Source organism: Nitrospira sp. (assembly GCA_005116745.1).
GTDB lineage: Bacteria > Nitrospirota > Nitrospiria > Nitrospirales > Nitrospiraceae > Nitrospira_D.
On record SWDS01000002.1, the window covers coordinates 104,652 to 219,994 of the forward strand.

The 115,343-nt window shown below is 54.6% G+C and carries 107 protein-coding genes and 2 pseudogenes (1 of these 109 only partly in view); 20 read left to right on the forward strand and 89 right to left on the reverse strand.

Going from position 1 to position 115,343, the window contains the following annotated elements:
* The 52 genes and pseudogenes from rfbB to bamA all read right to left on the reverse strand — a co-directional run.
* A pseudogene (gene rfbB / locus E8D52_02605) lies at positions 1 to 912 on the reverse strand (dTDP-glucose 4,6-dehydratase); it reaches 816 nt to the left of the window's first position.
* A 69-nt stretch (positions 913 to 981) separates the two neighbouring features.
* Positions 982 to 2,880 carry a polysaccharide biosynthesis protein gene (locus tag E8D52_02610; GenBank protein TKB69964.1) on the reverse strand — a complete coding sequence of 633 codons (1,899 nt, stop codon included), beginning with the start codon at positions 2,878 to 2,880 and terminating at the stop codon, positions 982 to 984.
* Entirely contained in the window at positions 2,877 to 4,034 is a 1,158-nt protein-coding gene (locus tag E8D52_02615) for a glycosyltransferase family 9 protein (GenBank protein ID TKB69965.1), read from the reverse strand. The genes E8D52_02610 and E8D52_02615 overlap by 4 nt, the downstream gene beginning before the upstream one ends.
* A complete protein-coding gene (locus E8D52_02620) occupies positions 4,034 to 4,849 on the reverse strand; it encodes a glycosyltransferase (protein ID TKB69966.1) in 816 nt (271 codons plus the stop codon). The genes E8D52_02615 and E8D52_02620 overlap by 1 nt, the downstream gene beginning before the upstream one ends.
* On the reverse strand, positions 4,846 to 5,646 hold the full coding sequence (locus tag E8D52_02625; protein ID TKB69967.1) for a glycosyltransferase family 2 protein: 801 nt from the start codon (positions 5,644 to 5,646) through the stop codon (positions 4,846 to 4,848). Before E8D52_02625 ends, E8D52_02620 begins: the two co-directional genes overlap by 4 nt.
* Complete coding sequence (locus tag E8D52_02630) at positions 5,643 to 6,965, reverse strand: O-antigen ligase family protein (GenBank protein ID TKB69968.1); 1,323 nt, start codon at positions 6,963 to 6,965, stop codon at positions 5,643 to 5,645. Before E8D52_02630 ends, E8D52_02625 begins: the two co-directional genes overlap by 4 nt.
* A 59-nt stretch (positions 6,966 to 7,024) precedes the next feature.
* On the reverse strand, positions 7,025 to 8,185 hold the full coding sequence (locus tag E8D52_02635) for a glycosyltransferase family 4 protein (protein ID TKB69969.1): 1,161 nt from the start codon (positions 8,183 to 8,185) through the stop codon (positions 7,025 to 7,027).
* A gap of 259 nt (positions 8,186 to 8,444) precedes the next feature.
* Positions 8,445 to 9,452 (reverse strand): NAD-dependent epimerase/dehydratase family protein, encoded by a 1,008-nt coding sequence (locus tag E8D52_02640; protein TKB69970.1) that lies wholly within the window; start codon positions 9,450 to 9,452, stop codon positions 8,445 to 8,447.
* The gene (locus E8D52_02645; GenBank protein ID TKB69971.1) at positions 9,449 to 10,606 is read right to left on the reverse strand and encodes a glycosyltransferase family 4 protein; all 1,158 of its coding nucleotides are present in this window, start codon (positions 10,604 to 10,606) and stop codon (positions 9,449 to 9,451) included. Before E8D52_02645 ends, E8D52_02640 begins: the two co-directional genes overlap by 4 nt.
* Complete coding sequence (gene asnB / locus E8D52_02650; protein TKB70355.1) at positions 10,569 to 12,536, reverse strand: asparagine synthase (glutamine-hydrolyzing); 1,968 nt, start codon at positions 12,534 to 12,536, stop codon at positions 10,569 to 10,571. Before asnB ends, E8D52_02645 begins: the two co-directional genes overlap by 38 nt.
* Positions 12,537 to 12,560: 24 nt before the next feature.
* Positions 12,561 to 13,451 (reverse strand): glycosyltransferase family 2 protein, encoded by an 891-nt coding sequence (locus E8D52_02655; protein TKB69972.1) that lies wholly within the window; start codon positions 13,449 to 13,451, stop codon positions 12,561 to 12,563.
* Positions 13,452 to 13,606: 155 nt separating this feature from the next.
* Positions 13,607 to 14,821 carry a hypothetical protein gene (locus E8D52_02660; protein TKB69973.1) on the reverse strand — a complete coding sequence of 405 codons (1,215 nt, stop codon included), beginning with the start codon at positions 14,819 to 14,821 and terminating at the stop codon, positions 13,607 to 13,609.
* Positions 14,822 to 14,953: 132 nt separating this feature from the next.
* Positions 14,954 to 15,703 carry an FkbM family methyltransferase gene (locus E8D52_02665; protein ID TKB69974.1) on the reverse strand — a complete coding sequence of 250 codons (750 nt, stop codon included), beginning with the start codon at positions 15,701 to 15,703 and terminating at the stop codon, positions 14,954 to 14,956.
* A 130-nt stretch (positions 15,704 to 15,833) separates the two neighbouring features.
* The gene (locus E8D52_02670; GenBank protein ID TKB69975.1) at positions 15,834 to 16,589 is read right to left on the reverse strand and encodes a class I SAM-dependent methyltransferase; all 756 of its coding nucleotides are present in this window, start codon (positions 16,587 to 16,589) and stop codon (positions 15,834 to 15,836) included.
* On the reverse strand, positions 16,582 to 17,319 hold the full coding sequence (locus E8D52_02675) for a DUF268 domain-containing protein (protein TKB70356.1): 738 nt from the start codon (positions 17,317 to 17,319) through the stop codon (positions 16,582 to 16,584). Before E8D52_02675 ends, E8D52_02670 begins: the two co-directional genes overlap by 8 nt.
* Positions 17,320 to 17,415: 96 nt before the next feature.
* The gene (locus E8D52_02680; protein TKB69976.1) at positions 17,416 to 18,441 is read right to left on the reverse strand and encodes a hypothetical protein; all 1,026 of its coding nucleotides are present in this window, start codon (positions 18,439 to 18,441) and stop codon (positions 17,416 to 17,418) included.
* A complete protein-coding gene (locus tag E8D52_02685; protein TKB69977.1) occupies positions 18,378 to 20,609 on the reverse strand; it encodes a glycosyltransferase family 4 protein in 2,232 nt (743 codons plus the stop codon). The genes E8D52_02680 and E8D52_02685 overlap by 64 nt, the downstream gene beginning before the upstream one ends.
* A gap of 126 nt (positions 20,610 to 20,735) precedes the next feature.
* Positions 20,736 to 21,608, reverse strand: coding sequence for an SDR family oxidoreductase (locus E8D52_02690; GenBank protein TKB69978.1), 873 nt, complete (start codon positions 21,606 to 21,608; stop codon positions 20,736 to 20,738).
* A complete protein-coding gene (locus E8D52_02695) occupies positions 21,605 to 25,087 on the reverse strand; it encodes a B12-binding domain-containing radical SAM protein (GenBank protein TKB69979.1) in 3,483 nt (1,160 codons plus the stop codon). The genes E8D52_02690 and E8D52_02695 overlap by 4 nt, the downstream gene beginning before the upstream one ends.
* 203 nt (positions 25,088 to 25,290) lie before the next feature.
* Positions 25,291 to 25,752 carry a hypothetical protein gene (locus tag E8D52_02700; protein ID TKB69980.1) on the reverse strand — a complete coding sequence of 154 codons (462 nt, stop codon included), beginning with the start codon at positions 25,750 to 25,752 and terminating at the stop codon, positions 25,291 to 25,293.
* Positions 25,753 to 25,784: 32 nt separating this feature from the next.
* Positions 25,785 to 27,056 (reverse strand): glycosyltransferase, encoded by a 1,272-nt coding sequence (locus tag E8D52_02705; protein ID TKB69981.1) that lies wholly within the window; start codon positions 27,054 to 27,056, stop codon positions 25,785 to 25,787.
* Positions 27,057 to 27,302: 246 nt separating this feature from the next.
* Positions 27,303 to 28,637, reverse strand: a complete 1,335-nt coding sequence (locus E8D52_02710; GenBank protein TKB69982.1) for an ABC transporter ATP-binding protein — start codon at positions 28,635 to 28,637, stop codon at positions 27,303 to 27,305.
* A gap of 18 nt (positions 28,638 to 28,655) precedes the next feature.
* Entirely contained in the window at positions 28,656 to 29,450 is a 795-nt protein-coding gene (locus E8D52_02715) for an ABC transporter permease (GenBank protein TKB69983.1), read from the reverse strand.
* An 86-nt stretch (positions 29,451 to 29,536) separates the two neighbouring features.
* Positions 29,537 to 30,475 (reverse strand): SDR family oxidoreductase, encoded by a 939-nt coding sequence (locus E8D52_02720; protein ID TKB69984.1) that lies wholly within the window; start codon positions 30,473 to 30,475, stop codon positions 29,537 to 29,539.
* A gap of 42 nt (positions 30,476 to 30,517) precedes the next feature.
* Positions 30,518 to 31,219, reverse strand: a complete 702-nt coding sequence (locus E8D52_02725) for a phosphohexose mutase (GenBank protein TKB69985.1) — start codon at positions 31,217 to 31,219, stop codon at positions 30,518 to 30,520.
* A 7-nt stretch (positions 31,220 to 31,226) separates the two neighbouring features.
* Positions 31,227 to 32,381: a DegT/DnrJ/EryC1/StrS aminotransferase family protein gene (locus E8D52_02730; protein TKB70357.1), complete on the reverse strand. Its 1,155-nt coding sequence runs from the start codon at positions 32,379 to 32,381 to the stop codon at positions 31,227 to 31,229.
* 80 nt (positions 32,382 to 32,461) lie between these two features.
* Positions 32,462 to 32,998 (reverse strand): hypothetical protein, encoded by a 537-nt coding sequence (locus tag E8D52_02735; protein TKB69986.1) that lies wholly within the window; start codon positions 32,996 to 32,998, stop codon positions 32,462 to 32,464.
* A 202-nt stretch (positions 32,999 to 33,200) separates the two neighbouring features.
* Positions 33,201 to 33,800 carry a hypothetical protein gene (locus E8D52_02740; GenBank protein ID TKB69987.1) on the reverse strand — a complete coding sequence of 200 codons (600 nt, stop codon included), beginning with the start codon at positions 33,798 to 33,800 and terminating at the stop codon, positions 33,201 to 33,203.
* Positions 33,801 to 33,900: 100 nt separating this feature from the next.
* Positions 33,901 to 34,875 (reverse strand): GDP-L-fucose synthase, encoded by a 975-nt coding sequence (locus E8D52_02745; GenBank protein TKB69988.1) that lies wholly within the window; start codon positions 34,873 to 34,875, stop codon positions 33,901 to 33,903.
* A 5-nt stretch (positions 34,876 to 34,880) separates the two neighbouring features.
* Entirely contained in the window at positions 34,881 to 35,882 is a 1,002-nt protein-coding gene (locus E8D52_02750; protein ID TKB69989.1) for a kinase, read from the reverse strand.
* A 48-nt stretch (positions 35,883 to 35,930) separates the two neighbouring features.
* Complete coding sequence (locus E8D52_02755; GenBank protein ID TKB70358.1) at positions 35,931 to 37,457, reverse strand: radical SAM protein; 1,527 nt, start codon at positions 37,455 to 37,457, stop codon at positions 35,931 to 35,933.
* A 157-nt stretch (positions 37,458 to 37,614) separates the two neighbouring features.
* Positions 37,615 to 38,550, reverse strand: coding sequence for a glycosyltransferase (locus tag E8D52_02760; GenBank protein ID TKB69990.1), 936 nt, complete (start codon positions 38,548 to 38,550; stop codon positions 37,615 to 37,617).
* 105 nt (positions 38,551 to 38,655) lie between these two features.
* Positions 38,656 to 40,143: a hypothetical protein gene (locus E8D52_02765; GenBank protein TKB69991.1), complete on the reverse strand. Its 1,488-nt coding sequence runs from the start codon at positions 40,141 to 40,143 to the stop codon at positions 38,656 to 38,658.
* A 12-nt stretch (positions 40,144 to 40,155) separates the two neighbouring features.
* Positions 40,156 to 40,632: an NUDIX domain-containing protein gene (locus E8D52_02770; GenBank protein ID TKB69992.1), complete on the reverse strand. Its 477-nt coding sequence runs from the start codon at positions 40,630 to 40,632 to the stop codon at positions 40,156 to 40,158.
* 122 nt (positions 40,633 to 40,754) lie between these two features.
* Positions 40,755 to 41,291 (reverse strand): UpxY family transcription antiterminator, encoded by a 537-nt coding sequence (locus E8D52_02775; protein ID TKB69993.1) that lies wholly within the window; start codon positions 41,289 to 41,291, stop codon positions 40,755 to 40,757.
* A 50-nt stretch (positions 41,292 to 41,341) separates the two neighbouring features.
* A complete protein-coding gene (locus E8D52_02780) occupies positions 41,342 to 41,929 on the reverse strand; it encodes a winged helix-turn-helix transcriptional regulator (GenBank protein TKB69994.1) in 588 nt (195 codons plus the stop codon).
* A gap of 105 nt (positions 41,930 to 42,034) precedes the next feature.
* Positions 42,035 to 43,060 (reverse strand): glycosyltransferase family 9 protein, encoded by a 1,026-nt coding sequence (locus E8D52_02785; GenBank protein TKB69995.1) that lies wholly within the window; start codon positions 43,058 to 43,060, stop codon positions 42,035 to 42,037.
* The gene (waaF, locus tag E8D52_02790; GenBank protein ID TKB69996.1) at positions 43,051 to 44,190 is read right to left on the reverse strand and encodes a lipopolysaccharide heptosyltransferase II; all 1,140 of its coding nucleotides are present in this window, start codon (positions 44,188 to 44,190) and stop codon (positions 43,051 to 43,053) included. The genes E8D52_02785 and waaF (E8D52_02790) overlap by 10 nt, the downstream gene beginning before the upstream one ends.
* A gap of 21 nt (positions 44,191 to 44,211) precedes the next feature.
* Complete coding sequence (locus E8D52_02795; GenBank protein TKB69997.1) at positions 44,212 to 45,213, reverse strand: class I SAM-dependent methyltransferase; 1,002 nt, start codon at positions 45,211 to 45,213, stop codon at positions 44,212 to 44,214.
* A gap of 117 nt (positions 45,214 to 45,330) precedes the next feature.
* The gene (gene waaF / locus E8D52_02800; GenBank protein TKB69998.1) at positions 45,331 to 47,025 is read right to left on the reverse strand and encodes a lipopolysaccharide heptosyltransferase II; all 1,695 of its coding nucleotides are present in this window, start codon (positions 47,023 to 47,025) and stop codon (positions 45,331 to 45,333) included.
* A complete protein-coding gene (gene lpxK, locus E8D52_02805) occupies positions 47,018 to 48,109 on the reverse strand; it encodes a tetraacyldisaccharide 4'-kinase (protein ID TKB69999.1) in 1,092 nt (363 codons plus the stop codon). Before lpxK ends, waaF (E8D52_02800) begins: the two co-directional genes overlap by 8 nt.
* Before the next feature lies 1 nt (position 48,110).
* Positions 48,111 to 49,475 carry a 3-deoxy-D-manno-octulosonic acid transferase gene (locus E8D52_02810; GenBank protein ID TKB70000.1) on the reverse strand — a complete coding sequence of 455 codons (1,365 nt, stop codon included), beginning with the start codon at positions 49,473 to 49,475 and terminating at the stop codon, positions 48,111 to 48,113.
* 93 nt (positions 49,476 to 49,568) lie between these two features.
* Complete coding sequence (locus tag E8D52_02815) at positions 49,569 to 50,192, reverse strand: DUF374 domain-containing protein (GenBank protein TKB70001.1); 624 nt, start codon at positions 50,190 to 50,192, stop codon at positions 49,569 to 49,571.
* A gap of 4 nt (positions 50,193 to 50,196) precedes the next feature.
* A complete protein-coding gene (gene msbA / locus E8D52_02820) occupies positions 50,197 to 51,945 on the reverse strand; it encodes a lipid A export permease/ATP-binding protein MsbA (GenBank protein TKB70002.1) in 1,749 nt (582 codons plus the stop codon).
* Complete coding sequence (locus tag E8D52_02825) at positions 51,933 to 53,063, reverse strand: lipid-A-disaccharide synthase (GenBank protein TKB70003.1); 1,131 nt, start codon at positions 53,061 to 53,063, stop codon at positions 51,933 to 51,935. Before E8D52_02825 ends, msbA begins: the two co-directional genes overlap by 13 nt.
* A gap of 85 nt (positions 53,064 to 53,148) precedes the next feature.
* On the reverse strand, positions 53,149 to 54,096 hold the full coding sequence (locus tag E8D52_02830; GenBank protein TKB70004.1) for a Gfo/Idh/MocA family oxidoreductase: 948 nt from the start codon (positions 54,094 to 54,096) through the stop codon (positions 53,149 to 53,151).
* Between the two features lie 104 nt (positions 54,097 to 54,200).
* Positions 54,201 to 55,043, reverse strand: coding sequence for an LpxI family protein (locus E8D52_02835; protein TKB70005.1), 843 nt, complete (start codon positions 55,041 to 55,043; stop codon positions 54,201 to 54,203).
* A 25-nt stretch (positions 55,044 to 55,068) separates the two neighbouring features.
* Entirely contained in the window at positions 55,069 to 55,887 is an 819-nt protein-coding gene (gene lpxA, locus E8D52_02840) for an acyl-ACP--UDP-N-acetylglucosamine O-acyltransferase (protein TKB70006.1), read from the reverse strand.
* A gap of 113 nt (positions 55,888 to 56,000) precedes the next feature.
* Complete coding sequence (fabZ, locus tag E8D52_02845; GenBank protein TKB70007.1) at positions 56,001 to 56,453, reverse strand: 3-hydroxyacyl-ACP dehydratase FabZ; 453 nt, start codon at positions 56,451 to 56,453, stop codon at positions 56,001 to 56,003.
* A gap of 38 nt (positions 56,454 to 56,491) precedes the next feature.
* Positions 56,492 to 57,034 carry an OmpH family outer membrane protein gene (locus E8D52_02850; protein ID TKB70008.1) on the reverse strand — a complete coding sequence of 181 codons (543 nt, stop codon included), beginning with the start codon at positions 57,032 to 57,034 and terminating at the stop codon, positions 56,492 to 56,494.
* Between the two features lie 19 nt (positions 57,035 to 57,053).
* Positions 57,054 to 57,719 carry an OmpH family outer membrane protein gene (locus E8D52_02855; GenBank protein TKB70009.1) on the reverse strand — a complete coding sequence of 222 codons (666 nt, stop codon included), beginning with the start codon at positions 57,717 to 57,719 and terminating at the stop codon, positions 57,054 to 57,056.
* Positions 57,646 to 59,931, reverse strand: a complete 2,286-nt coding sequence (bamA, locus tag E8D52_02860; protein TKB70359.1) for an outer membrane protein assembly factor BamA — start codon at positions 59,929 to 59,931, stop codon at positions 57,646 to 57,648. The genes E8D52_02855 and bamA overlap by 74 nt, the downstream gene beginning before the upstream one ends.
* A 555-nt stretch (positions 59,932 to 60,486) precedes the next feature.
* On the opposite strand from bamA, the gene galU reads away from it, so the two are divergent.
* From galU to E8D52_02900, 8 genes are all read left to right on the forward strand, one after another.
* On the forward strand, positions 60,487 to 61,374 hold the full coding sequence (gene galU, locus E8D52_02865; GenBank protein ID TKB70360.1) for a UTP--glucose-1-phosphate uridylyltransferase GalU: 888 nt from the start codon (positions 60,487 to 60,489) through the stop codon (positions 61,372 to 61,374).
* A gap of 224 nt (positions 61,375 to 61,598) precedes the next feature.
* Entirely contained in the window at positions 61,599 to 64,097 is a 2,499-nt protein-coding gene (gene lon, locus E8D52_02870) for an endopeptidase La (GenBank protein TKB70010.1), read from the forward strand.
* A gap of 11 nt (positions 64,098 to 64,108) precedes the next feature.
* The gene (gene thiL / locus E8D52_02875) at positions 64,109 to 65,152 is read left to right on the forward strand and encodes a thiamine-phosphate kinase (protein ID TKB70011.1); all 1,044 of its coding nucleotides are present in this window, start codon (positions 64,109 to 64,111) and stop codon (positions 65,150 to 65,152) included.
* Positions 65,152 to 65,667 (forward strand): DUF2062 domain-containing protein, encoded by a 516-nt coding sequence (locus tag E8D52_02880; protein ID TKB70012.1) that lies wholly within the window; start codon positions 65,152 to 65,154, stop codon positions 65,665 to 65,667. The genes thiL and E8D52_02880 overlap by 1 nt, the downstream gene beginning before the upstream one ends.
* A gap of 14 nt (positions 65,668 to 65,681) precedes the next feature.
* Entirely contained in the window at positions 65,682 to 67,100 is a 1,419-nt protein-coding gene (locus E8D52_02885) for an HD domain-containing protein (GenBank protein ID TKB70013.1), read from the forward strand.
* 332 nt (positions 67,101 to 67,432) lie between these two features.
* The gene (locus E8D52_02890) at positions 67,433 to 67,807 is read left to right on the forward strand and encodes a hypothetical protein (GenBank protein ID TKB70014.1); all 375 of its coding nucleotides are present in this window, start codon (positions 67,433 to 67,435) and stop codon (positions 67,805 to 67,807) included.
* A 58-nt stretch (positions 67,808 to 67,865) separates the two neighbouring features.
* Complete coding sequence (locus E8D52_02895) at positions 67,866 to 68,183, forward strand: hypothetical protein (protein ID TKB70015.1); 318 nt, start codon at positions 67,866 to 67,868, stop codon at positions 68,181 to 68,183.
* A gap of 200 nt (positions 68,184 to 68,383) precedes the next feature.
* Positions 68,384 to 68,635, forward strand: coding sequence for a hypothetical protein (locus E8D52_02900; GenBank protein TKB70016.1), 252 nt, complete (start codon positions 68,384 to 68,386; stop codon positions 68,633 to 68,635).
* A 106-nt stretch (positions 68,636 to 68,741) separates the two neighbouring features.
* On the opposite strand, the gene E8D52_02905 is transcribed toward E8D52_02900, so the two are convergent.
* The 7 genes from E8D52_02905 to E8D52_02935 form a co-directional block, all read right to left on the reverse strand.
* Positions 68,742 to 69,176, reverse strand: a complete 435-nt coding sequence (locus E8D52_02905; protein TKB70017.1) for a hypothetical protein — start codon at positions 69,174 to 69,176, stop codon at positions 68,742 to 68,744.
* An 80-nt stretch (positions 69,177 to 69,256) separates the two neighbouring features.
* The gene (locus E8D52_02910) at positions 69,257 to 70,075 is read right to left on the reverse strand and encodes a hypothetical protein (GenBank protein TKB70018.1); all 819 of its coding nucleotides are present in this window, start codon (positions 70,073 to 70,075) and stop codon (positions 69,257 to 69,259) included.
* A 14-nt stretch (positions 70,076 to 70,089) separates the two neighbouring features.
* On the reverse strand, positions 70,090 to 70,728 hold the full coding sequence (locus E8D52_02915; protein TKB70019.1) for a hypothetical protein: 639 nt from the start codon (positions 70,726 to 70,728) through the stop codon (positions 70,090 to 70,092).
* 313 nt (positions 70,729 to 71,041) lie between these two features.
* A complete protein-coding gene (locus E8D52_02920; protein ID TKB70020.1) occupies positions 71,042 to 71,305 on the reverse strand; it encodes a hypothetical protein in 264 nt (87 codons plus the stop codon).
* Between the two features lie 548 nt (positions 71,306 to 71,853).
* Positions 71,854 to 72,612, reverse strand: a complete 759-nt coding sequence (locus E8D52_02925; protein TKB70021.1) for an SDR family oxidoreductase — start codon at positions 72,610 to 72,612, stop codon at positions 71,854 to 71,856.
* A 278-nt stretch (positions 72,613 to 72,890) separates the two neighbouring features.
* Entirely contained in the window at positions 72,891 to 74,675 is a 1,785-nt protein-coding gene (locus E8D52_02930; GenBank protein TKB70361.1) for an ATP-dependent metallopeptidase FtsH/Yme1/Tma family protein, read from the reverse strand.
* A gap of 253 nt (positions 74,676 to 74,928) precedes the next feature.
* The gene (locus E8D52_02935) at positions 74,929 to 75,756 is read right to left on the reverse strand and encodes a methane monooxygenase/ammonia monooxygenase subunit C (protein ID TKB70022.1); all 828 of its coding nucleotides are present in this window, start codon (positions 75,754 to 75,756) and stop codon (positions 74,929 to 74,931) included.
* Positions 75,757 to 76,125: 369 nt separating this feature from the next.
* Here E8D52_02935 and E8D52_02940 point away from each other — a divergent pair, with 369 nt between their 5' ends.
* Positions 76,126 to 76,569 carry a winged helix-turn-helix transcriptional regulator gene (locus E8D52_02940; protein ID TKB70023.1) on the forward strand — a complete coding sequence of 148 codons (444 nt, stop codon included), beginning with the start codon at positions 76,126 to 76,128 and terminating at the stop codon, positions 76,567 to 76,569.
* 265 nt (positions 76,570 to 76,834) lie between these two features.
* On the opposite strand, the gene E8D52_02945 is transcribed toward E8D52_02940, so the two are convergent.
* From E8D52_02945 to thiS, 9 genes and pseudogenes are all read right to left on the reverse strand, one after another.
* Entirely contained in the window at positions 76,835 to 77,098 is a 264-nt protein-coding gene (locus E8D52_02945; protein ID TKB70024.1) for a hypothetical protein, read from the reverse strand.
* 98 nt (positions 77,099 to 77,196) lie between these two features.
* The gene (locus E8D52_02950; GenBank protein TKB70362.1) at positions 77,197 to 78,153 is read right to left on the reverse strand and encodes a M23 family metallopeptidase; all 957 of its coding nucleotides are present in this window, start codon (positions 78,151 to 78,153) and stop codon (positions 77,197 to 77,199) included.
* A 35-nt stretch (positions 78,154 to 78,188) separates the two neighbouring features.
* The gene (pafA, locus tag E8D52_02955; GenBank protein TKB70025.1) at positions 78,189 to 79,565 is read right to left on the reverse strand and encodes a Pup--protein ligase; all 1,377 of its coding nucleotides are present in this window, start codon (positions 79,563 to 79,565) and stop codon (positions 78,189 to 78,191) included.
* A gap of 90 nt (positions 79,566 to 79,655) precedes the next feature.
* On the reverse strand, positions 79,656 to 80,342 hold the full coding sequence (gene prcA, locus E8D52_02960) for a proteasome subunit alpha (protein ID TKB70026.1): 687 nt from the start codon (positions 80,340 to 80,342) through the stop codon (positions 79,656 to 79,658).
* A gap of 2 nt (positions 80,343 to 80,344) precedes the next feature.
* Positions 80,345 to 81,160: a proteasome subunit beta gene (gene prcB, locus E8D52_02965; GenBank protein TKB70027.1), complete on the reverse strand. Its 816-nt coding sequence runs from the start codon at positions 81,158 to 81,160 to the stop codon at positions 80,345 to 80,347.
* A 23-nt stretch (positions 81,161 to 81,183) separates the two neighbouring features.
* Complete coding sequence (locus E8D52_02970) at positions 81,184 to 82,683, reverse strand: proteasome accessory factor PafA2 (protein TKB70028.1); 1,500 nt, start codon at positions 82,681 to 82,683, stop codon at positions 81,184 to 81,186.
* Between the two features lie 7 nt (positions 82,684 to 82,690).
* Positions 82,691 to 84,460 (reverse strand): proteasome ATPase, encoded by a 1,770-nt coding sequence (gene arc / locus E8D52_02975; protein TKB70029.1) that lies wholly within the window; start codon positions 84,458 to 84,460, stop codon positions 82,691 to 82,693.
* A 140-nt stretch (positions 84,461 to 84,600) separates the two neighbouring features.
* Positions 84,601 to 85,227, reverse strand: a complete 627-nt coding sequence (gene thiE / locus E8D52_02980) for a thiamine phosphate synthase (protein TKB70030.1) — start codon at positions 85,225 to 85,227, stop codon at positions 84,601 to 84,603.
* 150 nt (positions 85,228 to 85,377) lie between these two features.
* Positions 85,378 to 86,367, reverse strand: a pseudogene (gene thiS, locus E8D52_02985) (sulfur carrier protein ThiS).
* A gap of 110 nt (positions 86,368 to 86,477) precedes the next feature.
* On the opposite strand from thiS, the gene E8D52_02990 reads away from it, so the two are divergent.
* Positions 86,478 to 86,948, forward strand: a complete 471-nt coding sequence (locus E8D52_02990) for a histidinol-phosphatase (GenBank protein TKB70031.1) — start codon at positions 86,478 to 86,480, stop codon at positions 86,946 to 86,948.
* On the opposite strand, the gene E8D52_02995 is transcribed toward E8D52_02990, so the two are convergent.
* The 11 genes from E8D52_02995 to E8D52_03045 form a co-directional block, all read right to left on the reverse strand.
* The gene (locus E8D52_02995; GenBank protein TKB70032.1) at positions 86,945 to 88,300 is read right to left on the reverse strand and encodes a S41 family peptidase; all 1,356 of its coding nucleotides are present in this window, start codon (positions 88,298 to 88,300) and stop codon (positions 86,945 to 86,947) included. The genes E8D52_02990 and E8D52_02995 overlap by 4 nt on opposite strands.
* 67 nt (positions 88,301 to 88,367) lie before the next feature.
* Positions 88,368 to 89,552 carry a hypothetical protein gene (locus tag E8D52_03000; GenBank protein TKB70033.1) on the reverse strand — a complete coding sequence of 395 codons (1,185 nt, stop codon included), beginning with the start codon at positions 89,550 to 89,552 and terminating at the stop codon, positions 88,368 to 88,370.
* The gene (locus E8D52_03005) at positions 89,549 to 90,448 is read right to left on the reverse strand and encodes an ABC transporter permease (protein ID TKB70034.1); all 900 of its coding nucleotides are present in this window, start codon (positions 90,446 to 90,448) and stop codon (positions 89,549 to 89,551) included. Before E8D52_03005 ends, E8D52_03000 begins: the two co-directional genes overlap by 4 nt.
* On the reverse strand, positions 90,445 to 91,125 hold the full coding sequence (ftsE, locus tag E8D52_03010) for a cell division ATP-binding protein FtsE (GenBank protein TKB70363.1): 681 nt from the start codon (positions 91,123 to 91,125) through the stop codon (positions 90,445 to 90,447). The genes E8D52_03005 and ftsE overlap by 4 nt, the downstream gene beginning before the upstream one ends.
* A 39-nt stretch (positions 91,126 to 91,164) precedes the next feature.
* Positions 91,165 to 91,545, reverse strand: a complete 381-nt coding sequence (locus E8D52_03015; protein ID TKB70035.1) for a YraN family protein — start codon at positions 91,543 to 91,545, stop codon at positions 91,165 to 91,167.
* A 4-nt stretch (positions 91,546 to 91,549) separates the two neighbouring features.
* Positions 91,550 to 92,209: a ribonuclease HII gene (locus E8D52_03020; GenBank protein TKB70036.1), complete on the reverse strand. Its 660-nt coding sequence runs from the start codon at positions 92,207 to 92,209 to the stop codon at positions 91,550 to 91,552.
* Between the two features lie 70 nt (positions 92,210 to 92,279).
* Positions 92,280 to 92,687 (reverse strand): 50S ribosomal protein L19, encoded by a 408-nt coding sequence (locus tag E8D52_03025; protein TKB70037.1) that lies wholly within the window; start codon positions 92,685 to 92,687, stop codon positions 92,280 to 92,282.
* Between the two features lie 4 nt (positions 92,688 to 92,691).
* On the reverse strand, positions 92,692 to 93,477 hold the full coding sequence (gene trmD, locus E8D52_03030) for a tRNA (guanosine(37)-N1)-methyltransferase TrmD (protein ID TKB70364.1): 786 nt from the start codon (positions 93,475 to 93,477) through the stop codon (positions 92,692 to 92,694).
* Between the two features lie 4 nt (positions 93,478 to 93,481).
* A complete protein-coding gene (rimM, locus tag E8D52_03035) occupies positions 93,482 to 94,000 on the reverse strand; it encodes a 16S rRNA processing protein RimM (protein ID TKB70038.1) in 519 nt (172 codons plus the stop codon).
* 7 nt (positions 94,001 to 94,007) lie between these two features.
* A complete protein-coding gene (gene rpsP, locus E8D52_03040) occupies positions 94,008 to 94,301 on the reverse strand; it encodes a 30S ribosomal protein S16 (protein TKB70039.1) in 294 nt (97 codons plus the stop codon).
* 108 nt (positions 94,302 to 94,409) lie between these two features.
* Positions 94,410 to 95,756 (reverse strand): signal recognition particle protein, encoded by a 1,347-nt coding sequence (locus E8D52_03045; protein ID TKB70040.1) that lies wholly within the window; start codon positions 95,754 to 95,756, stop codon positions 94,410 to 94,412.
* Positions 95,757 to 95,987: 231 nt separating this feature from the next.
* Between E8D52_03045 and E8D52_03050 the strand changes: the two genes are divergently transcribed.
* The gene (locus tag E8D52_03050; protein TKB70041.1) at positions 95,988 to 96,248 is read left to right on the forward strand and encodes a DUF4321 domain-containing protein; all 261 of its coding nucleotides are present in this window, start codon (positions 95,988 to 95,990) and stop codon (positions 96,246 to 96,248) included.
* Between the two features lie 163 nt (positions 96,249 to 96,411).
* Here the strand turns inward: E8D52_03050 and uvrB are convergent, their stop codons facing one another.
* From uvrB to E8D52_03070, 4 genes are all read right to left on the reverse strand, one after another.
* Positions 96,412 to 98,409: an excinuclease ABC subunit UvrB gene (gene uvrB / locus E8D52_03055; GenBank protein ID TKB70042.1), complete on the reverse strand. Its 1,998-nt coding sequence runs from the start codon at positions 98,407 to 98,409 to the stop codon at positions 96,412 to 96,414.
* Between the two features lie 131 nt (positions 98,410 to 98,540).
* The gene (locus tag E8D52_03060) at positions 98,541 to 98,843 is read right to left on the reverse strand and encodes an RNA-binding protein (GenBank protein ID TKB70043.1); all 303 of its coding nucleotides are present in this window, start codon (positions 98,841 to 98,843) and stop codon (positions 98,541 to 98,543) included.
* 263 nt (positions 98,844 to 99,106) lie between these two features.
* A complete protein-coding gene (locus tag E8D52_03065; protein TKB70044.1) occupies positions 99,107 to 99,868 on the reverse strand; it encodes a hypothetical protein in 762 nt (253 codons plus the stop codon).
* Positions 99,869 to 99,912: 44 nt separating this feature from the next.
* A complete protein-coding gene (locus tag E8D52_03070; protein TKB70045.1) occupies positions 99,913 to 100,167 on the reverse strand; it encodes a hypothetical protein in 255 nt (84 codons plus the stop codon).
* 115 nt (positions 100,168 to 100,282) lie between these two features.
* Between E8D52_03070 and E8D52_03075 the strand changes: the two genes are divergently transcribed.
* Positions 100,283 to 101,908, forward strand: a complete 1,626-nt coding sequence (locus tag E8D52_03075) for a M28 family peptidase (protein ID TKB70046.1) — start codon at positions 100,283 to 100,285, stop codon at positions 101,906 to 101,908.
* Positions 101,909 to 102,057: 149 nt separating this feature from the next.
* Here E8D52_03075 and E8D52_03080 read toward each other — a convergent pair whose 3' ends face one another.
* The gene (locus tag E8D52_03080; GenBank protein ID TKB70047.1) at positions 102,058 to 102,510 is read right to left on the reverse strand and encodes a hypothetical protein; all 453 of its coding nucleotides are present in this window, start codon (positions 102,508 to 102,510) and stop codon (positions 102,058 to 102,060) included.
* A 27-nt stretch (positions 102,511 to 102,537) separates the two neighbouring features.
* On the opposite strand from E8D52_03080, the gene E8D52_03085 reads away from it, so the two are divergent.
* The 5 genes from E8D52_03085 to E8D52_03105 all read left to right on the forward strand — a co-directional run bounded on the left by E8D52_03085 (position 102,538) and on the right by E8D52_03105 (position 106,084).
* Positions 102,538 to 104,139, forward strand: a complete 1,602-nt coding sequence (locus E8D52_03085; protein ID TKB70048.1) for a TolC family protein — start codon at positions 102,538 to 102,540, stop codon at positions 104,137 to 104,139.
* 7 nt (positions 104,140 to 104,146) lie between these two features.
* Entirely contained in the window at positions 104,147 to 104,854 is a 708-nt protein-coding gene (locus E8D52_03090; GenBank protein ID TKB70049.1) for a CPBP family intramembrane metalloprotease, read from the forward strand.
* Between the two features lie 291 nt (positions 104,855 to 105,145).
* On the forward strand, positions 105,146 to 105,484 hold the full coding sequence (locus E8D52_03095; protein TKB70050.1) for a DUF3147 domain-containing protein: 339 nt from the start codon (positions 105,146 to 105,148) through the stop codon (positions 105,482 to 105,484).
* An 85-nt stretch (positions 105,485 to 105,569) separates the two neighbouring features.
* Entirely contained in the window at positions 105,570 to 105,836 is a 267-nt protein-coding gene (locus E8D52_03100) for a type II toxin-antitoxin system Phd/YefM family antitoxin (protein TKB70051.1), read from the forward strand.
* Complete coding sequence (locus E8D52_03105) at positions 105,713 to 106,084, forward strand: type II toxin-antitoxin system RelE/ParE family toxin (GenBank protein ID TKB70052.1); 372 nt, start codon at positions 105,713 to 105,715, stop codon at positions 106,082 to 106,084. Before E8D52_03100 ends, E8D52_03105 begins: the two co-directional genes overlap by 124 nt.
* A 9-nt stretch (positions 106,085 to 106,093) precedes the next feature.
* Here the strand turns inward: E8D52_03105 and E8D52_03110 are convergent, their stop codons facing one another.
* From E8D52_03110 to E8D52_03120, 3 genes are all read right to left on the reverse strand, one after another.
* Complete coding sequence (locus E8D52_03110) at positions 106,094 to 106,666, reverse strand: hypothetical protein (protein ID TKB70053.1); 573 nt, start codon at positions 106,664 to 106,666, stop codon at positions 106,094 to 106,096.
* Between the two features lie 166 nt (positions 106,667 to 106,832).
* A complete protein-coding gene (locus tag E8D52_03115) occupies positions 106,833 to 107,153 on the reverse strand; it encodes a heavy metal-binding domain-containing protein (protein TKB70054.1) in 321 nt (106 codons plus the stop codon).
* Positions 107,154 to 107,241: 88 nt separating this feature from the next.
* Complete coding sequence (locus E8D52_03120; GenBank protein ID TKB70055.1) at positions 107,242 to 108,354, reverse strand: DUF4325 domain-containing protein; 1,113 nt, start codon at positions 108,352 to 108,354, stop codon at positions 107,242 to 107,244.
* Between the two features lie 383 nt (positions 108,355 to 108,737).
* On the opposite strand from E8D52_03120, the gene E8D52_03125 reads away from it, so the two are divergent.
* Together E8D52_03125 and E8D52_03130 are read left to right on the forward strand one after the other, a co-directional pair.
* Entirely contained in the window at positions 108,738 to 109,025 is a 288-nt protein-coding gene (locus tag E8D52_03125; protein TKB70365.1) for a DUF4258 domain-containing protein, read from the forward strand.
* Positions 109,022 to 109,303, forward strand: coding sequence for an antitoxin (locus E8D52_03130; protein TKB70056.1), 282 nt, complete (start codon positions 109,022 to 109,024; stop codon positions 109,301 to 109,303). The genes E8D52_03125 and E8D52_03130 overlap by 4 nt, the downstream gene beginning before the upstream one ends.
* On the opposite strand, the gene E8D52_03135 is transcribed toward E8D52_03130, so the two are convergent.
* Both E8D52_03135 and E8D52_03140 read right to left on the reverse strand, forming a co-directional pair.
* The gene (locus tag E8D52_03135; GenBank protein ID TKB70057.1) at positions 109,300 to 109,530 is read right to left on the reverse strand and encodes a hypothetical protein; all 231 of its coding nucleotides are present in this window, start codon (positions 109,528 to 109,530) and stop codon (positions 109,300 to 109,302) included. The genes E8D52_03130 and E8D52_03135 overlap by 4 nt on opposite strands.
* A 148-nt stretch (positions 109,531 to 109,678) precedes the next feature.
* Positions 109,679 to 112,381 carry a DUF4062 domain-containing protein gene (locus tag E8D52_03140; protein TKB70058.1) on the reverse strand — a complete coding sequence of 901 codons (2,703 nt, stop codon included), beginning with the start codon at positions 112,379 to 112,381 and terminating at the stop codon, positions 109,679 to 109,681.
* 165 nt (positions 112,382 to 112,546) lie between these two features.
* On the opposite strand from E8D52_03140, the gene uvrA reads away from it, so the two are divergent.
* The gene (gene uvrA, locus E8D52_03145; protein TKB70059.1) at positions 112,547 to 115,327 is read left to right on the forward strand and encodes an excinuclease ABC subunit A; all 2,781 of its coding nucleotides are present in this window, start codon (positions 112,547 to 112,549) and stop codon (positions 115,325 to 115,327) included.
* Positions 115,328 to 115,343: the final 16 nt, after the last annotated feature.

Genomic DNA, 115,343 nt, shown 5'->3' on the forward strand with positions numbered 1-115,343 from the left:
GCTGGCATAGCGGCGGTCGTGACCTGGACGATCGTTCACAATGGTGATTAAAGACCGGTAGCTGGTCAGGGATAAGTGGCCTGTCGCCGGTGGAGCAAGTTCATCCAGAATGTCGCAGAGGGTCTGAACGACCACGAGGTTAGTTTGTTCATTCGCCCCACCGACGTTATAGGTTTCACCCACACGTCCTGCTTCGAGCACCCGACGGATGGCACTGCAGTGGTCTTTGACATAGAGCCAGTCACGGACTTGTTGGCCGTCACCGTAAAGAGGCAACGATTTTCCGGCCAGCGCATTGTGGATGACCAGCGGGATGAGTTTTTCGGGGAAGTGGTACGGCCCGTAGTTATTGGAGCAATTGGTCGTGAGCACTGGCAGGCCGTAGGTGTGGTGGTACGCACGCACGAGGTGATCACTGGCAGCTTTGCTGGCCGAATAGGGACTATTGGGTTCGTAGCGATTCATTTCGCTAAACGCCGGGTCATCCTTGCCGAGAGAACCGTAGACCTCATCGGTGGAGACGTGCAGAAAACGGAACCGTTGCCGGGACTCACTCTCCAGCCCATCCCAATAGGCACGTACGGAGTCCAATAAGTGAAAGGTGCCAACGATGTTGGTCTGGATGAAATCCCCAGGGCCCTGGATGGAGCGATCCACATGGCTTTCGGCGGCACAATTGATGATGGCCCGAGGCCGGTGCTCCTGTAACAGTCGGTCGACAAGTGCCGTGTCCCCGATATCACCTCGCATAAAGATATACCGCGCATCTCCTTCCACACTGACAAGATTCTCCAGATTGCCAGCGTAGGTGAGCTTATCAAGATTGATGACGAGCTCATCATGCTGTGCCAGCCAGTCGAGAACGAAGTTGGCGCCGATAAATCCGGCTCCGCCGGTGACCAGGATACTCATGTTCCTCTTGTGAGCTTATGCGCCGCAATCGGACGAGGCGTGAATGACATCGATAAATGGTTTCGGCACCTATCGGGACACCTGTTGAGGTGAAACCGATTCAAAGCTTGGCACAAGCCGTTTGAGATCATGGAGCAGCGTCCCTTCATCACACTTCGGAAGATTGGCCTGCAACGACTCTAACCAGTCATCCAGCTCGCCTGTGGAGATGGATGCGCCTCCGGCTCGATGAATTTTTGGATGGGTCGTCCGTTCGACGTGCACGCTGTCCTCAAATAGTTCTTCGTACAACTTCTCTCCCGGCCGCAGACCAGTAAACACGATCTGAATATCCTTGTCCGGAACTAGGCCGGCCAGCACAATCATATTTCTCGCCAGATCGACGACTTTGATTTGTTCCCCCATATCAAGAACGAACACCTCTCCACCCTGCCCCATCACACTCGCCTGCAGCACCAACTGCACCGCCTCCGGAATGGTCATGAAAAATCGCTTGATCTCTGGATGAGTCACGGTCACCGGACCGCCCTTACGGATTTGTTCAGAAAACAGCGGCACCACACTCCCGTTGCTACCCAATACATTGCCGAACCGCACAACCGTAAACTTGGTCAAGCCTGTTCGCTGAAACTCCTGCATCACATGCTCGGCAATCCGCTTGGTCGCTCCCATAACGCTCGATGGATTCACGGCCTTATCGGTGGATATCAAGACGAATCGATCCACACCTGCTTTCAGAGCAGCTTCAGCGACCACACGAGTCCCGAGAACATTGTTGCGAATCGCTTCCTTCGGATTCAGCTCCATCAGTGGAACATGCTTGTGTGCCGCGGCATGAAACACGATATCCGGTCCGGCCTGTTGGAACACCTCCGACACGCGGTCGGGAACCGTGACATCTCCGATAACCGGGAGGATCTTCACGGCTGGGAACGCTGCCTTCAACTCCAGCATGAGCGAATGAAGCGCATTTTCATACCGTTCGAACAAGACGAGTGACTGGGGATTGTACTGCGCGATCTGCCGGCACAATTCCGATCCGATCGAACCTCCCGCTCCAGTGACGAGCAACGTCTTCCCGGATATGAGAGGGTATAGTTCTTGGCGATCTGTCTGGATCGGCTCACGCTGCAGCAAATCTTCCAGACTCATCGGCCTCACGTGCTGCAGAGAGACGGGGTCACCGAGTATTTGTTTGACATCGGGTAACGTCTTGATCGGCACTGAACAGCCTTCTGACGCAGCAAGAATCTTTTGCTTCACGGTTGTGGAACCGGAAGGAATGGCCACGATGATCTCGTCGACCTTCAGCCGTTCAGCGGCCTTCTTGATATCCGAAATGACTCCCACAACAGGAATCCCATGAATGTTCATCTTGCGCTTGATCGGATCATCGTCGACGAACCCCACCGGGCAGCAGCGATAATTCGCATCGTACAGCATGTCCCGGACTAACAGCTCACCCGCATGTCCTGCGCCGACGATCAACACCCGGCGCGCGCCCGGATCAAATATCTGAAGCCACTCCCGGAACCCCCGCACAGCCAATCGGATCCCTGCTAAATACAGCGCCGTCAACAGCCCCGTCAGGATGATCAAGGATCGAGGATACTGCGTCACGCCGCCAAGTTGATGGATCACCCCATAAAACACCGCGGAGCTGCTCAATGCGGCTAGTAGAATTCTCCAGAGATCGCGAAGATCGACATATCTCCAGAGCCCGCGCTGAATCCCAAACAACCACAAACCGGTACCATACATCAGCAGCACGGCAGGCATAAAATCCCACATGATCCTCCGATACTCGGGAGGGGCATCCGCATCGAATCGCAGCGCAAAGGCAGTCAGGTTCGCTGCGAAAATCAATAAGAGTTCCACGCCAATAACGAGAATCGACCGGTACCTGAGTACCCGATCTCCAAATCGTCTCGTGAGGGAATGGAAGAGTTTCGTGGCTGACTGTTTCATACGCTGGTTGGTACTCCGGCGTTGATCTCCCGCTCCCGGAGCATGGCTTCAACGGCCTCGATGACCCGATGCACAGACATTCGCTGGAGACAGTCACTCAAACTGTTGACGTGGCGATTGCAGCCTTCAGCAAGGCACGGCACACAATCGCCTTCTCCTTGAAGCAGAAACACATTCCCCTGTCGCTGAGATCCCTGCTTGCGCCATGGACCGTGCGCTGTTGCCGGGAAGTCCTTTGGCCAGGGTCCCCACTTCACCGGATTTGACGGTCCGAACAGCACCACGGCCGGCACACCGACCGCAGCTGCCATATGACTGACAGCCGTATCCGTCCCAACATAAAGGACCGCTCGGCTGAGGAGATAGCCGAGCGCTGGTAACGTCAGAAGACCGACGAGATTGACCGCATCAGGCAACCCGTGGAGGACCTGTTCACAATACCTCTGCTCGGCTGATTCCATGCCTGTCACAACCACCGCCATCCCCTGGTCGATCAACCACCGCCCAAGCGCCACCCACCCCTCGGCGGTCCAGGTCTTATAGGCAAACTTGGGCGAGACATGGAACACCGCGTATCGCTGAGAAGCGCGTATTCGAGAAAACAGGCGATGAACGGATTCTTCGTGCCCGTGGGTCCAACTCACGACAGGTGTTCCAAAGGGTTTGATCTGCAACGGCGCAAGTAACCGGAGATTCATGGCGACGGTATGGGTATGGAGATTGTCAAAAGGAACCCATTCATGGAGCAGCCTTCGTTTCCACCACGATTTCCTATCGTCCAATAGCGTGCCCATACGATATCGTCCCGCGGCCCAGGCATGAAACGTCGGACGGTCACCAGCCAAGACCGACAGGGCGAGGTCGTATCGACGCCAGAGAGAACGAAGCAGTGCCAGATGAGGGCCAATCGGCGGACGTTCAGCAATCACCAAAGTTCGGTGGACGTCGGGATTCGCAGCCACCACATCCTGTGTTCCTTCAAACACGAGCATGTCGATGGTGGCCTCGGGATACGCACGCTTGAGGGATCGCACGACCGGCGTCGCCAACAGGACATCTCCGATCCGACGCGTACACACAACCAGCACGCTTCGTATATCCCGCTTCATCTCATAACCAGCACTCTCATCACAGAGCACCTCGTCGGTCGACATCAGAGACCACCACCCTGATCTAGGCCAATGGTGGCTCTCACGGTTGTCGACCGCAAAAGATCCTCCAACCGCTTCTGATTAGCTGGTAGTTTCATGCGATCCTGCTCGGGATGCCATAAATGAAACGCCGTCGAGGCGAAGCGCGCGCTCTTATGCTTCACTCCGGCATGGAGCAGTCGAATGACCAAGTCGGAATCCTCTAACCCCCACCCTTCGTACGATTCGTCCAATCCATTCACACGAATGAGGTCGGCCCGCCAAGCAGAAAAGTTGCACGTCTTGATGCCTTCCCAACGATCCGGCGTCCATTTTCGAAACGGACCATCGGGCAGTTGTATCAGCGGAAGTACGCGATTGACTTCGCGCCGAAACCAGGACTGTATCCAATCGACTCCTCTCCACGCATGAATCGGCAGCCGCTGGTTCAGGACACGGCTCGTCAACCCAGCCGAGAGCAACACACGATTCGATCCGAGGAAGTACCCTGGCTCAGCCAGTTGCTTATGGACACGCACGAAATGGCGCGAAGGGACACAGTCACCATCTGTGAACACCACATAGTCGGCGTCCGTCGATGCGACGGCGCGATTGCGGATGGCGGCGGCGCGAAATCCACGGTCTTCGTGCCAGACATGGGTCAGCGGGAATGGTGCGCGCCGCACAAACTGCCGCACGACCTCAGCGGTCTCCTCGTTCGATCCGTCATCTGCAACCACAAGCCCAAACGCTTGATCGCTTTGGCCACAGTAGCCTTCCAATACAACCGCCAGCGCATCAGGACGATTGTATGTCGTCACGATCACCGTTGTTTTCATTTCGACGGTGAATTGCTGCGGCGGTGAAGAGGCGCCTGTTTTGGAAGCGCCCACATCTCTTGTTGTTCAAACCGTTTAGCGTACCGATAAAACGTTCCCTCGAAATTTCCAAAGGCAATGACAAACCCAGGCCAGCCGTCCAAAAACCCTCGCTTTGCGACGTAATGCTTGAGGAACGACCAAATACCATGTAACAACGCGGTAGCCATCGACACTCGTTGGTCGGCGAGTTTCAGAACCCCAAGCGACGAATACCGGTTGGCCTTCTTCACGACCTCCTCGAAGTCCCTGAACGGAATTTGCCAAATCGCATGTTCCAGTCGTCCAACCGGCTTGGCAGTCAGTAATTCGTACCCCTCGTGGACGGGAGACTCCACGTATTTCATCGACCCTTTCCTGAACAATTGAGGTTGGCGGAAATTTGGATACCAGCCAGAATGCTTGATCCAGCGACCCATGAAATAATTCCGCCTCGGCACAAGATAGGCGTCGTGCGCGGGAGTTCCGGAAAGGATCATAAGGACTTCATCACGAACGTCCGGTGTGCACTGTTCGTCCGTATCAAGACTAAAAATCCATTCATGTGTACAGGATTTGATGGCTTGATTTCGAAGATGGCCAAATCCATGAAACGGAACCTGGACAACGCGGGCTCCCAAGTCCTGTGCAATCCGCGCCGTCTCGTCGGTACTGGCAGAATCGGCCACGATGATTTCGTCGGCCCAGAGTACGCTGTTAATCGTATCGGAGATTTTCTTCGCCTCATTGTAGGCGATGATATAAACCGAAATGCTCATGTCCTGGCATCCAGTTGCGGATCAGTCCCAGAATACATGAGACCGGAAAACAAGCAGTAAAACAGTTTCTCGGTGTGGTCATTGAGCGCGGGTTGGAAAAGACAGCCGATCGCGATGGTGACCACCAACCCTCTGGCAAGCAGTCCATAGGTCGCATCGCCGGCAAAGGACGCCAATCTCCATTGCTGGGCAAAAAGCCAGAACAGCAGGCCGAGCCCGACGATGCCGACTTGCACCATGACCAGGAGATATTGATTGTGCGGATGAGTTGGGACAGGTAGGCCAAGTTTTTGCACATGTAGAGCGTAGGCTTGTGTAAACCCCCCGGTACCGACGCCCATCAGAGGATGATCCTGAATGATCTCGACGGTGTAATGAAAAAATTCCATTCGCTCGGTCACCCCATCGTACGTAGCCGTCTGGGGATTCCATTGCGCGACACCGGTAGCAACAAGGTCAACCCGATCATGGAACGATGTCGAGACCTGATAGGCAGCCGAAAATGTCACACAGATGGCGACGACCGCCGCCACCATACCTCGCCACCCGAAATACATATGAAAGGCCACCATAGCAAGCCCGGCCAACACCACATACCCCGTACGGCCTTGCACCATTAATACAACATTACCCGCAGCCAGGCATGACGCCCCCACCCACGTCCATCGTACCCATCGGCGCGTGGACTTCCAGGCCAAGACCCCGAACAATAGCACACCGTATGCCATGAGTATGTTATGGGTAGTATGCTTTTTAAATACACACGGGTTAGAAGGTTCACAGACGGGATGGTAATTGTCGGGAATACAGGGGATGGATGGATCACAAGGAATCTGCTTTTTTAATAGACACGGGTTGAAAGGATCACAATTAATGAGCCCACCGGTTGGAAGAATCCCCACGTTCAAAGCAAAGGACATCAGCAACGTGACCACTAATGAGGCCGCCAAGGCCAGGACCGCGCGACGACGCTCTTGAACATCAATCGCCATCGAAACCAATAGCGGAATGAGTAGGAGATCAGCATACTTTTTCACCGCAAGCATTCTTTCCCCTAGCGAACCCATTCCCCATAGAGTTCCCACAAGCAACCAGCCAAAGAGTAACAAGGCGCTCAACCCCACGGGGTTAGAAATAACTCGACGACCTCGTTCCCGCCAATTTCCACTGACACCCCAGCAGGCGACAAGTAAGATAACAAGAATACCGTCCGCCACAACCCATATAGGAATAGTGAATCCCAAAGCCGTGGTCGCCCAACCTGCCGCTCGTCTCGCTTCTCTTTGCAAGCGATTAAGGCCCCAACTCATTTCTTGCATGCGAGGATGATCACAGATATTCGAAATAATTGGATACCGTGGCGTTCGGGAAGAATCGACTACACTTTGACGATGCCCGCTGCAGAGTCTTGTGGCGCTACAACCGACACAGAAGTGCTGGAACCGGATGCAGCAAGACTGTGAGCCGTTCCGGAAGCGGTTCGTCGTTGTTCAAATGTATGCACCAGCCTCCCGAGAACGAGAAAGACACCCACCCACACGCCAAGAATCACGAGCCTCCAGCTGTCCGTCGAGTGATGATACAGAACGGCCAGTCCTCCGCACAGAATCATGACTCCATACTCTGTAAGCACGGTCCGACGATGGGTCCATCCGCTCAAAACCAACCGTTGATAATAGTGTTCACGGTGAGCTTGCCAAATCTTTTTGCGACGGAGCACCCGCCGGATCAACGTGATCGTTGCATCCACGATGAACGGGGAGAAGATCATGATCGGGACCCATAGCTCGAATATTCCGTCCCGAACACCAAGGATCATCAATGTCCCCGCCAAGAATCCGACCGTGATGCTCCCTGCATCGCCCATGAAGATACGCGCGGGAGGGAAATTATGAGTGAGAAATCCCAGAGCGGCCATTGCCACGAACACGGCGATGATGAGCATGACCGGGAAGTGGGCTTGCCACCCAAAATATGCGAGAAATCCAAACCCAAAAAACGTCATTCCGCCCGCAAAGCCGTCCATACCATCCATGAAGTTATAGAGGTTCGCCATCCACAGGAGGACGAGGACGCTCACCGGAATGGTGGCTATTCCAAGCAGGATGTTCGGTCCCCCCGGTATTGGGATGGACGATAAGGTTAAGCCCACACCCCCGATAATGATGAACGCGGAGACGGCCTGGACACCCAATCGGAGCACGGCGGGAAGACCGATACAGTCATCGATGAAGGACACGACAAAAATGAAAAGCATTGACACCACGATCCAGAGACTCCCTGAAGCCACACCTTTCGGTAACACAGCTTTCGAGGGTTGGGTAATCGCCAACACACTGGCAGCCAGAATGAGACTGATCACCACACTGCCGATGACGGCTAACCCGCCCGTCTGGGGAGTCGGCATGGAATGCAATGTTCGTTCGTTGGGATGAGCAAGGATGGAGAGCAATGATCCTGGCAAACATAACCGGTTGGTGAACCACCAGGCCAGTACAAATGCAAAGACTCCTGGGAAGGCGATCATCATGATCGACATGTTGACAGTGCGGCCTTGTTAGGTTGCAACGCTAAAAAAAGTCCTGCCTCTACACCAGAAGAGACCTCGCTGGCTTGGGCAAGCTCTATGACTCATTTTGACATTGAAATCAAGACGCACGAGCCTTCGAACCTGGATATGCCGAGGGTGTCACTCGGTCTACTCGGACGTAGGCGACACAAGAATCCAGCCGATGAGATCGTCTCAACAGCCCGGACGCCCACATCACCCGCGCCTACGGCGAGGTGTCGCCGAAGACTCAACAGGGTCTCCGGCTGTCAAGCCGAGGGGCTCCACGATAAAACGCGATCAGATCAGGGACCGCTTGCTCGAAAGAATACGCGGCTTGATATCCTAATTCATGCGTGATGGCCGCTGAGCTGTACCAGGCACAGCCGATGAGCTTGGTCAATTGCTGTGTCGTCAAAGGAGCAGGGCTCCCACTGATAGCCTGGAGCACATCGCCGCATCGCGCGCCGCTTTTGAGCATCCAGAGCGGCACGCGCCATTGCGGAGGCGCCTTCCCTAGTCCGGCCCGCAACCAGTCGTAAAGGTCGGTCACGCGATATGGCTCGGAATCGGCAACGACGTACGCCGCCCGCTGAAAGCATGGCGCGCGAAGACACAGCAATACGGCCCGTACGAAATTCTCGACGTGTAAGAGGCTCCGGACCGCCGAGAGACGAGGCAAAATCGGAAACCGCCCATGATCGATCGCCTCGATCATCCGATACAGGTTGCCTTTCTTTGTCGCACCATAGATCATCGGAAGACGAAGCGAGACAGCAGTGAGACCATGTCGCACTGCATACTCCGAGACAAGTTGCTCCGCCAGCCATTTTGACCGGCCGTAGGCGGTCTTGGGATGGGGAGCCTGTGTTTCATCAACACACTCCCTCGTCTCTTCACCGAAGACTTTGACCGAACTGGCAAACACGATACGATTGACCCCGGACCTCACGGCTGCATCCAGGATGTGTTTCGTCCCGTCGACATTGACGGCTTCATAGTCCTGCTCTTCTCCTGAATCATCGAGCGCATGGACCTTGGCCGCCAGATGCACGATGGCTCCGCAGCCATCCGCTATATCCTGCACACTCGTCGCATCGCGGATGTCGGCGACCACCGTCTCGACATTTCCCAATTGTGAGATGGGATGCTGCGAATCATGAAGAACAACCCGCACGTGATGGCCTAAACGACAGAGCTTTTCGACGAGCGATGCTCCCAGAAACCCTGCAGCACCTGTTACCAGCACTTTGCTCATGCATATCCATGAGAACGATCTATCGCCGAGGCCGTCACCATGTCACGGTAGAGGCCTAGTACCTGTTCTGTGATCCGTGGGCTAGACCATTCCGCCAGAACACGGGTCCGACTTCGCTGTCCCATAACTTCTCGCAACGCCTGGTCGGATAGCAGTTCCTCCATGGCCGCCGCCAACGCCGTAGAATCCTTCGAGGCAACCAGCAACCCATTAAACCGATCCCGTACGATCTCCCGACAACCGGGAACATCCGTGGCCACTATGGCCTTGCCACAGGCTGCCGCTTCCAACAACACTTTGGGAAGCCCCTCTCGATACGACGGCAGCACGACGAGCATGGCCGCTGCATAGACAGCCGGCATATCCTCTCGATGTCCCCACCACTCAACCACCCCTTCCTGCACCCACTCCTTCAGGCAGATTTCCGGAATAGCCGCTGGGTTATGTTCATCCCGTCGACCGACGAGAATGAACCGAACATGAACGCCTTTTTGCTTCAGCTGTCTGGCGGCTTCTACGAATTCTCCGACGCCTTTGTCCCAGAGCATGCGTCCCGGCAGCACAACAACCGGAATACCGGATGTCTGCGGCTGCATGGAATAAGCCGCAATATCGATGCCTGAACCGGCAATAACCCTCATTTGAGATGCAGGGACCACCCCCTCTCCGACGAGCCGATCCTGATCATCTTGATTTTGGACCAGTACGACGGAATGGCTCAAACGGAGTACGGATCTGAATGCCGTCTTCACGCACCAACGCAACAGCCCGTTCCGTTCATCCATAAAAGCATACCCAAGACCGGCGAATGCGTTGATGACGGACGGGACTCTGGTACACCACGCCGCCAGAGATCCGTACAAAATCGGCTTCATGGCCACATGGTGGACCACATCGGGTCTGACGCGCCGGTACAGCCACACGAGCGAGGCGATGGCCATCACCTCGCGAAACGGATTGCGGCTCCGACGGACCATCTCCAACGGTTCGAGCTGAAACCCTTCGCCTCGAATTCGTTCTCCGTGATCGGTCACACGAGTCGCCACAATGACCTCGTAGCCCGCTTCCCGTGCCGCTCGCGCCAGGTCGAGACGATGAGACCAGAAATACCAGTCTTCAGTGATGAGATACAGAAGGCGCGGATGATTTGCCATGAGCGCTCAACCAAGCCTGAAACATCAGCACATTCCAGAGCCAATACTGCCAATTGCGCCGACCTGAGAGGTGCTCCTGCCATTTCTTCCTGATTGGAGCAGGATTAAAATACCCTTCATGCCGGAGCCGCGATTCATCTAACAGCGCTTCGGCCCAATCCCTCAAGCTGCCTCTGAGCCAGGAGTCCAACGGAATGCCAAACCCCATCTTGGGCCGTTCAACCAAGTGCTTTGGAACATAGCGATACAATACCTGGCGAAGCAGCCATTTCCCCTGGCTTTCTGTCCTGATCTTCATCGAAAGCGGAAGACTCCAGGCAAACTCCACGACGCGATGGTCCAGCAGGGGCATACGTGTTTCTAGGCTGATCGCCATGGCAGCTCGATCCAGCTTAGGCAAAATGTCATCCGTCAGATACCCCACCAAGTCGTGGAACATCATCTGTTCGCTGAAATCCTGCTTTGCGATCTGTCTTGCTTGGTCGTCAGCCCATATAGGTGCTTCATGAGAACCGATGACCAAGGAAACGGGCTCTCGCTGCAGCGACACGAGCTGCCGATACAATTCCGCCTGACTATTCGAATCCAAAACTGCGGCAAGTTTATGAACCTTTTCCCCGAGAGTCGACAGGTGGAGGGAAGCTGGAAGCCCCATCTTCAATATTCTGCCGATCCTATCCCACTGCTCAGGCGACAGGACCGTCAGCACATATGCCGCCATCGCTCTCATGGAGACAGGTACTCGCTCAACTCGACGCCAGATCGAGCTTCCCCACGAATACCGATTGTATCCCCCAAATAACTCATCACCTCCATCCCCGGAAAGCGCGACCATAACCTGTTGCTTAGCCAATCTCGCGACAAGATGGGTTGGAATGGCGGACGAATCGCCGAATGGTTCGTCATATATCGACGGCAGGAACGGAATCACCGCCAAGGCGTCGGCTGGACTCACATAGAATTCGGTATGGTCTGTTCGCAGATATTCAGCGACAGCCTTCGCGCCGGGCGCTTCATTGTAGTCATCTTCACCGAAACCTAGCGTGAAGGTCTTGACAGGACGGGATGAGTGCGCCTGCATAAGTGCCACGACGGTGGAGGAGTCGATACCACCTGAGAGAAACGCACCGAGAGGTACATCGGCTATCATTTGTCTCTTGACGGCACCACTCAATAACCGGTTTAGCTCATCCTCGGCCATGCTATCGGTCCAATCGGATCGACGGGTCTGTTTCGCAACCGCCGCCGCAGACCAATAGGGTGTGGGTTCCGGCCAGTATCCGGGCACGCAGGTGGAAGCGATCGTCGCATAGGTTCCAGGTAAGAGTTTTCGAATCCCAGTGTAAATCGAGTATGGTAACGGCACATAGGCATAGCGCATGAACAAGGCCAAGGCCTCCCGATCAATTTCACCGCGCCAGTCTGGGTAGGCTTCCAACGCTTTCAGCTCCGAGGCAAAGAGGAACGTCCCGTTGGACCACCCATAGTAGAGCGGCTTCTCTCCGATTCGGTCACGAGCCAGGATCAGGCGTCGCTCGCCACGATCCCAGAGAGCCAAAGCAAACATCCCCGCAGCGGCCTGAAGCGTTTTTTCCACACCCCAGGTTTCAAAGGCCGCCAACAGCGTCTCAGTATCAGAATGCCCGCGCCACGATAGGCCCGCAAGTTGCCCCCGGAGTTCCAGATGATTATAGATTTCACCGTTGAATGCGATCACATATCGACCGGAAGCTGATTCCATGGGTTGATGACCGGCAGAAGACAGATCCAGGATCGACAGGCGGGCATGGCCAAGAGCAAGTCCGTAGTCGGAATCGCACCATACTCCTGAATTGTCAGGACCTCGATAACCAATCCTCTTGACCATTCCTGAAACAATATGGCTATACGCAGTGCCCCGATAGGACATCATTCCGGCAATGCCACACATCAGTGTACCGAACAAACTGAATAGTCAGGTATGCGTGAGTATTGTCTGTTCATGAGCCAACCCCGCCCACACCGATTGCCACTGGTCTCTCTCTGCTTGACCAACAGACCCCCAGGACCTGTGAGATCCGCTCCCAACCGTGCGACCCAACTGAAGGACCACGTCTCTTGCAAAAGCGGCGCTATGCACACCCACACCCATCATCGCCCACCGTAATGAGGAGCAGTCATGCACCCTAGCAAGAAGCCGACGGCAATAGTTGAGCCGACCACGGCCCAGCTTTGCAGCTTTGATTTCAGCCATGCGATAGCCCAAGAGCACTTCCTCCAACGCGGCAAAACGACTGTGGGCAAAGCATTGCAGCAGGAGTGCTTGATCTTCACACCGACTATCTTGATCAGAATAGGGATGTGCGAGAAACCAGGCCCGCTTGCCCATCCATGTCGGATGGGCAAGCGGAAATCCCCACCATGGCCTACGGCAAACAGTCTCATGTGAGCTTGCCGTTGGGTAACAGCTGAGGATCTCGCCTTCTCCCTTGAAAATCACAGCGCCGGTCCCCAGCAGATCAATGTCCCGATGCGCTTCAAGAAACCGCACCTGTCGTTCAAGCCGCCAAGGATACGACACGTCATCGGCATCCATCCGGGCAACATACTGTCCTTTCGCCAGACGCATACATTGATTCAACCGCGACGCCAGGCCCATATTCCCGGATGGTTCCTGAATAAATCGGACTCGGGGATCCTTCACCCACATCACACGTTCCGCCGTCCGATCGGTCGAGCCATCGTCGACAACGATCAGTTCCCAGTCTTGATACGTTTGGGCAAGAATCGACCGCAACGCAAGGTCGATAGTCCCCGACGCGTTGTACGCCGACATCACCACTGTAACCAGAGGGCTCGCATTCATTTATAGTGGATAGTCGACAAATGGCGTTGATGCTGGATGTTCAAAAAGGTCTTCCAGCGAGGCCGCAGTGAGCGAAAGGCCGAGACGTACGTGGTTGGTACGTTGATGTCTTGAGCGATACGAGAACAAAGCCGGAGAGCTGTTTCAACATCCTGTTAACTTTCCCTGTAAAACATCCGACCAGGCCAGCCGGCGGCGCTGTAGGTCCAGGCTCCCCGCAAGCGCCAGGACAACTCGAAGGCCAGCCGACGCGCGGCACGAGCACCCCGTCGTTTCCCCCAGATCAACGCAGCGCATGAAACACATAGAGTCCTGAGCCATGCTAACCATGGGCCAGTCTTGTGCCGACTGGCAACTCGTTCAAAAGTCGGCCAATCGATGGATCGGATGGGTCGCTGAGTAGCCTGTTGCGCCAGTTTCTCGAACAACTCCTCAAATCGCCGGTCATATGTATGCTCCGTGCTGACTCGTTCGAATCCTCGGTGTGCAATGACATCTCGTTGTTCAGGATTAGCCAGAAAATAATTAATGCGCTCGGCAAGTTCATCCAGACCATCGAATACGATGATTTCCTCACCGATGCGAAAATACTCTTCAAGGTACTGAGCGGGTTCAGTGAGCAGGCAACCACCTGCACCTGGTACTTCGAATACGCGCGCCTTGATTTGACGGCTTCGGTACGGCAACAGACCACGAAATTGGATACCCGAGTCTCCGAAGTTCAGGGTGAGCATAGACTCACGGTAGATACGCAGAAGATCCGTTGCAGAGACTGGCCCTGTGGGCCAACCGTGACCGAAGCACTCGACCTGGATGCCTCTGGCACGTAGGCTTTCGATCCACTTCCTTCTGTTGCCATACGCACTGCCCACGAACGTCACAGGGTGCGTACACTGTCGAGCTGGCAACGGCTCAACCAACGTGTCACGGCTTGCCCCCCACTGAGTCAGGACAAAGTTGTCTAACCCATTGTAATGGGCTTTCTCGACTGCCTTCGGATAGGTGGTCGCATAGCAGTCGAGATGCGGGGCCACGAAGCGCGAAAACTGTTCATATTTCCAGGAATCATCCGTGCCCCAATTGACGATCACAACGGACCCGTTAGCCCGAACAAGGTCCAACGTCTCCCGCCACAACTCGTAACTCAGGAGTACACAAAAGATTACGTCCGGTTGTTCCTGATCGACTCGGCGTAGAAATGCTCGATTCAATTCCGCAAAGTCACAATAGGCGGAACGATCCCAGGAATCAAAAAACGACACGTCATGCCCCAATGCCCGAAATGCAGGCAGGAAATTTGCGTACTCGTACCCATCCCCACGGAGAGGATCACCATAGTTGTGCCGGCCAAAGACACAGAAAATGCGCATCAATGGAATGTTCTCTTGCGTGATCGGGAAAGATATATAAACCCTTCACCGAGACATACTTCGAAAAGGGCACATTCATTGCCTTCACAAGCTCTACGGCAAATCCGTATCGAATACCGGCTCACAAAGACATTATGCCTTTGTGGAAGCACGCTTACAGGTCTGGAGTAATTTCCGACTTGCCCATGCATGGCGATCGACAGCAATCGTATTGATATAGGTATCTGCATAAATCAAATAATCATTCTGCTGCAAAAGGCTCTGCAGTTCGCTGATTTTCTCCTCGCCTCCATCTTCCGTATAGGTCAGCGTCTCAACACAGAACACCTTCGGCCTAAACCGCTCGAAATCAAAACCTTTCAGTATCGATAGATCCATCCCTTCTACATCAATCGACACAAAATCTGGCACCGACTCGAAGTACCCCTCAAGAACTTGGTTGACTGTTTTCATCTCCACCGGAATCACACGCTCAATCTGTTCTGTACCATAAGCCTGATACCGCTCGGCCTCCTCACGGGAAAAGGTATTGAGCGTTGACGTGGTCATCAGGAAAAGATCAGCCGTGCCAGGCACACTTCCAATGCCCACCGGCAAGCAGATATCACGGGGGCGAACTTGCTTGAATGCCCTCAGGGCATTCGGGTCCGGTTCAACGCACACACCACGACCACCCTGCCTATAGAAATAGTATGTGTTGCTGAGGTATCGAGGATGATGTGCGCCAATATCAAGATAGGACACTTTACCGACATCGAGCACGGCCAATACATAATCGACGATGAGATCCTCCCCACACTGAGCGTATGAGACCCTTTCAGATCCGATTGCCCAATTGGCCAAATGACTGAGCCGCCGCCTCAGTCTACTAACTAGCCCCATAGCTCCCGTTCCTTATATTCATGGACCGTTTCTCCATAGCTCGGCGATCTGGAAGAGATGGACAGGGTGCAGGAGAACCACAACATCTCACAATCATATTCAGCCCTATTCCCAAAGACACCGAACACTTTCACAGTGAACAGGCCGTAGTAGCCCGCCGCGCCGTCACATGGTAGCCAACCGTAAAACGCCTCTCGCGGTCGAACCTATCAAGCCATTTGCATAACACAGGGACGATTAAGCCAAGGACAGGAACCAGCACGACCCACATCGGAAGCCAGAGCAGCCGAATCCCAACCGGAAGGCTCGTACTCCACGGACTAGTCGCTTGAATAAACCGTAATGATTCCTGTCCGAAAAATCGAAATGATCCTTCGTTCGGCTCAACGGTGATTTCCTCAAATCCAGCCGCCTTCAGAAAGCGCTCGTACCACCAGGGTGTATAGCCACCGTAATAATGGTAGGGCTCTTGATGAATTCCTGATCCGAGCGGCGCGGTGAGAATGAGCGTTCCTCCTGGCTGAAGAATCCTTGCCACTTCACAGACCACTCGGATGGGCTCAGGATGATGCTCGAGCACCTCCGTACAAAGCACCACCCCAAAGCTGCCATCAGGGACTGGAATGGCCGTCACATCCGATACGAAATCAAGTGCTCCATAACCGCCATGTCGAAGCTGCTCGCCCCGCAAAGGCGCGAGGTCTTGGGTACGATAGTCGCAGTGTGCGAACAGCTCACGATACGGGCAGGACCCGGCGCCGACATCCAGCACGCTGGTCCCATTCGGCACCAACGACGCCTGTAGCGCTATCCATCGATCGCGCCGTACGACGTTATAGGCAAACAGCTCGCTCTGAGCCAGCCAGGCTCGTAGCCCCCTACTCACGTGCCTTCACAAATTCAAAAAGACCGCACCCATACTCTAGATTGGCGGCCGCTTCCGGCGAAATCTCCTCGTTCAACCGTCCGGCATCGTCAACGAGAGAAAAAGCCTTGAGCTGGAGTTCTTGAAAGAAATCTCTGACCGTGCTCGGCGAAAACACTCGATGCGCATTGAAACACACCCGCTCACGTCCAACCGGCACCGAGAGGAAGAGCCTCCCACTCGGTTTCAATACCCGCTGTAGCTCCGTGGCTGCCAGCCGGCTCCCCTCAGGGTTGATGGGGTCACCGTATCGACCAAGTCCCACATGCTCAAGGACATGAAGACAGGACAATGACGTGATGCTTCCGGCACGAAAGGGCAACTGAATAATATCTCCACCCAGCGGGAGGAAGTTCGAAAGGTGAACGCGGAGCGGCCGATAATCGACAAAAATGGTTTTTGTGGTCGCGCTTAATACATTGATCATCATCACGCTCGAACCGATGTCGACATGAAAGGGAGGCATCACGTCGTGCAGGCGCCGCGCAAGCCATGCAGCTTGAAAAAAATAATGTGGATCGAACGGCGTGTCCACGACACGATCGGCAAGACATGGGTACGAATCGCGGAACGAGATTTGTTGTGTCGCGGCCCTCTTATTATAGGTGTTCCATTCCACAAAATAGCGAGGCAATGCGCCAATGCTGGTAAAGAGGTGAGGACCAAGAAACGCCGCGCCCCACCGAACGATTGCACTGTTGCGGAAATGATGTCTCACGAAGACGATAGGGAAACGATCATCATTGATAGAAGCAGCTCAAGAACAGCGGTGAGCGATAGAAATCCACTAGTGGCACACTCGATCGGTGATACTCCAGTATTCAAAAACATCATGAGGAAATGGCCTTTCCCGCTCAAACCTCTGTGCCATGGCAGAATAGCTCACAAGGTCTCTCAAATAGAGCGACTTCCAGTCATCGACGCACTGTTGCATCCTACTCACCCAATCATGATCCAGAATATCCAACTGGGTACAACATGAGGCGATACGAGAGGCATCTTGTGTACCCAATGAGATCGTGGCTCTCCCCGTTTGAAGCCCGGCAGCGATCCGCATCAGTGACAACCATTGCCATCCTTCCCGCTGTGGAATATTGACGATCACTTTCCCTGATCGATTGATGGCGTTGCGGCGATTCCTTGAAATAAATTGCCGAGGACAGGCCACCGATAAGCCTTCCTTCTCCAACAATGCAAGCAATTTAGTCCGATATTCCGTCATGGCCCCTGTAAACACAAGATCGTGAACGGTATCAGACGCCTTACCAACCGCTTCGCATGGACCATCCCCAAGGGCGGGGAACGGGATCGTGCGCACATCTAGACCAGGCAACATAACCGATATGTTTCGCAATTCAGGCAAGTCGCCTAAGACAAAGAAACACCGTAGATAGGGCAAGCACTCCATGAGATGCCTGATCCGCTTCAAGATCGTAGCCGAATGCATATAATCGTTCTGACTACCAAGCGGGGCACCATGGAAATAGATCTGGCCATGTTGGAAATCCAAATGCTCGGTCATGATCACTGCGACTCGTTTCCGTGATGATCGGCAAAAATCCAGTAATACATCTCTACTCTTTTCGGTGGGAAAACCTTCAATGACGACATTCAGAGACGACCGGCGTGGCTGTCTGCCTACGGAAACCGGATAGCCGTGCTGTCGGAAAGCAGTGACCGCAAAGCTCACCTGGTCACCAATCCCGTACAATTGATGATTGTAGACCCAACAATGGATGGAGGGCTTCTTCAGCGGGTGCCTCGTCTCGCCGCTTCGATAGAATCGACGGGATTTCCCCAATCTTGGAGCCACGCCGCCTCGGCAGTGAGTGTACTCAGAATTTTGCGCTGAACCTCTTCAAGCGAGAGACCTGAGAAAGAGGGGATAGATCGTTTTGAGAGCAATTGTGCTTGTGCAAATTCGCCTTCGCTTTGCAAGATGGCATAGAATTCCTTGCCTTGACGGACTATGTTGAAATTATGAAAACCCTTCAAAACGACCTGGGCCGGTTCAGCGTCTTCTTCGCAGGCGAACAACTTCAACGCCGGAACACTTGCGGCAATACTTCGGAGCACCTCACTGACAGAATCCCCACGATGACATGAGGAATAGCCACCAGCCTCGGCCTTCTCCGGAGAAAAATCCCCTTCTCGCTGGAGAATGGCATAGTATCGATCACGATGACGAATAATGTTGTATCCGGTTACTCCCTGACGAACGAGCTCGATCTCGGGTACTGCCTGAGGCCTGAAAAACCTGAGCCCTCCATGCCGACGATACACCGCTAGAACTTGGGCGGCATACTGGTACAAGGCCGGAAATGGCCTGAGCATTTTTGAAATCCATTGAACCAACTTGCGCCGTACTCCTTCGCGTCGCCCTCCGAGCGGGTGAAGGTATGTTCCTTCCAGTTCTTCCAAGGTATTGGCGTACATCCCAGGCGGAGCGCCATTTTTACAGTACTGGGCTAATACCGACCAGTCATTCAGCTCGATGCGAGGATTTCCATACGTCTGAATCATGGCGCCGCTCAATTCCCACACCATGCCGAACTCCGTCTTAATTCGCAACATCGGCTGTGGAGGGCTTTCAAACACTCGTGCCCAGCCATGATTCTGAATCGTACAATCGCTCAAGGACAATTTCAGATTGTCGGAAGCAACTTCTGTTAGGTCAGACGTTCCTCTGAATTTCGTGTAGAGATCAGAAACCGAGCCCCAGAAGTTCTCGGCAAAACTCTGCCCTAAAAACTGCGTTTGCGCATGGACGATAGTGCGCCTGTGCATGTCCCAATATGCGTCATGATCTTCAAGAAGCCGGCATATGCGGGTGGTCAGTTGCTCCACAAGAAAACGATCAAGCTCCGGCCTTCGATAATAGTGGTCGACCAAAATGCCTGTTAGCGCGTCTTTCTGCCAGACCTCATTTCGCACGCCGCGCAGAACAATCCCATTTTCCTCATCATGAACGAATACCGAGGTCCCCACAGTGTCAGTCACGATTGGAAGCGCTCCCGCCCTCATGGCCTCCATAATTGAGACAGAATGCAGAGCCACACTGGGGAGCATGAGAAAATGCGCGCCGGCCATTAAAGACTGTATTTCATGGCTGGTCAGATAGCCTTGATCCCAGACGATACTTCGGCCAATCTCACCTTTGACCCAGGAGACATCAACGCCATATTCGCGCAATTCGACATCGCCGGGCATTGTACTACGAAGCATCAGAAGGCCGTCTCGACCACTAGCTACAATCTCCTTCCAGAACCGCAAGACAAGGTGCCCGCCCCGACGAAAGAAATTCGCTGAATTCTGGTTGGCAGAGTTGATAAACAAGAATCGCGGCCTGGAAAGCGATGGTTTTTGCTCTGCTTCGTGCATAGAGAACGCATTGGCACTTAACCCCATCTTCGAGGAGAACAATTTCCTGTCGATGGTTGAGTCTGACAAAAACGAGCTCAGCGCATGAAGCGTGTCCGGCACATGGGAAAAAATTCCGAGACACAGAGGACTCGCAAAGATGCTTCGATAATGCTCCTTGAGTTCTTCATGGTTTTCAACATTGCCACTTCCTTGCTGAGCAAACGGGAACAGAACTGGCGCAAACGACTCGCAGTGAAAGACAAATGGTCGTTTGAGGGAGGGAAATGGAGCGGTATGATGAAATTCCAGGTCCCCCTTGAGAGCGGTTGTCAGAACGTGATCAGGGGGCCAGAAATACTCTTGATATCTCTTTGCAATAGAACTTCCATCACCTCGATCGTGACGATGCGCTTCCCACTTTGCTCTCTCTACCACAGTCCTGCGCACAGAAGAATCATCCCGGAACTTGCGATAGAGCTTGACGTTATCCCAGGCGGAAATTTTGATATTCTCCGAAACATGATCGAACAATGCCCGATAGATCGGATGAAATCCATCCAATGGAATGTAGTGGCTAAGACTCCAAGGAATCGAGACGTTTAAGAGAGGACTGGGCATTTTATGTTATGTCGCCGGTTCATTGGCCAAGAGATGTGCCAGACTGCACAACCAGCTTCGGCCGTACACTAAGAAACTAGTCGTTCTTTTCGCCGCCACACCCCAGGCTCTTCCAGATGTGGTGCGTTAGTGCACGGCCAAAAGTGGTTGGGGATACTCTTGAGTATATGCAAATGAGAGGTGGCGCCCATCACGATTGAAGAAGAACCCGTTAGGACCACCCGGCGGATGTGACAGCAGAACCAGTACCATGCTGACCACCGCGTAAGGGCTTTCCGTCGATCCCTGATTCATTTCAGTACGGGCTTCGCCGGGCACCAACACGTTGATCTGAACATCCTTGCTCGGATACCTCAACACACATTCGGCCGCAAGAGATGCCCCCAGCGTATTTAGAGCTGACTTACTGACATTATACGAGCCGAAACCCGGCGTCGATGCCCAGCCCGCAAAAGAGGACAGAAAGAGAATCCGAAAACCGTCGCCATGATCTAAGAGTGGCATGGCCGCCTTACAGGTCAACCACTGCCCTGTCACGTTCGTTGTCAGGAGATTCGTCCAAGCGGCTGCACTCTGACCAGTGAGTGGGAATGCAGTCTCTCCTGATTGAGGAAGGGCGGCGCTGTTCACCAACCCATAGAGGCTAGGGGTAACGAGCTGGATATTTCTCACCGCACGGGCAAGATCGTCCTCCGATCTAATATCCACCGGAACAGCGATACAGCGCCTGACATCGATACCAAGCGCTGCGCCCTCGTCCACCGCTTCACGTAATTTCTCGATTCGTCGCCCTGAAATAAAGACCCGAGCTCCTGCAGCAGCAAGCGCCAGTGCAATACATCGTCCATACCCAGTGCCCGCGCCCGTTATCCAAAAATCTCTTCCCTTAAGCCGCTCCCATCTCGCTTGCGGCAAGCCGAAACGATGTTCCCGCCAAGAAGCCGGATGGACGTTTTGCAAAATGCCTGGCGTTATAATGCTTTTCTGGAACAACCTCATACTTCAACGGCACTACACGACCTGTTATTGTTTTGGCCTAGCGCCAGGATTTCATTTTCAACGGCGTCACGGGATACGTCGCGGATGACCCCCGGCATCTCAATGACGTCGATCTCGGTCAGATCAATAGAACCTAACGCATGCGGCATACCATAGATCCAACCTTCATAGGAAATGACGTCATAGCCTTCCTCCGGCATGGCACGAAGTAAAACAGGCGATTTCGTAAACCCGGACGCGCGGGAGCGACCGTCAGTTGTGGCGACAGGAATCTCCCCCGCTTCCCCTCTGATTTTCCGAATCATCCCGTCAACTTCAGCAATGGCTTCTCCGACCAGCATGCCGGGAATCGACGCGAGCAAGCCGGAATCCCATTCCACATAGGCCCCATGAGGCACCCCGTAGAACAGGCCGTCAAATTTCACGAGGTTGTAATTGCCGATGGTCCACAACAATTCCGGTTGAGCATTCTTAGTCGCGACGGAGAGGATAGCGAAATCTTCTCCATGTACCGGCACTCCGGACGTCGTCTTGGTACCGGTGCCCCGTCCGGTCACAAGGCGTATGATGCGCTTCAGCGGCTCTTTGACATAGGCGACAGCTACCGCGTGCGGGAGCAGACGGGCAAGTTGCAGATCACTCAGGTACCCTCCGGTTCCGCTGTTAAAACGTTCCTGACGGATGAGACGCCGAAGCTCCTCTTCAAATGATGGAGGCAGTAGCTCGGCCATCTGACGCCATACACTAACATTGCGTTTGCTTTCTCCCGTGCTCTTGGATTTTCTTTCGATCGATGATCTCCGACCAAACGGATTTTTTAAGGCTTCCTGATCCACGGCAATATACATCTTGCCGAATTGCAGGATGCGAGGTTTGCTGGGGATCGTCGCGGATTCAGACATGTCGCCCACGCTATCCACTCGCATATAGGATCCGGACGCGCGCTGCTTCTTTTGATCATCGTAATGACCGCGTGAATTCGCCCATCGACCACTCTCTTCAATAACCGCGACAAGCTCCTCTTCGGTTGGATACCGTAGAATTCCCGCGATTGCGTCCGACTCAGGGCTTGTCACGTCAACACTGCTCAGTGCGGCGGGAACGCCATAGTACCAGCCGTTGTAGAAAAGGATCACATGCGTGTCCATTTTACGCACCATGCGGGGCGATTCTCCCACGATCCCGAATAACGGAGGCTCCGCCAACGGTTTGTCGGCATCCAACGTTTGAGTATCTTGCGCAGGGTACATAGGAAGTGCTTTTGCTGGACGCGCCGGGGTTTCCTCAGCGAGAGGCGACCGCTGGCTGGCAACTTCAAGCGCCCGCTCCTCTTCCGTAGGACTCAGGATATTTCCGGAATCTTTACCCCCCGCCACTTCAAATTCTCCGGCGCTGATTGCGTCGCCATTCGCTGAACCAGTTCGCGCTTTGTCGCGATTGAATTTGACGTCCTCAATTACCCGATGGGCCCAAGCTCCCACATTAAATCCCGCATCGTAGAGGGCAAGGACGATACGCTCAAACCGCTCTTTTCTTACCTGAGCGTCGATGTACGGATCGGTGCTGTGCCACTGGTCTGCGGGAAGGGCTCTCGGATACTTCTCGTACATTATTTCCTGAGGTTCCTTCAACACAATGTTGTGGGAAGCCGGATCAATCCAGTAAACGCTGCCGTTCACCAAGATCAGCGGGTTGATGTTCGCCAGCCGACCGATGTACTTACGATTCTTGAGAATGAGATCAATCCCCTCTTCCACGTCTTGATCCGTTTCTCCCGGAACGCCGATGACCCAGTTAACCTCGGTAAAGATCCCCACCTCCCAGCAGTCCTTTAGGTTCTGGGTGATCATGTCAGTCGTGTATCCCTTCATCTGCAGCCGTAACGTGCGCTCTGAAAAAGCGTCGATCCCGAAACGAAGCGCGACAAAATTGGCCTCCCGCAGCTTCTCGAAGAAGGCCCGGTTTTGCTTCCTGTTGACGCGGAGCTGGCCGGTGAGTTTTACCTTCCGATGAAGACCACGACGAATAATCTCATCACAAATCTCCATGACTCGCTCGGGCATACCGCCAAGGTCGCTCTCGTTAAACATGAACAGATGGCAGCCCTGTCCGACCAACCACTCCAGTTCATCCACAAAGTTTTCCTTGGTACGAATGCGCCAGTAGAACCGTTCGGCGCAGAACGTACAGCGCGACCAGCGACAACCCCGGCTTGCGATAATGGGCGTCAATTGGTAGTCATTGAAGTTTCTGTACACGCTCAGGTCGCACCACTCATACTTGGGGAATTCGATCTGATCGAGGTTATGAATCATCGGCGCCGGAATATAAGAATATTCGGGCGTATCGAAACGGGACAGTACACCCGGCTGATTGAACGGCCGCTCACCCCCGGCCAATGCCTCTAACAGCGGACCCGCCGTGAGGTCTGCTTCGCCGATGCACATGTAGTCGCATTCCGGAAATGCGCGAAGGCCGACATCCGCGTTGTAGCAACTGAACCCGCCCACCACAATCATGATATCGGGTAACTGGGCCCTGACGCCGAGCGCAACCGCCCGCGCCGCCGCCTCATTGCATCCTTGGATCGAAAGCCCGAGTACTTTTGGCCGCGCTGCAACCAAAGCCGCGATCGTCTCGTCGATGACCGGTCTGAAGAACTCCAATACTTCGTTGCGCCCGGTTGGACCGGAAGCCCCTCCCCCTGTTGCAGTCCACAGGTCGTAGTGCTCCGCCTGCCAAGGATCCTCCGGCAAAGCCAAATCACCAGGAAGCGTGATGCAGCCACCCATGTCAAAGAGCCGGTGAACATGAAACCGATGGTAGGAGATAATGTCGAGATCGACGATCTGAAAGGACACCGCAGTCTTCTTCAGGGCATTGTTCAAATATCCCAATCCATTGGGCATCAAGGACAGGTTACGTGAGGGGCAGTCGACAATAGCCACGTCCAGATCCTTCCTGAACTGGACCTCTGGGAGTTCGATCGGATAAATATTGCGTGGTAACGGCGTCCATCCGCGGGCCGGGATGACGTCGGGCGCAATCTCCGCCAAAACCGTGAGATCGACTATAGTGACCGATTGAGGCAACTGCTTCGTCATCTGCATGCGTGATAACGCCAACGTTTCGCAGAGGAACGCTGTTTGCGTTTCGACGGGCAACGCCCCAAGCTTGATACTGGCTAAGCCATGCAGCTGGTGCATCTCCGAAAGATTTTCGTACAACACAACGCCGATAATCCGAGCATTGAGACTAGGGACATGCTGCAAGAGATAATCTATAAACCTCTTCGAACCAACCAGGGTCAGGCCTGGCAATGTCATAAGATGCGCTCCAAGCGCACGCAAACACGCCACATCATCTGACCCATTGTCGAAGGCGAAGCATTGGTGAGGACTGAACGTGACACGTGCCCCCTCAACCTTAGCAGTTGCATGGCCTTTCTTAAGAGTCAAAACGACGGCTGTATCGGTCATCACTTACCTCACATCAAAGTTAAAGAATCGATGCTTCAACACGACCCGGCCCTGCGCACGATTTATCCCTTCCAGCGGTAAACGATGGAAGCGAGCGAGTACATACAACATGCGTACGGATGCTCCCTCAAATAACTTTCAGCCTGTTCCCATTCGAGTCATCATCAACTTTTATCGTCATCCACTGAAGCGTCACAGCCAAATCATCGCCCTACAGGCTGAGTTGCATATTTGGGAAGAGATCGCACTTCATCGATAGTGGCGATCAATCGTGCTCCGTCCCACCCGCTGTTGGCGTCGCACAACGCCGCCAGCTCATCCGGTATCGAATTTTTGTTGATCGCGGGCATGGCGATAATGGGCTTATTGTGTCTCTTTGCCATTTCAACTTCCATATCAACCCAAACTCGGGCGCTCCGAATCTCATACACCCCGGCAAGCAGCACAACAACATGCACGGGAATAATCTGGCTTTCCAGAGAAGTTCGAATAAATCGGCCTCCTGCTTCCGTATTCGGACTTATTGCTGGATCATGCCACGGCAAGCTGAAGTTCCGCCAAAGAAGCCCCGGTATCTTGTCCATCAGTTCGGTAAATTTCGTCCAATCCTCATGAAAACGCCAGGCATGAGTAATAAAGAGGTCATAAGTTTTTGAATTCCCCATGATGAGCGTTCCCGAATCGATCTCTACCTGGTCTAACCCCTAGATGCCACGTGGACTTTTTCTAGAATCACTTCGTAGTTGCTGGCAACCAGTAGATCCGGGTGAACTCTTCCTTCGTCCGTCGACAGATCAAGATGGCCAATACTCTTTGGCACAGCAAAATACTCATCTTTGAATTTTACGAGGTTGTACCTCTTTACAGAGCACAGGAGCGTCGGAGCGTCTGCCGGCACTTCATAATTGATTCGACGTGGAAGGATGCGATCTTGATACATAGCGCGAAGTCTTCCTGCGACGCGTGGTCCTAGCAACGAAACAATACCTTTGCGAAATGGAATCCAGATTCGATCTCCAAGATACTGCCCGATGATTTCTTTCGCCAGTGATAGCCATAACGACCACACCGCCCAAGGTGAATAGCCGCTTTGCTCAGTTAAGTCGGCATACCGAGTTTCAAGCTCAGAACCGATGCGCCGATTCCGCATCCGCAAAGCCCAGATATCGTGATTTTCACGAAGCGGTTGAAATCGGCCTGTGGAAAACGCTTCCACAGCCGTCAGCGCGTGGCCATTAATATGTGGGTACGCCTTTTCCAGCAGCTGTTTCAGGGAAGCCCGCTGGCCATTTGTGCCAATTGGGTCCGGATGAGCGAAGTGCCACAGCGCCACAGCCTCATCATGCCACACTTCCTGCCAACCGGCATTGATCAGGCGCCACCCCAAATCATAAGGCCCACATAGATAGCCTCGATAACTGGGATGTTCATCAAAACCTCCGAATCGGATCGCGTCGGCTCGACGCACTGTCATACAGGCACCCTCATTGACAATGAGAGGCCACCATTGCCAGCGCTCGCTATCCTTGAGTGTCTCAGCGTCGGTCAGTCCTTCGGGATAGAGGAGAGACGTGCGCCATTCATAGTGCATAAGCACCAGTGGAACAGCCGATCCCCCGGACTCTATTTGAAATGAACGAAATACGGAACGCACGAAATCAGGCGGAAACACCGCATCGCTATCGCACACACAGATCAGCTCACCACGCGCATGCAACAAGCCGACGTTATAACCGACATGTTTGTGATAGATACCCTGTTGGTTGCACGTGATGACGACATCTGCCTTCTTCAACACTTCGTCGACGACGCGGTCATAGACTTCCACCCATATCAGCTCATACTTATCTTTCGGCACATCTTGTTGTAGCAGCCAATCCAGAGTGGTGAACCTCTCGCGACATCCCCAATCTAATAGAATGATGGATAGGCGGGGAGAGGAAGGCGATACGCTTTTGTGAACAATCATCGAAATAATATCCTGAGAAGGTCTGTTTAACGAACACAATAATTGAGGCGTAGAATCATCTACTTCGCTCAATTGCTAGAACTAGAATGGAGAGCAACACGATTCCCAGCGACTTTCGCACTGGGCTTGAAAGCGCATGAATACGACACCGCATAATGAGCTTGAGAAGTTCACTTCAATGCGCTCAGCCTCTATCGAACATTCGAATGGCGCATAATTGCTTCTTCAAAAGTCTTGCTCGTGAGATCAAGATCGCGAATAAAACTGCTCCTCAAGGACCTCGAAGTTCGTCGCAAGATCGACAAGACCGTCAAATGGTCGGTCGCGGTCCAAGCACACCAAGCAGTGCGCAATCGATCGGCGAACATCCAATACACATCCGCCCCGTGTGCCATCTACCTGCATCACACCAAGATCAAGAAAATAATCTCCAGGACTTATGCTAAGAACGAACGCAAATTTAAAGACTCGTGCCTCTCCGCCAGAGATTGGCTTTAATTGCTCTCCCATAATGATTGTATTTGTGGCATAGACATATATTCCCTCCACCGTCTTGATGCAAAATCCAACTGCGGGCTCCTGTACATCTCTAAAGAATGCCGCCTTCACATAAATATTGAGCATGGATCGGAAAGAGACATCAACGACATCCCACAAGCCTTCACATTGGAGTGCATAATCTACGATCTTAGCGTCGCCGTTGCCAAATCGCGTCTCGGTCTTATTGTAGCTTTTCCGGCCATGACAAACATCCGCCATCGAGTGAGTACTTGCCATTTCCGAAACCATCCTATTTGCTCCACCTATCTCTTCTCTTATCGTTATGCTATGTGAGCCTTCCGACAAGCTATTCCTGCCAAAGAGCAGCTCGTGATACTTATCGACAATCAACCCAGGCTCCCCGGTTGCTATCATCTTTCCCTGATCAAGCAAAACCGCCTGCTGCGCATAAGTTGTGATCAACGCCATACTGTGAGTAACGAACAAGATCGTGATACCTCGCTCGCGCAAGGCCGACAAATGCTCATAACACTTATGTTGAAACTTCGCATCTCCTACTGCCAATGCCTCATCAATTATCAGAACATCAGGGTCTACGTGAATCGTGGCTGCAAACGCAGCCCGCACAAACATCCCCGATGAATATGTTTTGACGGGCTGATCGAAAAACTCCCCGATGTCGGCAAACGCTTGAATGTGCGGCATGCGCTCGATCATCTCATCACGAGAGATTCCGAGTAATGCGCCATTCAGCATCACATTGTCACGTCCTGTGAAGTCGGGATTGAACCCAGCGCCGAGCTCGAGCAATGCCGCGACTCTCCCATTCACAACCACGCTGCCGTTTGTAGGTTGGACTATTCCCGCAATGATCTGAAGAAGGGTGGATTTTCCTGATCCGTTTCGTCCGATAATTCCGATGGTCTTCCCCTTGGGGATATCAATGCTGACCTCATTGAGAGCCAAAAACTCTCGGTGATACCGTTTCCGGAATGGATGGAACGTCTCGAAAAGTCGCTCCTGTGGAGAAGCGAAGAGTCTGAATTTCTTGGATACATTCCTAACTGAAATTGCAATCATCTGATGATGTAGGCGGCGCTACATTACGTCGGCGAATTGCGGCTTGAGTCGACCGAACACGTAGGCGCCCGTTAGAAGAAAAAGGAGTGCAACGCTCCAAAAGTACAAAGTCTGGCCAATGTCTGGAAACTGATGGGAGACCAACACACCACGATACCCCTGAATAATATAGTCGAGAGGGTTATACCGCAATATCGGTTGGTACTGTTCTGGCAGATTATCAGGTGACCAGACGATGGGGGTCGCCCAAAACAAGAGGTTCAACCCAATACCAAGCCCATGGGAGATGTCCCTATAGAATACTTGGATAGCTGACAGAAACCAGCCTAACCCTACGACGAGGACACAGGTGCAGAAAACAAAGTAGAGCATCAAGAGCATAGAGAGATGAAACGTGACGTGATAGTACGCCAACATCCCGGCCAAGAGGACCGTGAAGACTCCGTGAGGGACTAGACTTGCCGTCAAATGGACTATTGCGAGAACTTCTGAGGGAAAGACGGTCTTCTTGATAAAATGTGCGTTCCGGACGACGGAATCCGTGATCAATGTCAGCGATTCATTGAAAAACAGCCATGGCACAAAGCCAGAGACAAACCAAAGAATGAATGGTGTATTACCCGGCCCCTGTGACCGAAATCCGATGGCAAAGACGAAATAGAATATGAATATGACGGCTACCGGGTGTGCAAAAGTCCATAGAATCCCAGCAAGTGTCCCCGCATACCTACTCTGCAAATCTCGAGTTGCCAGGGCCAGAATCATGGTCTGGTGGCGATACAGATTGCGAAACAGCTGAAGAATCAGCGCCACCTGTTGCCCGCTGTAAAGTGAACTTGCATTCTATTGAGGCGACTGATCAACACACCTTCCTGCAATCTATAAGCATGCATCGCGCCTTACACATTCCCATATCGCGTGTTCTTGATCATCGTGTAGCCCTTGATCAAGTCGCTGATTCCCGCATCAAGCGAGTACATCGTTTTGAATCCGGCGGCTTCGATTTTGGCGTTGGACACAATATAGTTCCGTTGATCCGGGTCCTTGCCGACCGGAGCATCGAGGAACACAAAGTCCGAAACCTGTTCCTGAATGTGTTCGCACAACTCGCGCTTCGACACGTTGGCATCGGACAGGCCGACGTTGTAGATCTGGCCTTTCATCTTGTCGAAATGCTCGATGGCATGCTGGAACACACGCGACACATCGCGCACATGCACGTAATTGCGCTTGAAGGAACTTTCGAACAAGACTACGAATCGATCATGGACGGCCCGGTACGTGAAATCGTTCACGAGCAGATCGATCCGCATGCGCGGCGACATTCCAAACACCGTGGCCAGGCGAAAACTGATCGCGTTTCCTCGCTGCATCAGCTCCTTCTCGATGCCCACTTTTTCCTTTGCATAGAGGGAAATTGGATTGAGCGGTGACTCTTCTGTACAGAAGTTATTTTTATCCCCGGTGCCATAGGCGCTGTTGGTGGTCGGCATCAACACCATCTGCTGCTTCGACAGCAGCTTCAGCATCAGAACTATGGCGTCATGGTTGACGGTGGTCGCACCCACCGGATCCTGGCTGCACATCGGCGCCCCCACCAGCGCGGCCAACGGAATCACAATATCGGCCTTCTTGATCAACGGTGCCATGACACTTTCGATCCGAATATCGCCTCTCACGACCGAAAAGTTGGGATGATGGCACATATGGTTGAGGCTGGACTGCTTGTACATGAAGCTGTCCAACACCGTCACCTTGTGGCCGAGCTGAAGAAGATCTGGGACCATGGTAGAGCCAAGATAACCCGCGCCGCCCGTGACAAGGATGTTGAAATTCATAGATGTGTCCTTTTCTGTTGATTGAGCCATGATCGCACAAACCTAGCCAGCTAGCAGGGTGGCGGCTCGATGATAGTCGTCAGGCACACCGATGTCGATAAACGTGCCCGCGAACTCGATCCCAAACAACCGCTGCCCTGCCGCGAGTGCGCCTGGAAACAGGTCGTTTTCTAAGGACAGCTTTTCACCGAAAGTCCGAGCCCCGGACAATACGCGTGGGTGCACCCAATAGACTCCCCCGTTGGCAAGACGAGCCCCTTGCTCTACGCCCGATTTCAGCGACGTAATCCGTCCCTCAGACGACAGCTCGATGCCCATGTACCGCCCCTGCTCACTCGTTCTAAACAAGGACAAGCCCCAGTCTGCGTCATGTTCCAGGGCATAGGCATTCAATACACTCCAGTCCACCCCGAAGTAGGTGTCTCCATTCAGAAGCAAAAATGGCTCTCGAAGGCCAGTTTTCTCTGCGGCAAGCAGAAACGCACCGCCAGTACCCAATGGCTGTTCCTCAATAGCGTATTCCAGGTCCACACCTTTGTATCGAGCCCCAAAATGCGCCGTGATGGCTTCATGTCGGTACCCGACGGACAACACGAATCGGCTCACCCCCTGGCTGATCCAATAATCGAGTTGATATTCAAGAAATGGGCGTCCGCTGATCGGAGCCATGGGCTTCGGAAGGTCGGGCACGGCGCTGCGCAACCTGGTCCCGAGCCCGCCGGCAAGAATCACGGCCGAGGGCATGACGGTCTCACGCGGAGTTTAGCACCTTGCACAACTCATCAATCTCCTCATCGCGCAGATCTGGATAGTTCCCGATGTAGAAACCGTAAAAGTGAACGCGCTCGGTTTCCGGAAACTGCAGATGGTGATCTTTCGGCACAACGCCTTTGAGATACGGCTGGCGAATTTGATTGCCTCCGCCCGCGCTCCCACGCCGAAACTCGATGCCCGCCTCGCGCATCACTCTCATGAGTCGCTCGACCAATGCGTTGTCCGGACGTGTCAGGATGAGATTAAACGCGTAATTACTTGACCCTTCTACCTTGAAATCGGTGCGGTATCGATCGGAATCAAGCTGCCGCAGAAACCGTAGGAGGTTTTCCGTCCGACGCTTCACGTTACGATCCAGACGCTTCAGTTGGCTTCGACCCAGGATACCGCCGATCTCTGTATTCCTGGTGTTATAGGCCGGGAATGCAAAAATGAAGTCAGGATTCAATTCAGGATTGGCGGATCGGTAGGCCGCTTGGACCGCCGGATCATTGGCTTCGCGGACCATACCATGAGACCGCAACATGCGAACCTGCTGATAGACCTCCTGATCATTCGTGCAGATCATCCCCCCCTCAATCGTGCTCATGTGGTGCGCGTAGTAGAAGGAGAAATTCGAGATCCACCCAAAACTTCCCAACCTTCTGCCATGATGCGTGGCCCCGTGCGACTCGCACACGTCCTCAATCAGTGGAACACGCCGCTGCTGCAACTCGTTCAATAGCCGGTCCTCCAGCCCATCGAAGCCTTGCACGTGAGTCAGGAAGACTGCACGGGTCCGTTCCGTGATCGCGGCGCAAATCTTGTCCGGATCCATCCCCAGGGTTCGAGGATCGATATCGACGAAGACCGGCGTGAACCCATTCTGCAAGACCGACGCGATATCGGACACCCAGGCTAAAGGCGGAACGATCACCTCTCCACCTTCTGGATGGCGGATCTTCAGAATGGCCATTGTCAAGAGATTCGCCGACGCTCCGGAATTGACAAAGACGCTGTGCGCCACTCCCAACCAGGCCGACCATTCAGCCTCAAAGGCTCGCACATTCGAACCGTGCGTCAGGATCGGATCTTCCTGCTTGAGATGCTCGATCACTGCATCCAGATCTTCACGAAGTATATTATTGCGCATCAACGGATATTTCATAGACACCTATTCACATCCCACGGAAGCACTCGATACAGATTTCACCCCTCTGCAACCAGACGCCGCTATTTCTCGTTGTAATAATCTCCATACTCGACAATGACGGTGCTGCGTCCATCGTCACGCAGCAGCGCCCACTCATAAGCCGGAAAGACATCTTTGGGTTCTTCCAGCCGAATAACTTCGATCGTACTGCACATCATGCGGATCGCCTCGGTAAAGTCACCCACATGCTGATGCTGCGGGTGGAGCGGACGCTGGGCCCCGATTCCCGTCCGGATTATGGCTTTAGTTCTGTACCCACCGTTGGACATGACCTGAATCTTGTCCAAGTGATTGACCAATTGATTGATGGCTAAGAGGAGGAAATTCCATCGCGGGAAAATGCTCACGGGAACGAGCCCACTCAGGGCCAAACCGATGGTCATTCCCATCTGCATCTCCTCGGCGACCGGAAGCTCGATCAAACGATCAGAGGGTACCTCCTTGAGCGTGTTGCTCATCGCCGTTCCAGCAACAGACACCGCTTGTCCGAGAAAAACCGTCCGCGAGTCCTGAGCCAGGAAATTCATCGACCGCTGAAGTTCATCAAAATATTTCATGTCTCACCTTAGAAGGCTGTTGAAAATCTTTTTGGTAGTCGCAAATCATGGCGTACAGGATGTTCAAAAAGGCCGGCCAGCAAGGCCGCAGTGAGCGAAAAGGCGAACGTACGCTCGGTACATTGAGCCTCTGAGCCCGCATCGCCGACTTTGCGAGGCGTGCGATGCGAGAACGAAGCTGGAGGACTTTTTCAACATCCTGCTAGAACTGGACTCGCACACCGGCGCCGGCATGCGGATACTTCGTTTCATAACGGTAGTAGCTGATGTACTCGTCGGCTGCATCTTCAAAACTCAGGCGAGGCTGATTCCAAGCCTCTCTGGTATCGGTACAGACTGATTTTGCGTTGTCCTCAATAATGAAGTGGATCGGCAAGTGATGGTTTCGGCTGTACTTGATCGCCTCGTGCGCAATCCCTGTCTCGGCTGTCATATCGCCCATGAAGCAGTAGACTTTGGCATCCTCTCCACGCCGCTGAATCGACATTGCTGCGCCGACGGCGATCGGCAAGACACCGCCGACAATGGCCGAGGAGAACACACGCTGCTCGGGGAAGCAGAGGGAAATGGACCGGCCGGCCACGATCTCATCTCGGACAGAATCTTTCGGGACCCCCTTCAACAAGCACTGATAATGCGAGCGCCACGAGCAAAATACCCAGTCCTGAGTGCGAATATTGCGAAAGACTCGGATCATCGCCTCTTCATTTCCAAAATACAGATGAATAGGCGCACGAATCTTTCCTGCATTGAACAACGTGGCAATCTCTTCTTCAAATTCGATTAACTCGTCTTTTGTCATCTCCCCATCCTTCGCATGCTGCGCATCGATGCGCAGACCGTTAGTGCCGTATCTCCGACCATCTCACCGCGCAACGGGCCAGACGACAATGCCCATTCGTTTATCTACGGACCTCCGGCATGGATCCGGTCGCCGTCTCAACCTGCCTCACATACCATCGGTAGGTCTCCGCCAAGCCCTCGGCAAGCCCAATGTGGGGCTTCCATCCCAGCGACTGGATTCGCGTGCTATCAAGTAGTTTCCGAGGAGCGCCGTCGGGTTTTGTCAGATCCCATTCAAGTTCGCCTCGATAGCCGGCGACGTGGGCTATCATCTCCGCCAATTCCTTAATTGAGACATCCTGTCCCACTCCAATGTTAAGAGGAAGCTCGACGGCAAGTTCGTCTTGGCTCATGAGATGCACACAAGCATCAGCGATATCGTCTGCATGGATGAATTCCCGTCTCGGTGAGCCGCTTCCCCATAAAGCGACCGATTCGGCCCCACTCACCTTGGCCTGATGAAAGCGTGCCATCAGCGCGGACAAGACATGCGCTGATTTCGGGTCAAAATTGTCGTGCGGCCCATAGGCACTATTCGGGATCACCGGAATGAAGCGGGTTGCATGGTCTTGCTTGTTATACGCCAAACACAGATACGTCCCTGCGAGCTTAGAAATCGCGTACGGCAGGCTCGTCGGTTCAGGCTTGCCCGATAAGAGTGCATGTTCAGCCATCGGCTGGGAGCATTCTCTGGGATACATACAGGAAGAACCGAAAAGAATCAGCCGCTGCACGCCGACCCGACGTGCAGCCATCAGCACATTGAGCTGAATGGCGATATTCTCATCCATGAAATCAGCGGGACATGTCTGATTTTCCATTATTCCGCCAACTCGTCCGGCAGCGAGAATCACATACTCCGGATGGACCTCCTCGAAGAACTCAGAAACCTGCCCGGCATCCCGCAGATCCACTTCACTGCGCTGCCTCGTGATCGGAGTGCGATGCCCATCCCGCTCCAACCGCCGGACGACTGCCGATCCGATGAGACCGGCGTGGCCTGCGACATAAATGGTGGCATCATGCGATATCATCGCGTTCAGAAAAGCCCTTGAGGTTGGTACAGCACGACACGGCTGCCCGTGTTTTCAAACCGAAACGGGACATGCACCAGATGCTTCAACCGATCATGAACTTTTGCCTGCAATTCAGGTTTCACAAACAACAGCAAGAATCCTCCCCCACCAGCGCCAAGGATCTTTCCGCCCACAGCACCCACTCGCATCGCCTCCTCATACAGATGGTCGATTTCAGGCGTGGAGACCCTGTCGGAAAGGCTGCGTTTACAGAGCCAGCTCTGATGAAGTAACCTGCCGACCTCCTCGATCGGTATCCTGGGGTTCTGAAGGATCATGATGGCTTCATCGACCATCTCCTTCATGCGATGGAGCTCTGCCTCTCGATTCTTGAAGTTGTCGATCTTTGATTTGGCGACCTCCGACGCGATTCGTGAGAATCCGGTAAAACACAGCATCAGATGTGATTGAAACTCATGCAACCGGTCCTTCGCCAGGATAATAGGTGAGACCTGGAAGGTATCGTTCCGCTTGAAGTCGATTCGATTGAACCCTCCGAATGCAGCCGAAATCTGATCCTGTGACCCGACATTCTCCTTGATGATGTGCTGTTCCATATTGATCGCTTGGGCGGCAAGCTCGTCTTTCGGAATGTATCTGCCCCGCAAGGCTGTTAACGCATGAATCAAGCCAACCGTAAACGACGAACTGGAGCCAAGGCCTGATCGCGCAGGTAAATCGCCGTCGTGATGAATCTCAAGCCCCTGATCGTCGCACCCTGCCCATGCAAGAATGGCCCGGACGGCCGGGTGCTTGATCTCCTCCACACGACGCACATTCTCGATAATCGAATAGACGATGCGGTGCTTGTGCTCGAAGAAAGGCGGGAGATACCGGCAGCTGATATGGCAATATTTATCGATCGAGGTCGCCAACACAACTCCGCCATGCTCCTGATACCAAGCCGGATAGTCGGTGCCGCCGCCGAAAAATGAAATGCGGAAGGGTGTCCTTGTAATGATCATGCTGGAAGATCCTGCGTTTTCCCCTTACGCCTAGGCATAGAGTTCGAATTAATCACCGAGTAATTTTCGATGCAACCGGACCTTGGCCATGGCTTCGACGTTTGCCCGCTCGTTCTCTCCAAACTTCGTTTCAACCAATTTCAGGTACGCGGGATTCGAAAAGTACTGTTGCCATGCCTCATCCCGAAACTTCAGCACCTCCGTTGCCGTGACATGTTTTGTCGGAAGAGGCTGACTATCGTACGACAGGAAGGCGTACCCGCTATAGCTCTCCGGCAGCTTCCACCCTTGGTCTTTGGCCATGTGGTACATCGGACTTCCCGGCAAGGCTTGACAGGGATACATATTGGCCATTTCAGTGTTCAGTTCAAGCGCTAGATCCAATGTCTCCCTCATCGTCTCCAGCGTATCGTCAGGAAATCCAAAAATATAGTTACTGATGACGTTCATCCCCTCAGCCCGCACTTTATCGCACACCGCCCGGATATTGACTTCTTGGAAAGATCCCTTCGAGACCTCTTGCCGCACCGTTTGGTTGCCGGCTTCGATGCCAAGCGCCAGCCAATTGATGCCGGCTCGCCTAAACAGGTCGATATATTCGTGGCGTACCGTATCGACTCTGGCGTAGGCCCACATCCGCAAAGCCAAATTGCGTTGGATAATGTCCTGCAACAGAGGCTCGTAGTACTTCCGATTCAAGAAGAACATTTCGTCGCTGATGCGGATGGTTTCCACCCCCATCTCCGCCAGCTTCTCCAGCTCTCCGGCAATGAGCTTCGCGCTCCAGAAACGCATGCCACGGGACTGCGCCGCATCAACTGAACTGCCATTATCGACACGATTGATGATGTTGATCATGCAGAAATCACAGGCAAACGTGCATCCCAAGGATGTGTAGATCGCTGCGAAGGGCGTACGCTTCTCATGATCGAACTCAGCATGCCAAAAATGCGCCCGATACAAATCCAGCGGACGCGTCCGGTATGGCAGAAGATCCCACGCGTAACCCGGCATATCGATGTCCATTCGATCTTGCGGAACGACTGCTTGCGGCTCATTCAAGATCGGTCGACGCGTTTCCCTGGGATCGCCTGTCTTATATCCAATCCCCTTCACGGCCTCCAGCCCGGAACGGAGGTCAGTGCGCAGAAGATTGTGCAGCGCATACACACCTTCGTTCAGGAGCACGAAATCGACGAACGGAAGCTGCAGGACATCCATCGGCAAGGCACTGGTGTGAGACCCTACGAAACAGACAGAGAGATTCGGATGCTGTTGTTTGACTTCGCTGGCAAGCGCACTAGCCCCGATCATGCCAGTCGTTCCGGAATTGGGATTTTGTCCGTACACCACGAACACGATCAGGCGAGGGTTCGCACTCTGAATCTGACTCACGGCATCGGACAACGATAACTTTTCGGCGTCACAATCCAGAATCGCCACGCCGAAGCCCTTCGCTCGACATGACTGAGCAAGCAATAGTGCCCATGTCGGAGGTTCAATTGCCGAATAGGTCTTCGCCAATCCTTGATACGCTTGCAACGACGAATCGGCGTTGACGAAGAGCACATCCAGCCTTTTAGAAGGCATGCGTGATGTGGCCATCACTCTCTCTACCTCTCCTCGATTTGTAATGGGATATTTTCCACGAGAACGGCCTGTTCATCATGCTAGGCCCACTAAATAACTGCAATTATAAAAAACACGAGCTAAAAAGTCACCGTGGCCCGCTTCAACTGAACATTCGTGCGCTGAGCTTTGCCACCAGAGTATAGGGGTCTATTCGGAGCAGACGGGAACGGAGTAACCGATGCCGCCACATCTTCCTCCTCAGCGAAGGGAGGTCCTGCGGGTGAATCTGCCCAACTACCTGTGCCTTGCCATCTCGAAATCGATGAATCGTACTTCCTCTTAAGATGCTCTTGCCGTACGCTTTTACAGCTTTACGATAGGCGACTTGTCCAGGCTTCTCCACATCGCTCAAACGCTGACTGCGCTGATCGTGGTGCAAACGACCGAAATTTGCAACCACCGGAATAAAATATGGGCTATACCCCTGTGTGAAAAATCTGTACATGAAACCGAGATGCGGGCAGGTTCGAAACCAATCGCTCGATTGCCTGTCCGGAAACCACGTCTTAAGCACTTCACTCCGCACACAATAGTTGCCTTCCGGTAACGGAAATCCGCTTGCCAGCCAAAACGCCAGAGAGTCTTGCTTCTGTGGAGGTGGATCTGCAAAAAAATCCTGAAAGCAGACATTCAGCAGATCTCCGTCCTCGGACATGGTTTGAGCAAACCCCCATACCAGTGAGACCTCCTTATCCTCTTCCAGAATCTCGACGCATTTTCGGAACCAATTCAGATCGAGAAAACCATCCGAGACGCAGCACTGAATGATGTATTGACCTCTCGCCATGGCCAAAGCCTTTTGATAGGCCTCCACGACGTGCTCATCCCGCTCCGAGATCCAGCGGACGTGGGGAAATTCTTTGAGAATCTCTACCGTCCCATCTGATGATCCTCCATCAACAACAATGTGCTCAATGCTTCGAAAAGTCTGTGCCGCCACACTTTCGATCGTTTGCCGGAGAAAATGTCCATGATTGAGGGACGGGGTCACAATCGAGAGCACTGGTTGCGCGACATCGATAAGATCTTCACTCATCTTTAGTCTGCATGATCAGATGGACGAACAGGGCATAGATAGCCCTCGGCTCGAAGGAAATCTAATGTCACAGGCGGAACGCATTCGGCTTTAAGGGCGCTCTCATTAAGGACCAGCCCTGATTTCATCACAGATTCCACTCACCTCAGGGCGAACTTGACGAATCCATTCCTTCGCCATGACATATTGCAGAAACACCATGGCGAGCCCAGAGATGACCAGCGCGATTATGGCCTTGCCTTCAGATAACTCCCCAAATCCGGCACCCATCGCACGTCCCAGGAGACACAATGGAACAGCTAATGCTGCCGCATACAGGATTCGCCGAACCGGCCATATCACCGGCAAAGCGCGACGACTGATGGGAATCACCGCAGTCAATGCAGCCCCTGCAGCCGCTAGAAGCGCCAACGCCGTTCCCATCAGAGGCTCAGAGGGAGCGAGAAGGTAGACGAGCGTAGGCGCGACGAACGCACCGATCACGAAAGGTACGATGTTGACGGTCATATCGACTTTTGCCAACCCAAGCTGGTGAAGCGTCGAGGAGATGGCTCTAAACGTTTCCGTTAATGCGGGCCAGATAAGAATCGAGGCGATTACTTGAAACTGCTCCCCCAAGAGGAGCTTCACCAGAAATGCTGCGTTCCCGATGAGGAATGCACCAAACAGAATGACAGCAGGAATGTAGGCCGCCGCATAGGCATTCCATACCTGCGCGATCCCCTCCCTGTCTTGCCCCTTGAGGGCTCGAAACAATGTCGGACTGTAAAACTCGTTGAAGAGGTTTTCAAACGTCTGCATGGGGACTGAGCAGATCATATACCCTGCTGCAAATAGTCCAACAGTCGCAATGTCGGCAACCCAGCTAAGCACAAACCGATAACTTTGTGTCTGAATCCAGAAAAACAGAAACGCGATCGCCTGCGGCCCCACGAACATGGATATCGTCTTCCAATCGAATGGGAGGACATCCAGCGGCTGAGATGTACTCACCGAAACAACCTCTCTGGCGTACCGATCTAACAGCACATAAGAAAGAGACGAAAGAAGAAATCCGCAGAAGATTCCGAGCAGCCATATCTCAGGACTTGCATCCTGTTTCGACCACCATAATGCGAGAAGGAGCCCTCCCCACGCCGCGATGTTCATGAACAGAGCATAGAGAAATCGATGCCCTATGAGATTCAGCCCAGAACTCCCCATCGTATGAAGCGAAAAACCCACCGTATAGAGCACGACTAAGCCTGCAACCCAGACTGGAGCCATTCCTGAAACTACCATCAGCTGCGTCTGAATCGCCCACACAACTGAACCACAGGCCAGAGCAACAGCGAGGATAATAAGCAGATAGGATCCCAGCCTTTGACTTAATACTCCAGCATCCATCCACTCCAGACATCCACGACCGATATAGGCCGTCATGGGCATTAACAAAGCAGACGTTCCGAGAATGGCAAGGCTCATCAGCTGGTTCATGCTTCCAACCTCACCGGGCGACAACACCGTCGTTGCGGTCTTGATGGTGATAAGCCCAGCGAGGACTTGGAGCGCTCGTCCAAGACCAAGAATGATGATGTCACGAAAGGGTGTCATGATGCGGCTATCCTAGCGCAGAACTCCACATCGCCCTTCGAATGCGTCAGCAAGGGGTTGCCGCGCCGGAGGCACAATCTGTTCCGGCAATTGAGATGGGGAGAAAAACCGTACCTCTTCACTCTCGTGACTACATACGATTCGTCCGGACAACACTCGCGCACCAACGACGACATCGACCAACTGAACCACATCCCCATTGTCCGGATAGGTCACGATGCGACCAGCAGGGTCTGAATACACACCGATCAGATGCGTGACCTCCACAGTGAGGCCGGTCTCTTCCAGCACCTCGCGTACGGCTGCGTCAATCAGAGACTCACCCGGCTCGACCTTTCCTCCAGGCAATCCCCACCATCCGCAATCGCGACGCTTTTCCAACAGTATGGCTTCTTCTGGCCCTCGAACGACCACTCCGACTCCCACGCGCACCCGCATCCCCTCCACAACGGTGTTCCCGTACATTGCGCAAATCTCGAACTGGTTCATACAGACGGTCCCAACATCATGCTCTTTAAAATTTGACCGAGCTGATCAGGCTCTTTATAGCAGCCGACGGAATGGATTACTTGATTGTAGGAAAGAGAGCGTCCAGCTCGACTACAGGCTTCTCACACCGGCACCACATCATTCACATCGATTTCGACTGCCGCCGCTTGTTGAATCAGGTGCACTCCGATCACTAAACGGTGTCGCTTCTCTTTTCGCATCAGAATTCCGAGAACCCCCTGCAGGGGGCCACGAACGACTTCCACCTTCATGCCTTCATGGAGATAGGGATGTGGATCGTACGGGAGGACGCTCGTCATGAGACGGCGGAGTGCATCAATTTCCTGCTCCGGGATCGCTTCAGGACGACTTCCGCTGCCAACAATTTCGACAACACCTGTCGTCTGTTGCACCGGTGCCTTCTCCTGTTGAGAAAACCGCACGAAACAGTAGCCGGAAAACAGCGGGATCTCGATTTCCTTCTTTCGATCCTTCCACTGGCTCAGCCGTTTGACCGTCGGAAGCAACGGCTCGATTCCTTGTTTGTCCAACTGATCCCGCACCAGTTTTTCGTGACGAGACTTAGTCCGTAGGGCATACCAGTGCAGGCTGCTGGTTTGACTGGGCTCCTTGTCCCTATTGACGTTGTCATCGGACACAGCTTCGCCCTCTCACTTACAGTACATAGAAAACGGTCGCCTAACAGCGCTTACATCGTAGGAGTCAGCGCGATGACCTTGCTATCCGGAACCTGACACTGTCCGAGTGTTGTACGGTGTCCCGCCGTTTGGTCAAAATCCGCCAGCAACACCACATCGAACTCCCATCCGCTCAACGCCTCCGGCTGACAAACCGGATAGGACAAGAACGACTCCTGCTGGGTATCATCTACAAATCCAACCAAAGTCATATGCATTTCTCGGAGCGACAGATAGGCCATCTCAGCAAGTTCACCGGTTCCATAGATGACGACGCGTTTCGTTCCGTTGTTGGCTGCCTGAGACAGCGTTTCTCGTAGCCGCGCGCGCATATCACGGTAATGAGACAGGGAATACTCCATATAGAGGTAGGCCAGTCTGGATTTCTCGGCAAACCCTTGCGGAGTCAGCACATACCGAGCTCGGTGTGAGGGAATCGTCGTGATCTTGATATACCCCTTCCGCGCCAATCGCTTGAGATAGAGATTGGTCAGCCCCAGAGCGACTCCTAGCTTAGTCGAGAGAGACCGCTGTGTGACCGCACCATCACGCTCCACCTCAGCCAGCAAGAGAAGATCTCGTTGCCCTTGGAAATTCATAGAGTTAGCGTTCCATCCTCCAACGTTCAGGATATGAACATAGAAGCGCAGTTGAGTCAAGAGCGACACCTTGCAACAACTCTTCCACCCCACCGATGGACCGGCTTATAGATGAAGTACGGTAAGCGCTGACGGGGCCTCTGAAACTTTGGAGACGACGGACGTGACAGTTGCAACCGTGAATCGATCAAGGCAATCCCAATAGGGACAGACCTCGCCGATACATTTATCGCACGTAGGAACATCAGGGCGCAGCAAGACTCCCGCCCCAAGCGGTTTCCACCGCACCGGCAAATTGTTTCGTCGAGGATCAAACAAGGTCACCGTGGGAGTACCTAGAGCTGCCGCCAGATGAGCCGGTCCTGTCGCTCCTGAGACGACGACATGCGCACCGGCGATTACCGACATCAGTTCTCGCAGCGACAGGTTCCCCATAAGATCTACTACCCCTGAGGGAAACGCCGTAGGCAACGACAGACCTTTCCCAAACTCTCTTCGTTCCTGATCGCTGCCGGTCAGCACCACGCCATATCCTCTGTCTGTCAATGTCGAGACCAGGTCACGATACTGCTCCAGCCGCCAGCGACGTGCGGAAACTCCTCCTGGGTGGACCACGACGCGAGGTCTCGGCAATCCCGACCACCGAGATGCCCCGGCTGCTCGTTCGGCCTCGGTTAGAGTCAGCACTGGTTGGCTTACAGGCTGAGGAGGCAACCCCAACCCCTGGATCATATCGACGTTGTACTCTGATTCGTGCTTTGCAAACTCGCTGCGATGTTCATAGATACGGCGATTGGCTAATAGGCTATACCACCGGTAACCAGTGGCCACGCGAATTGGGACACCAGCCACCCACGCGGCCCACATCAGACGGCGAAACGGCTTCAAAAAAATAGCTGCCTCAACTCCCTGCGAAAAGGCGTGACGGAGTTCCTTCCATGGATCTGTAAAGCAAATTGTCCTCACATAGTCCACGTCGGGATGCCGATCAAGAAGGGGCGCGACGGTAGGGCTGGTGAGAAACCCGATCCTAACCCCAGGCAGAAGCCGCCTGAGTTGGGTTGCCACGGGAAGAGAGAGCAAGACGTCGCCGATGCCATCCGGGCGAACGATCAGGACATTCATCGACATGGTACGTGAGCCGTCAATAAGGGCCGTATCACATCAACCACTTGAGTAGGCTGAATGAGATGAAGGCATTCCAATTCAGGATCGTGTCGGCAGATACGACTGAAACAGGGTCTACAGGGGACTCGCCCGATCAGCACCTGATGACCTGTCCCATACGGGCCGGTCCGCACCGCACTGGTCGGTCCAAACATCGCAATCACCGGAATCCCAAGTGCCGCAGCAATGTGCATTGGCCCAGAATCATTCGTGATCATAGCGGTCGCGGTCGAAAGCAGTGCCGGCAAGCACCCCAAGGGGATATCACCGCACAGGTCGATGAACGGAGACTTCGTCAAGACTTTCAACTTCTTCGTAAATGCACGCTCTTCGGAGCCGCCTATCATCACGAGCGGATCACGACGTGCCTCGTACAGCTGATCTACAACGGCAGCGAAGGACTCGAGCGGCCAGCGCTTTGTCGGCCAGCGCGCTCCAATATTTACGGCAACCCACGGCTTGTCTAGTGTGAGGCCTCGCCGTTGACAAATCTCTCGAACGGTCGCCATGTCCTCCTCTCGTAGCCTAAACCCAAATCGTGCTTTGTCCGGCAGAAATCCCCCCAACGCCGTGACAACGGAAAGATAGCGATCGACCGCATGGATATCGGGATCGGTAACCGGGACAGAGTCGGTGTAGAACCAGGGACTTCCTTCCCTTCCATTCGCGAAGCCAATACGCGCCGGCGCACCACTGAGCCACGCCAAAATACCACTGCGAAACAGCCCTTGCAGATCGATGGCGAGGTCGAACCGCTGTACGCGCAATGCCCGACTTTCCCTGATCCAACTTCCCACCGTCATATCAACCGGCCAGACACGGTCAACCCCCTCTGCCCGTTCAACAAGGTCAGCCCACTGGCGCTTCACTATCCACGTGAGATGTGATCTCGGCCATTGTGCTTTGATCGCCGAGACGACTGGCAATGCATGCACGATATCGCCGAGAGAACTGGGCTTGATCAACAGGATGCGGGCATTGTTCAACACCGATGAGAAGCGACTATTGAGAGGGTTGATAGATGACACCGGAGGACCTTCCAGCGAACCCTGCGCGTCAATACCTAAAAATGACGCAAGACCACGCGTGATGATCCTTGCATCGTCCGAATCCGTTCATCCGCGTCCCACGGAATGGGAGCGAAGCTGAGGCGAATAGAGGGTGTCGAGCAATGCCTTACCGCTCTTTGCGTCCGCCGTTTCACGCCTCTCTTCAAATGATCGGCAGAGGCGCTGCCAAGCCCGCAGGTACGGCACAGGCGTCAAGTGGCGTCGCACATTGCTATGCTGATGCACGATCCTCGAGATCCATTCGCAATTCCCGGGGATCGAGGCGTCGTAACGATCTTGGACCAGCGGCTCCATGCGCGACAGAAACATCGTAATATTCCCACCATCGCGAGAGATCAGATGCTTGGTCTCGAACAACCCGTGTTTCTTGGCCAATCGGCGTAATGACACCACATTGAAGTTATAGAGATGGGCTTCATGGAATGTGCTGCTGGGAGCCTGACAGGTTGCCTCGACATTGGGAACCTCCACAACAAGCGTGCCGTCCGGTTTCAGCCAGGATCGGAGCAGGGCTAGAATGGAACCCGGATCTTCCGTATGTTCGAGTACGTGCCAGATCGTCACCACATCGAACGATTCGGGTGGAAACACGGCATCTTGCACGAACCCGACCTGAACTGTGAGCCCATATTCCTGTATGGAATAGTCGGCATACCCTCTATTCGGTTCAATCCCGCTCACACCATGTCCCAACGATTGAAGCAGATAGGCGAACTCTCCTCCCCCGGTACCAACATCGAGAACAGCGTTCCGACTCGACAACAATGGCTCGATCTTTTCGAATCGCGACAAGGCCACATGGCCCGCGCGTAAGACGTGTTTGGGCTTCGGGTGGTAAGTGTGTTTGTAGGAGAGGCGGTACTCCTCCTCATAAAACTGCCTGGCGTCATGCGGGCGTGGGTCCGACCACACAAGCCCGCAGGCCTGACAAATGACCGTCCGCAATGGCTTCCCACTTCGACTCTTATTCGACAGAGTCGACACCTGGGTGCCACCACACAGGTTACATGGAACGGAACACACGTTCACAGGTTGGTTCGCTGCCATCGTTTTCTCTCGCTGCGCAACACAGCCGACTCCCTTGCCCGTCGTCTGCTACCGATATAACTTACGCTGGCTCTCCACCCAACACAAGACCGGGCCGAACGCCGCCGCTCCACTCCATCACATATGTGCGACCTGCCGCCCGCGAATCTGTACGGACGCCCTGCTTGCATCGGAGAGCAGCCAGTCCGCAGCGTCCGCCAGCGAGGATGCCACCCAAGCTGGAGCTGGTCCTGAGGCTTTGAGTCTTTCTGCGTCCTGCGGAGACACGACACCCGTCGTCACTAAGATACTGCGCACCCCGACCCGCTGTGCCAATTCGATGTCTCGACTGTGATCGCCGATCAGATAAGAGTGATCGAGGGTCACCCCGCATTCTCGCACCGCTTGGTCAATCATCCCACGGTTCGGTTTTCGACATTCGCACCCGTCGTCAGGATGGTGAGGACAGAAATAGATCGCGTCGAGTGTCACACCCGCGCCATCGAGCAGACGCTTCAGTTTCATGTGCACGGCATCGAGATCCTTGCGCGACAAGAGTCCTCGCGCGATTCCCGATTGATTGGTGACGACGATCAATCGGGCACCAGCCCGCTTCAGACGCGCGAGCGCCTCGGACACCCCAGGGAACAACTCAAACTGATCGGGAGACTTGATATAGCCGGAATCAGGATTGAGCGTTCCGTCTCGATCGAGAAAGATGGTGTAGCCGGACAGAATGTTCGTCTGGTCTGTGTTGTCTGGACGAGAGAGACCAGATACACGAGACAAACCGCTCAGCTGTTGCACGGCCACTTCATACACCCGGTCAACGGGGATGCGCGTCATGCAGCGGTGATCAATCGGGCATTCCCTAAGGAGGCAAGGCGCACAGTCGACGGTTTCCCGCACAATCGACCGGTCTTGCCCATAGGGTGCGGTGGTCTGTGAATCCGTAGGACCAAACACCGCCACGACCGGCACACCGCACGCCGCAGCGATATGCATCGGCCCTGTATCGTTGGTAATGAGTAGGCGGCATCGCTTGACCACCGCCATCAACTCACGAATGGTCGTGGCACCCGACAGCACCACTGATCGCCCATTGATTCGAGCGGCGATGTCCTTTCCCAAGGACTCCTCTCCCCGTGCCCCCAGAATGACCACGACCACCTGTGCATTCTCGTCCTGCCCTATGCGTTCCGCAAGTCGCTGCGCGACTTCAGCGAATCTCTCAGGTAACCAACGCTTTGCACTTCCGTAGGTCGACCCTGGATTAATGCCAATCACGATATCTGACAAGCCGACCTCGGCCCCAGCGAGCCTGACATCCAACTGACGACTCTCGTCTGCTGTCACACATAGCGTCGGCGACGATGCAGCGCCAGACAGCCCTAAAGGCTTCAACAGGTTCCAATAGTACTCGACTTGATGGCCCCTACGACTCGGCACCGCAACAGGCGTAGTCAGAAAAAAGACTCGTCCATCAGTGGCATAGCCATATCGCTGCGGAATACCCGCAAGCCACGCGAGAAATGCTGCCTCGAAAGCGTTCTGAAAGAGCACTGCCAGATCGAAGCCATGCCGCCGCAACGTACCCGCCAGCAACCATTTTCCAGAAAGTCCCGCATGAGGCCCCTTGTCATCGTACAGCACGACTCGACTCAGCTCTGGAGCCGCACTGAACAGTTCGGCGACGGCTCGTTTGGCAAGCATCGTGATCTCGGCTTCCGGGAACAGTGACCGCAGCCCATGAATAGCCGGCTCGCACATCACGGCATCACCGATCCAATTCGGCGCCCGCACCAATATGTTCCGGGGCAGATCCTTACGCACGAGCTCCCAACCGTTGTATCCCGTCGGATGACGGTCCCTCGATCAATCGCTGCAGCTGGTCTTTTCCGCGTACCACTTCAGTCCCAAGCCGAAGCATCCACCAGGGGTCGCTGGGCTGGAGAAAGGGGGACAGTTTTCCACCATCCTTCTCAGTCGTCAAGACCATCTCACTCCCATTGGCCTGCACAGTGGCACGGATCTGTCTGATCTCATCGTCACTGTAGCGATGATGATCCTCAAAGGCGGTTTCACCAAGGATCTCTATTCCAATCGATTCAGCTGATCGGCGGAATGAGTGGCTATTTCCGATCCCGCTCACCAGCCAAGCCTTTTTCTTTCGGCCCCAGCCAACCGATTGTTGCCCCCCCGAAACAACCGCCATAAAGGACTCCGGTCGAAACACAACTTCAATGGCGTCCTCAGATAGGCAGACAACCGCTCGCAATCGGCTGTGAATCTCTTCCACATCCTGACGTGAATCGGCGCGGGTAATCATGACGGCACTCGCTCGATCTAATCCAGTCAGTGGTTCCCGTAGCCGTCCCGCAGGAAGCAGCGCATCCAGTCCTGCAGCATCGGTGGCATCCAGTAGCACCAGATCGACATCACGATGGAGCGACCGATGCTGAAAGCCATCATCGAGCACAATGCAGTCGACGGGATACCGTTCCAACACCCACCGGCCAAGCGCAACTCGATCAGACCCCACGGCGACAATGGCACGTGGGCAACGCTGCGCCATGAGAAATGGCTCATCCCCGGCCTCCGCTGGACCGGCCAACATTCGTGATCCATCGGACACCAATAGATAGGACACCGTGCTCGTCCGTTTGTACCCGCGGCTCAAGATCGCCACCCGTTTCCCCTTGGCCACCAGCCATTCCGTCAGGAGAATGACGATCGGAGTTTTTCCCGTCCCCCCGACTGTCAGATTACCGACACTCACGACCCAACAGGGTAGCCGTGTGGTCGTGAGCCAACCCTGGCGGTAGCACCACAGCCGACACCGAATGATGAGGCCGTACAACCCAGCAACCCAGTACAGCCCTTTGCGAACTGGTTGTCCAGGAAGCAAAAACGCCATGTCAGTGTTTGGCCACAAGCGGTCCCGGCTCCGTTGCCACACACGAGTCGGAATACGACGGAGCCGCACGGAGGCAAGTCTCAATGAACTCCAGACTCCGTGTGAGCGCGCCTTGATTATCCAACACCACCTGTCTTGCAGCCTGCCCCATCCGATGTCGAGTGTCAGGCTGACCAAGCCATTCCTCAAGAGAGGTAACGAGGTCCTCCACTCCCATCACGCGGCGACCTCCTCCAGCCTCTGATAGAAGTGCCGCGACCTCGGCGCAATGATCCGTATGAGGCCCAAACATGACGGGGATACCCCATGCAGCCGGTTCCAACAAATTGTGCCCCCCCACGGGAACCAGAGTTCCACCGACGAATGCCACGGCAGCGTCTCGATATGCGCGAGACAACTCTCCTCTCGTATCCAAAATGATCACGCGCGGGCCAGATTGCGTCCCCTGAATCCGACTCCTCCGCTGCACGGCAAATCCGGCTTCTCGCAGCACGGCTTCGACTCGATCCGCTCGCTCGATATGGCGTGGCGCCAGCATCAACACGGTTGTGGGATAGGTCTTCACGATATGTCGGTAGGCCGACACCAGCAGTTCCTCTTCTCCAGCGTGCGTGCTACCCGCGAGCATCAATTGTTCATGCTCATCGAGCCCAAAGCTCTGACGGAGCGATTCATGCGAGCGAACGTCCGGGAGAGGCTGATCAAACTTGATATTACTAGTCACATGAACGCGTGACGGCTCAGCGCCTAACGCAACAATACGCTGTCGATCTCTATCAGATTGCATGAGACAGAGTGTGAGCGTTTGAAGTATAGATCGATACAAAGAGCGAATCACGGGCAAGTCCTGACGGCCAAATGACCGCGACGACAACCGCCCGTTTACCAACACCGAGGGCACATCCTGTGCTCGTAACGTCCACAATAAGTTCGGCCATAACTCCGTCTCGACAAACACATACAGCACCGGCCGCAGACTGCGGATCATCCGAGCCACAGCCCAGGGAAAGTCAAGCGGAGCATACCGGTGCTCGGCAATACCGCCTAAGCGCTGTTCTACCGCCTCTCGGCCGGTTTCAGTCACCGTCGTGACAATATACCGACACTCAGGATGACGTTCGTGCAACGCCTTCACCAACGGCGTCGCGGCCACAACCTCACCGAGAGACACCGCGTGAATCCACACAAGCGGCGACGCTGTCGTGTGGCGATCGGAAGGATGAATGTGCCAACCCATCCGCTGAAAAAAACCAGGGCGGCAGCGGGGTTTGGCCAGCAGCACAGCAATAATCACTGGGGCAGCAAGAAGAAGACCGATGTTATAGAGCAGCTTCCACATGAGAACGAAGTGAACCGTACGAGGCAAAAGGTGAGACGCCCTGTTTAATGCCTGCGCCTCTTACATCTCATGCCTTACCTTTTACACCCACATCATTTTCTGCCTGATCCGTCAACTGATTCAACACGGTCTCAAGTTCCACCCGAGCTGTTTCGAGCGCCGCCTCATCGGCCTCACGTGAGACCCAGAGCGGACGTCCGTAGCAAAAGACACCGGTCGAAAACGGATAGGGGACCATGTAGAGGTCCCAGCTCGCAAAGAGTTTTTTTTTGAGCAGGCAAAGGCTATTGGCACGATCGGAAGTCCCGAGGCTTTCGCCAGCTGGATCACCCCCAGCTTGGCAACGTGACGCGGCCCTTTCGGGCCATCCGGCGTCACCGCAACATCTTGGCCGGATCGAGCTAATTTAATCAATGCGCGTAGGGCATTGGCCCCGCCGCGCGTACTGGATCCACGCACGGCCCCATGACCGAATCGAGTGATGATACGCGCAATAATCTCTCCATCCCCATGCTGGCTGATCAACACATGGGCACCCGGTCCTCGGTACCCGAACGGAATCATCAATTGCTGTGCATGCCAAAATGCGGTAATGGCGTGCCCTCCTTCACGATACAAGGCATCGACCGCTTCCTGTCCTCTCGTCTCGTAGCGCATCGTGCGGGCAATACCACGAATCAGTGCCGCTCCCACCGGAGGCAGCACAGAAAGCTTCAGCCATCTGACCAAAAACGATTTCTTCATAGAATCAATGCGCCAATTCTTCGGATTGAAACTGCAACGTGTGCAAACGGTGATAGCTTCCTCCCTGCCGAAGCAGATCCTCGTGCGAGCCTACTTCAACGATCGTCCCACCGTCCAAGACCACAATGCGATCCGCATTTTGAATGGTCGACAGCCGATGAGCAATCACCAACGTCGTTCGATTCTTCATTAAGTTCGTCAAGGCCAACTGCACGATCCGTTCAGACTCCGTATCCAACGCCGACGTCGCTTCATCCAGGATCAGCAATGGCGGGTCGCGAAGCAGCGCGCGGGCGATGGCCAGGCGCTGGCGCTCGCCCCCCGAAAGCTTAAGCCCTCGTTCTCCGATGAGGGCATCATACCCGTCCGGGATCCGAAGAATGAAGTCATGCGCATAGGCCAGTTTGGCCGCCTGTTCAACCTCAGCCTGACTGGCCCCTGTTCGTCCAAAAGCAATGTTGTTCCGGATGGTATCATCGAACAGCACAATCTCTTGCGACACGATCCCGATATGAGCGCGTAATGACTGTAACTCGTACGAGTCAAGCGGAACACCGTCGATCACAATACGGCCTGTAGTCGGCTCATAGAACCGCGGCAACAAACTGACTAACGTGGTCTTTCCACTTCCACTGCTCCCGACAAGCGCAATCACTTCCCCGGGCGTGATGGTGAGATCAACTTTGGTCAGCGCGGGAATCTTCTGGCCCTCATATCGCAAGGAGACACCCTGAAATTCAATGGCACGGTGGATTCCAGCCAACGGGACCATCCCCTGGGTCTGTGCCTGTTCCGTCTTCATGTCCAACACATCAAAGACGCGTTCAGCCGCAGCCAGGGCTTGCTGGATCAGATTGTTGGCCCCAGACAACTTCCGCACTGGGGTATAGGCCAATAACATGGCAGCCATGAACGAAAAAAACGCACCGGGCGTCATCGTCCCGTTGATGACGAGATAGCCGCCATACCAAATAATGACCGCAATACTGATCACGCCAATGACTTCCATATGCGAATGGCCGATCGACCAGACCTGATTCGTTTTCAAGGTGGTGGCCAGAAAGGCCTGGTTTCGCGCTTGAAATCGCTCGGCTTCTGCGTCTTCACGACCGAAGGCCTTCACGACCCTGATGCCGGCAAACGTTTCTTGGAGTGTTGACGACATATCGCCCATCTGGGCTTGTCCACTCGCCGCCAATTTCTTCAACCGCTTCCCCACGCGAACCATCGTCAGCCCCGCAAGCGGAATCACGATCAGCGAGATGCCCGCCAATTTCCAGTCCTGATAGAGAATCACACCGACCATCGCCAGAAATGTCAGAACATTTTGAAACATGTCTTTGACGACACTTGACGCCGCATTCGCCATCAACCCAACATCGTTCACGATCCGCGACACCAAACGACCCGACGTGTTGGAGTCGTGAAATCCGATCGGCATGCGCATGAGCTGCTGAAACAACTCTTGTCGAATGTCTGCCACCACTCGATTCCCCACATACGCCATCAGGTACCCGACCCCATAGCTGAAGAGGGCCTTCACTGCCGCAACGGCCAATATCGCCAACGGCAAGACCATCAGCAACTGTTCATTTTTTTCGATGAAGATCCCGTCGAGCACTGGACGTGCTAACCAGGCATACACCCCGGTCAAGATTGCCACCATCCCGGAGCAGGCGAACCCACCCAAAAACCTCGCCCGATACGGGCGGACATACCGCATGAGTCGCTTAAATCGTTCTAGGCCTGACATGCCGTCAACACCAGTTCTGCCGCTCGAACAGACGCGCCTGGTTCACCCAACGCGTCTCGTACTTGTGCCAAGCTCCGCTTCATTTCTGCATAGGCTGCGGGATCTTCCAAGATCCGCAGCGCCTCCTCGTAAAGACGCTGACCGGTAGCCTCATCCTGCAACAACTCCGGCACGACGGATCGACCTGCCACCAAATTCACCAGTCCAATCCATTTGACCCGGAGAAAGAAACTCGCGATCCAATATTCCAATTCTGATGTTCGATAGATCAACACCATAGGCGTGCCCACGACGGCGGCTTGCAGCGTGGCTGTCCCCGACGCCACCAGCACCACATCGGATACGGCCATCACTTCACTGGCTTGTTCTTTGACCAGAGTGACAGGAACCGAACTGTGCCGCAAGAGTGGCTGCAGCAGATTATCCTGAATTGTGGAGGCCTGCGCCAAGATAAACTTTGTTTTTGGCGCCTGGTGAGCCAATTGCTCTGCGGCCCTGATCAGGATCGGCAACAGAGCCTGTACCTCATGTACGCGACTCCCCGGCAACAAGCCAATCACCCGCTCATCCTGAGCGAAGCCAAATCTGCTGCGCAGCGCCGTCCGATCGTAGGATCCTTCGACTGCATCCAGGATGGGATGGCCGACAAATGTGCAGCGCATACCCGCGCTGTCATAGAGAGGCTTTTCAAAAGGCAGAATGACCAACACCTGATCAACTCGTTTCTTGATCCAGTACATCCGCCAGGCCCCCCAGGCCCAAATCTGCGGCGCAACATAATAGAACACGCGCAACCCAGCGCCCTTGGCGAAGTAGGCGTACCGTAAGTTTAATCCGGGGTTATCGACAAAGATGACCGCATCCCATGGTTCGGACCGAAACAACCGTCGCATGAAGAAAAACCGTCGCATGATCGCCACCAACACCAAGGGCCCGACCATCCCCATCACATCGAACTGCCCCATCTTGCAGACCAATTGCACACCGGCCGCCTCCATCGCTGCCCCTCCGATCCCGGCAAGCGAGACCTGAGGGTCCTTGGCTCTGAGCGCCTTGGCCAGATTAGCTCCGTGGAGGTCGCCGGAGGCTTCACCAGTAATGATCAGGATACGCGGCATGACGATTTATTGGAGCACAGACAGTGACTGCGATTCGATACACGCGGCTGAGAAGGCACGTGACGGTTGATCCGTGGAGATGGTCTCATGTCTTGTGAGGCAACGATACTCCCATTGCCGACAGCACGCGATGGGCCAGTTCCAGAGCCGCAACCCCGTCCTCGCCGGACACGATTGGGCGAGATTCCAAATGAATCGCGTGGAGAAACGATTCCAGCTGTAGTTTTAACGGCTCACCGTCTCCGGCTTGTACCTCTTCAGCTGCCATCATAGGCTTTCCGCCAGATCCAAGCGATCGGCGTCCGATCACGCCCTGGCGAGACTGGAAATCAATCGACACACACCCATCGCCTTGGAATACATGCCATTGTCGCGTTGCCTTTGGTGAGATTCGACTTGCGGTAAGGTTGACGACACACCCACTCCTAAACTGAACACGTGCATTAGACACATCACTGGTCGAGGAAAGCATCGTCACTCCAGCCGCCCGCACATCTTCGACAGGGCCTGGATCGAAGGACAGCACCAAGTCAAGGTCGTGAATCATCACATCCAGAACGACATCAACGTCGGTGCCACGCCCGCTGTAGGTCCCCAGTCGATGGCACTCGAACAACACCGGTTTCCGAATATATGGCCGCATCAACTGCAGAATAGGATTGAAACGCTCACTATGCCCTACTTGCAGCGTACATCGATTGCGTGTTGCCAACTCCACCAGCTCCCGTGCCTCAACCGGCAGAACGGCGATCGGCTTCTCCACCAGTACATGTTTCCCGGCTTCAAGACAGGCTTTGGTCACGGAATAGTGACTGGATGTGGGGATGGCGATACTGACGACCTCAACCTGCTTCAGGAAACCTGGCAGATCACTGAATACCTGTGCGCCATGCTTCTGGGCAATGACAGAGGCTCGCCCCTGGTCTTGGTCGATCACGCCAACCAGTGTCGAATCTGGCAATGAGGCATAGAGGCGTGCATGGTGTTGACCGAGATGCCCGACCCCGATGACACCGGCACGGAGCTTGACCATACACCTCGTGGACTGAATTGGGGAATTTCTTGATCGATTGATGTATTGAGTTTCTGAAATCAATCGATCAACAGATCTTCAGATTCCAAACCGTCTTCGTTGACTCAGGCCGCTGGGCTCGGCTCCTCTTCACGAGCAAGGCCAACGACGGCGATGCCGGCTTCCTCCGCAGTGCGGAGGAGCACTTCTCGATCCAGCATCACGCATCGACCAGCCTCAACGGCCAGCACCGACGCCTTGACGGATTGCATGACCTCGATCGTCCTGGGACCCACGGCCGGCAGGTCAAACCGGAGATCCTGCTGCGGTTTGCTCCGCTTCACCACAACCGCACCATCCTTAGCCAGCTCGCCGCCACGCTTGATCGCTTCATCGGTCCCTTCGACCGCTTCGACTGCCACGACGACACGGTCTTTAATCACAACGCATTGGCCGATGTCGAGGCGCCCCGTCTCTTTAGCCACGTCCCAGCCATAACGGATGTCCACCCACTCCTTCTTAGTTGGTTGACGCGACGTGAGCGTCCCTTCCTCAACCAAGATCCCTTCCAGACCGAACGTCGACTCGCAAATGGTGATGCCATCCTTCTCGAGTTCTGCAGCAAGTGCGCGTAGAATATCGTCATCCTTCCAGAGGGCCAATTTCGTGGCGAGCGCGAGCACTCGAAAATCAGGACGGGCATGGCTATAGACATGCGTTTTCTTGATGCCCCCCAGCATGACCACATTCCGGACGCCGTCGGCCTTGAACGCATTGATCAACTTGTTGAGCTGGCCAATCTTGACCCAATGGATCCGATCGACATGCTGTTCGAGCTCCGGTTCAGTCTCGCCCTCATGAGCCACCGCATAGACTTGAAGGCCCATTTTGCGAGCGTTATCCGCAAAGATGATCGGAAATCGTCCGTTCCCGGCGATCACCCCGATTCGACCGTCTGCTATAGACATGGCCAAGGTCATAGTGGCTGAGAGCTCACACCGGTTGATCAAACTCGCGCTCTAGGTCATGGTTGACAGCCCTTGAGATGCCACGTTTGGTTCCCTCCATAAACGTGAGGACCTTGGCCACATCCGCCTGTCCTTTAAATTCCTTTTTTGCCAATCGTACCGCCTCGGCTGTCCGATGTCCCGATCGGAACAGCAAGTCAAATGCCTTCTTCAACAAAGCGATCCGGTCCACCGAGAAACCATGCCGTTGCAAACCGACCGAATTGAGGCCGTACAGATGTGCGCGATACCCGCCGGCTGCAAATGCAAACGGAGGGATATCCTGGCCGATCGCACAACACCCTCCGATCATCACATAGTCTCCGATACGCACAAACTGAAGAACACCGGTCAAGCCTCCGATAACCGCATGATCACCGATGGTAATATGTCCCGCCAGGCTTGCCGCATTCGCCATAATGATATGGTCACCGAGCCGGCAATCATGCGCCACATGCACGTAGGCCATCAGAATGCCCTTGGATCCAAGAGAGGTCACGCCCCCTCCCTGGGTCGTTCCCCGATTGATCGTGACATATTCGCGGATGATGTTGTCATGGCCGATGACGACTTTAGTCGGTTCCCCTTTATAGCCAAGGTGCTGTGGAGGCCCTCCGATCGAAGCAAACGGATGCACTTCATTCCGCTCCCCAATTTCCGTCCACCCATCGATAATCGCATGGGAAAGAAGTCGGCTCCCCTTTCCGATCACGACGTGCTCTCCCACAACGCAGAACGGCCCAATTTCCACGTTATGATCGAGGCTCGCCTTGGGATGAATGATCGCTGTTGGATGTATCTTCACGCATGCCCCCTTTACTCGCGTCAAACCTCACCGGCCATTCGTCAACTGCCGGATCACTGCCTGGCCTACACGCCGACCGTACGCTTCAGGAATCGAGTACTCATCAAACCCGATTATTTCGTGTCCGCCTTCTCCTCCATCACCATTGCCGTCATCACGGCGTCACAGACCATTTCATTGTCTACATAGGCCTTCCCTTGCATTTTCCAGAATGGCGGACGCTTCTTGATGACCTCGATTTCAATACGCAGCTGATCGCCCGGGACCACCGGTCGTCTGAACTTGGCCTCCTCAATACCCGTTAGATACATAATGGTCTTTCCGACTGTCCCTCCCGACTTGAAGACCAGCACGCCACCCACCTGGGCCATGGCTTCGACAATCAGCACCCCCGGCATCACCGGGCGGCCTGGAAAGTGTCCTTGAAAGAACGGCTCATTGATCGTCACGTTTTTGATGCCGACGATGCTTTTATGCGGTTCAAACTCTTTGACTCGATCCACCAGTAGGAACGGATATCGGTGGGGAAGTAACGCCTGAATCTCAGCCTGTTCGACCGATGCCATGGGCTCTGCCTCCTCTCCATCCTGAATAGAACTACCGTCTAGGGATTCTGTCGATCAAATTCCTTGATGATCGAATCTGTCACATCTAGCGCTGGCTGATGATAGAGGACAATACGGATGAGCGCTTCATTGCCCTTATCGAGAATAGCCGTATATCCATCTTTCTGAGCCACCGCCTGCGCGGCGGCGGCGATTTTTTGCGCATATTCCACGACCATTTCGCGCTGCTTTTGTTGAACTTCACGATTGAACTCTTGAAGCCGACGCTGAAACGCTTCCATCTTGCCGCGTAACTGCTCTTCTTTCTCTTGCCGTGCCTGGTCCGCAAGCTTGACGTTCGGATCTTGTAAGGACTGCTCCAAGTCCTTTAACTCTTGCTCATCGCCATGAATGATCTTTTGTCTGGTCATGGAGTATCCCTTCACCTCTTCCAAGGCCAGCTTCCCAGACTTGGTTCGCTCTATCACCATCTGCTGATCCATGACCCCGACCCGAAACACCTCGCCTGCATGGAGCGGCGCAACTCCCTGCACCAGTAATACCGCAACGCCTAACCATGTCGCCCGCGCTACACCCATCATAACCCACCTCCCTCAGAAACTAAGGGTATTCTCTATTGAACTCTTCGATGACCTGGCCTGAAATGTCCAGACCTTCTTCATGATAGATCGTCGGCCCACCCCTACTCCTGTCGACAACAACCTGCAATCCAAGACGCTTGGCGACCTTCGCGACAACCGTTTCGCTCTTGTCACGAAATCCTTCCAGAACATCTTTTTGTTTTTCTTGGACTTCCCGATTCAATTCGGAAGCCTTTTGCTGGTACTCCTGCATGCGTCGGCGAAACTGTTCCTCCCGCTCTCGTTTCGCGGTGGGGCTCAGAACGGAGGACTGTTTGACAAAGTCCTCTTCCATCCGCCGTAACTCCTTTTCCTCCATCTCCATCAACGCCTGTCGATTTTTCGAAAAGCCGGCCAGGTTCTCCTTCACCTTCTTGCCCGCACTCGTCTCGCTGAGCAAGCGCTGTAAATTGATCACCGCCACCTTCCCGTCTATTTTTCCTCCACCTCCAGCGCATCCTCCACTCAGAGCCAGCATGACGGCGACCGCAGCCGACATTGCTGTCCATTCGATTCGTCCCGCCGCTCGCTTCCACCGATTCCCGTTCCAACGTACCACGCGTAAACTCCGACTAAAATAAGGTTCCGATCGTAAACTCGAACACGCCGGCTCGCTCACCGGTTCGCGCATCAAGATTAATCCCATAGGCCACTCGCAAGGGACCGAAGGGAGAGATCCACCGCCCTTCGAGACCCGCAGCGGGCCGCAAATTGATCGACAACGGTTCATCCTCCTCGAACCCTTTGCCATAATCGAAAAAGATCACCCCGTTCAATTTCGCCTCGGAAGAAATCGTGAAAATCAGTTCGGCATTGAAAATCAATTGCTTGGCGGCACCGAATGGAGCACGAGTCGTGGAAACGACAGGACCAGCTCGTCCGAACGCGAACCCGCGCATGGTGTTGATTCCGCCCACAAAAAATCGCTCACTGAGCGGAATCCGCGTCGTTCCACCAAGCGCTTGAACCTCTCCATAGCGAGCCCGCAGCGAAACCCTCATGTCGAACGGAAGCGGGGTCACCTTGATGACATCCACGTGATACTTAATAAAGTTGTTGGTCCCACCCATATAGGGTGTTCCGATATCAAACCCTCCACCGATGCGCCAGCCAGATCTCGGATCAAGGTAATAGTCTCTGGTATCCCGAAACAGCGCAAATCGAAACCCCGTCGACGACTGTGTCCCCAACTGTTGACAGACGATGGGTACCAGCTCAGCCCCAGGTGTACAGATACCGAATTGAGGGTTCCTGAACGTGATTTGTTCTCCAAAGATGCTGACACTCCCCGTCACATATTCTGACAACCAACGGCCAAGTGTGACATTTCCACCGGTTCGTTCTTCAAAATAGGAAAGATAGTTCGTCATACTGCGATACCCATCGACCTGCAGCGAGGTCAAGGAGTCATTCAAATAGGGATTGCGGAAGGTAATGGACCCGAGACTTCTTCGCTGGCCCAGTTGCCCTCGGATGCGACCCATATAGCCGTATCCACCCAAATTCCCTTGGGTAATATCGGCGATCGCCACCAGTCGATCCAGCGTACTGAACCCACCGCCGAGGCTGAACATCCCCGTCGGTTTTTCTTTCACTCGCACGTTCAGATCGACCTTGTCAGGTGCGACTTGGGCGGGCAGGATTTCGACTGTCTCGAAGAAATTCAAGTTGTTCAATCGCTGAAAACTTCGCTTCAGAGAAGCGGTGTCGATCACATCCTGTTCGTCGACTCTGATTTCTCGACGGATGACGTTGTCTCGTGTTTTGTCATTCCCGTAGATATTGATCTGCCGGATCCGCATCATCTCCCCTTCTTTGATGCTGAAGATGATGGTCACGGTCCGTTCTTCATTGTTTGGATTCACATTGGGCACGACTTCGGCGAATGAATACCCCTTACTCCCATACAAATCCGTAATTCGTGAGATCTCATCTCGGATTTTGGCACGCTGAAAGATCTCACCATCCTTGATCCTCAATCCCACTCGAAGCTCAGGGTCTTCAAACACCGTGTATCCTCGAAACCCTATCTCAGCGATGGTGAAGGGCTCTCCTTCGGTAATGGGGTAACTGACCGTGAACCATTTTTTATCTTCAGTAAGCTCCACCGAGGGCTGGCCGACCCGAACATTGAAATACCCTTTATTCAGGAGTACTTCCCGAATGCGCTCCACATCATTACCCACCTCCTCGTGTTTCAAGACGCCCGCGTCGGACACCATCGACGGCAGCTTGAACTTCGTGAAGAAGCCATACCAAGGGATCCATTCCCGCGTCGACATGACACTGAGCATCTCGGTCTTCGTCGCCGCACGCAGTCCTTCGAATATCACCGTCTTGATCTTGGCTTTCTCCCCTTCCGTAATATGAAAGGTGAGACGCTTCCGATCCTCATCTAATGCCTCGATCACGGGAACGACCTGCGCATTGTAATAGCCGTCATGCTGATAGACTCGCCGGATGGTCTCGGCGCTTTCCTTCACCTGTTGTTGATCAAGAAATGTCTGGCTCTTGATGGTCGTTTTTTCTTTCAACTTCTCCTCGGTCAACTGCTGGTTACCATCGAAAACGATCTCGGTGATGAACGGCTTCTCCTGCACAACAAAGGTCACCGCCATCCCCTCGGCCATCGATTCGGTTTCAACCTGCACATCCTCGAAAAATCCCGTATCGTATAAAATCTTCACCTGTCCACGCACATGGTCCGGCATATAGCGATCACCAGCTTTCAGCGTGAGTCGACCAGCAATCGCCGGCATTTCGATTCGTTTGGCTCCCCGAATATCAATCGAGGCGACCTTGAGTTCAGGAGTCTGAGCGAGTGCTTCGAGCACACTCCACAACACAGAAACAACCATGACCGCGACCACAAACGATCGAAGCCTGTAGACGGCATGCTCGGTCACCGATACGGATTCCTGTAACGAAGTATGGGGATGGATGATGCAGTTGAAACCATCACACAGGTCCTCTCCGTTATCGACCGTACGCCAACTTCCTATGAGTCAGTCTGTCCCGCTCCAGAGAACGCGCTGAGCCACAGGAGGTGTTCTCGCCGGAAATCCGAAGCCAGACAGCTCTACCACGTGAGCAGCTCTCACGTCACCCGACCGCGCAAAACTTCCGGATTATATTGAGGTCATCCTGCATTGTAAAGAAGCGTCCGCCCCTTCTGGTCGGACTCGACGTGCATATCTCTTTACTCCGCGCTAAATTCCGTAGCTCTCCGACAGATGATGCATCGATCCTCGCCGACGGTCATCGATGCAAAAAAGTCTGTGTGCGACACGCATCGTTCATGAATATCGCTCGTGTTCTCTCTCATGGAAACGACACCGTTGTGTTCGATGCGATGAGTTCGTCCGTTTCTTGACTTCACTCCCCCCATCACATACTATCTTTTCATGTCACGTCTGACGGTCAGAAAAGCAATCATTCCAGCCGCCGGTCTTGGGACGCGGTTCCTTCCTGCCACGAAGGCATCTCCCAAGGAGATGCTGCCGTTAGTCGACAAACCACTCATTCAATATACGGTCGAAGAAGCGGTGGCTTCTGGGATTGAAGACATCATCGTGATTACCGGCCGTGGCAAACGCGCGATTGAAGATCACTTCGATCGTTCCGTCGAGTTGGAAGAAAATCTGAAAGGCACCGGCAAGAGTCAGGTGCTCCATCAAATCCGACAGATCTCGAACCTCGCGAACTTCTGTTACGTGCGGCAGTCCGAAGCCCTTGGCTTGGGACACGCCGTGTTGTGCGCGCAACACCTGATCGGCGACGAACCGTTCGCCGTCATTCTCGGGGATGAGATCATTGACGCCGATGTTCCAGGGCTTGCGCAGTTGATCCACATCTATAAAAAGCGCCATGGGGCAGTTCTCGGAGTACAGGAAGTTCCCAAGGCAGACGTCAGCCGATACGGCATCGTGACGCCCAAGCGCCTCGCTCGCGGTCTGCACCGGGTCGAAGATTTGGTTGAGAAGCCATCGCCGACCGATGCCCCCTCCACCCTCGCCGTAATCGGCCGGTATATCCTTCCTCCTGAAATTTTCCCGATCCTAAGAAAAACTCCTCCTGGAAAGAACGGAGAAATTCAGCTGACCGATGCGCTGAGGACCCTGGCAAGAAAATCTCCGATGTTTGCGCTTGAGATAGAGGGACAGCGCCATGATGCCGGGGACAAGTTGGGATTTTTAATCGCCACCGTTGAGTTTGGGTTGAAGAACCCGACATTGGGAGCAGAATTCCGCGACTATCTTTCGACCAGGATGCACACCGATTCGAGTAATCGTCGGGCATGATTCCATCGGTCGTGGTGGTGACTCAGTCGCGAGACTCCCAGCAACGACTATTCTGCATCCAACGTGATCATTCGGATGGATTGTCGAACCCGGTGCGCGCTTCCATCGGATGGAACACTGAGACTCCTAAGGCGAGAGCGCATGTTGCCCAGGCGCGTGATGAGCACAGACAGACCCTGATTCGTTTAACCCGCCACCTCCATAGATAAAGAACAGGCAGGCACATGACAGACCTAAACGAACAAGAAATTCAGTCTCCCCAAAACATTGAAGTGCCCACTCAACTCCCGCTGTTGCCCGTCCGAGATATCGTCGTCTTTCCGTACATGGTGCTTCCCCTGTTCGTCGGACGTGACATGTCGATTAAGGCCATCGAAGCGGCCCTTGCCGGCAATCGAATGATCTTCCTCGCGACGCAAAAAGCACTCGACGTCGAGAATCCCGCGCAGAAAGATATCCACACCGTCGGCACCGTCGGCATCATTATGCGAATGCTGAAGCTGCCGGACGAACGCATCAAGATTTTGGTACAGGGCATCGCCAAAGCCAAGATCACGAAATACATTCAGACCGACCCCTACTACTCCGTTCGAATCGACAAGCTCGCTGATACGAAAACGACGGCCACGCCCCTTGAGGCGGAAGCCGTCATGCGAACCGTGAAGGAGCAGATCGAACGGATCGTGAGTTTGGGGAAAATCCTGATCCCCGATGTCATGGTCGTCATCGAAAACCTCGAAGAACCAGGCCGATTAGCCGACATGGTGGCTTCGAATCTCGGCCTCAAGGTCGATACCACTCAGGCCGTTTTGGAAATCTCCGATCCAATTCAACGCCTTCGCCAAGTGAGCGACATTCTCGGAAAGGAAATCGAAGTCCTCTCCATGCAGCACAAGATTCAAGCGCAAGCCAAAGGGGAGATGGACAAGACCCAGCGGGAGTATTTCCTGCGTGAACAACTGAAAGCCATTCAGAAGGAGTTGGGCGAACTCGATGAACGGGCGGAAGAAGTCACGGAATTCCGCAAACGGATCAAAGACGCAAAGATGCCCGACAAGGTCTTGAAGGAAGCCGAAAAGCAGCTCAAGCGTCTCGAAAAAATGCACCCGGATACCGCCGAGTCCGCAACGGTGCGAACCTATTTGGAATGGATGGTCGAATTACCGTGGTCCAAGCGGTCGAAGGATAACCTCGACCTAAAGGCTGCCGCCAAAGTATTGAATGACGACCACTACGACCTTGAGAAGGTCAAGGAACGAATCCTGGAATACCTGGCCGTCCGAAAGCTCAAAGAGAAAATGAAGGGCCCGATTCTCTGCTTCGTCGGCCCACCAGGGGTCGGGAAAACCTCGTTGGGAAAATCGATCGCCCGGGCACTGGGACGTGAGTTTGTTCGTATCAGCTTAGGCGGCGTACGGGATGAGGCTGAAATCCGCGGCCACCGCCGCACCTATGTCGGCGCATTACCCGGACGCATCATCCAAGGTCTGAAACAGGCAGGAACGAGTAATCCGGTGTTCATGCTCGACGAGGTCGACAAGGTCGGGATGGATTTCCGAGGGGACCCCTCGGCAGCCTTATTGGAAGTGCTCGACCCGGAACAGAACAATGCGTTTACCGACCACTATCTCGGGGCTCCATTCGATCTGACCGAAGTGATGTTCATCACCACGGCGAATTTAATCGATCCCATCCTTCCCGCATTGCGTGATCGCATGGAAGTCATCGAGATTCCCGGGTATACCGAGGAGGAGAAACTCGGCATCGCCCAGAAATACCTGATTCCTCGTCAACTCGAAGAGCACGGAATTACGAACAAACATGTCCGTCTGACGGAACCGGCCATTCGACAGATCATCTCGCATTACACCCGCGAAGCAGGCGTGCGGAATCTGGAACGTGAGATTGCCAGCGTGATGCGCAAGGTCGCAAAGAAAGTCGCCGAGGGCAAAGGTCAGGGATTTCCTATCGATCCATCGAATCTCAAAAAATACCTTGGTGTGTCGAAGTATGTGCCGGAAGCAGAGCTCGAAAAAGACGAAATCGGGGTGGTAACCGGCCTGGCCTGGACGGAAGCGGGCGGCGATGTGCTCTATATCGAGGCGACAGTGATGAAGGGGAAAGGCCAACTGACCCTTACCGGCCATCTGGGAGACGTGATGAAAGAGTCCGCGCAGGCGGCGCTCAGCTATGTCCGTTCACGGGAAAAAACGTTGAATCTCCACCCTGACATGTTCAGCAAACAAGACTTACATATTCATGTACCAGCCGGAGCCATCCCCAAGGACGGGCCATCGGCCGGCATCACGATGGCCACTGCGATCGCCTCGGCATTTTCCGGTACTCCTGCAAGGCGAGATTTGGCCATGACCGGAGAAATCACCCTGCGCGGCCGCGTCCTTCCAATCGGAGGACTCAAGGAAAAGATTTTGGCGGCAAAACGGGCAAAACTCACCACCGTCATCCTTCCGCGTCGAAATAAAAAGGATCTGGAGGAAATCCCCAAGCATCTCCTCAAAGGCATTCACTTGGCGTTCGTCGAAACCATGGACGACGTCATGAAGATCGCCCTCCGCCGACAAGCCAAGGCTTCACCGGCCTCTCGGAAGCCATCGACACCTCCGGCGCCATCGCGTATCCCCCCTCTGCGATCCAGTAAAGGCCGACGATCACACGAACTCCCTGCCACGGTGATGGCACACCGCGCACCGGCGCGGTCATAAAGGATCGTACCGTGGCCCGCCGTCAGGCCAGCCCCCCCCTTCAAGAATTTGCACTCATCCGAATGCTCGAGCGTCGGTTTGCCCGTCGCACACCGGGACTTGTCCAAGGCATCGGCGACGACGCTGCCGTAATTGCGACCTCGTCGCCGACGTGGTGGCACCTCACAACGGACTTGCTTGCCGAAGGTATTCACTTTGACATGAAGTCAGCGACCCCTGAGTCCGTCGGATACCGGGCAGCCATGGCCAACCTCAGCGATATCGCCGCCATGGGAGCCGTCCCCCGCTATCTGCTCATCTCGCTCGCCATCCCAAAAACATGGACGCGGCCACACATCCATGAGCTCTACACCGGCTTGATGAAAGCTTGCCGCCTGTATAACGTGACACTCGTCGGTGGGGATACCTCGGCATCCAAGGCTGGACTCTTTCTCAGCATCACCCTGGTCGGCGCGACAAGCAGGCGCCTAGCACTGTTTCGACACGGTGCCAACGTAGGAGATCACATTTACGTTTCGGGCACGCTAGGAGACTCCCTCGCAGGCCTCACGCTCTTAATGGAGAGCACAAGCTCAGGCCCCTCAAGGAAAAAGAAGTCCGAGTTCTCTTCCGCTCATCGAGCGTTTCTGCTCCGTCGCCATTTCCGCCCTACTGCGAGGGTCGCCGAAGGCCAGTGGCTCAACGAGAGACAACTCGCCTCTGCTGCCATCGATCTGTCCGACGGCCTCTCCGGAGATCTTCGGCATCTGTGTGAAGCCAGTCGAGTCGGCGCAGAGGTGGAACTCGACAAGATTCCGATCTCACCGGCCTGCCGAGCCTATGCCCGGGCGATCGGAGTGTCGCCGATTCAACTCGCACTCACTGGAGGCGAAGACTATGAGTTGCTGTTCACCACGCCGCCACGCGACTGCAAGAAGGTTGAGCAGCAAGCGCGAACACGCGGCTATCGCATCACCCATATCGGAACGATTCGCCCGCAGTGGTTCGGGATTCAGATGATGACTGACGGTCGGACGCAACCTCTGCCGGTCACAAGTTACGAGCATTTCCGTTGATGGCCAACAGCAGTCACCAGCCCTCGGCACAACGGGCCCGATCATTTCGGGCACTCTTGCGCCAAGTCCTGCATTTACAGGAGTCACCGCAACGCACCGCGTTGGCCTTTGCGCTGGGCGTCTTCATCGCGTTCTCCCCCGCCTATGGTCTGCACACGGCGATGGTAGTGCTCTGCACCTGGCTATTCGGTCTCAATTTCTTGGCCTTGCTCGCCGGCGCCTTAGTCAATAATCCCTGGACCGTCATTCCGATCTTAGGCGCAACCTACTGGACCGGCGCCCTCTTGCTCGGACGTACGGATCAACCGAACTTCGACTGGCAGGATATGAGTTTCAGCGGCATCTACGAACAAGTCCTTCCCTACGCTGCTCCCTTCGTGCTCGGAGGACTTGTGCTCAGTGTGCTCGGAGCCCTCGTGTCCTATCCTGCCGCCTACTTGTTTTTCAAAAAACATCGCTCCGCGCCTACCAGTCCCACGACCGAACCGTTGCCGCCCCCTGACCAAGTGGGCTAAGATACACACTGACTATGGAATCAGCAGACCGACCGAACGCGCCCTATGATGGCTCGGCGCTCATCGCTGACCCCATCCACAAGTACGTCACCTTCACCGTCCCCTATGCTCATCCTGATCCACATGAGCACACCGAGAAGGACCTGATCGACTCCCCCTGGGTCCAGCGGCTGCGATACATCTACCAACTGCAGAGCGCTCGCTGGGTCTATCCCTCCGCGGAACATACCCGGTTTGTGCATTCACTCGGGACGATGCACGTCGCGGGACGATTTGCTCGACACCTGTACCCGTTTCTCAAGAAAGTCGTGAAGGATGTGCCCTCTCCAAATTTCGTCGAAGAGTTCCTCCGTGTCACAGCCTTGGTCCACGACATCGGGCACGGGCCGTTTTGCCATTTCTTCGACGATAATTTTCTCCATACCCATGGCCTCACCCACGAGCGGCTAGGCCAAATCATCATCCGTGAACATTTAGCCCCCCTCATCAAGAAAATCCGCCGAAGCCCGTCCGGCCCCTTCGCAAGAGGAGAAGAACTGAATCCTGACCAAATCGCTCACCTGATCCTCAAGGAGAAAGGCAAGGACAACTCCCGCCTTCCTCGATGGTTGAACATGCTCCAGCCCGTGATCTCAGGGAGTTACACGGGAGACAATCTGGACTATGTCTTGAGGGACTCGTATATGTGTGGCGTGGCGGTCGGCCCAGTCGATCTGACACGGTTGATTCATTACACCATCGTGACGGAGAAAGGGTTCACCATTCACAAGACAGGACTTCCGTCCCTCCAAATGTTTCTAAACACCAGAATGTACCTCTACTCCAATGTCTACTTCCATCGCACCACCAGAGCAATCGACATCCATCTGCGGGACATCTTCGGCCAGACGATGCAGCTGCTCTGCCCCAAGGATCCGCGTAAGAATATGGATCGGTATCGCGCTCTAACCGATTGGTCGCTGTTGGAAGAAGTCCGAGGATGGGCACAGTCTCGCCACAAAGCCCGACGACAGTTAGGACAGGAATGGGCCAGGATTTTAGGCCGAGACATCAAATGGAAAATGGCCTACAGCACGACGTTGAAAGAAAAAGGACAGGAACGCGGCATGGCGTTTCCCAGCCATCGGCATTTTGAGCAGCAGATTGCCAAAGAGCTGCCGTCCGGCTTGAGACGGCTGCCGTTTCGAGTGGACATGGCCCTGTTGGATCCACGACCAGACCCCAAAGACCACCGAGATAATCCACTCTATGTGTACGATCCCGGGACGGGTCAGGTTTCGACCGAGCCGCTGGAGGAATGCTTAGACCTGCTGCCTACGCGACTCATCCAGTTTCGAATCTATTCTCCCGACCACCACCACGACGCCGCTCTCTCGCAAGCTGCCGCAACCGTCCTCAATAAGACCCCGACCAGCCTAGAGTCTAATTACTGAATACTCCACGCCAAGTCCCATTTTTGAACAATCCCGAAGACCGAATACGCTGTTTCGTCCACGCCCTCTCCTTCACACATCCAAACATCAGGGCTCCTATTCATCTGCTCATTTCAGATGATCGCGAATGCCATACATGGACAAGTGGGCAACGAAGTTCTCTATTTTCTCAATGCAGAGAGGATCAGTGCTGCCTGAGAATGTGAAGTTCTTCCTCCTCTACATTTTCGCGACAAGGTCCTTTCTTCTTCCACCAAAGCTGGCAGGCATCCTGCAGGGAATCGAGTTGATCTGAGTCTTGATTCAGAGGGCTAACACAGAGGAGGCTATGTATGATGGGTTTGACTAGAGAACTGATGATCACTCTCTGCGGGCTTTCTCTTTCATTGGCCATTCCAGCCTATGCTCAGCTTGGGGGTGGCCAGCAGGATGCGGCCGGTCTCCTGAATGGCATGCCCCCCGACGTCTTGGCAAAGGTGCGCTCGTTAGCACAGATCCTCCAACAGGGCCTCAAAGAGGGGAAAATCTCGGATACCGACATTCAACAAGGCTTGATGTCCGGCCAGCTTGGGGAAAAGCTAAAACAGCTGAACCCCGAAGCCAGTCAGCTCCTTGACGAAATCAGTGAGGCATCGCAGCAGGGAAAAGGACCGGATGAAAAAAGCGTGATGCCGCTGATGGGAGGATTGGGTGTCTCGCCAAATTAGCTACACGGGAATACCCGAGTGACATAGTTGGGGAAAATGAGGGTATGATTGAAACATCATGGACAATCAATCTGGCATGAGTCGTACCGACAAGCTGGCCCTCATTACGCCGTGGATCAACCCCGAAGAGCGGATCACTGTGCAGTTTGATGACCAACGCGATATCAACACGGTCGTGGCTGGCTGCAGTGAGCGATTAGTTGATCTGGAATTGGAAACCAACATCCCCCACATTCGGCAGAAACTATCGATCCCGCTGAGCGAGGTCGAAGTTTCAGAAGATCCCACTCACTATACGCGTGATCCCGATAAGCCGTTACAATTTAAACGACTACTGTTGATCATCAATGGCAAGCGCCCGGGCATTGTGTATTGAGAGAGACGCGTTTGCTCACAAACAGTATCCGACCCCTTATATTCGACTCAGGCGCTCATATACGGCGTATGTGGAAAGATTCGAGGCGCTCCGGCGAGACAAAGAACAGTCCCCTGCAGACATTGGAGCCACGGAGCCATGAGTCTCAGGCGGTTTCGTGATCGATTATACCGACTCGAAACGACGACCACGAGCTGATCATGGGTGTCACCGAAGTGGAACGACGGAAACGGCAGAGAGATCTGAAGATGACGGTAAACGATCCGCTCGCACCCACGCTCTACAACGACTTCCTCATTGCCGTAAGCAATGTCCGGTGCAGACAGCGGAAAGAAGGACGCGGTGGCTGCTGGCCCTGTCAGCCGGTGAATACGGTGGTTCAGGCGGCCTATGCCAGCCAGCGAGACGGCCCGACCAAGACCATTGGACGGAACCGAGATCGTCGTTCCTGAGCGAACTGTGGCGGTCGGTTTCGAGACGAAACGGCCTGTGATGACGATTCGGCCTTGGGAAGGGCGATGCACTAGAGCCTTCTATCTCCCTTGTCCCATCAGAATGTTATGGGGAGTGAGATCCTGGTGGGATGGGAAAGGCATCCTCGAATTGAGACCCGAAAAAACCAAGCTCAAGAGAACGGTATTCCATCTCCTGCGCTTCCATCTCAATTTGAGAAAGTTCGACCTGGACACGCTCGGCTCTCTTGAGTGGTCCGTCGCCAATTTCGAGAGGTCTAAAGAAAGTCAACGTGGAAGAGTTTTCGATATGGGCGATTGAGCCGTGAACTATCAGGTGTCTTAGTTTTAGATGGAGCCAAAGAGCCTTAGTCAGTTTCAGTCCGTCTGCGCTGATCCCAGAAAGCCTCGGTTCCTTCTTGAGCACACGTTTAAGAAGGGCAATTTTCCCCGCAATGCCATCCGGAAACTTGGCTGGGATGAAGGTTGGGCAGTTGGCATAGATGATTTTGGTAAAGCGATATAGTTCATACTCGAACACAGACCAATTCACCTGGAACTTCCCGATAGCAAGATAGACGCGATCAAGATCTCGATTGTCAAGCATGGAGCTTTCAGACTTCACCGAGTACCACCGGGGCTGGTCTTGTGCGCGTCGAAGAGAAACGCAACTAAGGTGGCAGCACACCCGACAGCAAGACGAGCATGGTGTGGCAGTAGTCCCTCGAACTCTCCATGCTTCCCGTGTCCTGTACCGTACAGGCCCCGGAGTTCGGCGAGGTTGTTGCCAATGGTGCCGAGACTTTGCAGGAGTCGCCTCAGCACGTCCACTCCGCGTGTGGCTTCATGGACGCCTTCGGGAACGAGTTTCAATTCTCGCAGGGTGTGCTTCGTTAGTGTGGGAATGTCCGGTGTGCCCGAAACGGGCTTCCCACGTTCAGCCAGGATGGTCTTGCAACACGTCTCGATCAATTCCTTTGCGCTTCCTATCGCCAAGGCCGGGTCCGAATCAATAGATTGTTCGATGCGGTGAATCTGTTTAGCAAGATGCTTGGCATCGAAACAGGCGGTTGCTTTCTTGAGTTGCCCTAGATCGATCTTCCCCGCCATCAAGCGAGAGGCAATGGTTTTACAGTCGCGAATCAGTGCCGTCTTATCATCCTCACTGATAGGGTCGAAAGGATGAGGGTTGTCTTCGACATGCTTTACAAGCGCCGCTATGGTTGTCCCGGCAAGATGATCTGATTCGAGTTTCCAGAATTGCCGGAGTTTCTTCGCTTTGGATGTTCCGGTTCCTGTGTACTTATCATTATGGATGTCTATGTCGAAGTCAGCGAAGAAGGTCTCAAAGGTTGAGTCACTGAACGTGGAAACATAGCCGGTACCCATGCATAAGAGTCTTTCGAGCTTTCCTCGCTCTATGCCGTTCAACGAACTCATAGGAGATCTCTGAATCAACCGGCCTTGGAGGGAGTGGTGCTCAATGGAGTGAGTCCAATGAGCTTGCGAAAGGTGGCCTCAATTTCATTTCGGATCGGTTTAACTTGTTTGTCTAGGTGCTGCCAGGCAGCTTCCCGTTCCGTACTACCCATCTCGCCTTTGCTAGCCGTAGAACCATCTTTGTGCATACCCCATGATGTGAGTATGTCGCGATTAAAGCTCTCGAGCAGATCACAAAGGGGTTCTTCAAAAAAGATCTTGTGAGTGTTGCAGTAACGGGCAAAATCAATGGCAGCATTAGACGCTTCCTTTTCGCGATGTTGCCTAACATCTTCTCCGTCATTCAGACCGCTTGGGAACAGCAGAAGCTGCATACGGTCGTGAACCTCCGCCAATTTGGCGTACAGCTCAGCGATGACTTCTGCCCGTTTCTCATGCAACCTCGCAAAAGTCGTTTCCTGCTGGAAGGCGGCGATGCGCAAGTCTGCCTTGAGCTGCTCTAACTCTTTCTCGTTCTTTGCTCGCAGGTCGGCTTTGAAGGATTCTAGATCCATGGACAGTAGATGTTTCGACAAGATTTTGGCGAGAAAGACGAAGGCAGCCGATGCAAATCCGGTGGCCGTGAGGGTCGTGACGAACGTGTTCCAGTCCATCGCTACTTCCCCTTCGGCAAGATCCCCTTCCGCTCCAACTCCTGGTTGCAAGCCTCCGCCAGCTCGATCAAGAAGTCCTTCACGGTCTTGCCCTCATGCGCGGCGGCCATCTTTTGATGTGGCAATAGGGTCAAGCATGACTATTGACTTATTTGGTGCCATAGCCTTTTCCTGCATCGCGATTCCATCATGACTGTTGTAGACTCACTCGTCCTCCCGCGCCGCCCCTCATCCATATACACACAACGGAGCACATTGCCGTTCTCATCTATTCTCTGCGGGCAGGACCAAGAACCGCCGCGCGCACTGTCCTTCAAGACTTCGTCCTCCATTCCTCGAAGGCATTCGTCGCACTCGGCTTAGCTTCTTTGCGGTCTTCCTTATCTACGGACGTCTGTGACTTTCGGGCACGTTCTTCTTGATGATCATGCACAAGTCCCGCGACAATCAGGAGCTGGATGCCCATCAAGAGAAAGAATAAGGCTCCCTTGTACTGCCCGCTAGGCTCGGCAAGTGAAAACTTGGGCGCGGCAAGTAGAAGAGAGAGCGCTGAACAGAGAAACAAGAAGATTCGCATGCGGAATGCCTCATGCCTAAGTCGCAGCAATGAGGGTATGCTTGCCGGAGAGGTAAGGTCAACCAGAAATCACAGGAGAGGGCAAGGACCGACTAGCAGTCTGCTGAAAAACTCGGTTTCTGCTCCGCGCACCGTTGCACGATGATAGAAAGAACTGTGGCATTCTACACATCAGAATGCTCAAAAAGTCCGTCCAGCAAGGCCGCAGCGAGCGAAGGAGCAAGGCGTACGCTTCGGTGCTTTGAGGACTTATCGCATCGGCGCTGACACCGCCAGACCGGATTATCTACCGCGCAAGAGTACTTCTCAGGAAGATGAGGTCTGGCCCCAGGAGGATGCCAATTCTGGACCGGCGACCTAGGGACTCATTTTGTACACGATCCACCCACCGATGATGATTAGAACCGATTGTACACGTACCACGCACCGAGGATGATTACAACCGACACCAATGCGAACAGCGGAATAATATCCATAGCCGCTCCTTAAAGACCTTCGAAATAATCAACTGCATACCACAAGTCTTCTCGTGCTTGATCTTCTATCGCTTATGCGGCCGTCACACCGCCATCCACCGACAGGATGCTCCCGGTTGTCCAGCGCGACTCCTCGGATGCAAAATAAACCGTCGCTTCAGCAACCTCCTCCGGCTGCCCGAGCCGACCCATTGGGTGGACGCCTTCGAACCAGGCTTTAATCTGTGGATCCTTCACCATGTTTGCGATGGGTGGGGTAACAACGCCAGCTGGACAGATACAGTTACAACGGATGTTTTGCCTCGCGTAGTGCACAGCCACTGTCTTGGTGAGCATGATCACACCCGCCTTGGCCGCTTGATACGCATGAGCCTCAAAGCCGGGAATTGCCTTGAGCCCGACGACTGTGGAGATATTCAGGATCGAGCCGCCGCCCTGCTGAAGCATCTGAGGAATCACCGCACGAATAAATCGAAACGTCCCCTTCATAAACACGTCAAAGGTCTCATCCCAAATCTGATCAGTGGTCTCGTGAAGTCGCGCCGTATGGAACAAATTGCCCGCATTGTTGACCAGAATATCGAGACGGCCGAAGGTCCCGACAGTAGTGGCCACCGCTTCCTGCACGTCGTGTTCGTTGGTCACACTGCCTGGAAGTGCTAAAGCCTGTCCGCCTGTCCGCTCAATGTCTTTAACAACGCGTTCCAATTCATCCTGCCGCCGGCCTGTGATCGCAACTTTCGCGCCTTCCCGAGCAAAAACCTTGGCAATCGCCTCACCGATGCCGGTCCCTCCACCGGTGACAATCGCCACCCTGTGTGCGAGTCTCATATGTTTCACCCCCAGGCAGTTTGGTTCATCACTATCACGCACGGTACATATCGAATCGTGAAACCATCACAAACCAGGACGATACACCGCATGCAATATCTGCATGGTCCTCATCACTTCCTGATTCGAGTGTCACTAGGAGTAACTCAGCCCCATCGGACCTACACGGCATCCGTCGCTCCTTTCACGAATAGTGTAACGACAACTTGATCGATAGTCTCCATGCCTGTTCCATCCGCTGAAATCTTGAGGAGCAGGCTACTGAACATCAACAGACCTTAGGCTAGGACAGCGTGAGAAGAAGATTGTACAAGAATCGCATCGATTTCCGATGCGTCCAGCACTTCTTTCTCCAAGAGCGCTTCCGCCAACGCTTTTAAGCTTGCCATCTGTTCGGTCAGGACCCGCTTGGCCCGTTCGTAATTCTCCGTGACGAGGCGCTTAATCTCTCGATCGATTTCCAGCGCCATTTCATTACTGACATCACGCTTACTCCCAAAAGAGCGACCGAGAAACATCGATTCTTCCTTCTGCCCGAACACGAGCGGCCCAAGTGTTTCACTCATGCCCCATTCGCAAACCATTTGGCGCGCAAGAGCCGTCGCGCGCTCCAAATCGTTGCCGGCACCGGTCGTGCTCTGTTTGAAGACCAGCTCCTCCGCGACTCTGCCTCCCATGAGGATCGCCAGCGTGTTGTACAAGAACTCTTTGGAGTAATTGTGACGGTCGTCGGTCGGTAGCTGCATGGTCACACCCAGCGCGCGGCCTCTCGGAATAATCGACACTTTATGGACAGGATCGGTGCCAGGCAGAAGTTTGGCCATCAAGGCATGACCCGCCTCGTGATAGGCGGTGACCCGCTTTTCCTCGTCCGTGAGCACCATGCTCTTGCGCTCGGGGCCCATCAAGATCTTGTCCTTCGCCATGTCGAAATCCACGGCTCCGACTTCGGTTTTACTCTGACGAGCAGCCCAGAGCGCAGCCTCATTGACCAGATTTTCCAAGTCGGCGCCTGAGAAACCGGGAGTGCCTCGAGCGATCTTCTCCAGCTCTACGCCGGCGGCAATCGGCACTTTCTTGGTGTGGACCTTCAGGATCTCCGTACGGCCTCGGAGATCCGGCTGATTCACCACCACTTGCCTGTCGAATCGGCCTGGCCTCAGCAGAGCCGGGTCAAGTACATCTGGACGATTGGTGGCTGCCACCAGAATGACACCCTCCGTCGTATCAAATCCGTCCATTTCAACCAGCAACTGGTTGAGCGTTTGTTCACGTTCATCATTTCCACCGCCGAGCCCCGCTCCCCTGGACCGTCCGACTGCGTCGATCTCATCGATAAAAATGATACAGGGAGCCTGTTTTTTCGCTTGTTCGAACATATTACGCACTCGAGAGGCCCCGACGCCCACGAACATTTCTACAAAATCCGACCCGCTGATGCTGAAGAAGGGAACGCCCGCCTCGCCGGCAATCGCCTTCGCCAATAAGGTCTTCCCGGTTCCAGGAGGGCCCACGACCAACACACCCTTGGGAATGCGCCCGCCGAGTTTCTGGAACTTTCGCGGGTCCTTCAGAAATTCGACTGTTTCTTGTACTTCCTCTTTCACTTCATCGATTCCTGCCACATCGGCAAAGGTCACCTTTTTTCGATCATCTGTCAGCAAGCGGGCTCTGCTCTTCACGAGGGATAGGGCCGTGTTCCCGGGCTGCATTCGGCGCATCAAGAACAACCAGAAACCGAGACAAAACGCGATCGGCCCCCAGGTCACAAGAAAACTCATATACCAAGGGCTTTCATCAGGTGGTTTGACCTCGATCTGAACATCTTTCTCCCGTAGCACCTGGACGAGATCAGGATAGTCCGCCGAGTAGGTTCGAAGTCGGGAATTATCTTTTAATACACCGCTGATATGATGTCCCCTGATGATGACCTTTCCGACGTCGCCTTTGTCGAGTTTCGCCATGAAATCGCTGAAAATAACCTGTTCCTCTAATCCGCGCGTCGGCATGCTCCATAAGTTGACTAGCAATATGATGAACAGGCCTAACACCGTCCAAAACATCAGTTGTTTGGTCTTGGTATTCAAGGGCAGCCTCTCACGAATAGTTGGTCACGTCGGATAGCTTATCGCTGTGATACCCTCACCCTCAGTGTGAAGACGTATTTGACATGCTTACAGTTTTATATTTACCTGACATCTTCCGTTATTTCAGTCGGGCGGAGCGACGGACCTACACTACCTGGCTCGTCGCTCCCTCCGACCTACGCCTCGGACCTACAATCTCCGTAATTTTCTATCTCAGTACCGGATCTTATCAGTACCCGGCCTTGGCGTTCGGATTCACCTGGCTGGGGAACGGATCGAGAACGGTTTTGGGTGCGCTGTTCCAGACCACATCCGCCAGATTCGACATCCGGCTCACGATCTGCGCGGCCACGCCGCCTGCGCCGCCGAACAACCCGCACCAGCCCAATGTCACAAAGCCCCAATGCAACGGCGCCGCAAACAACTCATCCACAAACCAGAACGCATGGCCCCACTCGTTGAGGCCCACGTTCGGGAGGATCATCATCGGTCCCACGATCGCCGCCACCAACGGGAACGACGTGGCTTGGCTGTACAGCGGCAACCGGGTCTGCGCATACAGATAACTCGACACGCCGCACGTGATGTACAACGGGAACGTCCCGTAGAACGCCACAATGTGGCTCGCCGTAAAGCTTGTGTCCCGGATGATCACTTGATGCCACGCGGCATCCTGCTCTAACGTGTAGCTGCCCGCGTAGTACACGCCCCAGATGTAGCAGGCCAACCAGCCCATCCAGTGAAAGTACCGCTTCAGCTCGAGCTTCGGGTCCAGGTTCGCCAGGTTCCGATCCCGCGTCACCCAGATCCACCCGATTGACGTGGCAAAGAACACGGCGTTAGCCAGAATGTTAAACCGCCACAGCCCCATCCACACTGACTCAAACTCCGGCGTCATGGAGTCGAGACCGTGCGAGTACCCAAACGTCCGCTGGTACACCACCCAAAACACCCCAATTGCCAACATCCCCAACCAGCCGAGCTTCGCCGCCTTCGTGTCGTACCACTGCGAAATGTCATATCCTCTCTCTGTGTTTGTTTGAGTTGAGGATCCCATGATTTAGACCTCCTTGTGAGATTAAGGATAACGCTTCTTCCACTTCCATTGCTCAGCCTGCATAACGGTAGGCGGCCGTTAAAGCGCCCACGGCTAACCCCATTAACCACCCCCATTTGTACAAAGTTGCATCTTCAGCTTTTTCTTCTAAAAGACCAGACCCGCGCGCATTGGTTGATCGCATACGTGTCTCCATGCACACCTCCTCCTGGGTTAGGAATTATTAAGGGCATATGCTTTCATAAATGGGTACATGCCCTCATACTACGTGCGACACTTTCTGGTGTCAAGCCCTTGGAAAAACGTCAAGACCGTCCTATAATATTTTTACTCGGACGCATGAACCAAATCTAACAATGGGTGAGCTGTATGGTTAAGCAGATATCGTCACACTCTCCGTGCTACTGCGCAGTCTTGCGAAAAGCCGTTCGCCGCGTGTCGGTTCTCTATGATGGGCACCTCAGAAGTACTGGGCTTAAGACAACTCAGTTCTCATTGTTAGGAGAACTCAACAGACACCGCCAAACACCGCCGACCATGAATGAATTGGCAGAATACTTGGTGATGGACCGCTCAACGCTCGGGCATAACTTGAGACCACTTTTGCGCAGGCAGTTAGTAGCTCTAAAGCCTGATGGGATTGATGGACGGACACGGCGTGTGACGCTCACCGCAAAGGGTGCAGCCAAATTTGCCAGTGCGGAAAAATCATGGCAAAAAGCCCAGCAGGAGTATGAGACCGTAATAGGGAAGACCGCTGCGGTCGCACTGCGAAACGCCTTGCAGAAGCTGGCTACATCAGCCGTACTCTAACGGATAAAAGCGCGGCACAACCAAAACCTTTCGATAGCACAACCCTGAGTCAGAAATGCTTCTCGGGTCAGTTATGCCTCTGCTAGTGGAAAGACGAATGATTTCAGGTACTGGTTGAGAGACCGCAGCCCTTTGGAAGCTTTATTGGTATTAACTTGATTCTGTGCTTCATAATCAGCCCACTCCCTCTCGCGCAACCTCATTTCTTGAGCACCCTACTCGTTAAGCTGCTACGACTTTTTGACCTTGAGCGTCTGCGCGTATTTCACAACTTCTTCCTTTGTTCCTCCGAGGTATTCGCCATGCTCGTCCCAGCTTCTTTGTGATCTTCATTTTCTGCAGACGTCTGTGACTTTCGGGCACGTTCTTCTTGATGATCATGCACAAGCACCCCGATAATCAGCAGCTGGATGCCGATGAGCAGAAAGAACAACGCCCCACGGTTCTGCCCGGTATGCTCGGCAATTGAAAACTGGTGAGCAGAAAGCAGCAAAGAAAGTGCCGAGGAGAGAAACAAGAAGATGCTCATGCGGAATGCCTCATACCTAAATCGCAGGGATAAGGGTATGCTTGCCGGAGAGATAAGGTCAACCAGAAATCACAGGGAAGGGCAATGACTGACTAGAGCTAGGGAACCGACGGACCAACGCCGACGGTAGAATCAGCAACCGGCACGGGTACTGCCGATGGCGTAGAGCCTCTGAACGGCAGATCCAGCAAGGCATAGGGGTTGACGCGTGCGCCGTTAAGTTTCACGCCCCAATGGAGATGCGGTCCCGTGGCCCGACCGGTCGCCCCGACTTTTCCGACGACCTGCCCGGCCTTCACCTGATCGCCGTCCTTGACCAGCACTTCGGATAGATGAAAATACATCGAGTAGAAGCCGAGTCCGTGATCGACAAAGATGCCTTTCCCAGAGAAGAAATGCTCGACGGTGAGCCGCACAATGCCATCATTCGTCGCCAGCACATCCGTTCCGAGCGGCGCACTGATGTCTTCCCCGTTATGCGGATTGCGTGGCTGCCCATTCATGATTCTGACACTGCCGAAGATCCCAGTTCGTCTGCCGTTCACCGGTTCCACAAAACCCGGTTGCCACAACTTGACCTGGGAGTCTGTGGCCAGGGCGGTCTTGACCTGCTCTTGTTCAGCTTTCCAACGTGCGACTGCCTTGTCGTCTAAATCGACTTTATCTTTCGGTAGCGTGAGATGCTCAACGTGAAATTTCTCTTTGACGACTGTCACCCTGTACATGAGTGTGCGACTTTGATCTGCGGTGTTCATCTCGACCGCGAGTTCATGCGTTCCCGGCTCATCCTGAAGGTCTATCCCGAGCAATCCGATGAATCCTTTTGGTTCATCACGTCTCGTCTCGAGAAAGAACCTCACGGATCGCCCCAAGAATTTTCCCTGGACTCGAACAGTTGAATCATCGGTAGGCACTTTGACCACGATAATGTGCCCTTGCTTCCCACTATAGTGGCCATCCGCACCTTGCGCAGTCGGTACGGAACCAGACAAGAGATCGACGAAGAGAGAACCGGCAAACAGCACGAGAACCGCAAGCACGGAAGGTTCCACCATGGCATGGCGTCGGTGATGCACATCCAGTATCGGCTTCATCGGTAGAAACGTCCTCCGGATACTTGAGAAATCAGTTCCTCGACCCGTCGATTCACCGCACTGAAGGGGTCCATGCAAAGGATGGTTTCCTCCCAATACCCATTCAGCTTCAGATATGTCCAATCCACTGTATAGGATCGATTCTTGGCCCGTGCAAACCGAATAAAATCTCCTCGAACTTTTGCCCTGGTCGTCTGTGGAGGGGTGGACATCGCCCGCTGGACCACCTCCTCTTCGACGACCCGTTCGATGAGCCCTCGAGACTCCATCAGGTAATACAACCCTCTTGTTCGCTTCACGTCATGGAACTGTAAATCCAGGAGGAGCACCCTCGGGTCATCCCACCCGCAATTCTTCTTGTCTACGTAAGACTGGATCAGATGTTTCTTCGTGACCCAATCGACCTGATGGATAAGCTGCATTGGATCTTCTTCCAGCTGCTGGAGCATCCGTTCCCACTTGTCATACACATCGTCGAGGAAGGGTTCATGCGCCTGTTCATTCAGGTACTCTCTCGCCCGCTTGAGATAGACCTGTTGAATCTCAATGGCGGTCATCTGCCGACCATCATCAAGCTTGACCCTTTTCTTCAGGGTCGGATCCCGTGAGACCTCTCGGATCGCCTTGACCGGATCTTCGAGTTCCAACCCATGAACCGTGTACCCGTCTTCGATCATCGACAAGACCAGCGCAGCGGTCCCCACTTTGAGGTACGTCGCGTACTCCGACATGTTGGAATCGCCGACGATGATATGGAGGCGACGATAGCGTTCGGCATCTGAATGGGGCTCGTCGCGGGTGTTGATGATGCTCCGAGAAGAGGTCGTCGACGAGGATGTCTTCTCATGAATATGTTGCGCGCGCTGAGAGATGAAATACTGCGGCTTGCCAGATACTTTTAATACTTTGCCCGCCCCGCTGAACACCTGCCGGGTCACGAAAAACGGGATCAATTGTTCGGTGACTTTCCAGAAATCGACATCGCGTCGCATGAGGAAATTCTCGTGGCATCCGTAGGTATTCCCAAGAGAATCCGTATTATTCTTGAAAATATAGATTTCCCCGGACAGCCCTTCCTCTCGAAGCCGTTCTTCGGCGGCCGGTAAACAGGCCTCCAACAATCGCTCCCCCGCTTTATCGTGGATCACGAGGTCCAGAATGTTATCGCACTCTGGAGTCGAATATTCGGGATGGCAGCCGGTATCTTGATAGAATCGCGCCCCATTGACCAAAAATGCGTTCGACGGCCAGCTATTGGGAATCAGTCCTTCAAAAATGTACCCCAAGACTTTTTCCATGGGAAGATAGATACGACCGTTGGGGGAAAAAATGAGGCCGTATTCGTTCTCGAGGCCGTATATCCGTTGCTTCATCGAACCACCAGACATCATGAAAGGCCTTTAGATAGAGTATACGCCGCTTTGCGGATCTGCAACAAAGGAAGCCTCTACGAAAGGCAGAGGTCAGGGAGAGAGGATGAATCGAACATCGGCAATCGATACCCGGCGAAACTTTCGGCCGACACGGGTTCGGTCCAAAACCGCGACTTCCAATCCTTCTGGCGGCAGCTTTTGATTGGCCGTCTGCTCCAGCGCTGTAACACACAGCTTCAACGCGGCATCCAAGGGCGGCGCCTGACTGGGACTGTTTTCCTTCAACAGGGTCTGCACCGCCTCAGACTTGCCGCCGATCACCGCAAAGTTCTTCTCATCGATGATGCTGCCGTCGAACGAAATACGATAGATTTCGTTCGGGTGATTATTGGAACCGGCCTGCACCACAAGGATCTCTACCTCAAGCGGCTTCATTTCCTGGCTGAATACGGTCCCCAGGCTTTGAGAATACCCATTCGCCAGAGAGCGGCCCGTGACGTCTTCTCGGCTGTACATGAACCCTTTGAGGTCAGCGTGGCGGATTCCAGCCTTTCGAAGGTTCTCAAACTCGCTATACTTGCCGGCTCCGGCAAACGCAATGTTGTCGTAAATCTCCGACACCTTGTGCAGCGAGGCGCTCGGATTATCCGCAGTCAACAGAATGCCGTCGACATACTCCATCGCGATGATCGAGCGGCCTTTGGCAATCCCCTTCTTCGCATACTCCGCCTTATCCTGCATCATCTGCTCAGGGGACACGTAGTAGGGCATTGGCATGATTACGTCTCCCGTGAACGGCGCGCGGCCATCACATCGTTGCACACAGCACGCAGGGTGTCGTCGGATACATCGGCGATGCCTTGAGCCGTCACGACCTTCGCCGTGGGATAAATGCCCCGCACGAGGTCAGGTCCGCCGGTCCCGACGTCGTCATCCGCGGCATTATAGAGCGCCAACAAGGCTAATTTGATCGCATCCCCCTCGGAAAGTTGCCGCTTAAAATGTTCGCGCATCGTGTTGCGGGCATCTTTCCCACCTGAACCGATCGCATGGTAATCGGACTCTTCGTACCTTCCACCGGTAATGTCGTATTTGAAGATGCGGCCCTCGCCACGCTTCACGTCATACCCGACATACAACGGCATGACGACCAGTCCCTGAAACACCATCGGAAGATTCGCCTTGACCATCTGCCCCAGCTTATTGGCCTTTCCTTCACAGGAGAGCGGCACACCTTCCAGTTTTTCGTAATGCTCCAACTCGGTCTGAAATAGCTTGGCCATCTCGATGCACGGCCCGGCCGCCCCCGCGATCGCCATGGCCGACCAGTCGTCGATCTTGAAGACTTTTTCGATTCGCCGATCCGCAATCTGAAACCCTTCCGTGGCTCGGCGGTCTCCGGCAATCACCACTCCCTGCTGATACTTGAGAGCCAGCACGGTCGTGGCAGAAGGTACAGCGACCGGCCCAACGGCGCGCACCTGGTCGGGAACGGCTGCCATACCGTGGCTTCGCAATGCCAACTCGGGATGATGTATCGAGACAAAGTCAAAAAAACTGGAGCCGTCGTGGTCAGGGAGATAAGGCAGTTTCATCGCGATCTTCGAACCACCCTTCGTTAAACCTTGAGTTTCTCGATCAAGGCATCGACCGAATCGGTTGTATCAAGCAACTCCTGCGTCAAGGCCTGCGTCCCTCGATGAGGATCCATCAGCGGCACTTTTTTGATTGTCGTATTGCCGATGTCGAACAACACCGATGTCCAACTAGCGCCATAGAGCGCCTTCGCAAACTTACTGACACAGCGCCCACGAAAATAGGCTCTCGTTCCAGTCGGAGGGTTCAATTCAGCATGCTGAATCTCATCTTCCTCAACAATCCGTTCGATGAGGCGACTGCGTTCCAGGGTATAAAATAATCCCTTCTCTGGACGGACGTCATGGTATTGGAGATCCATGAGCTTCATTCGAGGATCATTCCATCCGCAGCCTTTACGCTCCATGTAGGACTCGATCATATGCCGCTTGGCAACCCAATCCAACGATTTGACCAACAGCCGCGGATCTTGATCGAGCTGATCCAGGACCTCCTCCCAACGACGCAATACATCATGAGTGGTAGGACTGTGAGCCTGCGAGGAATAAAAAGTCTTGGCAGCACCCAGGTACGCCCGTTGAACGGCAAGAGCCGTAGTAGGCCTTCCACCGGCCAGTTTCAGGGTTTCCTTCACATCCAGGTCGCGCGACACCTGCTTAAACACACGGACCGGTTCGTCCAGTTCAAGCTGGGGCAGATCGGCTCCTGATTCCAGCAAGTCCAAGACAATGTCCAACGTTCCCACCTTTAAATAGGTAGAGAGTTCCGCCATATTGGCATCGCCCGTGATGACATGGAGTCTCCGAAACCTCGCCGCGTCGGCATGCGGTTCGTCTCGTGTGTTGATGATCGGCCGTTTGACCATCGTATTGAGGTCCATGAGACATTCGAAAAAGTCGGCGCGCTGGGAGATTTGATATTCCGCCGGGCTGGTTTGATTTTCAGCTCCAACTTTTCCTGCTCCGGCAAAGATCGGTCGTGTGACGAAAAACGGCGTCAACACCCGAGCAATCCGGTCGAACGACACGGCCCTCGAGACTAAATGATTTTCATGGTACCCGTAGCTGTTGCCCTTGCCGTCAGAATTGTTCTTGTATAGGACATACTGTTCGCTTCCTCTCACCCGAGTCAGTTCCTGAAGACATTTGGCGAGAATGCGCTCCCCGACTCGTTCGAACGCCACCACCTCCCGGGCGCTCGAGCACTCTGGTGTCGAGTATTCCGGATGAGCGCCATCGACATATAACCGTCCGCCGTTCGCCAACACCTTGTTCAGCTGCCGGTTATAGTCGGGATTGGGGCGCTCTCGTTCACCATCGACTTCAAATCCACGAGCATCCACAAGGGGATTTTCGTGTTCATAATCCCAGAGCGCCCTTGGAGCCGGCAATCCCGGGTAATGTCCAATGACGGTAAAGGAGCCTGACACAGGGTCAACCGCAGATGGATCTTTTGACGCAATACCGAACTCGGTTTCAGTGCCGAGCACGCGCAAGCGACTCGTGGAGGTAGAGTCTGGCATAAGTTCGCTAGAGATAGTGGCCAGTATTGACGGTTTCAATCTGCCGATGTTCGGCAGGTCCACCGCTGATGGTCCGGAGATGAATGATTTTCTCGCCCTTCTTTCCGGCGACTTTTGCCCAATCGTCCGGATTGGTCGTGTTGGGGAGATCTTCGTGTTCCTTGAACTCCTCACGGATGGCGCGGATCAAGTCGTCCGAGCGCAGACCGGCTCCTTCTTGCGCGATCACGCGCTTGACGGCAAATTTTTTCGCGCGTGAGACAATGCCTTCGATCAAGGCTCCACTGGCGAAGTCCTTAAAGTACAGCACTTCCTTTTCGCCATTGGCGTAGGTCACTTCGATGAACTTGTTTTCTTCACTGGCGGCGTACATCGTCTCGACTGTCAACGTCGTCAAGCGATCCACGAGCGCCTGTCGATCGCCTCCGTGCTGTTCCAGGTCTTCGGCGGAAAACGGGAGATCCGTTGAGATGTACTTCGAGAAAATGTCCTTGGCAGCCGTGGCATCTGGTCGTCCCACTTTGACTTTGACATCCAATCGACCGGCGCGAAGCACTGCCGGATCGATCAAATCCTGACGATTGCTGGCCCCAATAACGATGACGTTGCGCAATCGCTCAACCCCGTCAATCTCAGAGAGAAACTGCGGCACAATGGTCGATTCGATATCCGAGGACACACCAGTCCCACGAGTCCGGAAGAGCGCATCCATTTCATCAAAAAAAACAATCACCGGATGGCCATCATCGGCCCGTTCCTTCGCCTTTTTAAACACTTCACGCACCTGACGCTCCGACTCCCCGACGTACTTATTGAGCAATTCAGGACCCTTCACATGAAGAAAGTAGCTCCGAATTTCCTTACCGGCTCGATGGCCCAATTTCTTCGCGATCGAGTTGGCCACGGCTTTCGCAATAAGCGTCTTCCCACAACCAGGTGGGCCATAGAGCAACACCCCCTTCGGTGCGCTGAGCTTATATTCAGCGAATACGTGCGGATGCAGGAACGGCAGTTCGACCGCATCACGGACTTGTTCCAATTCCTTCTGCAGGCCGCCGATATGCTCATAGTCGACATCCGGAACCTCTTCCAATACCAGCTCTTCCGCTTCGGACTTCGGCAACTTCTCAATGACATACCCGGAACGGGGATCATAGAGGAGGTGGTCACCGACACTCAGCCGCTCAGCGAGCAATGGATCACCGAGCTCAGCCACCTTCTCCTCATCGAAATGGAGCGTGACCAAGGCTCGTCCCCCCTCCAGCACGTCTTTGAGTCGAACAACCTCCCCCTGACTGTCGAACCCCTTCACTTCAATCACGTTGAGCGCTTCATTCAGAACGACTTCGCGGCCCTTCCGCAACTCAGTGCGCTTAATCGAGGGGTGCAGGCTCACCTTCATTTTCCGTCCCGATACATACACGTTGCCCGTTCCATCCTCGTTCAGGCTGGAAAAGATGGCGTAGGCCGACGGTGGCGCGGTCAGCTTCTCGACCTCGGCCCGCAGGGCCTCGATCTGAGCCTTCGCCTCCTGCAGCGTCGCTACAAGTTTTTCGTTGTGCTTGGTCGCCTGATCGAATTGGTGGCGGGACTGATACAACCGACGGATTTCTTCTTCCATCGACTGAATCTGAACGCGAAGCTTATCGACTTCACGACTGTGTTCGTCGTTCTTGTGAATCATCTCCCCATTCCCCTCAGACAACCGCTTCGTAATCTTCTTGACGGAATCTCGGAGGGACCGGAGCCGACCGCGCTGATCTTTGCTAGACGCCATTTCGGCACAACAAGAATCGGACGCAACGTCGAATGAGTTCGTGGATCACACGTGTGATCGGATTCTAACACCCGACCTAGAGGTGGTCAACTGCAACAGGGGATTCTACGCAAGACAGGTCAACGTGACCTGATCACGTCTCATGCCTGCAGGGCTGTATTGAACTCACGTATGGCACTACTGATATCGACAGAAGTGAGCAGCGCACCGATCACGGCGACTCCATGAGCCCCGGCTCGACGCACATCGCGCACCCGTTCGCTTGTGATGCCTCCGATGGCAAAGATGGGGACCATCGAGTTGCGACAGACATCGGCAAGAACATCGAGTCCGAGCGGAGTACCGAATGAACGCTTGGACGGAGTATCAAAAATCGGACCGAAGATGATGTAGTCGGCTCCATCATGATTCGCCCGTTGAACATCTTCAACGGAATGCGTGGAAATTCCTATTAATCGATTGGGCCCAATGAGCCGCCGGGCCACGGAGACCGGAAGGCTGTTGGCACGAAGATGCACACCGTCTAAGTTCAGCGCCAGTACGAGATCGACACGATCGTTAAGGATCAACGGAACGGAGCGCGGCACGGTCAGCGCGTGGATCTCTTGTGCCAGCGGGAGCAGCTCACCAGTAGGCAAATCCCGTTCTCGAAGTTGCATAGCCGGCACACCAGCCATGATCGCTTGACTGAGTACTGTGGAGAGGGAACGTCCTCGGACCAGGTGTCGATCAGTAACAAGAAGCAGGCGAAAGTGTACTGGCGGCATCACTGAAGGACTGCGATCCTCGTCTTAGCAGGATACTCAAAAAGGCCGTCCAGCAAGGCCGCAGCGAGTGAAGAGGCGAGACGTACGCTTCGGTACGTTGAGCCTCTGAGCGATGCGAGAACACCGCTGGAGGACTTTTTCAGCATTCTGCTAGAGCATTCCTTCGATCGGACTGCTAGCCGTCGCATAGAGTTTCCTGGGAATGCGACCTGCTTTATAGGCCAGGCGACCAGCATACACGGCGTACTTCATCGCTTCTGCCATGGCAATCGGATCCTTCGCGCCTGCGATGGCCGTGTTCATGAGTACGGCATCAGCTCCCAATTCCATTGCAAACGCAGCATCGGAAGCAGTCCCGACACCGGCATCGACGATGATCGGTACCTTGATCATTTCCATGATGATTTTTAAGTTATAGGGGTTGCGGATACCCAATCCAGACCCAATTGGTGCCGCCAACGGCATGACGGCTGGACATCCAACATCGACGAGCTTCTGAGCGACGATGGGATCATCATTCGTATAGGGCAGGACGATAAATCCTTCTTTGACGAGAATCTTCGCGGCTTCAATCAACCCCGCCGTATCTGGGAACAAGGTCCGCTCGTCGCCGAGCACCTCTAACTTCACCACATCAGAAACGCCGGCCGCGCGCGCCAGACGGGAGTATCGAACCGCATCCTCCACCGTGTAGCAGCCGGCGGTATTCGGCAAAATCGTGTATTTCTTGGGATCAATATAATCAAGCAGGTTCTCTTTCGATCGATCGGTGATATTGACCCGACGCACCGCAACCGTTACGACATCGGCGCCGGACATCTCAATCGCTTTTTTCGTCTCGGCAAAGTCTTTGTATTTGCCCGTCCCAACCCACAAGCGCGACTTGAACTCACGCCCCGCAATAATCAGCCGATCGTCTGTCATAATATCCTCTTACAATGATCCGCCACCGATGAAACTCATAATCTCGACCCGATCGCCCTCTTTGAGCTGGCGCTGGCCGAATGTCCCACGGTCGAGAATTTCGAGATTCAACTCAACTGCCACACGCTCCGTCCTAATTTCCAGGTCTCGCAAGAGATCAGCCACTGTCGCATCACAGCGGCAGGTCTGCGCCTGCCCATTGACATGAATGTGGATTGCTTCCTGCACGCCTGTCATCCTATGAGAGTAGAATTCACCTTGTCAACAAAGTGCCCCTTGCCTACAGGACCAAGGAAACCGCACAATAGAACTCCACGGTCCTACACATGAAAGAGAACAATCAGCAACTCGCCACCATCTTCCGATCGATGGCCGATCTCCTTTCGGCCCAACGCGCCAATCCCTATCGGGTGCGGGCCTATCGGCGGGCTGCGGATGCTCTGCTGGCCATCGATGAAGATGTGACGGCGCTGGTTGAGCGTCAGGGGCTTGAAGAGATTGATGGGATCGGGGCTGACCTGGCAAAAAAAATAGAAGAGTTTCTTGAGACCGGCACCATCCGTGCCTACGAAGAGCTGAAAACGCCGCTCCCGGCGGAGGTGAAGAGCTGGGCGAGCCTGCCAGGACTTTCCGAGTCGCTCGTGGCCTATTTATACTTCCGCCTCGGCATACGGACGCTCGACGACCTCGCCCAGATCACCCGCTCGCACCTGCTTCGGACCCTGCCGAGTTTTTCAGGGTCCGAAGAGCGCTTACTCCAGGCCGTTCAGGAACGAATTCATGCGCGAGAACCTTAGGACGTCTTGAGGTCCTTGAAGATCTTCCAACTTTTCAACAATTCCACAGCCTTCTGAAGCTGTGCATCCTGTTCAAGCGAAGGTTCTCCCCCGACTTCAGGCAATGCCGGTGAAGGCGTCCCATTCTTCGGTCCCCCCTCGTCCAGAGACTTGCCATTCTGAGGTGAGGTTTCCTTTCCTGTTGGTGGCTTGACCACCTTTGGTTCCGCCTCCTTTTCAGCAGGTTTCCCCTCAGACACTTTAGCCACCACCGGCGCTGAAAGCTTCACGACGATGTCCGGCGTAATGCCGGTCGACTGAATGGACCGGCCCTTTGGCGTATAGTACTTTGCGGTCGTGAGACGAAGCCCTGAACCGTCACCTAGCGAGAGGATCGTCTGCACCGATCCTTTTCCGAATGAGGTGGTCCCAACAACAAGACCTCGTCCATAATCTTGCAGCGCTCCGGCAACAATTTCCGATGCACTCGCGGATCCTTCATTGACCAGGACAATGACCGGTAGATCCTCCAACTGATCCTTGGCTTTGGCGAACCATTCGTCTTTTTTCCCTTCTCGGCTCTTGGTATATACAACCAACTTCCCGCTAGGAAGAAATTGTTCGGATACATCGACGGCCGCGGTCAGCAACCCGCCAGGATTGTTTCGTAGGTCAAGAATAGTTCCTTGGACCTTCTGTTCTTTGAACTGTTTGATCGCCTTGGCGAGATCTCGCCCAGTGGCTTCCTGAAACTGAGTGAGCCGAACATAACCGAGGTTGTCGATGACCTTCGACTTGACGCTTTCAATTTTAATGGTGTCTCGGACGAGGGTGAAGACCAATGGGTCCGGTGTGCCATCTCGCTGAATCGTGAGATTGACCTTGCTGCCTTTCGGTCCTCGCATCTTCTGGACCGCATCCATCAAGGTCAGGTCCTTTGTCGTGTCGTCATTGACCTTCGTGATAAAGTCGCCGGCCTTAATCCCGGCTCGATGGGCCGGCGTGCCTTCGATCGGTGCGATGACGGCCAACCGGTTGTCCTTCACACCGATTTGAATGCCAACTCCCCCAAATTCTCCCCTGGTTTCAACCTGCATCTCCTTATACATCTCCGGAGTCATGTAGGCTGAGTGTGGATCGAGCGTCGACAGCATGCCACGGATGGCCCCTTGAATGAGGTCCTTCGGTTTCGTCTCATCGACATAATGTTTCTGAACTTGGTTCAGGACCTCGGAGAAGGTTTTGAGCTCCTCATAGGTTTCACCCGCATGTCCGGTCCGTTCCCACCCTTTTCCGATGAGAAGTCCACCGAGCAGCGCAAGGGCAATCATCGGCACGACCACCCAAGACTTCTTCCGAGGCTGCTGTTCCATAATCTTCACATCCCTTCTTTCCTGAGTTGTCGGACCCTCCGATCAGAATACACCAAGAAGGCCATGCTCATCGTTTGGCCAACCAGTGGAGGGGATCCACTGGCTCGGCTCCTTCCCGCAACTCGAAGTATAAAGTATTTTCTCCAATCATGCCCGTATCCCCAGTCTCCCCGATCGGTTGACCTTCGGCAACCTGCTCGCCCGATTTAGACAGAATCTTGGAGGCATGCGCGTATAAGGAAAAGAACCCGTTGGCATGATCTAGAATTATAACGAGTCCGTAGCCTTTCAACCAGTCTGCATAGACCACACTCCCCGTCATGACGGCATGGATGAGGCTTCCCTCTGCCGTTCGAATTTCAATACCCTTGCGCTGCACATAGGTATTGAACGTCGGATGCTTCTGGCGCCCGAAGAACGACACGACTTTTCCATCGGCCGGCCACGGGAGTGTACCTCGGACTCCATGCGCCGATGGTGAAGACAAGGGAGGGGCCACGGCCATGGTACGTCGGCGCGTTTCTAACTCATGCAACAAGCCATCTACCCGAGACGCGGAACGTTCCAGTTCGTCGACCGTACGATTATAGGAGTCCTTTTCGTGCGTGATCTTCACTAGATAGACTTTCTTCTCTCTCTGAAGCACTCGGATATCCGCCAGCTTTTTCTCGATGGTTTGCTTGAAGGCAACCAGTCCGACTCTGGCCTCGGCACGCTGACGCTCAACCTGCTCCATCCGGTCCATATCGGTGCGGAACGTCTCCAATAACTCGTAGTCCTTGTGTGACACAACCGAGAGGTATTGTCCACGACGCTGGAAATCGCTGTACGAGTCCGCTGTTAAGAGGGCCTTCACACGCCCAAACCGCCCTTCCATATACTGCACGCGGAGTCGGGCAAGAATGGCCTCACGTCGGGCATCAATACTGGCTCGCATCGCCCCCAGCCGATCCGTAATCTCGTCGATCTCCCGATCCTTCTGTCGCAGTTTCTTGCTGATCTCATGATGATCTTGTCGATGATGCACCAGTCGCTCATCCAGGGATTGGAGCCCTTGCAACACCGATTCTCGTTTTTTCTCTGCGGCCTCGGCGCGTTTCCGTTTTTCCTCAATCTTGCCCTTCAGCTTCTCAAGCGTCTTTCTCTCACGCTCGATTTTCTCAGAGATCGGATCATTCGCCGCACCCGCCACAGAGACCACCCCTCCTCCCACCGCAAGACACCAGAGGAGGATGGCACAGGAGACTCTCATGCCCGCCCGTCTCCAACACGTAGCAGCGACACCACGCTCCCGGCAAAGCCAAGCCCCATTCCCGCCAGCACGAGCGCCAGACACACCGAGAGGGGGAAAAAAGAGATCATGCCTTCGATCCCGCTAAAACGGCCCGTCAATTGAATCTGCTGCCGGAACAGTTCAACCGCGAACTTGAGAATCCCCAACGATAGCGCGCTACCACAGGCTCCAAGTACGGCTCCTTCGAGAAAATAGGGAATACGGATGAATGTACGTGTGGCTCCGATCAAGCGAAGAATTTCGATCTCCTCCTGTCTGGCCAACAGTGCGAGTCTGGTCGTATTTCCGATGATCGTCACGGCAGCTGCGGAAAGGAGGATCCCCACCCCAATCGCCGCCAGCTCGATATATCCGATCAGTCCGGCCAACAGACTACTCCATTCTTGATTATAGTCGACCTTTGCGACACCTGCCATTGTTTGCACTCGTTCTACCCACGCTTTCATGGCGTCCGGAGACCGAAAGCTCGGCGCAAGTGTCACAACGAACGAAGCCGGGAGCGGGTTCTCCCCAAGCCCTTCGAGTAAGTGCGACTCACTGGGAAATTGAACTCGAAATTCTCCCAATGCCTGTGCTTTTGAAATAAAGAGCACCCCATCGACCATACGATCGGTCTTGAGTGTTCGTTCGAGATCTCGCACCTGTTCGCTCGGCAGTCGATCCTCCAAATAGACCATGACCTTGACATCTTCCTGGAGCGACCCCGCTGCGTTCCGGAGATTCATATAGAGCAACAGAAAGATGCCGACACAGGCCAAAGCAAAGGCCGTGGTCAGAATGGCGACGATCGTCGTCGTCCGATTGGTCCGCATATTCACCCACGCTTCGCGCACGAGATAAAACAGGCGTCTCATCCTCCGACCTCTTCCCCGACTCTTCGCTCTGCGAGCAACACCCCTTGCACCAAGGTGATCACCCGTCGATTCACATATTTCAGGACATGAGGATCGTGCGTCGCGACAACCACGGTCGTCCCTCGGGCATTGATCAATTTAAACAATTCAATAATTTCCCTGGTGCGCTCTGGATCAAGATTGCCTGTTGGTTCATCGGCCAGAAGCACCACCGGCCCATTGACGATCGACCGGGCGATACACACACGCTGCTGCTCTCCTGTTGAAAGACTGCTCGGTAACTGATCATTCTTGTGATCAACATCGACCGCGCGCAATGCCTCTGTCACTTTACGACGGATATCTTTCTCGGAGGCCCCTTGGACAATCAACGGAAGCGCCACATTGTCGAAGACGGATTTCTTCGGCAACAGACGAAAGTCTTGAAACACCGCCCCAACCTTCCGTCGAAGATAGGGAATCTCGGATGGTCTGAGCTTGGTCACATTCTTGCCGTGAACGAAAATCTGGCCCTCGTCCGGCTGCTCCTCCGCGATCAACATGCGCAACAGCGTCGACTTCCCAGACCCGCTCGCGCCCATAAGCAGGACAAACTCTCCCTTCTCGATCTCAACGGTGACATCAGACAACGCGGCTCTGCGAGCATGCCATTTCGACACATGGATGAGTTGAATGATGGCATCCATGGAAACCCCTTCGAGTAAAGGCGAACACGTTCAGTGTTCGGTCACATCAAATGCGTTCTGGAGATGTTCGATCCGCCCTTGGTCGGAAGCTCGCCCCTGGACCAACACCACATCGAATCGGCAGACCTTATCGGACCAATGCCGTTGGGCTAAATACTGTGCGGCCAGTTTCGTCAGCTTCACCCGCTTGCGGTGATCCACAGCCAGCAAAGCCCCGCCGAAGGCGTCTGTGGTCCTGCCCTTCACTTCAACGAAGACCACGACACCATGATCGTCCGCGACGAGGTCCAATTCACCAAGCCTAGTCCGTACGTTACGATCAAGAATGCGATAGCCCTTGGCCACCAAGAACTGTTCGGCCTGCATTTCACTGGCTTGGCCAAACTGATGGCGGGGGTCTGAAGTAACCATGTCGTTACTGTTCGAGCACTGTGCCGCACATTCGTCGGGACGGCTCACGCTTCGCGGCGAGGATCGCCTCGTGCACCGGCCTGAATGTTCGGCGATGGATGGAGCAGGGGCCATGGCACGCCAATCGTTGCAGATGTTCTCTCGTGCCATACCCCTTATGCGAGAGAAAATCATATTCGGGAAACATGTCATGGTACTCTGCCATGAGACGATCCCTTGTAACTTTGGCGATGATGGAGGCTGCCGCAATCGAGAGGGAGAGGGAGTCTCCCTTGATGATAGGCCGTTCAGGGATTCCGATCCCAGGAAGCGTCACGGCATCAATGAGTAGATAATCAGGGGGAGGAGCCAGCTGATCAATGGCTCGCCGCATCGCCAGCTTGGTCGCCTCGAGAATATTGAGCCGATCGATCTCATCGACGTCCGCCGATCCGATTCCCATCCCCACGGCATGCTCAAGAATCGCGGCATACAATCGGGCTCGCTCCCCTTCGGATAGCTGCTTAGAATCATCGATCCCCGAGAGCCGACAGCGAACCGGTAAGACAACCGCAGCGGCAACGACCGGACCGGCTAACGGGCCCCGTCCGGCTTCATCAATGCCAGCAATACGACGATACCCACACAGCCGGGCCGCCCGCTCGAACTCTTCGGTGGGTCCCATCAGATCAGACGTCCCTTCACCGACTCATGCGATCGTCCCTGCCGTGAGGGAACATGTGCTCCGAAAAAGGCTAGGAGGCCGTTACGGTCTCTGCTTTGGCAGCCGGAGGTTCTGCCGAGGATTTGCTCCCTCCGACAAACTCCCGCTCCTCGACCTTCGCAAACTTGCCCTTTTTGCCGCGCAGATAGTACAGCTTCGCGCGTCGAACGCGCCCCTGCCGAACCACATCAACCTTGGAGACAATCGGAGAATGGACCGGAAAAATCCGTTCGACCCCCACTCCGTATGAAATTTTTCTGACCGTAAACGTTTCGGTATTCAAACTTCCCTTGCGCGCGATCACAGTTCCTTCATAGACCTGGATACGCTCTTTTTCGCCTTCGATGACTTTGACGTGGACCTTGACGGTATCCCCGATCTCAAAGTGTGGCGCTGATTTCTTCGTCAAGGACCGCTGAATTCGCTCCAACTGATTCATGGACTTAACCCTCCTCCTCCCACCGTGATGTCGTGGCCGTCAAAAGGCCCTCGCTCATCAATTCATCCAACAACTGTTGATCTTCCCTCGTGAACACCCGACCTTGCAGAAGATCGGGGCGACGCAGATACGTGCTGCGCAATGCTTCTTTCCGACGCCACAACCGAATGGCCTCATGATGGCCCGAGAGCAAGACGTCGGGCACGCCGACTCCTCCAATCTCTGCGGGCCTTGTATACTGCGGATACTCCAGCAACGAGTCAGAAAACGACTCTTCCAAGACAGAAGTGGGATCGCCCAAGACGCCAGGGACAAGTCTGGCCGCTGCATCGATCAAAACGAGCGCCGGCAACTCACCACCGGTCAACACATAATCTCCGAGTGAAACTTCCTCCGGAGCGACAGTCATACGGACACGCTCATCCACTCCCTCATAATGCCCGCACAGGATGACGATTCGGCGGCGCTCACCCGCCAACTGCTGCGCATAGTCTTGCGTAAACGGCCGCCCATGAGGAGATGGAAACATCATCCGAATGTCTTCACCGCTTGCCTGCGCTTCATCTCGGATCGCGGCAACGGCAAGAAGAATCGGCTCGGCCTTCATGACCATGCCGGCCCCCCCTCCATACGGCATATCATCGACCACTTTGTGGCGATCCGCTGTAAAGTCTCGCAAATTATGCACCTTCACGGTAAGCAGCCCCTTGTCTTGCCCTCGCTTGAGCATGCTGTGAGTCAAGACCGGAGCGAACATGCCTGGGAACAATGTCAGCACATCGAACCGCAACATGCTACTCACCCAATCCGTCGATCAGCCGGACGGTCATTGTGCCAGCTGCCACGTCGACGGCGCGCACCAATTCTTTCGCGGCAGGGATCAAGGTCTCTTTGGCCCCTTGGCGAACAACAAACACCAGATTCCCCGGCACATCCAAGATCTCTTCCAGCACACCGATCAACTGACTCTCCTCAGTATAAACAGCAAGACCGATGAGATCACACTCATAGTATTGCCCATCCGGCAGCTCCGGCACAATTCCCCGAACCGTTCGGATGAATCCACCCCGCCAGAGACTCGCGGCCTCCGGCGTGGTTACACCGCTCAATCCAAGAATAAATCTAGTCCCAGCCCGCCTCACATGGGTGACGCTGGTCTCCAGCGTCTGCCCGTTCTTTGCGAGGAGACTTACACTCCTCAGCCCTTCAAATCGACCCGGGACATCGGACAGTGGTCGAACCTTCACCTCTCCCCTGACGCCAAATGGCCGCTCGATCAGTCCCACCGTCACGGTGTCCAGCTGACTCACCATCGCGAGATTAGGCCTTTGCAGAGGCTTTTTTCTGCGCGGCTTTTTCAGCCTCAAACTGCTTCCAGACTCCTGCCCGACGCAGCAACGTCCGCACGGTCACCGTAGGTTGCGCGCCGTGCCGCAACCAGGACAGAACACGTTCCTGCTTCAATTCCGGCAGGCCGGCTTCTTTCAACGGGTCAAAAATTCCAAGGATCTCCAAGAACCGGCCGTCACGTGCTTTCCGTGAATCAGCGGCTACCACCCGATACATCGGTCGTTTATGCCTTCCCGTTCGAGCCAGTCTCAAATGTACAGCCACAAAGTCCTCCTTAAGATTAAGTGAGCCGACAGCTGTCAGCTTCTTCATTCCAAACATTGCTTGCAGCCCATAGCTGAAAGCCATTCACTGACAGCCGACTGCGTTCCCTCACATCGAGCGCATGAGTTGGGCAAGCTGTCGACGCCCTCCTGCACCAGTCATCACCTTTGCCAGCTTCTTCGCGGACAAAAACTGCTTGATCAGACGATTCACATCCTGCACCGTCGTGCCGCTGCCACGAGCGATCCGCTTCTTCCGACTTCCATTGATAATCGTATGATCGCGGCGCTCCCGCGGGGTCATCGAATCGATCACGGCGACCACACGGCCGATCTCTCGCTCCGGCTTGTGGTCTTCCATCGCGTGTTTGAGCTTTTGCCCACCCGGGAGCATGTCAAGAATCTGCTCAAACGAACCCATGCGGCTCATCTGGCCAAGCTGAGCTCGAAAATCTTCCAGGGTGAAGGTATTGCTGGTGAGCCGCTTCTGCGCTTCCTCCGCCTGCTCACGAGTGATGCTTTCTTGGGCTTTCTCAATGAGCGAGAGCACGTCGCCCATCCCAAGAATACGGGAAGCCATTCGGTCCGGATGAAACGGCTCCAGTGCATCCAGCTTCTCCCCGACACCAAGAAACTTGATGGGCTTGCCGGTGGCGGCCCGAATCGACAAGACCGCCCCTCCGCGCGCATCCCCTTCAACCTTGGTCAAAATAACACCGGTTACCCCAACCTTCTGATCAAACTGGCCGGCCATGGTCACGGCATCTTGCCCCGTCATCGCGTCGGCAACCAACAACACCTCATGAGGGGACACCGCTGTTTTCACGGCAACCAGTTCGTCCATGAGCTCGTTGTCGATATGCAGCCGACCGCCGGTATCCAAGATGATCAGATCAAAACCCTGATCGCGCCCCCGCTCGACCCCCGCACAGCAGATCCGCACCACATCCATCTGAGAAGCCTGAATGTGATCCGCGCGGTGCACCTCCACTCCGAGATCCCGACCAAGAGCACTCAGTTGCTCACCAGCCGCAGGGCGACGCGGGTCGGCTGCAACCAGGAGCACTCGCTTACCTTGATTTTTGAACAGACGCGCAAGCTTGCCACTGGCCGTCGTCTTTCCGGCTCCTTGCAATCCAACCATCATCAGGATGGTCGGAGGCATCGAGCTCAGGGCAAGTCCCGCCCGCTCATGCCCCATCATCGCCCTGAGTTCATCCCAGACGACTTTGACGACCTGATGTCCGGGAGTCAGACTCTGCAAGACTTCCTGGCCAACAGCCTTTTGACGGACCCGGTCGATGAATTCTTTGACGATTTTGAAGTTGACGTCTGCTTCAAGAAGCGCAAACCGCACATCTTTCAGCGCTTCCGTGATGTTCTGCTCCGTGAGCACACCCTGCCCTCGGAGCTTCTTCAGAATTCTCTCAAACTTATCGCTCAACGCATCAAGCATGACGCCATATCACCACAAAGAAAGAGGCCATCGAAGCCTTGCACCAGACATCCGATCGCCTCGAAAATCCTGGGAAAAGAGCATCGGGGAGTGTATCGGACCAGGCAGGGCAAGTCAAGGTCATCCCCAAGTCAGTAGTTTTATTGACATGCCGAAAACCTTCGGATATGGTGCCCCTCAGCCACCGAATAGCAGACGTACGGAAACTCATAAGGAAAGAAGAGTAGCCGCGTGAGAAAGTCGCCCTGGGTTTTGATCATCTTCCTGCTGATTGGGGGACTCCTTGGTGGAATACTTGGGGAGATCCTCCACGTTATGGCACCTCAAGGCACCATCCAAAACATTTTTGCGACGAACTTTAATCCTGGGATCAGCCCCCCGCTCACCATTGACCTTGTCCTGATCAAACTAGTCTTAGGATTCAATATTAAAGTCAACATCCTGAGCATCCTTGGCATGTTCATCGGCATCTACCTCTACAAACACGTCTAGCAGCCGAAACAGCCCATCGATTTCGTTCTCGTCTGGTGAACCTCACGAAGGCTCTGCTCGGTACAGCGCGAGTCTAGGCGCGCCAGAGCAAGCACGTGAACACACAAGCTTTTCGACGAACTTCCGAATGCTTCTGTAGATGAATGTCCGCTTGTGCCTCTTTCTAAGACTTCGCGTTCAACGCTTGCAGTCGGAGCGACCGAATCTGATTGCGCAGTTCTGCGGCGCGCTCAAAGGCCAGCTCTTTGGCGGCAGCTTTCATCTCTGACTCCAGACGTTTGATACGCTGATCCGTTGATTCCGAACCTCCATACGGTTCGAGTGATTCCGCTGCGAGGTCCAACCGAACATAGTCCATGTCGGCCACCGCATACTCAAGGGAAGGAATACTTTTCGTAATACCGACCGGGGTAATGCCGTGCACTCGGTTGTACTCGGCTTGAATCTCACGACGTCGGTTCGTTTCCTCGATCGCCTGTTTCATCGAGTTCGTCACCACATCTCCGTAAAAAATCACCCGTCCTTCGAGGTGGCGTGCGGCTCTCCCCGCTGTTTGAATTAATGAGCGGTACGAACGCAGGTACCCTTCTTTATCGGCATCAAGAATCGCGACCAGGCTCACTTCGGGAAGATCAAGCCCTTCGCGTAGAAGATTGATCCCTACCAGCACGTCAAACGTCCCGCACCGGAGGTCGCGGATGATCTCGGCGCGTTCAAGTGTCTTAATATCAGAATGCAAATAGCGAACTTTGACCCCCAAGTCATGGTAATACTCAGTCAAATCTTCCGCCATCCGCTTCGTCAAGGTCGTCACGAGCACCCTGGCGCCCTTCGCAACCTCCGCACGGACTTGGCCGAGGAGATGGTCCACCTGGCCCTTGGCTGGCACGATCTCGATGCGCGGATCCATCAAACCGGTCGGACGAACGATCTGCTCAACCACATCGGGGCCGGCATGCTCTAGTTCATAGGTCCCTGGTGTTGCGGACACATACACCACCTGATTGAGACAGCCCTCGAACTCGGAAAACTTCAACGGGCGGTTATCCACCGCCGACGGCAGTCGAAATCCATACTCCACCAACGTCCGTTTCCTAGAGTAATCTCCCTCATACATCCCACCGACTTGTGGAACCATCGCGTGGGACTCATCGACGATCAACAGGAAATCCTTCGGAAAATAATCCAACAACGTGGGAGGCGGATCACCCGACTTTCGCCCGCTGAGATGGCGTGAGTAATTCTCGATCCCATGGCAATAGCCCATGGCTCGAATCATCTCCAGGTCGAACTTCGTACGCTGCTCGATGCGCTGGGCCTCCAGCAGGCGTCCCGCCTTCCTGAAATACATCACGCGTTCGTCGAGTTCTTCCTCAATGCCGGTAATGGCTCGCTCATAGCGATCGGGGGCAATGAGGTAATGGGTATTCGGATAGATCGCGATCTTGGGGAGCTTACCCAGCGATTTCCCCGTGAGCGGATCGATTTCATGAATCGCGTCCACAACGTCGCCGAACAGCTCGATACGCACCGACTTCGCCTCAGACGAAGCAGGAAAAATCTCGATCACGTCCCCCCGCGCCCGGAACGTCCCTCGATGAAAATCCGCATCATTGCGCTCGTATTGAATCTCCACCAGTTTCGATAAGATCTTTTCTCGCCTCGTCTCGACGCCTTCCTCCAAATAAATCAGCATGTCATGGTAGACCTCCGGCGACCCAAGCCCATAGATACAGGACACCGAGGACACGATCAGCACATCATTTCGTTGTAATAGTTCGGTCGTGGCGGAGTGGCGCATCTGATCAATCGCATCATTGATGGAGGCATCCTTCGCAATATACGTGTCGCTCTGCGGGATATACGCTTCCGGTTGATAATAGTCGTAATAGCTCACGAAGTACTCGACGGCATTCTGAGGGAAAAACTGTTTAAACTCCTGATAGAGTTGACCGGCCAACGTCTTGTTGTGGACCAGCACAAGCGTCGGCTTCTGAACACGCTCGATGAGATTGGCCATCGTGAAGGTCTTGCCGGACCCCGTCACTCCGAGTAAGACATGGTGTCTTTTCCCGGACTGCACTCCAGCCGTCAACTTGGCGATGGCTTGAGGCTGATCCCCGCAGGCTTGAAAGGGAGCCTCTAGCTTAAAAGGCGGCACGATCCCCCCGGTGAAGCCATGTGAACGGACATCCGGATACACACCAATGACTAGGGACGTCCCAATCTCGAAAGTAAAAAGGGCTGCCGGAAGTTCCGGCAGCCCTTACTCGCAGCAGAACAAATCTACCGTTAACCGCGGCCGCCTCCGAATCCTCCACGCCCACCACCTCCACCTGAACGGGGCTCCTGAGGACGCGCTTCGTTCACCGTTAACGTCCGGCCACCAAGGGGTGTGCCGTTCAATGCGGCAACCGCCGCTTGTGCTTCAGCATCAGACGACATTTCGACAAACCCAAACCCACGAGACTGCCCAGTGAACTTATCCGTAATAATCCGCGCCGAGGCAACCGCCCCATGCGCTGCAAACAGATCGCTTAGCTGTTGCTCGGTTGTTGAATAGGGTAACCCACCGACATAAATCTTCGCACCCATCAGACTCCTCCTTTGACACAATAATGTTGTCTTGGACTCGAGAAAGCAACGAGGAAGGAATGGGCCGAAGGCGTCAACACAGCGGCGACTTAGCTCTGGCTTCCGATCAGATTCCCGGACTGGCCCAATACAACATCTATTCAGGCCTTGTCACTTTCCGCGCCGGTATTGCCAGGCCTTTAGCACACCGATTCGCTCATGCTACTCCAGGCAAATAAGAAAAGGCAAGGTTGAGGCCAAACCGGCTCGCTGGTGAACCCAGATTAATAGGCTGGCGGCGAGGAAAACGGTCGGTGGGAGAAGAGAGGAACGGCATGAAAGCTATCAAACCACATCGTCGATGTTCCAGCAACGACTAACCCAACCTGCCCCAACCCCAATGTTTGGTCTTCAACAGACAGGACGAGCGTTCCATCCACAAACATTTCGATAAAATCCTTGCTGATAATGGTATTCCGCTGCACCCTGAGTGAATGCCACTCAACCGGTTTCAGAGTGACCGGTGCCTGGCCGAGAACCGTTGCCAGTCCGCCAGAGAGCCGAACAAATCGGGCTTGTCGAGCGAGAGGGTCGACGATTGCCGTATAAAAATTCCTTGCATCACGCACCCCCAAGACAACCCCCCCTGATCCAACGGCCCCTTCCGGCATATGAAGTCGAACACTCAGGTCAGGATATTCATACTGCATTCCCTCGGCCAACAGAAGCTGGTAACAATTCTGGGTACAGGTTGAGGAGCCAGCGACCACTTGCGGCGGAGAAGGTGCCGTCGCATGAGCCTGGACCACCCACTCCGCAAGCGGTTCGTCAGTGGAAACCACCTTGACGAAGCTGATGGGCTGAGCGTTAGGGACATCCTGGTCGAACGTCCATTTTTGGAAAAGCCCCCCCACCGCCTGCTTCCTCAGATTGGCAGTTTTTTCCTCGTGTGTTTCATTCTGAATTGCGTACGCCGAGAGAGAGCCCAGCATCAGACTAAGGCCCGTGACAAGGGAAACACAGATTGTCCTGGAAGTTCGTTTCATAACGACACCCGGTCGAGTTGGCTCACACACCGACAGCATCCGCACTACTTCGATTTTCCCGTGTTCTTGATTTGGAGAATCTCACGCTGCAGCCGGTCCCGCTCGGCCAGTATCTTCTTCCTCCGTTGACCTCGAGTCCAGATCCACCACCGCAGTTTCTGACTGAAGCTCACCGTCGGAGTCGGAGCGCTACCGCCAGGAGCCTCCTGAAACGAATAGCCGTCATGGCTGTCACGTTGCTCGAAAAATCGCCGGTACAAATGATCGTACAAGCCTTTCCCTGATTCACCACCTGCCATGTCCACTCCATCACTGATTGAAACGTTCACGCTATCCCAGCTCGTTCGTGTCTATTCAGATACAAAGCACTGAATCGATCGTACTCGCTGATGCAGCGAATACTACCTGGGCTCAATGCAGCTCTGCAAGCGGCGTTACCCACTGTGCTATGATCGGCCACATAAACGCAACGGCCTGATTATGATCAGACGCTCGCCATCAAAACGTGTCTGTCCTTTCACGCATGCCTGGCACGCGTGGGTTCTGGTCTGCACCGTGCTGGCGCTCGGAGTGCAGCCTCCGTCCAGTCTGGCTCAAGTATCGATGTCGACTCTTGAGGCTGCCATCGAATCGCTCTCGGCAGATCGGATGCTCGCCGATATCCAAACCCTCAGCGGACCAGCATTCAATGGAAGGCAAAGTGGCACGGCTGACGACCTGCGGTCGGCACAGTGGGTGGCGCAAGAATTTCGCTCGGCAGGCCTGAGGCTGCCGCTCATTCGCAATAGCTCACCCACACTCTCTTTCCCAGGCGGAAAGGGCAACACCTCATCAGGTGCGATGACAGCCATAATACCTACTCACCGCATGGCGCCCGATCCGGCGTTGCGAGTCGGTACCGCCGATCAGCTGGCCACCAGGAACCTTGGCTCAGACTATCTCCCGATCTTTGATGCGCCATCGGCTGACATCCAAGCCCAAATCGTATTCGTCGGATATGGCATTGTCGATTCGGCGCACGGCATCGATGACTATGCCGGAGTCGACGTGAACAATTGCATCGTGCTCTTCCTACGGGGCAAGCCAGAGCATTATCCACGTCCCGTCACCCACGCCGACAAAGTTCGGCTTGCCCGGGAACATGGAGCAGTCGGCTATCTGACGACGACCGGTCCTCTACTCCACCCCTATGAGATCCGCCGAGGCGTGACTGGTAACCCCAGCGCCTTTTACGGACAGTTGCCACCTGATCAAGCCATTCCCGGCGCCTGGGTCAGCACGGCACTCGCCCAAGACCTGCTCACCGAATTGAACGGAGCCGCTCCCAATCACCTTCGCACGCTTCAGGAACGGCTGAACCAGGCAGCCTCATCACAGGCCACACGCACAGACCGAGTGGCCTCGCTTCATTGGGAGACTGCCACAGAGAACGGCCTCCTGGTCAATGTGCTGGGGATGATCCCTGGAACCGGAACCGAAACCGTCATTGTTGGAGCCCATCGCGATCACTTCGGTCGCCCGGGAGGGATGCTGTTCCCCGGCGCGGATGACAATGCCTCCGGAACGGCAGTCATCTTGGAGGTAGCGCGAACGCTCATGAAGATGGACGTACGTCCCTCCCAAACAATCCTCTTCATCTCATTTAGTGGTGAGGAGCGCGACCTACTCGGCTCACGCCTCTATACCTCTCAGCCGATCATTCCACTTAACACCACGAAGGCCATGATCAACATCGATCATGCGGGCGTCGGCAATGGACGACTCACTGTCGGCGTGACAGGGTTAGAGAAGGACGTCCCTCTCGCAGCAGGGAAAGCTGCGGGCATTCACGACACACTGGATCTCTATGGATTCTTCCCCGGCGGTGACCATGTGCCGTTCAAAGAAGCTGGCGTGCCGACCGTCACGGTGGTGAGTGGTGGGGTGCATCCACACTTTCACCAACCAACGGATACCGCCGAGACCATCGAGTCAGGAGTGTTAACAGCCACCGCTCGGTACGTACTGGCCATGACCTGGCAGCTGGCCTACGAGCCATGAACGGCGGCACCTCGTTTCACAAACGACCTGCAGCGATCGTCAAGGGCAAAGAAGATAGATTCAGAAACATCGGTCAATCCGCCCATTGCAATTGACGATTGATGATGCTGCAGGAAATACCACAACGCAGAGGCAACCAGCTCGCGTACCTACGGTATCTCGTCAAGTAACCCAGACTCGATCGGAGGCAACGGAGCGGTTTCGCGTGGCGGCCCTGGAAGAACAGTGGGGCTACCTGCCTGATTCGCACCTTGGATCAGCCCAATGGATAGCTGTGGTCCGAAGGTCATCATCGCGCCACTCCACGCCTGACCAGTCGTCGGATTGCGAAAGTTAAAGGACTGAAAGTTCGGGGCTGGTGTGTAGAGAAACCCTTGGGTTCCCTGATTATCGATGTACAGACTGCCGCCGCCGAACTTAAACAGCGGAGAGACTCCTCCACTAAACGATCGGACGCTCGATGCGCCTGCGGCACTCTGCGCGAGGACGGCCCGATCAGCGTAGGGCGCCACAACCGCCAGCACACCCAGCAACCCACCTATGACCCTCACACATCGCATGCGGTTGCCTACTTGTTGGATGAGAGGAGCATTAATGTTCATGACAGCGTCCATAGGACACATTATAGTATGCTCTTGCTCAGATCGTCGATCAAGGAGGCATGTATGAATCGCCCAACTCCACCTCGCCACCATCTCGCGAATCTCGTGCTCGCTGGCCTGTGCTGCGTCGTGTCACCATCTCAAAGTTGGAGCCTTGATGTGACTCAGCCTATTCCCGCTGAACGACGTGAAACTGTCTCCCTGGCTGACGCCGCGATCCGCGCACTGCAACACAATCTCGACATCAGCATCAGCCGTCAGAATCGTGAAAGTCGGCTGGCTGATATCATCATCGAACAATCCAAGTTCGACCCCAATCTCAGCATCAATGGTCAATATAACCGAACGGTGAACCCGCTCAATCGACCGGTGTTCGGAGGAACTGATCCGAACCTCCTCGGTCAGATCACAACCTTCGATCAACGCAACCATTCCGTGACCGTGGACGCCTCGACCAACCTCATCACCGGCGGTAATTTCGATGTGAATTATGCTCCGGCACGAAGCAGCGTGAATCAAAATGTCGCCAGAGGATTCCTGTTCAATCCCTCGTGGACGGGCGGCCTGGCCTTCACCTTTACGCAGCCATTACTCAGAAACGCCGGGATCGCGATCAACAAAACCTTCATCAAGGTTGCTCAAAACAATGCCGAGGTTGAGCAGCATGTATTTCGAGATCGTGTGATGACCGTCGTTTCCACGGTGGAGCAGACCTATTGGGAGCTGGTGTTTGCGAACGAAAACTTGAAAGTCGCACAGGCAGCGTTAAAGGCCGCCGAAGAACTCTTAGCCACAAACCGCGCCAAGTCGAAAGCGGGGATCATGTCAATCGTCGACGTACTGCAAGCCGAAGCCGCGATGGCATCCAGGGTAGAGCAAGTGTTGGTAGCGGAGAAAGCCATTCGTGACCAGGAAGATCAATTACGGCGTCTCTTGAATCCGGGCGAGGAAGAGTTGCGTCAAGACGTGCGGCTGACACCCGCCGATGTCCCCGTCACGGTCCTAGAGCCCCTCAGCCTCCAAGAGGCCATCGACATCGCGATCGAACAACGTCCGGAGATCACCCAGGCCAAAAAACAGATCGAGTCCGGTGAACTCAACAAGCAATTCGCCCGCAACCAATTGCTGCCGACGCTGTCGTTTCAAGGCACCCTCGGACTCGCCGGGCTTGGCGGCGACTACGGCGAAGCCTTTACCAGGAACTTCAGCGGCGACTTCTACAACTATGGAGCGGGACTGGTGCTCAGCTATCCGCTTGGCAACCGCGCCGCGGTCAGCACCTATTCCAAGCGCCAACTGGAAGCCAAGAATGCGGAAGTCGCACTTGCCAACGTGCGCCAACAAATCATCGTCGGCATTCGTGAGGCAGTACGTCGAGTCCAAACCGACTTCAAACGCATCGAGACCACCCGTTCGGCACGCATCATGGCGGAAAAGCAGTTGCAAGCCGAACAAGAACGGCTGAAGGTCGGCCTCAGCACCACTCGCTTCGTGCTCGATTTCCAACGAGACCTGGCCACGGCTCAGGGGAACGAACTACGGGCCGTCGTCGATTACAACAAGTCGCTGTCCAACCTCGCACGGCATAAAGCGACCACGTTGGACCGCTATCACCTCGAGCTCTCGTAACCTTCTCATGGCGTCCGGGCCAGGTCGGCTGGCTCCAGATCACATGCTCACTGTGGGAGCAGCACTGCCGCTGCTCCCCATCACAGCAACATTCGGCTACTACGGTCTGCCAGACTCCTGCAGGGAACTGCTCCTCGTTCAATTCGCGCCGCAAGTCCTCGCCTATATTGGACTTGGTCTCTGGGCTGTCCGTACCTCACAGGTCTCGGTACAACTGGGGTTAGAAAAAGAAAAGATGCGGAGCGGCCTGCAGTGGGGAATTCTGACGGGACTGTGCTTGGGCAGTCTGAATACCTTCGTGATTCTGGCAGTCTATCCGCATCTCGGCTACGACATCACGTTCCTCAAGCAGACGCCCCATGGTCTGCTTCCCCCCCTGCTCATGGTGCCATGGCTCATCTGCGGTATCGCGCTGTTCGTAGAAATGAACTTTCGTGGTTTTCTCTTGGGTCGACTAGCTGAACTCGAATCGCGTTGGCTAGGGACCAACTCACGCCCACGGCCGGCGCTCCTCGCCCTCGCAATCAGTTCACTCACGTTTGCATTCGATCCATTCATGGTGAATACATTCCACCATCTCCACTGGATCGCCGTATGGGATGGACTCATATGGGGAACCATCTGGCTCAGAACCCGCAATCTCTGGATTACGATTGTGGCCCATGCTATTGAGGTCATCATCCTGTACAGTGCCGTCAGAGCGACGATAGGATAAAATAGGTTTCGCCGCGCGATCTCAGTGAGGGTGAGGCGCTAGCAGTCTGCTGAAAAACTCGGATTCTGCTTCGCGCACCGTTGCACGGTGATAGAAAGGACTGTGGCATGCTGCATCTCAGAATGCTCAAAAAGGCCGCCCAGCAAGGCCGCAGCGAGCGAAGAGGCGAGGCGTACGCTTCGGTACGTTGAGCCTCTGAGTGATGCGAGAACACCGCTGGAGGACTTTTTCAGCATTCTGCTAGAGCGGGAAGCAATGGAAGCGTTTCACGGAAGCTAAGGAGGAGAGTCGGTGAACGATCTTGGCAAGTATCTGCTTTATTTTCTCTTGGGTGGGAGCATCGTGAGCTTTTCCACGTATCTTGGCTCGCAAGGCAAGTCGTTTCTCGCCGCCATGGCCAGCACGTTTCCCGCCATTACCGGCGTCACCTTTATCTTGCTCTATGGCAGCGGCGGTGGGGCCACGACGGTCGACTACGCCAAGAACTTGCTGTGGTTTGTCCCGCCCTGGACCGTCTATGTCGTCGCGATGATCCTAGGCATTCCGCGCCTTGGCTTCTGGCCGGCGATGGTCGGATCGCTCGTCCTGTATATGGGCTGTGTGGGGCTGGTAAAAATGATGATCCGGTAGGCCGCGCGAGCATGGTCTAACCATCTGCCCATGGCTTGCCAAGGGGTACATGATTGTGTACACTTCAAGCTAGCGAGGAACAACCATGACAAAAACCATGTCGCTCAAACAAGCTCGATCTCGATTCTCTTCTCTGATTGATAAAGCTGACCGTTTGTCAGAACGGGTCATTGTGACCAAGAATGGCACGCCGAAAGCGGTCGTGATGGGAGCTGACGAATATGAAAGCTGGGTGGAAACCCTGGAATTGCTCTCGAATCCGAGAGCGGTCAAAGCCCTCCAGCAAGGTTTGAAAGAGGCAAAGGCGGGAAAAGTGCGTTCGTTCAAGGATGTGTTCGGCGAAGATCAGTGAGGCTCATCAAGCTGACCCACCAGGTCGTCAAAGATCTCGAAGCCTTCGATGATGGAATCCGTGAACGCATAAAAGAATCGCTCCGTCACTTAGCTGACCATCCCCACGAGGGCAAACCGCTCAAGGGCCGATTTCAGAAAGACAAGGTGTGGTCCTACCGGGTGTGGCCCTATCGTGTTCTCTACCGTACAGTCGCCGGCTGGATCGAGATCCTGTCGATTGAACACCGGAAAGACGTGTACCGGTAAGCGAAACCTCTATGCCGGTCCGCTGAAATGTAATCGATTGATCTCCCCGAGAGCGACCAGCATCTGATCGAGGGCGATGGTCACAGAATGGCTGGCCAGGTAAGACGGGCTATCGTTCCCTGCCCAGAGATCCGGTGGGCTCTCCATGGCTCGTACGTTTTGACAGAATCGGCCGATCGTCTGCTGCCAGTGGGCCGGCCCAGCCCCTTCATCAAGAAACAGAACTCGGTCTTGTGAAAAGGGCTGATCGAATTGCCCCGCCCGCTGCTGCCACACCGCTTCCATCGCCTGCTGCCGGTGTGGACCAAGTTCCAACCCACTGGCCCGTTCGTTGAGCGCCGCGAACAACCCACCCACCACGTGATCAACGTGTGCGTCTGGAAAGACGCCTACACAGGCCTGCATCAGGAGATACTTATGGAAGAGAAACACCTCGGCGCTGATACGAGAGTCATCTGCGGTCGGATCATAGACCCGAGCGAGCTCACGCAGCGCCTCCGCCGAGGACCCGGTCAAGACTGATCCAAGCAGCGGCATAATCCGCCTGCCTATGTCGAGATATTCAATGTCCGACAGCAACATCGTCGGATTTCCTTCACTATCCCCAGAAGACCCTCTCTTCGGCAGGAGACTCAAAATGGCTGTTCAGGAAGGCCGCAGCGAGTGAAGGGCCGAGGCATACCCTCTGGGGTATGTTGAGGGTCTGAACGATGCGAGAACGAAGCTGACGGACATTTTCAGTTTCCTGCTACTCGAGCACCACAGCCGTGCCGCTCGCACTCACCATCAACATGCTGCTGTTGGCACCGATCGTTTCATAATCGATATCGATGCCGACAATCGCATTGGCACCCAAGTTCTTGGCCTGCTCGCGCATTTCTCCAAGGGCGATATCCTTGGCCTTCCGCAATTCCTTTTCATAGGCCGCCGAGCGCCCCCCCACGATATCGCGGATCGATGCGAAAAAGTCACGAAAGATATTCGCGCCCAGAATCGCGTCTCCGGACACCAATCCCAGATACTTCACCGCCTTCTTGCCCTCAATATTATTTGTCGTTGACAGAATCATGTGCCCTCCTGTTTAAGGTGCGTTATCCTCTCATTCGATGAACCAATCACCAAGCCTTTCCTGCTTGTGGCCTCTATTCGTCGTGTATTCACGTGACCTTGTGCTTCTCCATATCGCCTCGGAGATATTCATTCAGCGGATCATCCGGGTTTCCCGATAGGCTCCGTTGAATCATGCCGTTGACGTCCGGCGCCATGTTCACCGGGTAAATATTGACGACTGGATGTTCGCGTCGATAGATACGGAACACCTCATCGGCAAAGGCTTGTCCGATTGAGGTGATGCCTTTAAAGTCCAAAATCACCTCTCGAAATTCGTCAATGCGAGCCATTAACCGCTTGGCTTGAGAACGAGAAATGAGCTGCTCTCCCTCGTATTTGAGCAGCACGAGAGGGATGTTGGTCTTTGAGAAGCCAAATTGGTCGAATTCTGCTCGATAGATATCAAAGATCTCCTTGGCCGTGTGACTGGCATTTGTGGCAATTTTCATCACGACCTCTGTGCCATCCTTTGGCGCTTCCTCCGATTCAAACAACCAATCATCCGTTCGTCGGAGCCTGATGAACAGCAACGTCCCCGAGGCGATGCTGCACTCATCAAACATTCGGGAGGTAAAGAAAATGCCTTCTCCTGTATGCTTGGCGGCATCAGTCGTGAGTTTCCCCTTGGCCAACTCCAGAATGGCATGTTGCGGGTCGCTGAGGTTGAGAGCTTGCTGAATCTTGTGGAAGATCCCGACTCCGTAATCGCGGATTGTAATGATGATGGTGGCCGCATCGCGGGAGACACTGATCGCCGCCGTGGTCGACTCAGAGTGGTCAATGACGTTGTTGACCATCTCCGTCACACCGTGAGCACAGATATCCAACACGTTGCTCGGCAGACCAAGCAGGTGCGGTTTCACATCACGAAGCCACACCTGGTCTTCCGTCAGCCCAGGAACAATCTGCAATTCTTTCTGATGACTGTTCAGAACCTTGAGGGCATAGCGCCTGGCCTTGGTCTTTCCTTCTGCTACCAAGAGGCTCACTTTTATGAGGGCCCCCAGGCGATTGACGATAGCGACCCGAGACAGACCGAACTTTTCAGCGGTAAGGCGACCGATGTCAGTCGGATGACTCCCGACATTGCGGATGATAAATTCTTGAATTTCTTGAGATGTTTTATTATCGACAGACACGAAACATCCTCTTACTATCATTTATAACAACATGTTATATTATTGTAAACATGGTTGTTACTATTTTTAACTTGCGGCAAGTTTCGGGAGGCGTCGGAGAGAAAAAAGCCGAATCTCGGGCTCATAATTGAAGAACCCTCAGCTCGCGCCCAATCGGCCACTGGCTTCGATGTGCTCCCCCAACGTGAATCGACGAGAACGAGGAAACTTATCAAGCTGCGGGAATCAGCCAGAGTAGCAGCTTGTGGCATGATTGCACCGCCTGCGGCACAGGCAACAACCAGATTCCTAGATCGATCACGCGTTCGACAGGCAGCGCCCCTGGCCCTCTCCGGCACCGTCACGCATGCTGTGCGAAGGCCTTCCTGTTGACAAGAGGCACACATCGTCATAATATTCCCAATGTGGAGAAATGGGACTATGCGTTCGATCCAGAGAAGAACACCTGGCTCATCCGGGAGCGCGGAATCAGCTTCGAACAGATCATCGCGCTGATTGAAAGCGGCCATCTCGTTCAGGTGCTGGAACATCACGACCGCGAGCGCTATCCCAACCAGCTTCTCTACGAAGTCGATGTAGGTGGATATATTTACGTCGTCCCAGTCGTCAGAGACCACCAGACACTGTTTTTAAAGACGATCTATCCAAGCCGGAAGGCCACGAGAAGCCGCGCGAAAGGACGCCCATCATGAAGAAGAAACTCGTGTTGGATCAAGACGAAGAACAGCTGATCACTGATTACGAACGCGGTGCTTTCAGGCCGGTCAAGAATCAGGACATGGCCAGAAAAGAAGCGATGGAAGCCGCCCGGCGCTACGTGCGCAAGGACGCCCGGATCAATATCCGATTATCGACCGCCGACCTTGAGCTGCTCAAGCAACGCGCCGCCGAAGAAGGCCTACCCTATCAAAGCCTGATCGCCAGCATCCTTCATAAATACGTCAGCCGCTCTGCGCCACAGACAAATTAACCAGTCGCCCTGAGTTCTTCGACTTCGCTCAGAACAGGCATGTCGAAGCCTGCCGTGAGTTCATCGAACCGGATGAACGGAGAGTTTTTCCGCAACCTGCTCGACCGCATTTCGAGGCGCTCTCCTAATGTGAAACGACGCGAGCGCGGGAATTCATCGAGCTGCGGAATCAGCCACAGCAACAGCTTGTGGCACGACTGCACGGCTTGGGGAACCGTCGGAGACATCACGTCACTCCACAACCTACTATCATGCGTTCGTACTGAGCTTGTCGAAGCATGAGCGGATGGGCTTCCCGCAGCTCCCTCGACCACATCTGACTACACTCGCCCAACGGACTCGGAGGCAAAGGGTCAAAGAACAAAGCGCACAGGGCTACGAAAGGTCCAGGGCAAGACGGAAGCCAAGGATGCCGTTGTCCCGGCTGTCGGCATTGCCTATGTCGTCCCGGGTCTCACGCAGGTGTACCGATCCGGCGCCCCGGTAGCCGGCATCGCACCCGTTCCGAAGAGAGACACGTGAGCTCCCCAGCCTGTAGTCCCAGGAACCGCCGCGGATCACGCGCCGGTCGCCACCCTTGTCGATACGCATGGTCTCCAGTCGTTCGGAGTTCCTGGTTTTGTTCACACACCATTCCCAGACATTCCCCATCATATCCAGCACACCCTGTTGCGTGGCCCCCTGAGGATACATCCCCACCGCCGTGGTCCGGTTCAGTCGGCTTTCATAGCTGTTGCAACGGGAACCATCCCGCCCGCCTTCCCACGGATATTCGCGCTCTGGATCTCCCCCTGTCGCCGCCTGCTGCCATTCCCACTCTGTCGGTAAACGAACCGGCTGGTCAGGCTGGTGGTGACTGAGCCACCGGCAAAAGGCAACGGCTTCGTACCAGGAGACTGTTTCCCGAGGAGCGTTAGCTTCGTGCCATGACGCGGTACACGCCTCCTCGCTCTGTTCGATGTCCTTCCACCACTCCTCATTTCGATAGCCATCCGTTGCTGTGATGAACGCCGCGAACTGCGCGTTCGTCACTGGGTATTTAGCCATGCGGAAGGGCTTCACCTCGAACACGTGATCGCCATCCTCAAGCTTGACGCTGCCTCCGGGGATATCGATCCACACGATGTCAGGCACACCGTCTTTCACCCCGACACCGGGTCGCGTATCGCCGAACTCGGCGAGCGTTTGGCCGATCAGTAGCCGCTCTTGATGCGAGAGCTCCTCCTCTAATTTCGCAAGCAGCAGCTGGTGAGGCTTCAGAAACCGCTCCAACTCGGGAGAGAGACTCTTGCCGAACTGCTCGAGCGCATTAAGCACCTTCTTCGCACGGTTGCCAAGCCACAGCTCGTGTGGATTGTCGCCGCCCTTCTGCCATCTCCTGGCTTCCACTTCAGCATGATCGATATCACGCAAGGCTTCCCCGCTCTTCTCAATCCAATCTTTGAGCTCCGGCCAGGCAGTAAACAACTTCTCATGGGCGACCTCCACGACGGCCTCTTGGCCGGTCCCGCTCGTGACCAAGACGCGGCACTCTTGTCCTGCCAATGCGTCGATGAGCTTCTTGGCGGCCTGATTCGAACTGAACATCGAAACGGCCGCGCGGCGTCGCGTCGGCGGGCGTTCTCGTTCGAGGTGCATGAGTTCGGCAAAGACGCGGTCGAACGATCCGCCCACCTGTTCGTCCAAACCAGACAAGACGTCATTGGTCTTTGTCGCGATCGCACCGACCACACCACCAATGGCCTCATAGGCCTCCATCCTAAAGATCCGGCCCTTACGCCTCTCAAAGAGTTGCTTGAGGGCATATTCGACAAGGGCCAGGTTCCCCGGCTCTTGCCCAGTATCCTGCAAGATCCGCTCGACAAGTCCCTGCTCAAACTCGTATCCGGTGGCGTGAGCCGGTTTCTCGATCATGTCCTGCAATACCCTCGGCGATACAGGACCCAAGTGATGCCGGTAAGGACTGTTGAGCAGGGCCAGGGTTGATTCGTACTCTTCCAGCTTCCCAAGAAATTCGCTACGGATAGTGGCGATGACTCTGAGCCGATTGGTCTGGTCTTGCGCCGTGCCGATCACTTGCTCAAGAAACGTCTGAATGTCCGGCTCGTGAAAGCCACTCGTAAACACCTCCTCGAATTGATCGACGAACAGGATCAATTCCTGCCCTTGGGTGAGATGCTGAGAGAGGAGGTCCCGAAACGTCGAGCCTGTGGCTGTCAATCGTGGCCGAACGGCGAGCTGGAAGATCTCTTTGAGTCCACGGGCCAACGCATCCCAGGGGGTGTCGCCATCGCTCGGCTGGATGCGCTGCCATAGCCATTGCGCGTTTCCAGGTAATCGCCCTTGTTTGGTAATAGCCTGCCAGACTCCCGCCGCGACCACGGACGATTTCCCAGATCCAGACGCCCCGATGACGAGCAGTGTGCGTCCCCCCGGCTCACTCATCTTGGCGACGAGCTCGTCCACTTCACGATCACGCCCGAAGAACAACGGCGCATAGTCCTGGTTAAACCACAGCAACCCCCGATAGGGCGACGTGCCCTCCGGCCAATCGATGCGAACCTGCCGCGGGCTTGGCTGCCCTCTCTCTTCTTCATCTTCCTTCAACGCTTGGTAAATAAGTTTCTCAAGCTCATCGACATTGCTAAACGATGCACACATCACTTTTGCATCATTCAGTCGTTGACGAAACTGCTCCTGCCGATCGCCATACCTCACATCCATGAAGCGCCTCAGTGGAACCGACGCCTCCGGATCGAGTAGGAAAAGGAACCGTTTTATGGTTGGTGCTTCCGTCGCCGCTTGAAATTCGAGTTCGGCATAGGAGACTTCTGGCTGGTCACGAACAGGAGAGCCATAGCGCAACCCGATCAACCCAATATAGACATCGCATTCACGAACGCACTTCTTACAGTACTCGGCAGGTTTTTCATCTCGCGCCGTGAAATACCCCATATCGCGTGGCACACTTCCAGCCCGATTCACCGCCGCAACTGCAGCGTCGATAAACGATCTCTTTTCAGGATACTTAGCGAATTCTGACGTGTGACTGATGAACACTTTAAGAATCTTCGTCATCTTTGCACTCTCAAGGGTGGGTACGTACGCAGCGCATTCTACGCTTCCATTAGACAAAGGCAAGAACCAGGAACAGCCTTGGCCACTCTCGTCCCTGCTCCGTCATTGATCCAATCGTCACCAATTGCTACGATGGTCGGTCTTTCACCTGTGGAATCGCTCGCTATGCCAAACCCACTGCCCCCCAAACCCTCGACCGATCACCTCATCATTGAAGGCGCCCGGCAGAATAATCTGAAGAACGTCTCGCTTCAGATTCCCCACAACAAAGTCACGGCTATCACTGGCGTCTCAGGATCGGGAAAATCCTCGCTCGCGTTCGACACAATCTTCGCGGAAGGGCAATGGCGCTATGTCGAGTCGCTCTCGACTTATGCCCGCATGTTTCTCGATAAGGTGGCTCGCCCGGACGTTGATCGCATTCTCAACGTGCGCCCGGCCATTGCCATCGAGCAGAAGAATCAAGTGCGCACATCGCGCTCGACGGTTGGGACGACGACGGAAATTGCCGATCTCCTGCGCCTGCTCTTCGCCAAGATCGGCAAGTCCATCTGTCCTGACTGTACGCAAGAGGCCCGATCGTTCCAGCCAGACAGCGTGGCAGACGACCTGCTGACACGATGGCCTGATGCCAGGGCCATGATACTGTTCCCAATCGCAACTCCTTCACCCAAGGAAGAGGCGACTTTTGTCCAATCACTCCTGACGCGGGGGTTTGCCAGGCTCAAAGCAAACAACGAGATCGTTGATCTACATGAGGTCGGACAGCGTTCACTCCACAAGCTCTCCTCGCTCCACATCGTCCTCGATCGCCTAGTGATCCGGGAAGACAACCGCACTCGTCTCGTCGAAGCAGTGGAAACAGCCTTCCGCGAAGGAGAGGGCCGCTGCTCAATCGACCTCATCGGTCATGGACAACAGTCGTACAGCACGAAATCGCTCTGCCAGAAATGCGGGCGCACCTTCGAGCCCCTGCGGCCGGTTCTCTTTTCGTTCAACCATCCGTTCGGCGCCTGTCCCGAGTGCAAAGGCTTCGGCAATGTGCTGCGGTACGATCCTGAACTGGTGATCCCTGACCAAGCCAAGTCACTTGCCGATGGAGCGGTGGAACCTTGGAGTAAACCGAGCTCTGCCTGGTGGCAGAAGCAAATGATCACTGCGATGAAACGAAAAGGCGTCGATATCACGATCCCGTTCACATCGCTTCCCACGGATACTCAGCAACTGCTCTGGCAGGGTGACAAGTCCTTCGATGGGATCAACGACTTCTTCGAGCACCTGGAAGGCAAACGCTACAAGCTCCATGTCCGTGTCTTTCTCAGCCGTTACCGTACGCCTTTCGATTGTCCTGGTTGCCATGGCAGCCGCCTGAAGCCGGACGCGCTGTTTGTCAAAATCGCCGATGCCGATATTCATGCGACGACGGAACGGACCGTCGAGAGTCTTTCAGGATGGGTAGACTCCTTACCCCTCTCGCCCACTGAGCAAGCGATCGCCGAAGATATTCTCCGTCAGCTCACGGCCAAACTGAGCTTCCTCCAACGAGTCGGCCTTGGGTATCTGACGCTCAACCGACAGACGAAAACGCTGTCCGGTGGTGAGGCGCAACGAGTTGCGCTGGCGAATCAGCTGGGTTCTCGGCTCGTTGGCACACTCTACGTCCTGGATGAACCGACGATTGGCCTTCATCCAAGGGATACCGACCTCCTCGCCGAGATCCTTCACGATCTTGCCAATACCGGAAACACCGTCGTGGTCGTTGAGCATGATCGCCGCATGATCGAATCAGCCGACTACATCGTTGAACTCGGTCCTCACTCCGGTGAAAAGGGCGGCGAGATTGTCTGTGCGGCACCAGCCAATGAATTCATCCAGGACCGTCGTCCCACAACGGCTCGATACTTGCGAGGCGAAGACCGCATTCCCCTGCCCGTCAAGCGACGACCCGGCAACGGCAAGATGCTGGTGATGGCTGGCGTGGCTGAACATAACCTGAAAGACCTGTCCGTTCGGATTCCCCTCGGCATGCTCGTGTGTGTCACCGGCGTCTCCGGCTCTGGCAAAAGTACATTAGTCGAAGACACTCTCTACCGCGCCGTGGCCCGCGCGTTTCGCGTGGACTCCCTTCCCATGGGGCGCTTTAAGGCCATCAAAGGCATCGAACACCTCAAAGGCATCAAGTTGATCGACCAACAGCCGATCGGACGCACTCCTCGCTCCAACCCCATCACCTACCTGAAAGCCTTCGATGAGATCCGCCGGCTGTTTGCGTCTGAACGGGAAGCACTCACGCGAGGATTCACACCAGGCCACTTTTCGTTTAATGCCTCTGGCGGTCGCTGTGAACGCTGCGAAGGCAGCGGTGTGGAAAAGCTAGAGATGTATTTCTTCGAGGATATCTACGCACCCTGCGAGGTCTGTGACGGCAAGCGCTTCAAACCGGAGGTCCTGAAGATTCGTTACCGGGGCAAGAACATCTCCGATGTGCTCGGCATGACCGTGGAGGAGGCGCTCTCCTTTTTCACTGGAATGCCCAAGCTCCAGGAACGCTTACACCTTCTCACCTCCATCGGCCTGGGGTATTTGCGCCTAGGCCAATCGGCCACCACACTCTCCGGCGGCGAAGCTCAGCGGTTAAAAATCGCCGCCGAGCTGAAGGACAGCAGCGCGAAAGATGTCCTCTATGTCATGGATGAGCCAACGACGGGCTTGCACTTTGACGACATCAAGAAGCTCCTCACCGTTCTTCACAAACTCGTGAACGCCGGCAACACCCTGGTGGTCGTCGAGCACAACCTCGACGTCATCAAATCCGCCGACTGGATCATCGACCTCGGCCCAGAAGGCGGCGCCGCAGGGGGGCAAATCATTGCGGAGGGAAGACCGGAGCAAGTAGCAAAAGTAGCGGCGTCACATACGGGGCAGTTTCTAGGCAAGATATCTTGAGCCGACGGATATTGAC

Bases quoted from the DNA above. Each gene is read 5' to 3' on its own strand.
- asnB (TKB70355.1), bottom strand. From the start codon at position 12,536: ATGTGTGGCATTGCCGGAATGATGTCCTATCGGGGCACTGCGTATAGC.
- E8D52_02765 (TKB69991.1), bottom strand. From the start codon at position 40,143: ATGACACCCTTTCGTGACATCATCATTCTTGGTCTTGGACGAGCGCTC.
- E8D52_02900 (TKB70016.1), top strand. From the start codon at position 68,384: ATGGGTGTCACCGAAGTGGAACGACGGAAACGGCAGAGAGATCTGAAG.
- E8D52_02635 (TKB69969.1), bottom strand. From the start codon at position 8,185: ATGTCGATCATGATGATCGCCTTCCCAGGAGTCTTTGCATTTGTACTG.
- E8D52_02700 (TKB69980.1), bottom strand. From the start codon at position 25,752: ATGGGGAATTCAAAAACTTATGACCTCTTTATTACTCATGCCTGGCGT.
- E8D52_02795 (TKB69997.1), bottom strand. From the start codon at position 45,213: ATGGCAGCGAACCAACCTGTGAACGTGTGTTCCGTTCCATGTAACCTG.
- E8D52_02990 (TKB70031.1), top strand. From the start codon at position 86,478: ATGAAAGAGAACAATCAGCAACTCGCCACCATCTTCCGATCGATGGCC.
- E8D52_02690 (TKB69978.1), bottom strand. From the start codon at position 21,608: ATGAGGTTGTTCCAGAAAAGCATTATAACGCCAGGCATTTTGCAAAAC.
- E8D52_02910 (TKB70018.1), bottom strand. From the start codon at position 70,075: ATGAGTTCGTTGAACGGCATAGAGCGAGGAAAGCTCGAAAGACTCTTA.
- E8D52_03020 (TKB70036.1), bottom strand. From the start codon at position 92,209: ATGGGACCCACCGAAGAGTTCGAGCGGGCGGCCCGGCTGTGTGGGTAT.
- E8D52_03140 (TKB70058.1), bottom strand. From the start codon at position 112,381: ATGACGAAGATTCTTAAAGTGTTCATCAGTCACACGTCAGAATTCGCT.
- E8D52_02735 (TKB69986.1), bottom strand. From the start codon at position 32,998: ATGAAATATTTTGATGAACTTCAGCGGTCGATGAATTTCCTGGCTCAG.
- E8D52_03110 (TKB70053.1), bottom strand. From the start codon at position 106,666: ATGTTGCTGTCGGACATTGAATATCTCGACATAGGCAGGCGGATTATG.
- E8D52_03100 (TKB70051.1), top strand. From the start codon at position 105,570: ATGACAAAAACCATGTCGCTCAAACAAGCTCGATCTCGATTCTCTTCT.
- E8D52_02880 (TKB70012.1), top strand. From the start codon at position 65,152: ATGGCCAACAGCAGTCACCAGCCCTCGGCACAACGGGCCCGATCATTT.
- E8D52_02640 (TKB69970.1), bottom strand. From the start codon at position 9,452: ATGAGCAAAGTGCTGGTAACAGGTGCTGCAGGGTTTCTGGGAGCATCG.
- prcA (TKB70026.1), bottom strand. From the start codon at position 80,342: ATGCCAATGCCCTACTACGTGTCCCCTGAGCAGATGATGCAGGATAAG.
- E8D52_03090 (TKB70049.1), top strand. From the start codon at position 104,147: ATGGCGTCCGGGCCAGGTCGGCTGGCTCCAGATCACATGCTCACTGTG.
- uvrA (TKB70059.1), top strand. From the start codon at position 112,547: ATGCCAAACCCACTGCCCCCCAAACCCTCGACCGATCACCTCATCATT.
- E8D52_02620 (TKB69966.1), bottom strand. From the start codon at position 4,849: ATGAAAACAACGGTGATCGTGACGACATACAATCGTCCTGATGCGCTG.
- E8D52_02770 (TKB69992.1), bottom strand. From the start codon at position 40,632: ATGAACCAGTTCGAGATTTGCGCAATGTACGGGAACACCGTTGTGGAG.
- E8D52_03115 (TKB70054.1), bottom strand. From the start codon at position 107,153: ATGATTCTGTCAACGACAAATAATATTGAGGGCAAGAAGGCGGTGAAG.
- E8D52_02665 (TKB69974.1), bottom strand. From the start codon at position 15,703: ATGGGGCTAGTTAGTAGACTGAGGCGGCGGCTCAGTCATTTGGCCAAT.
- E8D52_03085 (TKB70048.1), top strand. From the start codon at position 102,538: ATGCTCTTGCTCAGATCGTCGATCAAGGAGGCATGTATGAATCGCCCA.
- E8D52_02705 (TKB69981.1), bottom strand. From the start codon at position 27,056: ATGATTGTTCACAAAAGCGTATCGCCTTCCTCTCCCCGCCTATCCATC.
- fabZ (TKB70007.1), bottom strand. From the start codon at position 56,453: ATGGCATCGGTCGAACAGGCTGAGATTCAGGCGTTACTTCCCCACCGA.
- E8D52_03045 (TKB70040.1), bottom strand. From the start codon at position 95,756: ATGCTTGATGCGTTGAGCGATAAGTTTGAGAGAATTCTGAAGAAGCTC.
- E8D52_02835 (TKB70005.1), bottom strand. From the start codon at position 55,043: ATGTCTATAGCAGACGGTCGAATCGGGGTGATCGCCGGGAACGGACGA.
- E8D52_02615 (TKB69965.1), bottom strand. From the start codon at position 4,034: ATGTCGACCGACGAGGTGCTCTGTGATGAGAGTGCTGGTTATGAGATG.
- E8D52_03120 (TKB70055.1), bottom strand. From the start codon at position 108,354: ATGATAGTAAGAGGATGTTTCGTGTCTGTCGATAATAAAACATCTCAA.
- E8D52_03135 (TKB70057.1), bottom strand. From the start codon at position 109,530: ATGTCTCCGACGGTTCCCCAAGCCGTGCAGTCGTGCCACAAGCTGTTG.
- E8D52_02780 (TKB69994.1), bottom strand. From the start codon at position 41,929: ATGAATTTCCAAGGGCAACGAGATCTTCTCTTGCTGGCTGAGGTGGAG.
- E8D52_03075 (TKB70046.1), top strand. From the start codon at position 100,283: ATGCAGCTCTGCAAGCGGCGTTACCCACTGTGCTATGATCGGCCACAT.
- E8D52_03130 (TKB70056.1), top strand. From the start codon at position 109,022: ATGAAGAAGAAACTCGTGTTGGATCAAGACGAAGAACAGCTGATCACT.
- E8D52_02915 (TKB70019.1), bottom strand. From the start codon at position 70,728: ATGGACTGGAACACGTTCGTCACGACCCTCACGGCCACCGGATTTGCA.
- E8D52_02920 (TKB70020.1), bottom strand. From the start codon at position 71,305: ATGCGAATCTTCTTGTTTCTCTGTTCAGCGCTCTCTCTTCTACTTGCC.
- E8D52_02940 (TKB70023.1), top strand. From the start codon at position 76,126: ATGGTTAAGCAGATATCGTCACACTCTCCGTGCTACTGCGCAGTCTTG.
- E8D52_02885 (TKB70013.1), top strand. From the start codon at position 65,682: ATGGAATCAGCAGACCGACCGAACGCGCCCTATGATGGCTCGGCGCTC.
- E8D52_03070 (TKB70045.1), bottom strand. From the start codon at position 100,167: ATGGCAGGTGGTGAATCAGGGAAAGGCTTGTACGATCATTTGTACCGG.
- E8D52_02695 (TKB69979.1), bottom strand. From the start codon at position 25,087: ATGACCGATACAGCCGTCGTTTTGACTCTTAAGAAAGGCCATGCAACT.
- arc (TKB70029.1), bottom strand. From the start codon at position 84,460: ATGGCGTCTAGCAAAGATCAGCGCGGTCGGCTCCGGTCCCTCCGAGAT.
- E8D52_02655 (TKB69972.1), bottom strand. From the start codon at position 13,451: ATGAATGCGAGCCCTCTGGTTACAGTGGTGATGTCGGCGTACAACGCG.
- E8D52_02830 (TKB70004.1), bottom strand. From the start codon at position 54,096: ATGGTCAAGCTCCGTGCCGGTGTCATCGGGGTCGGGCATCTCGGTCAA.
- E8D52_02745 (TKB69988.1), bottom strand. From the start codon at position 34,875: ATGATATCGCATGATGCCACCATTTATGTCGCAGGCCACGCCGGTCTC.
- E8D52_03080 (TKB70047.1), bottom strand. From the start codon at position 102,510: ATGAACATTAATGCTCCTCTCATCCAACAAGTAGGCAACCGCATGCGA.
- E8D52_02930 (TKB70361.1), bottom strand. From the start codon at position 74,675: ATGTTTTGGACGGTGTTAGGCCTGTTCATCATATTGCTAGTCAACTTA.
- E8D52_02995 (TKB70032.1), bottom strand. From the start codon at position 88,300: ATGGAACAGCAGCCTCGGAAGAAGTCTTGGGTGGTCGTGCCGATGATT.
- E8D52_03015 (TKB70035.1), bottom strand. From the start codon at position 91,545: ATGGTTACTTCAGACCCCCGCCATCAGTTTGGCCAAGCCAGTGAAATG.
- E8D52_02750 (TKB69989.1), bottom strand. From the start codon at position 35,882: ATGATCATTACAAGGACACCCTTCCGCATTTCATTTTTCGGCGGCGGC.
- E8D52_02895 (TKB70015.1), top strand. From the start codon at position 67,866: ATGGACAATCAATCTGGCATGAGTCGTACCGACAAGCTGGCCCTCATT.
- lpxK (TKB69999.1), bottom strand. From the start codon at position 48,109: ATGGCGTTTTTGCTTCCTGGACAACCAGTTCGCAAAGGGCTGTACTGG.
- E8D52_02945 (TKB70024.1), bottom strand. From the start codon at position 77,098: ATGAGCATCTTCTTGTTTCTCTCCTCGGCACTTTCTTTGCTGCTTTCT.
- E8D52_02785 (TKB69995.1), bottom strand. From the start codon at position 43,060: ATGTCGATGAATGTCCTGATCGTTCGCCCGGATGGCATCGGCGACGTC.
- prcB (TKB70027.1), bottom strand. From the start codon at position 81,160: ATGAAACTGCCTTATCTCCCTGACCACGACGGCTCCAGTTTTTTTGAC.
- E8D52_02730 (TKB70357.1), bottom strand. From the start codon at position 32,381: ATGCGCAATAATATACTTCGTGAAGATCTGGATGCAGTGATCGAGCAT.
- E8D52_02610 (TKB69964.1), bottom strand. From the start codon at position 2,880: ATGAAACAGTCAGCCACGAAACTCTTCCATTCCCTCACGAGACGATTT.
- E8D52_02645 (TKB69971.1), bottom strand. From the start codon at position 10,606: ATGGCAAATCATCCGCGCCTTCTGTATCTCATCACTGAAGACTGGTAT.
- pafA (TKB70025.1), bottom strand. From the start codon at position 79,565: ATGAAGCAACGGATATACGGCCTCGAGAACGAATACGGCCTCATTTTT.
- E8D52_03025 (TKB70037.1), bottom strand. From the start codon at position 92,687: ATGAATCAGTTGGAGCGAATTCAGCGGTCCTTGACGAAGAAATCAGCG.
- E8D52_02815 (TKB70001.1), bottom strand. From the start codon at position 50,192: ATGAAGAAATCGTTTTTGGTCAGATGGCTGAAGCTTTCTGTGCTGCCT.
- E8D52_03060 (TKB70043.1), bottom strand. From the start codon at position 98,843: ATGGGTGCGAAGATTTATGTCGGTGGGTTACCCTATTCAACAACCGAG.
- E8D52_02660 (TKB69973.1), bottom strand. From the start codon at position 14,821: ATGCGCATTTTCTGTGTCTTTGGCCGGCACAACTATGGTGATCCTCTC.
- E8D52_03065 (TKB70044.1), bottom strand. From the start codon at position 99,868: ATGAAACGAACTTCCAGGACAATCTGTGTTTCCCTTGTCACGGGCCTT.
- E8D52_02740 (TKB69987.1), bottom strand. From the start codon at position 33,800: ATGACAAAAGACGAGTTAATCGAATTTGAAGAAGAGATTGCCACGTTG.
- E8D52_02855 (TKB70009.1), bottom strand. From the start codon at position 57,719: ATGGGATTAATCTTGATGCGCGAACCGGTGAGCGAGCCGGCGTGTTCG.
- E8D52_02760 (TKB69990.1), bottom strand. From the start codon at position 38,550: ATGAGTGAAGATCTTATCGATGTCGCGCAACCAGTGCTCTCGATTGTG.
- E8D52_02950 (TKB70362.1), bottom strand. From the start codon at position 78,153: ATGGTGGAACCTTCCGTGCTTGCGGTTCTCGTGCTGTTTGCCGGTTCT.
- E8D52_02710 (TKB69982.1), bottom strand. From the start codon at position 28,637: ATGATTGCAATTTCAGTTAGGAATGTATCCAAGAAATTCAGACTCTTC.
- E8D52_02725 (TKB69985.1), bottom strand. From the start codon at position 31,219: ATGCCCTCGGCCGTGATTCTTGCCGGCGGGCTCGGGACCAGGTTGCGC.
- E8D52_03000 (TKB70033.1), bottom strand. From the start codon at position 89,552: ATGAGAGTCTCCTGTGCCATCCTCCTCTGGTGTCTTGCGGTGGGAGGA.
- E8D52_02925 (TKB70021.1), bottom strand. From the start codon at position 72,612: ATGAGACTCGCACACAGGGTGGCGATTGTCACCGGTGGAGGGACCGGC.
- msbA (TKB70002.1), bottom strand. From the start codon at position 51,945: ATGTCAGGCCTAGAACGATTTAAGCGACTCATGCGGTATGTCCGCCCG.
- E8D52_02825 (TKB70003.1), bottom strand. From the start codon at position 53,063: ATGCCGCGTATCCTGATCATTACTGGTGAAGCCTCCGGCGACCTCCAC.
- E8D52_02970 (TKB70028.1), bottom strand. From the start codon at position 82,683: ATGCCAGACTCTACCTCCACGAGTCGCTTGCGCGTGCTCGGCACTGAA.
- E8D52_02625 (TKB69967.1), bottom strand. From the start codon at position 5,646: ATGAGCATTTCGGTTTATATCATCGCCTACAATGAGGCGAAGAAAATC.
- E8D52_02890 (TKB70014.1), top strand. From the start codon at position 67,433: ATGATGGGTTTGACTAGAGAACTGATGATCACTCTCTGCGGGCTTTCT.
- E8D52_02935 (TKB70022.1), bottom strand. From the start codon at position 75,756: ATGGGATCCTCAACTCAAACAAACACAGAGAGAGGATATGACATTTCG.
- lon (TKB70010.1), top strand. From the start codon at position 61,599: ATGACAGACCTAAACGAACAAGAAATTCAGTCTCCCCAAAACATTGAA.
- E8D52_02685 (TKB69977.1), bottom strand. From the start codon at position 20,609: ATGCCCAGTCCTCTCTTAAACGTCTCGATTCCTTGGAGTCTTAGCCAC.
- thiE (TKB70030.1), bottom strand. From the start codon at position 85,227: ATGCCGCCAGTACACTTTCGCCTGCTTCTTGTTACTGATCGACACCTG.
- bamA (TKB70359.1), bottom strand. From the start codon at position 59,931: ATGGTTGTTTCTGTGTTGTGGAGTGTGCTCGAAGCACTCGCTCAGACT.
- rimM (TKB70038.1), bottom strand. From the start codon at position 94,000: ATGGTGAGTCAGCTGGACACCGTGACGGTGGGACTGATCGAGCGGCCA.
- E8D52_03005 (TKB70034.1), bottom strand. From the start codon at position 90,448: ATGAGACGCCTGTTTTATCTCGTGCGCGAAGCGTGGGTGAATATGCGG.
- E8D52_02630 (TKB69968.1), bottom strand. From the start codon at position 6,965: ATGCAAGAAATGAGTTGGGGCCTTAATCGCTTGCAAAGAGAAGCGAGA.
- E8D52_02720 (TKB69984.1), bottom strand. From the start codon at position 30,475: ATGAATTTCAACATCCTTGTCACGGGCGGCGCGGGTTATCTTGGCTCT.
- E8D52_02850 (TKB70008.1), bottom strand. From the start codon at position 57,034: ATGATGGGTGTAGCGCGGGCGACATGGTTAGGCGTTGCGGTATTACTG.